A 112,002-nucleotide genomic window follows, 5' to 3' on the forward strand; every position below is an offset into this window, starting at 1 on the left:
GGTGACCGCGAGACCGGCGGAGCCGGGCGAAGCGGGTCACCACCAACACACCCCGCGGTGACCGCGAGACCGGCGGAGCCGGAGTGGGTCAGAACCGACGCGGCGGTCGGGACGCCCCCAGGCGGAGCTCCGGCCGCGCACTCCGGCCCGGGAACATGTCGGCCAGGGTGGCCGCGAGCTCCAGATAGCAGCGCCTGCTCTCGCGGCTCAACCGATCGAGCGAGATCTGCTTGCCGTCGTGAATGTGCCGATCGAACGGCAGCACCACGGTGGCGGCGACGTGAGCCGACAACTGCTCGAGCTCCTTGGCGGCCAGATTGTCCACTTTGGCCGGCTCAACGTGGTTAATCACCAGGACCGCCGACTTCATCAGGTGGCGATACCCGTTGTGGGACAACCATTCCATGGAGGTGCGCGTCTTCCGCACGGCATCGACGGCGGTGCTGGTGACCACGACGACGGCCCGCGACTCGGGAAGCACGGCCTCCGTCACCGGCGAGTTGAGCGCCTTGCCGCAGTCCACCAGCACCACCGAATAGTGGTTGCGCAGAATGGAGAATGCCCGGACGACGTCTTGGCGTTCCGGCCGCCAGTCGGTGCGCGCATAGTCCGGCAGCCCGAGAACCTCCAGGCCGAAGCTGTTCAGGTAGGTGTGGGCGCGCACGTCGCTGTACTGGGCGACCGTGTGGTCGGCCAGCAGGTCGGCCATGCTGAGCGGGTTGCGCCGGCCGTGCCGTTCGGCGAGGTCGCCGGCGTCCAGGTCGACGGCGATGATGCGGTCGCGCCGGACCTGGGCGAAGGTGGAGCCGAGCGTCTCCACCACGGCGGTCTTCCCGACGCCGCCCTTGAGGTTGAGCACCGCGATCGGAAACGCGCCGCCCACACCCGCCCGGATCCGGTCTCGTAGCTCCTGTCGGTACTGCGAGTCCCTTCCAGGGCCGACGTTGAGTCCGGTGACGCGGTGGACGAGCTCCCGCCAGTTGAACCGGCCCGACGCATCGGCGTCCTGCTCGTCGAGGCCGTCGAGCGCCGTTCCGCCGGGTTGGCGCTCGCCGTGCGGCGGGGCGGGAGGCCGGGGCGCCGAGGCGGGCCGTGCGGAGGTTGGGGGCGGCTGCCGCAACGACGGGTTCGAGAGGTACGGCTGCGGGATCGTGGCGGACGTCGGACTGGCTTCGTCAAGCGGGACCTGCGACGGGGCCCGTCGACCCGGCGGACCCGCACGTTCAGCGGACGGCTGAGCGACTCCGCGCACCGAACCGCGGTGGTTCATGCCTCCGGGTATAACCGCTCTGCGCTGGTCCGGAAACCACGAATTCGCGTTCGACCGGAGGAACGCGGCAAATTTCCACGGTCGTCAGGTCGTCGCCACCTGGCGTTTGCCCGAACCGCTCAGCCGAAGAACGCCGCCGCGTCGTCGTAGCGGCTCTCCGGCACGAGCTTGAGCCGGCGCACCGCGTCCGCCAGCGCCACCCGGCCGATGTCCTGCCCGCGCAGCGAGACCATCTGGCCATACTCCCCCGCGTGCGCGGCGTCGGCCGCGTTCACACCGAACCGGGTGGCCAACACCCGGTCGTAGGCCGTCGGCGTGCCGCCGCGCTGCACGTGGCCCAGCACGGTCACCCGGACGTCTTTGTTGATCCGCTTCTCCACCTCGGCGCCGAGCTGGGCCGCGACGCCGGTGAACTTCTCGTGGCCGAACTCGTCAAGGCCGCCTTCGCGCAGTGTGATCGAGCCGGCCATGGGTTTCGCTCCCTCGGCCACCACGCAGATGAAGTGCGAATCGCCGCGCTGGAACCGGCGCTTGACGAGCCGGCAGACTTCCTCGACGTCGAACGGCTGCTCGGGAATCAGGGTCATGTGCGCCCCGGAGGCCAGACCGGCGTTGAGCGCGATCCAGCCGGCGTGCCGGCCCATCACCTCCACGAGCATCACCCGCTGATGGGATTCCGCGGTGCTGTGCAGCCGGTCGATGGCGTCGGTGGCCACAGTCAGCGCGGTGTCGTGGCCGAAGGTGACGTCGGTGCAGTCGATGTCGTTGTCGATGGTCTTCGGCACCCCGATCACCGGCACGTTCTCCTCCGACAGCCAGTGCGCGGCCGTCAGGGTGCCTTCACCGCCGATGGGGATCAAGACGTCGATGCCGTTGTCGTCGAGAGTCTGCTTGATCTGGTCCAGCCCAGCGCGCAGCTTGTCGGGATGGACGCGGGCGGTGCCGAGCATCGTCCCGCCCTTGGCCAGGAGGCGGTCGTTGCGGTCGTCGTTCTGCAACTGGATGCGCCGGTTCTCCAGCAGGCCGCGCCACCCGTCCTGGAATCCGACGACGGACGAGCCGTACCGAGAGTCGCAGGTGCGCACCACCGCCCGAATGACGGCGTTGAGGCCGGGGCAATCTCCGCCGCCCGTGAGAACTCCGATCCGCATGCCCTTATCTTGCCCTGCGGCCCAGCTAGATGCCGCGAGCAGACGCAAAATCACCCAAATCGGGCCAGTTTTGGGTGCTTTTGCGTCTGCTCGCCGGTAAGGCTCGTCGGCAAGGTTCGCCGGTAGGAAGGGCGCGCGGCGCTAGATCGGGGTGGGCAGCGCGCCGCGGACCGCCTCGTAGGCGGCGCCCACCCGGTACAGCCGGTCGTCGGCCAGCGCGGGAGCCATGATTTGCAGCCCGACGGGCAGTCCGTCATCCGGCGACAGCCCCGCCGGCACCGACATACCGCAGTGGCCGGCCAGGTTGAGCGGCAGCGTGCACAGGTCGAAGAGGTACATCGCGAGCGGGTCGTCCACCTTCTCGCCGATCGGGAACGCCGTCGTGGGCGTGGTGGGCGACACGACGACGTCGACGGACTCGTAGGCCCGGTCCAGGTCGCGGGCGATCAGCGTGCGCACCTTCTGCGCCTGGTTGTAGTAGGCGTCGTAATAGCCGGCCGAAAGGGCGTAGGTGCCGATCATGATCCGCCGCTTGACCTCCGGCCCGAACCCGGCGGCCCGGGTCAGCGCCATCACTTCCTCGGCGCTGTGGGAGCCGTCGTCGCCCACCCGGAGCCCGTAACGCATGGCGTCGAACCGCGCCAGGTTGCTCGACACCTCCGACGGCAGGATCAGGTAGTACGCGGCCAGCGCGTATTCGAAGTGTGGGCAGTCGACCTCGGTCACCTCGGCGCCCAGCGCGGTCAGCCGTTCGATCGCGGCCTCGAACGACGCCAGCACGCCCGGCTGATAGCCCTCGCCGCGCAGCTGCTTGACGACCCCGACCCGCACACCGCGCAGGTCACCGGAGGCGCCGGCCCGGGCCGCGCCGACGACGTCGGGCACCGGCGCGTCGACGGACGTCGAGTCGCGCGGGTCGTGGCCGGCGATCACCTGGTGCAGCAGCGCGGTGTCGAGCACGGTGCGCGCGCACGGGCCGCCCTGGTCCAGTGACGACGCGCACGCCACCAGCCCGTAACGCGACACCGTGCCGTAGGTGGGTTTGACGCCGACCGTCGCGGTCAGTGCGGCCGGCTGCCGGATCGAGCCGCCCGTGTCGGTTCCGATGGCCAACGGGGCCTGGAAGGCGGCGAGGGCCGCCGCGCTGCCGCCACCCGATCCGCCGGGCACCCGGTCGACGTTCCAGGGGTTGCGGGTGGGGCCGTAGGCGGAGTTCTCCGTCGACGAACCCATCGCGAACTCGTCCATGTTGGTCTTGCCCAGGATCGGGATGCCGGCCGCGCGCAGCCGGACGGTGACCGTGGCGTCGTACGGCGACCGCCAACCCTCGAGGATCTTGGATCCGCAGGTGGTGGGCATGTCGGTCGTGGTGAAGACGTCCTTGAGCGCGAGCGGAACCCCGGCCAGCGCCGACGGTAGCCGCTCGCCGGCGGCCACCGCGTTGTCGACTGCGGCCGCCGCCGCGAGCGCCTCGTCGGCCGCCACGTGCAGAAACGCGTGATAGCGGTCGTCGGTCGCCGCGATCTGGTCCAGGCACGCCTGGGTGACCTCGGTGGACGACACCTGCTTGGCGGCGATCCGCGCGGCCAGTGTCGCGGCGTCGGACCGGATCAGGTCGCTCACTCGCTGTCCCCGAGGATCTGCGGAACGGCGAAGCGGCCGTCGACGGCCTCGGGCGCCTCGGCCAGCGCCTCGCGCTGCGTCAGGCACGGCGTCGGCTCGTCTGGCCGGGTGACGTTGACGTCTTTGAGCGGGTTGCCGGTCGCTTCGACGCCGGTCACGTCGACTGCCTGCACCTGGCTGACGTGGGTCAGGATGGCGTCGAGTTGGCCGGCGAAGCTGTCGAGTTCGCCGTCGGTCAACGCCAGCCGGGACAGCCGGGCCAGGTGCGCCACCTCGTCGCGGGAGATCTGGGACACGAGCGCAAAGCCTAGTCGGGCGACGCCTGCCGGCGCCCCGCCGCCCACCGCTCAACGGGGCACCGGCCGAAATGCCCCGGACACATCCCTGTGTCACAGTGTTGGCCGTGCCGTCGTATCTGTTGCGTATCGTGCTCGTCGACCGCCCCGGCAGCCTGGGCTCGCTCGCGGTGGCGCTCGGCTCGGTAGGGGCCGACATCCTGTCGCTCGACGTGGTGGAGCGCAGCTCGGGGAACGCGATCGACGACCTGGTCATCGAGCTGCCCCCGGGCGCGATGCCCGACACGCTGATCACGGCCGCGGAGTCGTTGCCCGGCGTGCGGGTGGACAGCGTCCGCCCCCACACCGGTCTGCTGGAAGCCCACCGCGAGCTGGAGTTGCTCGACCACATCGCCGCGGCCGCCGACGGCGAGTCCCGGCTCAAGGTCCTGGTCGACGAGGCGCCCAAGGTGCTGCGGGTCAGTTGGTGCATGGTGCTGCGCAGTTCGCGCGGGGAGCTGCAGCGCCTCGCCGACAGCCCGGGCTCGCCGGAGACCAAGGAGGATTCGGCGCCCTGGCTGCCGATTGAGCGGGCGTCGACGCTGGACGGCACCGCGGAGTGGGTGCCGCAGGCGTGGCGCGACATGGACATCACCATGGTCGCGGCGCCGCTGGGCGACCCACACACGGCGGTCGTGCTGGGCCGGCCCGGCCCGGAATTCCGCCCCTCGGAAGTGGCCCGGCTGGGTTACCTGGCCGGGATCGTGGCGACGATGCTGCGCTGAGAGGTCAGGCCGGCACCCGGTCCAGCAGGCTGTTGTAGATGGCGACGATCTTCTCGGTCTGCAGCGACTGCCGACCGGCGTCCCGGTGCGCGGCGACGACGTCGGTCATCTCGCGCAGTTTGGCGCGGTCCTCGACGAGCGCACGGATGGCCGCGGCGAGCGAGGCGGGCGCCGGGCTGGCGGTGAGGACGCCGCCGCCGTCGGGAACCGTTTCCCCCAGCGCCGGGTCGCAGTAGATCATCGGCAGCGACATGGCGGCGGCCTCCAGGAGCACCAGGCCCTGGGTGTCGAAGTCGTAGGACGTGAAGAGCAGGGCGTCGCTCGACCTCATCGCGACCAGGCAGTCCTCCCGGTCCACTCGGCCGTGCAGGCGAATCCGGCCGCCGAGGCCCGCGGACTCGATGGTCTTGCTGATCGCGGGCACCAGGTGGCCGTCACCGTAGATGTCCAGCGTGCAGCCCTCCACCTGAGCAACCGCCTCGACCGCCGCCGTCACGCGCTTCTCCGACGACAGCCGCCCGCACCAGATCAGCCGCAGCGGGTCGCCGCCGGCGGCCGGGGTCACCCGGGCCGCGCGGGCGCGGTCGATCACGTCGTCGTCGACGCCGTTGGACACGACCGAGATCGGCCGGCTCACCCCGCGCCCGGCCAGGGACCGCGCGAAGTGCCTTGTCGGGGTGATCTCGTGATCTACCGCCTGCGCGTGGGCGACCATGAGGCGCCACGCCAGGCGCGACGCGAGGCCCTCTTGCACGCGGGTGAGGTTGAACTCCCGGGAGAGGTGCCGCTTCTGCATGTGGGCGAACAACACCGCCAGCGGGAGGGGCGTCGCGGTGGCCTGCTCGAAGTACACGTCGAAGCGGGTGTGCTTGGTCTGGACCACCGGGATGCCGTGACGGCGGGCGGCTTCCACGCCCGCGATCGCCACCCCGAGGTCGCCCTGGGTGTGCACGACGTCGACGGGCTCGCGGGTGCGGAACGCCGCGTCGATGATCGCGTGGTTGACCTTGGACGGCCACACGAACATGAAGTCGTCGTGCCTGCCCAGCCGGCGCATGAGCGGGGCGATCACCGGCACCGGCTTCAGCTCGACGACGCCGGGGTCGGGGTCGGCGGTCTTGGGCAGCGGCGCGGTGAACACCGTCACCCGGTGCCCGCACTGCTCCAGGGCGCGGCGCTGGGTGGCCACCGAGACCTGGGTGCCCCCGAGGCTGTCCGGATGGAGATCGGTGAAAAGAGCGACATGCATGCAAGAGCCTCTCGAAGAGTCGGTGAAAGTTGCCCAGCGGCAATCTGCTACGACGTACGACCGCCCTGTCTAACGCCCCCCGGACGGTCAAGTAGTCGCGCGGCCCATGCTACCGAGATCGGTTCACTCCGCCGCGGGAGCGGCGGGCGGCCCCTGCTCCAGCAGCGTCCGGAACCCGTCCTCGTCGAGGACCGGGACCCCGAGCTCGACGGCTTTGTCGTACTTGGAGCCCGGCGAGTCGCCGGCCACGACGTAGTCCGTCTTCTTCGACACCGAGCCGGCGGCCTTGCCGCCACGGGCGATGATCGCCTCCTTGGCGTCGTCGCGGGAGAACCCGGTCAGCGAGCCGGTCACGACGATGGTCAGCCCCTCCAGCGTGCGGGCCACGGTGGCGTCGCGCTCGTCGGCCATCCGCACGCCGGCGGCCCGCCACTTGTCGACGATCGCGCAATGCCAGTCGACGGTGAACCACTCGGCGAGCGCGGCAGCGATCGTCGGTCCGACGCCCTCCACCGCCGCGAGTTCCTCGGTGGACGCCGCCACGATGGCGTCGAGGCTGCCGAACTCGGTGGCCAGGGCGCGGGCCGCCGTAGGCCCGACGTGCCGGATCGACAGGGCGACCAGCACCCGCCACAGCGGCGCGGCCTTGGCCCGGTCGAGGTTGGCCAGCAGGCGCTTGCCGTTGGCGGACAGCGCGCCGGCCTTGGTGCGGAACAGCTCGGTGCGCAGCAGGTCGTCCTCGGTCAGGCCGAACAGGTCGCCCTCGTCGGCGATGACGCCGGCCTTCAGCAGCGCGGTGGCGGCCTCGTAACCCAGCCCCTCGATGTCCAGCGCGCCGCGGCCGGCGACGTGGAACACCCGCTCACGCAGCTGGGCCGGGCAGGACCGGGAATTGGGGCAGCGGATGTCGGCGTCGCCCTCCTTAGCCGGGGCCAACGGGGTGCCGCACTCGGGACACGTTGCGGGCATGACGAATTCCCGTTCCGTGCCGTCACGCAGGTCGACGACGGGGCCGAGCACCTCGGGGATCACGTCGCCGGCCTTGCGGATTATCACGGTGTCGCCGATGAGCACGCCCTTGCGCTTGACCTCGGCGGCGTTGTGTAGGGTAGCCAGCCCGACCGTGGACCCGGCGACCTTCACCGGTGTCATGAACGCGAACGGCGTGACCCGGCCGGTGCGCCCCACGTTCACGCGGATGTCGAGCAGCTTGGTCTGCGCCTCCTGGGGCGGGTACTTGTAGGCCACCGCCCATCGCGGCGCCCTCGACGTCGTCCCGAGCCGGCGCTGCAGCGCGACGTCGTCGACTTTGACCACCACGCCGTCGATCTCGTGCGCGACGTCGTAGCGGTGCTCCCCCCAGTACGCGACGCGTTCCTCGACGGCGGCCAGGCCCCGCACCCGGGAGGTCTCCTCGGCCACCGGCAATCCCCACGCGCGCAGCGCCGTGTAGGCCTCGTGCTGAGTTTTCGGCGCGAAGCCTTCGGTGCGCCCGATGCCGTGGCAGATCATCCGCAGCTTGCGCCGTGCGGTCACGGCCGGGTTCTTCTGGCGCAGCGAGCCGGCGGCGCTGTTGCGCGGATTGGCGAACGGCGCCTTGCCGTCCTCGACGAGGCTGGCGTTGAGCGCCTCGAAGTCGGCGAGCATGAAGAACACCTCGCCGCGCACCTCCAACAACCCGGGAATCGGGAAGCCGGCGCCATCGGTGAGCCGTTCGGGCACGTCGTCGATGGTGCGCGCGTTGAGCGTGACGTCTTCGCCGACGCGGCCGTCGCCGCGGGTGGCGGCGCGCTCGAGCCGGCCGTCGCGGTACACCAGCGACAGGGCCACCCCGTCGATCTTCAGCTCGCACAGGTAGTGGGGGTCACGGCCGATCTCGTTCTCCACCCGGGCGCTCCAGGCGGCGAGCTCGTCGCGGTCGAACACGTCGTCGAGGCTGAGCATCCGCTCGAGGTGTTCGGCCGAGGCGAAGTCGGTGGCGAAGCCCGCGCCGCCGACCAGTTGCGTCGGGGAATCCGGGGCCCGCAACTCCGGGTAGCGATCCTCCAGCGTGAGCAGTTCGTTGAACATCGTGTCGAAGTCGGCGTCCGAAACGATCGGCGCGTCCTTGATGTAGTAGCGGAACTGGTGCTCGCGAACTTCGTCGGCCAGTTCCTGCCACTGGCGCCGCACCTCGGGAGGTGCGTCGTCGGCTTCGGCAGGGCTCACCTCCGCAGGCTATCGAAGGGCGACGACAGCCGCCCCGGCACGCCCGCACCCGCCGATCAGATGGCGTCGGGGTCGTCGGCGAACGCGGCGGCCGCCGTGCGGGCGAGGTCGATCGCGGTGCGGGCCCACTGCGGCGTCGCACCGGCCAGACCGCATGCCGGGGTCACCCCGATCCGGTCCCGCAGCGCCGAGCGGCCAAACCCGAGGCGATCGGTCACCGCGACCACCGCGCCGGCCACCTCTTCGGCCGAGGGCCGCCGCTCGGGCGCCGCGGCGGGGACCACGCCGAGCATGACGGCGCGGCCCGATTCGACGAAGGCCGCGACGCCGTCCAGGTCGGCCGCCCGCAGCGTGCCCGCATCGACGGACAACGCGCCGATTGCGCTGCGCGCCAACAGGTCCCACGGCAATCCCGGCGCGCAGCAGTGCAGCACCGTCTCGGCTCCCGACGCCGTGACGCAGGTGTCCAGCAGCGCGGCGGCCACCGCCTGGTCCAGCGGCGCGATCGGGCTCAGCGCCGTCACCCCGGTCAACCGGCCGCCCAAGGCGCTCGACAGCGACGGTTCGTCGAACTGCACCACCACCGGCGTCTCGAGCCGACGCGCCAGCGCCGCGCGGTGGGCGCCCACGCCTTCGCCCAGTGACGCGGCGAGGTCGCGCAGCGCCCCGGGGTCGGTGATCGCGCGGTGGCCGTTGGCCAGCTCAAGGCCGGCGGCCAGCGTGATGGGCCCGGGGGCCTGCACCTTGACCGGGCGCCCGGCGCCGCGCAGGCCGGCCGCCTCCCAGGCCTCCTCCAGGGCGTCGCAGTCCTCGTCGAGCAGGCTGACGGCTCGCCGGGTGACCGCGCCCGGCCGCGCGGCGATCCGATACCCGCGCGGCACGGTGTCGATGGCGACGTCGACCAGCAGCGCCCCGGCCCGGCCGAGGGTGTCGGCGCCCACTCCCCTGGCGGGCAATTCCACCAGGTGGGCGAGCGCGCCGCCCAATTCTCCGACGACGATCTCGGCGGCCGTGTGCGCGACGGTACCGGGCCACGAGCCGACGCCGCTGGCGGTCGCGAAAACACTCACCGGGCAACCGTATTCGACGTCGCGTGGAACGTCGGTCGCGAGGGGTGGGTACGGGGGGTAGCTTCAAGCCCAGAGGGGTGTGGCACATGGCGAGATTGACGCGGCCGCTGCTGTGGTGCGGCGCGGTGCTGCTCACGGTGGGCTGCACCCGGGTGGTGGACGGGACGGCGCTGCCGGGATATGGGGCCACCCGCAAGGTCGTGCACGGCGTGAACGTCGACACCATCCTGCTGGACCAGTCGCGCATGCGGGCGATCACCGGGGCCGGCGAACACCTCAACATCATCCCGTCGATGGACGGCACCAACCCGGTCGACATCGACGCCCTTGCGCAAGCCACGCCGCAGGAGTGCCGGTTCCTCTACGCGGAGACGGCGACGTTCGGACCCGACATCGAGGAGTTCCACAAGACCACCTTCCAGGACCCGCCCGACGGGGCGCTCATCTCGGAGGGTGCGGCGGCGTACCGCGACGTCGAGACGGCCCGCGACGCGTTCGGCAACCTGGTGAAGACCGTCGGCAGTTGCGCGGGCGAATCCACCGGCCAGCTGCTGGTCGGCGAGTGGAACACCGCGGCGAACACGCTGCACCTGGGCCCCGGTGGCTGCGGCCGCGACTACCGGGTGCTGTCCGTGGCGCTGCTGGAGGTCACGTTCTGCGGCTTCCCGCAGTCGGTCTCCGACATCGTCATGACGAACATCGCCGCGAACGTTCCGGCCTAGCGTCCGGCGCCGACGATGGTGGCGCTGCCCAGAACCTCGTCGCCGTCGACGTCGGGCCGGTAGAGCGCCAGGGTCTGGCCGGGCGCGACCCCGCGCAGCGGGGCACGCAATCGCACGACAAGCTCGTCGCCGACCAATTCGGCCACGGCATCGACCGTTTCGCCGTGGGCGCGCACCTGGACCACGCACTCGACGGGACCCTCCGGGGCGGTGCCGCCGGTGAAGACCGGGGAACGCCCAACGAGGCCGTGGACGTCGAGCTCGGCCGCGCCGCCCACCTGCACGGTCGCGGTGTCGGCGTCGATGGCGGTCACGTAGCGGGGGCGCCCGTCGGAGCCGGGGCCCGCGATGCCGAGACCCTTGCGCTGCCCGATCGTGAAACCGTGCACGCCGTCGTGGCTGGCGAGCACGGCGCCGTCCGCGGTGACCACGCTGCCGCGGCGGACCCCGATGCGCGCACCGAGGAAGGCACGGGTGTCGCCGGAGGGGATGAAGCAGATGTCGTGGCTGTCGGGCTTGTCGGCGACCGCCAGGCCGCGGCGGGCGGCCTCGGCGCGGATCTCGGGCTTGGGGGTGTCGCCGATCGGAAACGCGGCGTGGCGCAACTGCTCGGCCGTCAGCACGGCCAGCACGTAGGACTGGTCCTTGTCCTTATCGACGGCACGACGCAGCCGGCCCCCGGACAGCCGGGCGTAGTGGCCGGTGGCCACCGCATCGAAGCCCAGCGCCAGCGCCTTCGCCGACAACGCCGAGAACTTGATCCGCTGATTGCACCGCACGCAGGGGTTCGGGGTCTCGCCGCGGGCGTACGACGACACGAAATCGTCGATTACGTCGGCGGAGAACCGCTCCGCGAAATCCCAGACGTAGAACGGGATTCCGAGCACGTCGGCGACCCGGCGAGCGTCCGAGGCGTCTTCCTTCGAACAGCAGCCCCGCGATCCGGTGCGCAGGGTACCGGGTGTTGCCGACAGGGCCAGGTGGACGCCGACCACCTCGTGCCCGGCATCGACCATCCGGGCGGCGGCGACCGAGGAGTCGACGCCGCCACTCATGGCGGCGAGGACTTTCACTTCACTGCCCCCACGGCGGCCAGGGCGGCCCCCCGGGCGCGGTCCACGGCCGCGGGCAGTACCCGCAACACCGCGTCCACGTCCTCGTCGACGCTCGTGTGGCCCAGGGACAGTCGCAGCGATCCACGGGCGCTGGCCGCGTCGACGCCCATGGCGATCAGCACATGCGACGGCTGCGCGACACCGGCCGTGCAGGCCGATCCGGTGGAGCACTCGATACCGTTGGCGTCCAGCAGCATCAACAGCGCGTCGCCCTCGCAGCCGCGGAAGGTGAAGTGCGCGTTTCCGGGGAGCCGGTGCGGGTCGCGGGCGCCGTTCAGGGTGACGTCGTCGATGCCGGCGAGCACCCCGTCCACGAGTCGGTCGCGCAGGGCCCGCAGCCGCGCCCCGTTGGCCTCCAGCCCGTCCACGGCGATCTGCGCGGCGGTCGCCATGCCGACGGCACCAGCGACATCCGCTGTGCCGGAACGGATGTCGCGTTCCTGTCCGCCGCCGTGGGCGAGCGGCGCGCACGCGACATCGCGGCGCAGCAGCAACGCCCCCATGGCCGGCGGTCCGCCGAACTTGTGCGCGGCGACGCTCATCGCGGACAGCCCGCTGGCGGCGAAGCCGACGGGCAACTGACCCACCGCCTGCACGGCGTCGCTGTGCATGGGAACGCCGTATTCGGCTGCGACGGTGGCCAACTCGGCGGCCGGCGCAACGGTGCCCACCTCGTTGTTGGCCCACATCACCGAGACCAGTGCGACGTCGTCGTGGGCCTGCAGCGCCGCACGCAGGTCCGCCGCCGACACCGAGCCGTCCGGCGCGGTCGGAAGCCAGGTCACGTCGGCGCCCTCGTGCTCGGCGAGCCACTGCACCGAGTCCAGGACGGCGTGGTGCTCGACCTCGCTGGTGATGATGCGGCGCAGCCGCGGCTCGGCGTCCCGGCGCGCCCAGTAGATGCCCTTTACGGCGAGGTTGTCGCTCTCGGTGCCGCCCGCGGTGAAGATCACCTCGGACGGACGCGCGCCGAGCTTGGCCGCGATCAGCTCGCGCGACTCCTCGACCCGCCGCCGCGCCGCCCGGCCGCTGGTGTGCAGCGAAGACGCGTTGCCGACTATGCCCAGCACGGCCGTCATCGCCTCGACGGCGGCAGGGTGCATCGGGGTGGTGGCGGCGTGATCCAGGTAGACCATGACGCGACCCACGATACCGGCAGGCCGGTTTGGCTAGGCCACCAGCACAGGCCCGTGACCTGGCTGCCGCCGCAAATGCCGCGCCGGCCGGGTGGGCGCGGCCGCGAGCACCGCCGATTGGCAGCGGCGGGCGAGGTCACGCCGATCGGTGCCCGGCAGCTGCAGGGATTCCACGCGCACCCAGGCCAGGGTGCGGCGCACGGTGAGGAGCCGGTAGATCGACCGCAGCAGCGTGTCGTCGCCGACGAACGCCGGTGCGGTCGAGACGCTGCCGTCGTTGTGGTGATAGGTGAGCCGAAGCGGCTGCACGGGGCGCCCGGCGTCGATCGCGGCCTGGAACATCGCCGGGTAGAACGAACCGCATCCTCGGTGGGTCTGCGCGGGACGCCCCCGGTGCGCCGCGCCCGCGCCCTCGTCGTCGCGCGCGCCACACCAGGTGGTGCCCTCCGGGAACGCCACCACCGTCTGGCCGGCGCGCAGCCGCCGCGCCACGGTGTCCACCACCGCGGGCAGCCGCCGAAGACTGGCCCGTTCGATGGGGATGATCTTCAAGATCCGGGCCACGATGCCGATGGCGGGACCGGTGAACATGTCGGCGCGCGCGACGAACGATCCGGGCAACACCGAACCGATCGCGAAGACGTCCAGCCACGATATGTGGCCGCTGACCACGAGCACCCCACGCAGGTTGCGAATCGGGCTGCCGGACACCCGGATTCGGACGCCGAAGCACCGCAGCATCAACCGGCAGTAGATCCGCTGGACCCGCGTTCGGCCCGGCAGCGGCATCGCGATCAGCGGGGTTCCCGGTGCCAGCAACAGCGCCAGCGACACCCGGAGCGTCACCCGAACCGCCACCCGGAGGCGCGATTCAACGGCGGTACCGACGCCCACGCAGCCGCTGCCGCACGACGCGCGGGGCAGCCAGGCGTGGCCGCCCGCCGCCGTCGCCACCGGCGCGGTCACTCGGCGCCGCCGTTCACCGTCTCGGTGGCCGCCGACACCGACCGCAACCGTTTGAGATAGCGCGTATCGGCCCGGCGCTTGTCCAGCAGCACGCAGAAGTCGCCCACTCCGAAGTCGGGGTCGTGCGCGGGCTCGCCGCAGACCTGCGCACCCAGCCGCAGGTAGCCGCGCATGAGCGGCGGCACCGCCGGCCGCGGCGGGGCGGGGATGTCGTCGAGGGCGCGCCCGCCGACGCGGACGGGCCGGTACGGGCGCACGCGATACTCCGGCGGCGCGGCGTTGCGGCTGAGCACGAAGTCGCGGACGCCGCGCAGCTGGCTGCCCGGGGTGTCGCCGTCCGACTCGTCGCCGATCGGCACCGACACGCACCCGGTCACGTAGTCGTAGCCGTAGCGGTCCAGGTAGGCCAGGATGCCTGCCCACATCAACAGCACCACGCCGCCGTTGCGGTGCCCGTCGCGCACCACCGCGCGGCCCATCTCCACCAGCGCCGGCCTGAGCATGTCGAACGCCCGGAGATCGAATTCGGTCTCGGTGTAAAGGCCGCCGGCCGCGATGGCGCCCGCCGGCGCCAGCATCCGGTAGCAGCCCACCAGTTCGCCGGTGTCGTCGTCGCGGACCAGCAGGTGATCGCAGAACTCGTCGAACCGGTCGACGTCGATGCGAGCCCCTTCGGCCGTCGGGAGCTCGAAGCCGGGCGTGCTGGTGAACACGTCGTAACGCAGGCGCTGCGCGGCCTCAATCATGCCGGGGTCCGTCGACAGCAACAACGAATAGTGCGGGCCGCCGGACGGAGCGCTCGCGGCGTGGGCCGGCTTCTCGCTGGGTATGAGGACAGAAGCAATGCTCATGTCAACAACGTCGCGTAACCGATGAGCTAGTCGGCATCGACGCTGTGACGTGTCGATGCACGTCAGATGACGAAATGAGGCCAAATTCGGTGACATTCAACCGGACCGTGATCCGGACGTGAACGCGAGCCGTCGGGCGGGCGTCTGCCGGACGCCGCGCCGCCCCAGGACCCGCGCGGCTCGGACCGGCTGATCGCGCCCAGCAGACGCAAAAGCCCGCGACACGCCGTGCGTGCGCGGGCTTTTGCGTCTGTTCGCGAGGGGCTCGCGAGCCCCTCGCGAACAGAAGGAAATCTAGCCCTTGCGCTGCTTGATCGCGTCGGTCAGCTGCGGCGCGACCTTGAACAGGTCGCCCACCACGCCGTAGTCGGCGATCTCGAAGATCGGCGCCTCTTCGTCCTTGTTGACGGCGACGATGGTCTTTGAGGTCTGCATGCCGGCACGGTGCTGGATCGCCCCGGAGATGCCCAGCGCGATGTAGAGCTGCGGCGAAACCGTCTTGCCGGTCTGGCCCACCTGGAACTGGCCCGGGTAGTAGCCGGAGTCGACGGCGGCACGGGAAGCGCCGACGGCGGCGCCGAGCGAGTCCGCCAGTTCCTCGACCACGTGGAAGTTGTCCGCGCTGCCCACGCCACGGCCGCCGGACACCACGATGGTGGCTTCGGTCAGTTCCGGGCGGTCGCCCGCGACGGCGGGCTGGCGGGAAGTGATCTTGGTGGCGTTCTCGGACTGGGCCGGCACCTCCACGGTCACCTGCTCACCGGCGCCGGCCTGCGGCTCAGCGTCGATCGCGCCGCCACGCACCGTGACGATCGGGGTGTCGCCGTTGGCCTGCGCCTCGACGGTGAACGCCCCACCGAAGATGGAGTGCACAAACTTGTTGCCCTCGTTGACCCCGACCACGTCCACCAAGAGGCCCGACCCGATCCGCGCGGCCAGCCGGCCGGCAATCTCCTTGCCGTCGGCGTTGGCCGACAGCAGCACCGCGGCGGGCGAATTGGACTCGGTCAGCGAGGCCAGCACGTCGACCACCGGGGTGATCAGGTAGTTCTCGGCGTCGTCGGACTCGGCGACGTAGATCTTGGCGGCGCCGGCCTCCTTGAGCCCGTCGACCAGCGGCGCGGCGGTGCCGGGCTTGCCGACGACGACGGCGGCCGGCTCACCCAGCGCGCGGGCGGCGGTGATCAGTTCGGACGTGACCTTCTTCAGTGCGCCTTCGGCGTGCTCGACGAGCACGAGTACTTCAGCCATGGTTCAGTTCGCTCTTCTCGTGTCTGGGATGAGTGTCAGATGATCTTCTGGCCGACCAGGTACTGCGCGATCTGGCTGCCGCCTTCGCCTTCGTCGGTGACCTTCTCGCCCGCGGTCTTCGGCGGCTTCGGCGTCGACGACAGCACCTTCGACCCGGCGTTGGCCAGCCCGACCTCGTCGGCCTCGACCCCGATCTCGGACAGGGTCAGCACCGTGACCTCTTTCTTCTTGGCGGCCATGATGCCCTTGAAGGAGGGGAAGCGCGGTTCGTTGATCTTCTCGGTGACGCTCACCACCGCGGGCAGGGTGGCCTCGAGGCTGAACACGCCGTCGTCGGTCTCGCGCTCGCCGGTGACCTTGCCGTTCTCGATGGACAGCTTGCGCAGGTGGGTGAGCTGCGGCAGGCCCAGATACTCCGCGATGATGGCCGGCACGGCACCGCCTGAGCCGTCGGTGGATTCGTTGCCGGCGATGACGAGCTCGGTGCCCTCGATGGTGCCCAGCGCGCGGGCCAGCGCCCACGCCGTCTGGACCACGCAGGACCCGTGCATGCCGTCGTCCTTGAGGTGGACGGCCTTGTCGGCGCCCATCGACAGCGCCTTGCGGATCGCTTCGGTGGCGCGCTCGGGGCCGGCGGTCAGCACGGTCACCGAACCCTCGCCGCCTTCGCGCTCGCGGATCTGCAGGGCCTCTTCGACGGCGCGCTCGTTGATCTCGTCCAGCACGGCGTCGGCGGCCTCGCGGTCCAGCGTGTAGTCGCCGTCAGACAGCTTGCGCTCCGACCAGGTGTCCGGGACCTGCTTGATCAGGACCACGATGTTCGTCATGAGTGTGGTTCGTCCTCCTCGAAGGAGTCCCGCAGTCTCGACTGCGGGATCTCGGTACACGTTGGGCACGCACGGGCGTGTTACTACCGGGTAACTTTGTGCGGTCTGCCTCCACACCATAGCGAACCGTCCAGCACGTTCTTGCAGCCCGTCCGCCTCGTGAAACCCGGGCGGGCCGCTTCCCGGTTCGCTAATCCGTCACTTCGCGTTAGCCTCCCTATGCAATGAGCGCATTCGTCCCCGACGTTCCCCAGACCCTCCCCGGCGACACCTCGTCGGGGGCCTCCGCGGCGGCCCCGGCGGGGCTGGTCCTGACGGGCGAGCGCACCATCCCCGATCTGGACATCGAGAACTACTGGTTCCGCCGTCACCAGGTCGTTTATCAGCGACTGGCCCCCTACTGCGCCGGCCGCGAGGTGCTCGAGGCCGGCTGCGGCGAGGGCTACGGCGCCGACTTGATCTCCGGCGTCGCCCGCCGGGTCGTCGCCGTGGACTACGACGAGGCCACCGTGGCCCATGTGCGCACCCGCTACCCCCGGGTCGACGTGATGCGGGCCAACCTCGCCGAGCTACCACTGCCCGATTCGTCGGTCGATATTGTGGTGAACTTCCAAGTCATCGAACACCTGTGGGACCAACCACAATTCGTCGCCGAATGCGCCCGGGTGCTGCGACCGTCTGGGCGGCTGATGGTGTCCACCCCCAACCGGATCACGTTCTCCCCGGGCCGCGACACCCCGATCAACCCGTTCCACACCCGCGAGCTGAACGCCGACGAGCTCGCGCAGCTACTGGCGGATGCGGGCTTCACCGAGGTGACGGTGAGCGGCCTCTACCACGGCCCCAGGCTGCGGGAAATGGATGCGCGCCACGGTGGCTCGATCATCGACGCGCAGATCGAGCGGGCGGTGGCCGGCGCGCCGTGGTCGCCGCAACTGGCGGCCGACGTCGCCGCGGTGACGACCGAGGACTTCGAGCTCGTCGAGAGCGGGAACATCGACGACAGCCTGGATCTCGTCGCGATCGCGGTGGCGCCGTGACCATGCCCGCGGACCGCGTGCCGGGGCTGTTCACGCTGGTGCTGCACACCCACCTGCCGTGGCTGGCCCACCACGGCCGCTGGCCGGTCGGCGAGGAGTGGCTCTACCAGTCCTGGGCCGGGGCCTACCTGCCGCTGATGCGGGCGCTGGGCACCCTGGCCGACGAGGGCCGGTCGGGCCTGCTCACCCTCGGCGTCACCCCGGTGGTCAACGCCCAGCTCGACGACCCGTACTGCCTCGACGGCATGCACCACTGGCTGGCCAACTGGCGGTTGCGGGCCGAGGAGGCCGCCAGCGTGCGGTCGGACCGGGGGTCGAAGTCGGCCGGATATCAGTCGTGCACCCCGGAAGCATTGCGGACCTTCGGGGTTCGCGAGTGCGCCCTGGCCGAACGGTCGCTGGACGACTTCGCCACCCTGTGGCGGCACGGCGCGAGCCCGCTGCTGCGCGGCCTGGTCGACGCCGGCACGGTGGAGTTGCTCGGCGGCCCGCTGGCCCACCCTTTCCAGCCGCTGCTCAACCCGCGGCTGCGCGAATTTGCGCTGCGCGAGGGGCTGGCCGACGCCCAAGCGCGCCTGGGATCGCGCCCCACGGGGATCTGGGCGCCGGAATGCGCCTACGCCCCGGGCCTGGAACACGACTACGCCGCCGCCGGGGTCACCCACTTCATGGTCGACGGCCCGTCGCTGCACGGCGACACCGCCCTGGGCCGGCCCGTCGGGGACACCGAGGTAGTGGCGTTCGGCCGCGACCTGCAGGTCAGCTACCGGGTGTGGTCGCCGCGGTCCGGCTATCCCGGCCACGCGGCGTACCGCGACTTCCACACCTACGACCACCTCACCGGGCTGAAACCGGCCCGGGTGACCGGGCGCAACGTGGCCTCGGAGGGCAAGGCGCCGTACGACCCGGAGCGCGCCGACCGCGCCGTCGACGCCCACGTCGCCGACTTCGTCGACGTGGTTCGCGCCCGGTTGCGCTCGGAGTCGGAACGCATCGGTCGCCCCGCCCACGTGGTCGCGGCCTTCGACACGGAGCTGTTCGGCCACTGGTGGCACGAGGGGCCGACGTGGCTGCAGCGGGTGCTGCGCGCGCTGCCCGAGGCCGGGGTGCGGGTCGGCACGCTGCGCGACGCGATCGACGACGGGTTCGTCGGTGACCCCGTCGCCCTGCCACCCAGCTCGTGGGGTTCGGGCAAGGACTGGCAGGTGTGGGCCGGCGACCAGGTGGCCGACCTGGTCCAGCTCAACGCCGAGGTCGTCGACACGGCGCTGAGCACGGTCGACAAGGCGCTGTCACAGACCGACGGGCCGCTCGCCCGCGACCGGGTCGCCGACCAGATCCTGCGCGAGACCCTGCTCACGGTCTCCAGCGACTGGCCCTTCATGGTGAGCAAGGACTCCGCCGCCGACTACGCCCGGTACCGGGCGCACCTGCACGCCCACGCCACCCGCGAGATCGCCGGCGCGCTGGCGTCGGGCCGGCGCGACACCGCGCAGCGGCTGGCCGACGGCTGGAACCGCGCCGACGGCCTGTTCGGCGCCCTGGACGCGCGCAGGCTGCCCCGGTGACCTCCCGCCTTCCCCGCGAGCTGGGGGCACCACCCGCCTGCGAGCGTGCGTGTTTGTACGGCGACACGCCGGTGCGGGCGGCATTCTGCGCACGCTCGCCGGGCGAGGGATGACGCGCGTGAAGATCCTGATGGTGTCGTGGGAGTACCCCCCGGTGGTGATCGGCGGCCTCGGCCGCCACGTCCATCACCTGTCCACCGCGCTCGCCGAAGCCGGCCACGAGGTCGTCGTGCTGTCGCGCCGCCCGACCGGCACCGACGCGAGCACCCACCCCACCTCCGACGAGGTCGTCGAGGGCGTCCGGGTGATCGCGGCCGCGCACGACCCGCACGAGTTCACCTTCGGCACCGACATGATGGCCTGGACCCTGGCGATGGGCCACGCCATGATCCGCGCCGGGATGTCGGTGAAGACCCCCGGCCGCAACCGGCGCTGGCACCCCGACGTCGTCCACGCGCACGACTGGCTGGTGGCCCACCCGGCGATCGCCCTGGCCCAGTTCTACGACGTGCCCGTCGTTTCCACCATCCACGCCACCGAGGCCGGCCGGCATTCCGGCTGGGTCAGCGGGCCGACCAGCCGTCAGGTGCACGCAGTCGAGTCGTGGTTGGTGCGCGAATCCGATTCCCTGATCACGTGTTCGGCGTCGATGGCCGACGAGATCACCGAGCTGTTCGGCCCCGGATTGGCGGGAATCACGGTGATCCGCAACGGCATCGACGCGGGGCGGTGGGCCTTTGCGCCCCGCCGGCCCCGAACCGGCCCGGCGGAGCTGCTCTACCTGGGGCGGTTGGAGTACGAGAAGGGCGTGCACGACGCCATCGCCGCGCTGCCCCGCATCCGGCGCACCCACCCGGGCACCACCCTGACCATCGCCGGCGAGGGCACCCAGCAGGACTGGCTCGTCGAGCAGGCCCGAAAGCACAAGGTGCTCAAGGCTACTCGGTTCGTCGGCCATCTCGACCACGCCGGGCTGCTGGCCGTCCTGCACCGGGCCGACGCGGCAGTGCTGCCCAGCCATTACGAGCCATTCGGGATCGTTGCGCTGGAGGCCGCCGCCGCGGGCACCCCGCTGGTGACGTCCAACATCGGCGGCCTGGGTGAGGCGGTGATCGACGGCCACACCGGGGTGTCGTGTCCGCCCCGTGACGTCGCCGCGCTCGCGGGGGCGGTGCGGACGGTCCTCGACGACCCGGACGCCGCCCAGCGGCGCGCCCGCGCCGCCCGGCAGCGGCTGACGTCGGCGTTCGACTGGCGGACCGTGGCCGGGGAGACCGCCCAGGTGTACCTGGCCGCCAAGCGCGGCGAGCGGCAGCCGCAGCCGCGACTGCCCATCGCCGAGCACGCCCTGCCGAACCGCTAACGTTCCAGCGATGGGGCTCGAATTCTCCACCGTCGTCGATGCGCCGATCGACGACGTGTTCGCCTGGCACGCCAGACCCGGCGCCTTCGCCCGGCTGTCGCCGCCGTGGCAGCCCATGCGGTTGCTGACCGAGGCCTCCTCGCTCCGCGACGGGCGCGCGACGCTGGCGCTGCCCGGCGGGCTGCGATGGGTCGCCGTCCATCAGCCGGACGGCTACGACCCGCCCCGTCGGTTCGTCGACGCCATCGGCGGCGACGGTCCGGCCGCCCTGCCGGCGCGAATGGCGGTGCGCTGGCGGCACACTCACGACTTCGAAGACGTCGGCGGCGGCCGGACCCGGGTCATCGACCGGGTCGACACCCCGGTGCCCGGGTCGCTGCTGCGTCCCATGTTCGTCTATCGGCACCGCCAGCTCGCCGACGACCTGGCCGCCCATCGGCTGGGGGCGGAGCACGGGCTGGGCGCCGCGACGATCGCCGTCACCGGATCGTCGGGACTGGTCGGATCGGCGCTGACGGCGTTCCTGAGCACCGGCGGCCATCGGGTGATCCGGCTGGTCCGCGGCCAACCGCGCTCCGACGACGAGCGGCGATGGAACGCGCAAGACCCCGACCCCCGGCTGTTGGACGGCGTCGACGCCGTCATCCACCTGGCCGGCGCCTCGATCGCCGGCCGGTTCACCGCGAAGCACCGAAAGGCCATCCGCGACAGCAGGATCGGCCCAACCCGCCGGCTGGCCGAGCTGCTGGGACGCAGCGGTCCGCGGCCGCCGGCACTCATCTGCGCCTCCGCGATCGGCTACTACGGATACGACCGTGGCGATGCCACCCTCACCGAGGACAGCGGGCGCGGCGACGGGTTCCTGGCCGACGTCGTCGCCGAGTGGGAGGACGCAACCGCGCCCGCCGAGCAGGCCGGCGCCCGGGTAGTGCGGGTGCGCACCGGGATCGTGCAGTCCCCGCGCGGCGGCACGTTGCGGTTGATGCGCCCGCTGTTCGGCGCCGGCCTCGGCGGCCGGTTGGGTGACGGCCGCCAATGGCTGTCCTGGATCGGGATCGACGACCTGGTGGACGTCTATCACCGCGCGCTGTGGGATACCGCGTTGTCAGGTCCGGTGAATGCCGTTGCGCCACAACCGGTTCGTAACAGCGAGTACACCGAAATGCTGGCACGCGTGCTGCACCGGCCAGCGCTGCTGCCGGTACCGTCGCTGGGGCCGCGGCTGTTGCTCGGCGGTCAAGGCGCCCGCGAACTGGCGTGCGCCAGTCAACGGGTGCTGCCCGCCAAGCTCATCGCGGCCGGACACCGGTTCCGCCAACCACAACTCGACGAGGCGCTGCGTCACCTGTTGGGGCGCTAGAGCGGAACCCCACTCGAACGGCAGGGCCACGAGATCGGATGCGGGCCGCCCGTCGGCGGGTCGGCGGGTCAGCGTCGCCGTGGCGGCAGCGAAAGTCAGGTCGATGTGAGTACGCCACCGCCCGCCGGGGCAACCTCGCCCCCGATCGCCGGCACCCGGGTGGCCCGCACGTACACGGTGTCGCCGTCGCGCAGGGCCAATGCCTCGGCGTCGCCGCGGGTGATCTCGGCGGTGAACGGTGCGTGCGTTTGCGCGTTGGTCAGCTCGACACGCACCTCGAACCCCAGCGCGACCACCCGGTCGACGGTGGCCCGCACGACCCCGATCGACTCGGCGGTGCCGTCGCCCCCGGCGACGGCCATATCGGGCTTGCGGCCCACCCGAATGTCGTGCGGGCGCACCAACACGCCGTTGAGGGCGGACACCGCGCCCAGAAACGACATCACGAACGCGTTCGTGGGGAAGTCGTAGACGTCGGTGGGTGAGCCGATCTGCTCGATGTGCCCCTTGTTGAGCACCGCGATCCGATCGGCCACATCGAGCGCCTCGGCCTGGTCGTGGGTCACTAGCACCGTGGTCACATGCACCTCGTCATGCAGCCGCCGCAACCACGCCCGCAAGTCCTCCCGCACCTTGGCGTCCAAGGCGCCGAACGGCTCGTCGAGCAACAACACTTGCGGATCGACCGCCATCGCCCGCGCCAACGCCATCCGCTGACGCTGCCCACCAGAGAGCTGATTGGGATAGCGCCGCTGAAACCCGCTCAACCCCACCACGTCCAGCAATTCGTCCACCTTGGCCTTGACCTCGGCCTTGGGTCGCTTGCGGATCTTCAAGCCGTAGGCCACGTTGTCGCGCACCGTCAGATGCTTGAATGCCGCATAGTGCTGGAACACAAACCCGATCCCGCGCCGCTGCGGCGGCACCCGGGTCACGTCCTGACCGTTGATGGTCACCGTCCCGCTATCGGGCTGATCCAGCCCCGCGATCGCCCGCAACAATGTCGACTTACCCGAACCACTCGGCCCCAGCAGCGCCGTCAACGAACCCGTCGGCACCACAAAATCCACATGATCCAGCGCCACGAAATCCCCGTAATGCTTATACGCATCACGCACCACGATGGCCGGCTCGGCTACGGTTTCCGTCATGTGCTTCGATCTCCTTGTCAGGCTGGGGCATTCGCGCGTGCCCGGCGAACGAGCAGGATCACCTTGACGATGAGGAACGCCACCGCAACACCCATGAGCAGGGTGGACAGAGCGTAGGCGCCGTACTCGGCGCCGCGGTTGTAGCGGTCGTTGACCAGCAGCGTGAGGGTCTGTGATTCTCCGGGCAGGTTCGACGAGACCATGATCACCGCGCCGAACTCGCCCAGGGTGCGAGCGGTCGTCAAGACGACGCCGTAGGTCAGCCCCCACCGGATCGACGGCAACGTGATCCGCCAAAAGGTCTGCCACCAACTCGAACCCAGCGTGGCCGCGGCCTGCTCCTGTTCGGTCCCCAACTCCACGAGCACCGGTTGCACCTCGCGCACCACGAAGGGCAGGGTGACGAAGATGCTGGCCAGCACGATGCCCGGCAGGCCGAAGATGATCTTGAACCCCAGGTTGTTCTCGACAAAGCCGAACGCGCCGGCCGACCCCCACAGCACGATCAAGGCCACGCCCACGATGATGGGCGACACCGCGAACGGCAGGTCGATGATCGTCTGCAACACCGCCCGGCCCCGAAAGCGGTTGCGTGCCATCAACAACGACGTGGGAATGCCGAAGGCCACATTCAGCGGCACCACGATCGCCACCACCAGCAACGACAGGTTCAGCGCCGATATCGCGGCCGGCGTGCTGATCCACTCGAAGAACTGCCCCAGCCCGGGCCGGAAGGTGCGCAGCAGTATCAGTGTCACCGGAACGATGAGCATCACGGCGATATAGGCCACCACCGCGTACCGGGTGGCGTAGCGAACCCACGGCAGCGATGTCATGCGGCCTTCTCCTCGCGCTTGGCCGCGCGTCCGCCGACCACCCGCAAGAGAAGTAGGACTGTGAACGAGATGGACAGCAGGACAATGGAGATCGCGGCGGCGCCGGTACGGTCGTCATTCTCGATCAGGGATCGTATCCACTGCGACGAAACCTCGGTCTTGCCTGGCACCGCGCCGCCGATCGTCACGACCGAACCGAACTCCCCGATGGCGCGCGAGAACGCCAGCCCCGCGCCGGACAACAGCGCCGGGGCCAGTGACGGCAGCACGATCGACGTGAAGATCTTGGGCCCGGTGGCGCCCAGCGACGCCGCCGCCTCCTCGACTTCGCGGTCAATCTCCAGCAGCACCGGCTGGACCGCCCGAACCACCAGGGGCAGCGTGACGAACACCAGCGCCACTGTCACCCCCGGCGGCGTGTGCTGCAGGTGAATCCCGACCGGGCTGCTTTTTCCGTATAGGGCGAGCATCACGAGGCTGGTGACGATGGTCGGCAACGCGAACGGCAGATCGATGATCGCGTCCAGTATCCCTTTGCCGAAGAAGTTGTCCCGCACCAACACCCACGCGGTCATCAGACCGAATAGGACATTGATGATGGTGACCACCACCGAGATCGTGAGGGTGACTCGGAACGACTCGACGGCGGCATGCGACGTGACCGCCAGCCAGAAGGCCTGCCAGCCGTGCCCGCCGGCCTGCCACATAATGGCCGCCAGCGGCAACAGCACGATGAGCGAAAGCCACAGCGCCGCCACGCCGACCCGAAGCGACGTGCCGCCCGGCGGGCGGCTTGACGACACGGTGGGCACCGCGCGTTCGAATTCACTGCCGGGCTGGGCCAGTTCGGGCCGGATCGCCTCCGGGTCGGGAACGATTGTGGTGGTCATCCGGTGGCCTGCAGATAGACCTTGGTGATGCTGCCCGTGCCCTTGTCGAATAGCTGCGGATCGGCCGCCGCCCACCCCCCGAGGTCGGCAATCGTCCACAGCTTCACCGGCACCGGATATTGTTCCCGGAACCTCGCCGCGACTGCGGGGTCGACCGGCCGAAAGCCCGCTTGCGCCCAGACTTGCTGTGCGGCGGCCGTGAACTGAAAATTCTTGAAGGCCGCCGCGGCATCGGGATGGGGGCTGCTGCTCACCACTGCCAGCGGGTTCTCGATTTTGAAGGTCTGCGGCGGGATGACATGTTCGACCGGTTTGCCGTGCCGTTCGGCCGCGATCGCCTCGTTCTCGTAGCTGATCAACACGTCACCGCTGCCCTCGACGAAGACGTCTGTGGCGACCCGCCCGGACCCTGGGCGCAGCTTGACGTGCTCGCTCACCAACCTGCTGATGTACTCGATGCCCGCCCGCGCATCTGCGCCGCCCCCGCTCTTGGCGGCATACGGCGCCAAGAGGTTCCATTTCGCGGAGCCCGAGCTCAAGGGGCTGGGGGTGATCACCTCCACGCCGGGCCGCAGCAGGTCGTCCCAGTCCCTGATGTTCTTCGGATTGCCCTTGCGCACCACCAGCGTCACGACCGAGCCGAACGGGACGCCCTTGGTGCCGTCTTTGTCCCAGTCGGCAGAGACCTTGCCCGCCCTGACCAGTCGGGTGATGTCCGGCTCGACCGAGAAGTTCACCACGTCCGCCGGCTTGCCCTCCACGACGCCGCGCGACTGGTCAGCCGAGGCCGCGTACGACGCGACGACCTGGACGCCCCTGCCCTCCTCGGAGGCATAAAACGCCGGGATCACCTTGCTCCACCCCGGTTCCGGGACCGAGTACGCGACGAGAGTGATCTTCGTATTCCCCTGATTCAGTCCACCGCCGCCCACGGCGTCGCTGGCGCCGCCCTGACACCCCGCTGCCACCCCCACGGCCAGGGCCAGCGCCGCGACGCGCCGCACGCCACCGCTCATGCCTCCATACCGTGTGGACATCCTGGGCCTTCCGATGCGTGTCGACGGGGCTTTCCCGTTGTCGCGGGATGGGAGTGAAAGCAGTGAGGCGCGGTGAGAATCCGAAGTGAAAATCACCGACCCCGCGCCGGACCACGAGCACGGACGGGTCAGCGACAACAACGCACGAACACAGAACATCCGTGAACCGGAGATGTCTCGTACATGGCCGGAAGCCTAAGCGCCTGCTCCGCCCGTCAGCAACGCGGCCGATGAGCGTCCGACCGGAGACGGTGGAGCGAGGCGCCGCTCACCGCGGCACCGGTTTACCCGGGCGTAACCTCGGCCCGGCGCGCGAGGGGCTCGGCTCGATGGCGTTGCGCCGCAAGCCGTCCAACTGTGCGCCCCTCAGCCGGTCGGGCCCACGTCACGTCGGGCGAGCGCCGGAACAGCAAAGCCACAGGTCGAGGGCGTACGACCCGTCCAGCAACGCCCGCCGGGAGCAGGGTACGGACGAGGCGGAGGATCACCGAAACGCCCGCCATCCCGTGGGCGCCGCCAGGAGGCGAGATCCGCGACGGCCGGCGCGCGGCGGTGGCGCCCATGGACCCGGAGAAAAAGTCACGCTGACCACAAAGGCGGAGGACCTTCGCGCAACCGAGCCGCCCACGTCAGTCATGCGGGTCGCCCAGTTCGTCCTGAAAGCCCCGCATCGCGGCGATTAGCCCGGAGAAAACCCGGTGGGCTGCCAGCAGATCCTCGTCGGGCAGGTCCGTCAACGCGGCGCGCGTGTGCTCCGAGAGCGGGCTGAAGAAGGATCGCGCCGTGGCCAGAGCCGAGTCCCCGCGACGGAGAATGACCTTGCGCCGGTCGTCGGGGTGCGAGTCGCGGCGAAGGTGGCCCGATTCGATCAGCCGATCCACCAGGTAGGTGATGGCCGAACCGGACAGTCCCATCCGTTGGCTCAGATCGCCCGACGCCATCGGGCGTCCCGCCGTCTCCGCGACCATGATGTGCAACAAGGCGCGAAAGTCGTTGGGGCGCAGGTCGTGTGTGACCGCGAACAGCCGGCCGATCTGGTCGGATTCGGTGGAAATCTCCCGCAGGTCGGCCGAGATCAGCGACTCCAAGGCCTCTCGCCCCCAGCGCCGCTCCTCAGCGTCCATAACCTCATCAGCATATCTTGGATACACGAATCATTTCAGTTGGTTAACGTTTAAATCGTTGAAACTCACCTTCCGTCCCAAAGCCCCCGGAAACGGGATGCGAAATTCCCTTCAATAAGTTAATGTTTAAAAAAATGAAGGTAGTTGGGCGGGACAGGCCGCCCGACGATCGCCAGGCCGGAGCGGTTTTGCGAGCCAGAGTGCCGTTCGAGCCTGCGGTCGACGAGCCGCACGGGAGGGAGCGCGTGGGCCACATGCATGCGTTGTCGTTGAAATCGGCCACCGAAGCGCCGCCGGCAGCCTCCGCCTGCCTGGACAAGGACGGGCTGCACGGCTGGCGGTCCCAGCTGCGGCGCTCGGTTCTCGCCGACATCGCCGAGTTCGTCGGCCACCAGTCCCGTGAGCTGGCCGCGACGCGGGTGGACGCGGCCGGTGACGTCTTGGTGGAGTTCGTCTCGGGCGGCAAATGCCTGAGGTCCACCTTCATGTATCTCGGCTGGCTGTGCGGCGCGGCGCCGAGCCGGGCCGCCGTGCGCGCCGCCGCCAGCCTGGAGCTCCTGCACGCCTTTGCGCTCCTGCAGGACGACGTGATGGACGGTTCGCCCGAACGGCGCGGACGCCCGTCGGCCCACCTGCAATTCGCCGAGTGGCATCGCCGGCGCGGCCTGGCCGGTTCCGCGCCCCGGTTCGGTGAGTCGTCGGCCATCCTCCTGGGCGACCTCTGCCTCATCTGGGCCGAGCAGATGCTGCGCGAGAGCGGCGTCGACCCGCGGCGCCTGCAACTGGTGTGGCCGCGCTACGACGCGATGCGCACCGAACTCGCGGTGGGTCAATTCGCCGATCTGGCAAGCGACGTCGGCAACCTGCCCACCCTGGAGGCGGTACTCGACGTGGCGCGCCGAAAGTCGGGCAACTACACGGTGCGCCGGCCGCTCGAGATGGGCGCCGCCATGGCCGGCTGCGACGAGCGGACGTTGACGCGGCTTGGGCGGTACGGCGCCGACCTCGGGGAGGCGTTTCAGCTCCGCGACGACGTCCTCGGTGTCTTCGGCTCCCCGGCCACCACCGGGAAGCCCAGCGGAGGGGACCTGCTCGAACGGAAGGCCACCAGCGTGGTAGTCACCGCCTTCCAGTTGGCCGACGTGCCCACCCGGCAGGAAATCGGCGCGCTGCTGACCAGCGAGCGGATCGACGAGGCCGGGGTGGACCGATGTAAGGAACTGATCATGGCCACCGGCGCGGTCGAGCTGATAGAAGGAATGATCAGCGACCGCGTCGCGTCCGCCCGCGAACACCTCCGTGACATGGCGATCGAAGAGGCGCTTCGCGGCGCGCTGGACGACATGGCGGCCGCCTGCACGGACAGGGAAGTATGAGGATGACGAAGGTGGGAACCCGTTGACCATGCGGACCGTCGGGGGACGCACCGAACGCGTCGTCGTGGTCGGCGCCGGCCTGGCCGGGCTGGCCTCGGCGCTGCACCTGGCCGGCCGTGGCCGCGAGGTCACGGTCGTCGAACGCTACCCCTGGCCTGGTGGCCGGGCCGGGCGGCTCGACCTGGACGGCTACCGAGTCGACACCGGACCCACGGTGTTGACCATGCCGGAGATCATCGACGACGCGTTCGCGGCCGTAGGCGAGAACAGGTCCGACCGCCTCGAGCTGTTGCCCGTCGACCCGGCGTACCGGGCGGTCTTCGCGGATGGCAGCGCCATCGACGTGCACAGCGACGCGGAGCGGATGGCCGCGGCGATCGAACAGTTCGCTGGCTTCGGGCAGGCAGCGGGCTACCGACGGCTGCGCGAGTGGCTCGGGCGCTTGTACCGCATCGAGTTCGACGGTTTCATCGCCGCCAACTTCGATTCGCCGCTGTCGATGCTGACCCCGCAACTCGCGCGGCTGGCCGCGATCGGAGGCTTCCGCAAGTGGGAACGAATGGTCAAGCGCCACATCAGCGACGAACGGCTGCAGCGGGTCTTCACCTTCCAGTCGCTGTACGCCGGCGTGGCGCCCCGCGACGCGTTGGCCGTGTACGCGGTCATCGCTTACATGGACACCATCTCGGGAGTGGTGTTCCCGCGCGGCGGCGTGCGAGCGCTGCCGGACGCGCTCGCCGCCGCGGCGAGCGACGCGGGGGTCACGTTCCGCTACGGCGCCGCGGTCACCGGACTCGAACGCGCCGGCGGCCGGATCAACGCCGTGCGCACGGACCGGTCCGAGCGCATCGAGTGCGACGCGGTGGTGTTGACCACCGAACTGCCGCAAACCTATGCCCTGTTGGGTCGCACACCGCGGCGGGTGCTCCCGCTGCGGCCGTCGCCGTCGGCCGTCGTGGCCCACATCGGATGCCGCACCGTTGTGCCCGAAACCGCGCACCACACAATCCTCTTCGGCGACGCGTGGGATCAGACGTTCACCGACATCGTCCGCGATGGCCGGCTCATGCGGGATCCGTCGCTGCTGGTGACCCGCCCGACGGCGAGCGACCCCGCGCTCGCCCCGGCCGGGCGCGACCTCCTGTACGTGCTCGCGCCCGCGCCGAACCTCGACCGCGGCACCGTCGATTGGGCCGCGGTGCGCGGCGCCTACACCGAGAACATGATCGACCACGTCACCGAGCGGCTGCTGCCGAGCTTGCGCGACGACGCGACCATCCTGGACGTCGTCACCCCGGCCGACTGGGCGCGTCAGGGCATGGCCGCCGGCAGCCCGTTCGCGCTCGCCCACACGTTCGCCCAGACCGGTCCGTTCCGGCCCGCGAACATGGTGCGCGGCATCGACAACGCCGTGCTCGCCGGGTCGTCCACCGTTCCGGGTGTCGGTGTCCCGACCGCCCTGATCTCCGGGCGCCTCGCCGCCGACCGCATCACCGGACCCGGTCCGCACCGTGCGGGCCGGAGGACAACGCACGTCGACACGAAAGCCGGAACGCCATGATCCGCGGCGAGCTCGACGCGGCCGGAATCGACGACCCTCGCCTGCGAGCCGGATATCGCCGCTGCCGCGAACTCAATGCCGCGCACGGCCGCACCTTCTTCCTCGCCACCCGGCTGCTGGCGCCCGATCAGCGGCCCGCCGTGCACGCGCTGTACGGCTTTGCGCGCTACGCCGACGACATCCTCGACGATCTCGACCCCACGCTGGGCACCGACGTCAGGGCCGAACGGCTACAGCACCTTGCCGACCGGTTCTTCGCCGGCGGCGGCGCCGACGACCATGCCGACGACCATGCCGACGACCCGGTCCTGCTGGCGGTCACCCACACCGCCCGCCGCTACCGCATCGGCGCCGAACTGTTCGAAGACTTCCTGGCGTCGATGCGGATGGACCTCACGGTCACCGACTATCCCGACCGCGGCGCGCTGAACCTCTACATGCGGGGGTCCGCGGAGGCGATCGGCCTGCAGGTGCTGCCCGTGCTGGGCACCGTGGTGCCGGTCGAGCAGGCCGCCCCGTACGCCGCGGCGCTCGGCCGGGCCTTTCAGCTCACCAACTTCCTGCGCGACGTCGACGAGGACCTGCTGCGCGGGCGGGTCTACCTCCCGGCCGACGAGCTGGCCGCGCACGGCGTCGACCGCGACCTGCTGATGTGGTGCCACCGGCACCGCCGCACCGATCCGCGGGTGCGCGACGCCCTGGCCGCCCAGCACGAGATCGCCCGGGAAACATACCGATTCGCTGACGCGGGGATCGCCACACTGGCGCCGCGCTCGCGGCCGTGCGTGACGACGGCGGCGGAGCTGTACGCGGAAATCCTGGACCGCATCGAGGCGAGCGACTTCGCCGTGTTCAGCCACCGCGCCACCGTGGGCAAGGCTCGACGGCTCCAGGTCGCCGGGGTGGGGCTGATACGGTCGTGGCGGGCGCGCGGCAGCGCGGCGACTGTTTCTGATCCTCCAGGAGCCGCATGAGCGATCGGTGGCAATATCTGCTGGTCCTGGCCGCCTGCCTGGCGATCACCGCGCCGCTGGAAGCTTTCGGACCCGGCGTCTACCGCCAGTGGCGGCGGCTCGCCCGGGCCGTCCCGCCGGTCGCGGCCGTCTTCTTGATCTGGGACGAGATCGCCGTCGCCGCGCACGTGTGGCGCTACAGCCCCACCTACATCAGCGGCCTTCTCATCCCGTTCCGCGTGCCCATCGAGGAAGTGCTGTTCTTCCTGGTGATCCCGGTGTGCGGGCTGCTGACCTACAACGCCGTGGGCACCATCCTCGGCAAGGTCCACCGCCGATGACCGGGCTGGGCTACACGGTGCCGGCGGCGGTGGCCGTCGCGGCGGTCTGCGCGCTGGAACTGGCGGTGCTGCGCACCGGCCTGTTCCGCCGGCCGGCCTACTGGCTGTCGATGGTGATCGTGCTGGGCTTCCAGATTCCCGTCGACGGCTGGCTAACCAAGCTCAGCTCCCCCATCGTCATCTACGACGACCACCAGACCACCGGCGTTCGATTCCCGTTCGACATCCCGATCGAGGACTTCCTGTTCGGTTTTGCGATGGTCACCGCGGTGCTGCTGCTCTGGGAACGGCAACGTGCGCGTCGGTGAGCTGGGGCTGCCCCACGGCGACCTGTCCGCCGCGTTCGACGCCGGGGCGTCGGCATACGACCGGCTGGTCGGCGCCAACCCCGGCTACCACGCCCACCTGCTGCTCTCGGCGCGCCGCATGCGACTGCCCAACCGCGGCAAGGGATTACGGATCCTCGACGCAGGGTGCGGCACCGGGGCGTCGACGGCCGCCCTGCTCGCCGTCGCGCCCGAGGCGGAGATCGTCGCCGTCGACGCGTCGCGCGGCATGCTCGACGCGGCGCGCGCGAAGGGCTTTCCCGCGTCGGTGCGCTTCGTGCACACGCCCATCGAGCGCCTGGCCGAGCAGGGCATCACGGCTCCGTTCGACGGCATCCTGGCCGCGTACCTGATCCGCAACGTCGCCGAACCCGACGAGCAACTGCGGCGATTCCGCGCGCTGCTGCGGCCCGGCGGCACCCTGGCCGTGCACGAGTACTCGGTGCGCGACTCCCGACCCGCAACAGCGATCTGGCACGCCGTCTGCTGGAGCATCATCATCCCCGCCGGGTGGCTGCGCACCCGCGACACCGCCCTGTACCGCTACCTCTGGCGCAGTGTCCTGGCGTTCGACGGCGCGGCACGGTTCCGCCGGCGCCTCGCCGACGCGGGGTTCGCGGCGGTGCACAGCGAGACGGTGCCCGGCTGGGAGGCCAACATCGTCCACACCTTCCTCGCGGACGCCCCGTCATGACGGGGACCGATCGCCGCCGCGAAACGTTCGCAGCACCAAGCGGATTGCCGAATGCCGATGCCCTGCCGGCGCGCCCGCGGGCGGTCGTCGTCGGCGGCGGCATCGCGGGCCTGACGGTCGCCACCGGGCTGGCCGAACGCGGCGTCGCCGTCGAGGTGATCGAACGCGAGGACTACCTCGGCGGCAGGGTGGGCGGCTGGACCGAGCGGCACGGCGCATCGCCGTTGGCCATGAACCGGGGTTTCCACGCCTTCTTCCGCCAGTACTACAACCTACGCGCCCTGCTGGCGCGCATCGACCCGCGGCTGCGGATGCTCACCCCGGTCGAGGACTATCCCCTCATCGACGGGGCCGGGCGGCGCGACAGCTTCCGGGGGCTGCCCCAGACCCCGCCCTGGAACGCCGTGGCCTTCGCCGCGCGCAGCCCCACCTTCCGGCTCCGCGACTTTCTCGAGATCGATGCGCGGGCGGCGGCGCCCCTGGCTGCGGTGTCGGTGCCCGACATTTATCGGCGCCTCGACAACGTGGACGCCGCAACGTTTCTGGCGAATATCCGGTTCCCGGAAGCCGCGCGCCACCTGGCTTTCGAGGTGTTTTCGCGGAGCTTCTTCGCCGACCCCTCCGAGCTGTCCGCCGCCGAGCTGGCCACCATGTTCCACATCTACTTCCTCGGCTCCAGCGAGGGACTCATCTTCGACGTCCCCACCGAGAACTACGACAGCGCGCTCTGGGGGCCGCTCCAGCGCCACCTCGAAAAGCACGGTGCCCGAATCCGGCTCGGTACCGGCGTGGCCCGAATCGACGCCGGCCCGGCGGCGCCGTACCGGGTGTATACCGACTCCGGGGAACGGCTTGACGCCGACGCCGTCGTGCTCGCCACCGACATCGCCGGGCTGCAGAGGATCGTGGCCGCGTCCGACGGCCTCGGGGGCGACACCTGGCGCGCGCAGATAGAGCGGATGCGCGTCGCGCCGGCGTTCGCCGTCCACCGGCTCTGGCTCGATCGCCCGGTCGCCGCCAACCGGCCGCCGTTTCTGGGAACCGCCGGCCACAAGCCGCTGGACAATATCAGCGTCCTGGAGCGCTACGAGCTTCAGGCCGCCGAATGGGCCCGGGGGCACCGTGGCTCGGTCGTCGAACTGCACTGTTACGCCCTCGACTCCCCCGACTCGCGCGCGGCGGCCATCGACCAGCTGCACCGGTTGTACCCGGAAACCGCGGCGGCGCAGATCGTTTCCGAGGTGTCACTGGTGCGTGGCGACTGCCCGTTGTTCGCTCCGGGTTCCTACGGCGACCGGCCCCGGGTGGTCACCCCTCATCCGGGTCTGGTGCTGGCCGGCGACGCCATCCGCATCGACCTGCCGGTAGCGCTGATGGAGCGCGCCGCGACCACCGGATGGTGCGCGGCCAACGAATTGCTGAGATCATGGGGACTGGCCGGCCACCCGCTGCAATCCGTACCCACCCGGGGCCGCTCGCCACTGCTGCGATGGCTGGCCACGCGTGAAAGAGCCACACGACCATGAGCATCCGCAGACAGATCAGCCAACGGTGGCCCAAAGACTGGCCGCTGCAGGTCATCCCGCGCACGTCGTGGGCCGCTCAGGAGCCGACGTATCGAGAAGCCGACCCACGTCTCATCGAATCGGCGCTCAACCGCTCCCAGCAGCGACCCACCGGGAACTGGTATGCGATCGCCGCGAGCCGCGACGTGCGCGAAGGGCGGCCGTACGGGGCCCGCGTGGCCGGTGTGGACATCGTGGCCTGGCGAGACGGCCTGCGCCGCCTTCGCGTCGGCCCGCGCGGTTGTCCCCACCTGGGCGCCGATCTTGCCACCGGAATCGTCGACAAAGGCAGGCTGATCTGCCGATGGCACGGGCTGGCGCTGGACGGCGCCCGCCGCGAATTCGGCTGGAGCCCATTGCCCAGCCACGACGACGGCACCCTGGCGTGGGTGCGTCTCGACAAAGTCGGCGGCGAGGCACCGCTTGCCGAGCCGGTGCTCCCGGAGCGCCCGGCCGGTGACACGATGGCCGCCGTCACCCGCATGGTCGGTGTATGCGAGCCGGCCGACATCATCGCCAACCGACTCGACCCCTGGCATGGTGCGTGGTTCCATCCGTACTCGTTCGCCAGGCTCGAGGTGCTCACCACGCCCACCGAACAGGCCGACCGCTTCCTGGTCGCGGTCACCTTCCGGATCGGCCGCCTCGGGGTGCCCGTCATTGCGGAGTTCACCTGCCCGGAGGCGCGCACCATCGTGATGCGCATCGTGGACGGGGAGGGCGTCGGCAGCGTCGTCGAAACACACGCCACGCCAATGGGTTCAGGGCCCGACGGGCGACCACGGACCGCCGTGCTGGAAGCGACCATCGCCTACTCGAACCGTCCGGGCTTCAAGCGGGCCTCGCGGGCGGCACCACTGATCTCACCGCTGATGCGCCACGCCGCCGCACGTCTGTGGCGCGACGACCTCGCCTACGCTGAGCGGCGCTACGACGTCCGCGCGTGCCGACCGTGAGAAGGGGATACGCCGCCGCCGTGGCGGCGACCGTCGCCGCCCACTTCGCCTACCTCGTGTACGTCCCGTCGGGTGGCTTCCTCGCGCTGCGCTGGCCCCGCACCGTGGTGTTCCACGTGCCCGCGGTTGCCTGGGGAGTCGCCGTGGTCGGGCTCGAGCTCCCCTGCCCGTTGACATCGCTGGAAGCGTGGTCGCGCCGGCGCGCCGGCATGGATCCCTTGCCCACGACAGGCTTCATCGACCGCTACGTCGCCGGGGTGCTCTACCCGACCCACCGCACCGGGGCCGCGCAGGGATTCGCGTTCGTAGCCGCCGCGGTCTCCTGGGTGCTGTTGGCGGCGAAGCGCTTTCGCCGCGGCTAGCCGCCGGGCCGCGCAGGCTGGGCCGCGTCGACCGGGGGCGCGCTCGTGCCCGCCGTCTCGGGCGCGCCCGACCTGCGTTGCCACACCACCCAGGCGCCCGCCGCCAGCAACACCGCCGACAGGGTGGCCGCCGGCCACAGCGCCAACTCGGCCAGCCACAGACGCCGTTGCACGCGCGCCACCCGCCGTTGCCCGTTTCGGGCGCTTCGCAAGGCAGTTCTAACAGTCATTGCGTCCGATATACCCGCAGGCCGGAGGGCCAAACCCCGCGCGGGCGGAGCGTTTGGCCGGGTCCGTTACGGGCTAGTCACCACCATGAGCACTAATCCCTCGGTTCCGTCCCAGCCGTCACCTGCGCCCGCGACGGTCGCCACGCCACGGGCAAGCCGTTCGTTCACGCGGCTGGCGGCGGCCTGGTGGGCGCTCGTGGTCGGCTTGCTGATCCTCATCGTCCTGCTCGTCTTCGTCGCTCAGAACACCGATTCCGTGACGGTGCACTTCCTGATGCTGCACTGGAACCTTCCGGTCGGCGTGGGGTACCTTCTTGCCGCCGTGGCGGGCGCGACCATCACCGTCCTCGTGGGTGCGGCCCGAATGATCCAGCTGCGGCGAGCGGCCAAGAAGAACCTCACCCCGCTCTGATCCGCTGACGCCGGTTCGGCCGCCGATGGTGGGCGTTATCGGTACGTGTAAGCATCCCGAATTTGGGTAACTCAGTTAATCATTTAGTTTCTTAACGAGCTTGCAGGTCGAGGCCGAATGCACGCGCCGCGGGAAGTCGCGGCTCCGACGGGCGGAGTGAGCGAGGCGGCACACTGCCCGACGACGGCCACGCCCGAATGCGCAAGGTCGTCGGCGACGTCCGGCGCCACCTGGCGCAACGGCCCAAGGGCGACATCGACCACACCGCCCGGCGCCGCTCGCCGATGAACTAGGGGCCACGACCCCATCAAATCCTGACCAAACCCCGGTCGACGCGCACGTTCATCCGTCCATCGGCTAGAAATGAGAAACGCCCGACGGCGTTCGTTGGCCGCGACTGCGCGGTCGCCGATACGCTGATCGGCGAATCTCATCAGAAGGATGCGGATAATTGACCAAGCGCGGCGCTGCAGATCGGCAACCGGACCGGGCCGAGCTGGAGAAGTTGATGTCTGCCGACATGCGCGCGCTGACCGCTCAGTCCGACCGCATCGGCCGCCACTTCGCGCGTCAGAACGAGGTCGGCGGCAGCGACTTCCACGCCTTGCTGCACATCATGGTTGCCGAAACGGCCGGTGAACCCCTCAGCCTGGCCCAGTTGCGACAGCGGATGGACGTCTCCCCCGCCGCCATCACCTACCTGGTGGACCGGATGATCGACGCCGGCCATATCCGGCGAGAGGCCGATCCCGGCGACCGGCGGAAGTCGTTGCTGCGCTATGAAAAACCCGGAATGGCGTTGGCGCGCTCCTTCTTCACTCCGCTCGGCGACGAACTACGCTCGAAGCTCGCCGACGTGCCGGATCGGGATCTCCTTGCCGCACATCGCGTATTCCTGGCGATGATGGAAGCGATGGCAACGTTCGAAGCGCAGCTCGCCGCCCAACGCGCGAAACCGGCGGCAGCCCAGGCGAAGGCGAACGCGGCCAGGGGCCGACGGCGCACGGTGCGCTAGCGGCCCAGCGATTCTGTGGTCGATCCGAGCACGCGTTGCTCGATCAGGTCGGCCCCGTGGGCCACCCCGCCGGTCGCGGCGAATCCGGCGGCCACCCGGCGCGCGCCGTCGGCCATCGTGATCGCCTCGCGGACCCGTGCCTTCAGCCGGGATGGCGTGAGCTTGTCGGCGGGCAGGCGGGTACCGCAGCGGGCGACCTGCACTCTCCGGGCGACTTCCGCCTGGTCGCGGGCGAACGGCACGACAACCACGGGCACGCCGTGGTCGAGCGCTTTGAGGGTGGTACCCATCCCGCCGTGGGTGATGGCGCAGTTGGCCCTGGCCAGGATCGCGGCGTGCGGCGCGAATCGGCAGACGGTAGCGTTCGCGGGTCGCGGCAGGCCGGCGGGCACGCCCGCCGGGAACGTCGCAACCACGTGGACGTCCTCGTCGGCGAGCGCCTGCAGCGCGGTCCGGCCCAGGGCGGTGTCGGGTTGCTTGATCGACGAGGTGTTGACGAGCACCAGCGGCCGCCCGATCGCGTCGATCCAGTCCGGCTCCGCCGTCGCAGACGGCTCGAACACGCACGCCCCGATGTGGTGCACCAAGTCCCCCCACCCCGGATGCGGGTATTCGAACGGCTCCCCGCCGACCGCCAGCAGCAGCGGGGCACGCCGCATGAAGGCGTCGACCGACCTGACCGGCGGCAAGCCCAGGTCGGCGCGAATCCGGTTGAGCGGCGGCAGCATTGGCCGGTCGAACAGGTGCCGCACAATCGGGCGGACCGACGCGTCGCGGAAGGCACCAACGACGCCCGGGAGCGGCCGCATCCCCGGCCCGAAGGGCGGCACCCCGCGGGACCGCAGGTATGGGGTGAAGGGTGAGAACACCAGCCACGGCATGGCCCCGGCCTCCGAGGCCGACATCGCGCCCCAGCAGTTGGCGTCGACAATGACCGCGTCCGGCCGGACCGCATCCACGGCGCCACGCAGGTCTTCGACCTCTAAAATCGCACGGCGGCAAAGCACATCGATGGTCAGCTTCAACACTTCCAATGCCGTCCGCGCGCGCCAGTCCGCCCCGACGATCGCTTCGATCCGGGGGTCGACGGCTTCGGCGTGGATACCGGCCGCGCGCATCGTCGACACCCCTTCGGACATGGTGCGCACGTGGACCTCGTGCCCACGCTCGGCGAGTTCGCGCAGCAGCGCGCCGACGGGCAGCAGGTGACCGAGCCCGGGCGAGCCGTACGCCAAGATCACCGACATGTCGCCGACATCACGGGCCGTGAATCAGGTCGAGGGCGCGCAGACCCGGCAGGGCGGCGACGCCACAGCCGTGCAGGCACACCCGGAGCTCGTCGATGAACGGCTGCAGCCAATCCACCACCGCGTCCGCGGATTCGATCGCGGCCGCCAGCAGTGGCCGCGCCACCGCCACCACGTCGGCGCCCAGCGCTATCGCCTTGGCCGCGTCCATCCCGGTGCGGATCCCGCCGGAGGCCACGAGGGCAACTTCCGGCAGCGCCGCACGAACCTCCACGATCGCCCGTGCGGTGGGAATGCCCCAGTCCGCCAGGTGCGGGTAGCGCAATTTCCCGTATCGGACGAATTGTTCGACCCGCGACCACGAGGTTCCCCCGGCGCCCGCGACATCGATTCCCGCGACGGGCAATTCACGCTCGCGCCCGAGCAGTTCCGCGACCGCCGCGGCACCGATTCCGTGGCCGACCTCCTTGAGCAACACCGGGTAACCGATCTCGCCGGCCACCTCACGAAGCCTCGCCACGGAGCCGGAGAAGTTCGTGTCGCCGTTGCGCTGCATCGCCTCCTGCAGCGGATTGGTATGCACCGCAAGAACGTTGGCGCCAACCCGATCGAGCGCCTTGGCCAGTTCCGGGGCCGCCGCCATGGTCAACTGCGACAGACCGATATTCCCGAACAACAAAACGTCGGGGGCCACGTCACGCACGGTGAAGCTGGTGGCGGCGCGTTCACCGAGCGCGCTGTCCAGCATGATCCGCTGGGAGCCGAGCATCATCCCCAGCCCGAGCCGTTGCGCGGCGGCCGCCAGATTTCGGTTGATCGTTCCGGACAACTCGGCGCCGCCGGTCATCGCGCCGATGAGGATCGGGGCGCGCAGCCGGCCACCGAAGATTTCCGTGGACAAGTCGATGTCGCCCAGGTTGGTTTGGGTGCACGCGTTGTAGGGCAACTGATAGTCGCCCAGGCCGGTGCTCACGCCCGCGTAATCGACCTGCTCGCTCAGGCACACGTCGATGTGGCGCCGCTTGCGCGTCGTCATCGTGTGCGGGTCGGTGGTCATCGCCGGCGAGCCGCCCGCGTGCTGTGCATGTCCTCCATCTTGCCTCCTGACGGCATCGCCCACCCACTGCCCACACCAGCATTTCAGTTGATTAATTGTTAAGCAACTGAAATGCTTGCCCGGTGACGTGGGAGGGCATGGCGGCGGCGGTGACGGGCCGGCGTTCGTGGCTGCTGGGGTTGAGCGTCCTCTTACTGGGTATCGGTTTCATGGTGCTCATCGGGGAGAACGCCGCGGCAGGCCAGGCGCCCCTCTCGGTGCCCGCAACCGCCGATTCGGCCAGGGTCGAGGCGATGGCCCGCCAATTCCCGGACGGCGACCGCTCCCCCCTGCTTTTGGTGACCAGCCGCTCCGACGGCGCAACGCTGAGCCCAGCCGACCTCGCGGCCGCACAGGAGGCGCGCGATCGCATGCTGCGGGTCACCGAGGCGGCCGGAGGTGCGCCGCCGATGCTGGCCGCGAGCGACCGCAAGGCGACCACCGCCGTGGTCCCGGTGAGCGCCGATCTGTCGGGCCTCGCCCTTGACGATCGCGTGGCAGCCTTGCGCGCCGCGGCCCGTGCCGGGCTGCCCCAAGACCTCACCGCCCACGTCACCGGTGGACCGGCCTTCGGCGCCGACATCGCGAACGCCTTCACCGACGCCAACGTCACCCTCCTGGCGGCGACGGCGTCGGTAGTCGCGTTGCTGTTGATCGCGACCTACCGCTCACCGGTGCTTTGGCTGGCGCCGCTGCTGGTGATCGGGTTCGCCGATCGCGTCTCCTCGGCCGTCGGCACCGCGGTGGCGTCGCTGACGGGGCTCAGCTTCGACGGCGCTACGTCCGGCATCACCAGCGTGCTCGTCTTCGGCGCGGGCACCAACTATGCGCTGCTGCTCATCTCGCGCTACCGGCAGGAGCTTTCCGCCCATCGCGACCACCGCGACGCGCTGCGCCGAGCGGTGCGGATGGCGGGGCCAGCCATCGCCGCGAGCAACGCCACCGTCGTGCTGGCGCTGCTCACCCTGCTCCTCGCCGCCACGCCCAGCACCCGCAGCCTGGGCGCCCTCGCCGCGTGCGGGTTGGTCGTGGCCGCCCTGTCGGTGCTGGTGGTGCTGCCGCCCCTGTTGGCGCTGTGCGGCCGGCGACTGTTCTGGCCGTTCATCCCCCGCCCGGCCGACGGCGCGACCATCGAGTCCGGGCCCTGGCATCGGGTCGCCGAATGGGTCGGCGGCCGTCCCGTCCCGATCGCCGCCGTCGCGATCGCGGCCCTGCTGGCACTGGCCACCGGCCTGCTCGGAACGCGAATCGGCTTGTCGCAGACCGAACAGTTCCGGCTGCGTGCCGACTCGGTGACCGGTTACGACGTGGTGGCCGCGCACTTCCCTGCGGGCGCGGTCAACCCCACCCTGGTTGTCGCGCCGACCGCCTCGGCACCGCGCATCCAGCAGGCCCTTGGCACCACCCCCGGCGTGGTGTCGGCGATTCAATCCGGCCAGTCGACGACCGGCCTGACGAAATGGTCGGTGGTGACCGACGCGCCACCGTCGTCCGACCGCGCATTCGCAACCGTTGCCGCCCTGCGTGATTCGACGAAATCGATCGACGCGGGTGCGCTGGTGGGCGGGCCCGACGCCCAGGCCCTCGACGTCCGCGACGCCGCCACGCACGACCGCCTGGTGGTAATACCGGCGATCCTGGGCGTGATCCTCGCCGTTCTCTTCCTGTTGCTGCGCGCCGCGCTGGCGCCACCGATCCTGCTGGCCGCCACGATCCTCGGCGCGTTGGCAGCGCTCGGTCTCGGCGGCTGGTCCAGCATCCACGTCTTCGGTTTCCCGGCGCTCGACAACACCACCCCGTTGTTCGCCTTCCTGTTCCTTGCCGCGCTGGGTGTGGACTACACGATCTTCCTGGTCACCCGCGCCCGCGAGGAGGCGGCGGGCCGCGGCGCCCGCGCCGGCATGGTCCGCGCCGTGTCGGCCACCGGGGGCGTCATCACCAGCGCCGGAATCGTTCTGGCGGCGGTATTCTGCGTGCTCGGCGTGCTGCCGCTGATCGTGCTGACCCAGCTCGGCATCATCGTCGGCCTCGGGATCCTGCTCGACACCTTCATCGTGCGCACGCTCGTCATCCCCGCGATGTTCGCCCTCATCGGTGACCGCGTCTGGTGGCCCGCCGACCCCGTCGGCACCGATAGACCTGCAGCACATGCCATTCCGGAATCGTCAGATGGGAGCGCATCATGAACAAGTCGACACTTGCCGCGACGACGATTGCCGTCGCCGCGGCCGCCGGCGCCGGCAGCACGGCCAGCGCGAAAGAGGTGCCGCTGTGGTATGCGCGGCTGCGCAAGCCGCCGTACCAGCCTCCCAACGCCGCGTTCCCGGTGGCATGGACGACGCTCTACACGGACATCGCGGCGACGTCCGCCGTGGCCATCGATCGGTTTCGCGCAACGGGTCAGCACGACAAGGCCCGCCGTTACATCGCGGCCTTGGGCGTGAACCTGATCCTCAACGGCGGATGGAGCTGGCTCTTCTTTCGCTATCACAAGCTCGGAGCGTCCGCGGTGGGCGCCGCGGTGCTGACGGCCAGCAGCGCCGACCTGGTGCGCCGCACGGCCGAGGCGGATCCCCGCGCGGGGCTGGCCATGTCGCCTTACGCGTTGTGGACGAGCTTCGCGACCGTCTTGGCCAGCCACGTGTGGTGGCTCAACCGCTGAGGGGGCGTCGGAAATGCCGTCGTTGTTGTGGTTTCGCCGGGACCTGCGGTTGCTCGACCACCCGGCGCTCGCCGCCGCGGCCCGCGACGGCGATGTGCTCGCCTGCTTCGTCCTCGACCCGCGACTGGAAGCGTCGGCGGGCCCCCGCCGGCTGCAATTCCTGGGCGATTCGCTGCGGCACCTGCACGAGAACCTGGACGGTCGGCTGCTCGTGGCCCGCGGCCGGCCCGAAGAGCTGATTCCCAGCATTGCCAAGGAGATTGACGCGTCGGCCGTGCATGTCTCGCAGGACTTCGCGCCGTTCGGAAAGCGCCGCGACAAACGGGTGAGCGCGGCGCTGAGTCCGGTGCCGTTGACGGCCACGGGATCGCCCTACCTGGTTTCCCCGGGCCGCGTCGCCAAGAAGGACGGCTCCCCCTACAAGGTCTTCACCCCGTTCTTCCGCGAGTGGCGCGCGATCGGCTGGCGGGCACCGGTCAAGTCGGGCGCCGGGTCGGCGCGCTGGCTCGACCCCGCCCGGCTCGGCATCGAGCGGTGCGACATTCCCGATCCCGGCGCCCCACTGGATCTCGCGGCCGGGGAGCACGCGGCGCACGTGGAATGGGAGGCGTTCGTCCACGACGGCCTCGAGCGCTACGCGCAGGACCGCAACCGGCCCGACCGCCACGGAACCAGCCGCATGTCGGCGCATCTCAAATTCGGGACCATCCATCCCCGGACCCTGGTCGCCGACCTGGACCTGCGCCGCGGCGGGGCACCGAACTATCTGCGGGAGTTGGCGTTTCGCGATTTCTACGCCAATGTGCTGCATCACTGGCCGGCCAGCGTGTGGCGCAACTGGAACTCAGACTTCGACGCCATTCAGACCGATACCGGCGACGAGGCGAAGCGCCGCTTCGAGCGCTGGAAGGCGGGTGAGACCGGGTTTCCGTTCGTCGATGCGGGGATGCGGCAGCTGCGCGAGACCGGCTTCATGCACAACCGGGTACGGATGACCGTCGCGTCGTTCCTGGTCAAGGATCTTCATCTGCCGTGGCAGTGGGGCGCCGAATGGTTCTTGGAGCAGCTCGTCGACGGCGACATGGCCAACAACCAACACGGTTGGCAGTGGTGCGCGGGGTCCGGCACCGACGCCGCGCCCTATTTCCGGGTCTTCAACCCGACCAAGCAGGGCGAGAAATACGACCCGTCCGGCGATTACATCCGGCGCTGGGTGCCCGAACTGCGCTCGGTGGCCGACGTGCACTTACTCAAAGGCGAACGGCCGCAAGGCTATCCGGATCCGATGGTCGACCACGGCGCCGAGCGCGCCGAGGCCCTGCGCCGCTATCAGAGCATGTGAGCGCGGCACGGTCTCTACGTTTTTTGGCCTAAGCCTCCGCCCAAACCGTTTACCCCAAGCGGATTGGCATGCAATTATCAGCCGATTCACAGTTGACAAATTCGCTGTGTACCCGACAAGGGAGGCAATGATGGCTCACTCGATCGTTCGCGCGTTGCTGGCATCCGGGATCGCCGCCGGTTTGATGGCCGCCGCCGGCGCCTGTTCCTGTTCGGTCGGGTCGTCATCGCACGCCGTGAGCAAAGGTGACATCGCCAGCCAGATCACCGCGAAGATGACCGACGCCGCGGGCAACAAGCCGGACTCGGTCACTTGCCCCGGCGACCTGCCCGCCAAGGTGGGGGCGCAGCTCAACTGCGAGATGAAAGTCAAGAACCAGACTTTCAACGTGAACGTGACGGTGACCAGCGTCGAGGGCAGCAACGTCAAGTTCGACATGGTGGAAACCGTGGACAAGAACCAGGTCGCGCAGGTGATCAGCACCAAGCTGCAACAGCAGGTCGGCAAGAAGCCGGACGCCGTGACGTGCCCCGACAACCTCAAGGGCGTCGAGGGCGCGACGCTACGATGCCAACTCACCGACGGGAGCGACAAGTACGGCGTGAACGTCACCGTCACCAGCGTCGACGCCGGCGACGTGAACTTCGACTTCAAGGTCGACGACCACGCCGAGCCATCGACCTAGCGGCGATCGCGAGCGCGGCGAAGCCGGGCGAAGCGGGTCGCCGCCATCGACCTAGCGGCGATCGCGAGCGCGGCGAAGCCGGGCGAAGCGGGTCGCCGCCATCGACCTAGCGGGCCGCCTTCTTGCGTTCGATATCGGCGAGGGCGGCGGCCAGCTCGGCGCGCTGGGCGGCCGAGCTCTCCCACGACAGCTGCCGGTTCTTGACCACCTTGGCCGGGGCGCCGACGGCGATCGAATAGTCCGGGATCTCCCCGCGCACCACCGCGTGCGAACCGAGCACGCAACCGCGCCCGACGGACGTGCCGCGCAGCACGGTCACCTTCACCCCCACCCAGGTGTCGGGCCCGATGCGCACCGGGGATTTGATGATGCCCTGGTCCTTGATCGGCAAGGTGATGTTGTCCATGCGGTGGTCGAAGTCGCAGACGTAGCACCAGTCGGCCATCAACACCGAGTCGCCCAGCTCGATGTCGAGGTAGGCGTTGATCACGTTGTCGCGGCCCAGCACCACCTTGTCGCCGAAGCGCAGCGAGCCCTCGTGCGCCCGAATGGTGTTCTTGTCCCCGATGTGCACCCAGCGGCCGATCTCGAGCTGCGCCAGCTCGGGCGTCGCGTGGATCTCGACGTCCTTGCCGAGGAACACCATGCCGCGGGTGATGATGTGCGGGTTGGCCAGCTTGAACTTCAGCAGCCGCCAATAGCGCACCAGGTACCACGGGGTGTAGGCGCGATTGCGCAGCACCCACTTCAGCGAGTCCAGCGTGAGGAACTTGGCTTGTCGTGGGTCCCGCAGGTTCGATCCACGCCAGCGGCGATGGACCGGGGCACCCCACATGCTCGTCATGGCCGGAAAGCCTAACGATGAGAAGTCACGCGATCGAGACGGGTTACCCTCACCTGTACTCGCAAACCTTCGTCGAACGTCGAGTCGTTGCGATTTTTCTTGGGTAAGTGCCCCGCTATCTCGACGTTCGGCGGCGAAGGAAGGACTTGGGAAACCGAGGTGCTTGCCCGACACATGCGTGGGCTTCGGTGTTGGTCATCGGTGGCTCTCGCGGCGGTCCTCGCGGTGGGGCTGGCCGGGTGCGGTAACACCGATTCGTGGGTTGACGCGTCGCCCGCCCAGGGATGGCCCGCTCAGTACGGCGACGCCGCCAACAGCAGCTACTCGTCCATCGGCGGGGCCACCAAACTCTCGCTGCAATGGACACGGTCCGTCAAGGGCAGCCTCGCCGCGGGTCCGGCGCTCAGCGCGCGCGGTTACCTCGCGCTGAACGCCCAAACGCCGGCCGGATGCTCGCTGATGGAGTGGGAGAACGACCACAACGGCCGGCAGCGCTGGTGCGTGCGGCTGTTCCAGGGCGGTGGCTTCGCCGGGCCGCTGTTCGACGGGTTCGACAACCTCTACGTCGGCCAGCCGGGGGCCTTCCAGTCCTTTCCGGTGACGCAGTGGACCCGGTGGCGGCAGCCCGTGATCGGGATGCCCACCACGCCCCGATTCCTCGGGAACGGTCGATTGCTGGTCAGCACCCACCTGGGCCAGGTGCTGGTGTTCGACGCGCACCGCGGTGAGGTCGTCGGGAGTCCGCTGGACCTGGTGGACGGGGTGGATCCCACCGACGCCACCCGCGGCCTTGCCGATTGCGCGCCGGCCCGCCAAGGCTGCCCGGTCGCGGCCGCGCCCGCCTTCTCGGCCGCCAGCGGGACGGCCGTGATCAGCGTCTGGCAGCCCGGCGCCCCGGCCGCGAGCCTGATCGGGCTCAAGTACCACCCGGGCCAGACCCCGCTGCTGGTGCGCGACTGGGCCAGCGATGCGGTGACGTCCGGCGTCATCGCCAGCCCGGTGCTGTCCGGCGACGGGTCGACCGTGTACGTCAACGGGCGCGACCAGCGATTGTGGGCGTTGCAAGCCGCCGACGGGAAGGTGAAGTGGTCGGTGCCGCTGGGCTTCCTGGCGCAGACGCCGCCCGCAATCACCCCGCAGGGGCTGATCGTCTCGGGCGGCGGCCCCGATACCCACCTGGCGGCGTTCAAGGATGGCGGCGATCACGCCGACCAGGTGTGGCGCCGCGACGACATCGCCCCGCTGTCGTCGTCCAGCCTGGCCGGTGGGGGCGCCGGCTATGCCGTGGTCAGCGGCCCGGCGGCGAACGGCTCGCCGGGCATGTCGCTGCTGGTATTCGACCCCGCCAACGGCCACACGCTGAACGCCTACCCGATGCCCGCCGCCACCGGCTACCCCGTCGGGGTGTCCGTCGGCGCCGACCGCCGGGTGGTGGCCGTGACCAGCGACGGGCAGGTCTACGGTTTCGCGCCGGCCTGAGCGGCCCCGTCTAGCCGCCGCGCGTGTGAGCGGGCCCGGACGCCCGCTAAACGGCCAGCGGCGGGATCGCGTTGCGCGGCACCGACGCCTGGACCGGCCCAGCGAACGCCGGCAGCATTTCCCCGGGGGCGAAGTAGAAGATCAGCTGGTCATCGGTGATGGCGAAGTTCTGGTAGTGCGAGGGGTCGCGCCCCGTCGAGGGCAGGATCGCGGCGCCCACGGGATTCTGGCGCGCGAGATCGCGCTGAACGGCCGGGAAGACGCTGTCCAGCGGCGTGGTGTTGGGCGGGAACAGCGTGTCGAACGTGATGGGCTGCTTGGCGCCGAGGTTGTAGTTGAACGTCTTATACCAGGTCGACGGGTGCGCTCCGAGGTCCTGGAAGAACTTGAGCACGACGCTGCGCGTGTTGTGCGGCGGCTGCCCGGAGCTGTGCTGCTCCGTAGTGGCCTCCATCTGGTACGGCTGGTCGCGGCTGCCGGAACTCTGGGCGACGCTGACGAACCCGTCGCGGTTCTGGGTGATGTAGTCGGTCAGGGCCTGTTCGTCGGGATAGTCGGCCGGAAACGTCATGCTGAGCGTGTACGTGGGGCCGGTGGCCTGGACGTGGCACAGCTGTCCCGCGTCGACCGTGCCGTCCAGGCTGACGCAGGACGGCGGGGCCGCCGACGACGAGGGTGCCGCCGGCCAACCCAACAGGACCGCGGGCGCGAACACCGCGGCCGCTAGCAGATAACGCATGGTCGAACTGTCCTCGCAAACATTAAAAAGGTTGGGCGACTGGAAGAGTGCCGGCAGCCAGCGTACCCGGAGCTACCGGGAGGGACGGCAGACGAACGCGGTCGCGTGGCCGGCGGCCCCGGCACCGATGCGGGTGATGACCACCGACAGGGCCTCGCCGCCCCGCGGCCGCAACCGGCGCCGCAACGCGTCGGGGTCGACCTGCACGCCGCGAACCAAGATCTCCAGCGCCCCGCAATCCCGAGCCGAGAGCGCCCGCCGCAGGCGCCGCTCGTCGAATGCCAGCCGCTCGAGCACTTCGAAACCCCGGACTCCCGGCGGCAGCGCATCCCCGGACAGGTAGGCGATGTCGGGGTCGAGCTGCCACAGCCTGTGCCTGGCGGCGTAGTGCCGCACCAGGCCGGCGCGCACCACCGCGCCGTCGGGGTCGACGATCCACCGGCCCGCGGGCCGCACGGCGCAGTCGGAAGGCTCCGCATCGGTGATCTGCTCGCCGCGGTCCAGCACGCTGGCCCGCCGGCGCACCCCCGGCGACGCCAGCCCGGGCGACCACAGGCACGCCTCCCGCACCGATCCCCGCCAGGAGGTAACCTCGATCTCGCCGTCGAACCCCAGGCGCCGCACGTCATCGAAATCGATTCCTGGAGAACACTTTACGACAAAGTCGCGGTCGCGGCAGGCGTCCATCAACGGGCTCAGGGCGGGTCGGTAGTCGTCGATGCCGAAGCGCCGGCGCCCGTCCTGCCGCCGCGCCGGGTCGACCAGCAGAACCGCGTCGCGGGTCACCGGATGCAGGGCGTCGGCCCGGCAGAGGTGGGCCGCCTCCCCCAGGTTATGGCGCGCCATCGCCAGCCGCACCGGGTCGATGTCGCTTCCGACGGCGGGGATGTCCGCGCGGCGCAACGCGGCCATCTCGGTGCCGATCGAGCACGTCGCGTCGTGCACCGCCGTGGCCGTGCCGGCGAGCCGCCGGGCCCGATGCAGGGCCACCGGAGCCGCGGTGGCCTGCTGCAGCGCCTCGTCGGTGAACAACCAGCCCGATACTTCGCCGAGGCCGTCGAGCTTGTCGGCGGCGCGCCGGCGCAGCAGGGTGGTTTCCACCAGGACGGCCGCCCGGTCGCCGAACCGGGCACGCACCGCCGCGACATCGGCGATCCGGGTGGCACCGGTCAGCGCGAATTCGGCGACCTCTCGCAGCGCCGCGCCACCGGCTTGCGACCGCAGGTAGCCGACGTCGTCCGCGCTGAAGGCGAACCCGCCACTCAGGAGGGTTTGACCCCGGTGACCATGACGTTGTAGAACCAGCCCTTCGGCACCACGCGGCGCCAGACGTTCGCATCGGCCCAGCTCAGCGCCTTCCAGCCGCTGAACGCGAACTTCGCCCAACCCCAGCCGAGGCGCCCGGGCGGCACCGACGCCTCGAACGTGCGGACCGGCCAGCCGAACATCGCGGCGGTGAACTCTTCGCTGACGGTCCGCACCTCGGCGGCACCCGCATTGGTGGCCATGCGCTCGAGGTCCTGCGGGGTGAAGGTGTGCAGGTCGACGATCGCCTCCAGGGCCGCGGCCCGGGAGGATTCGTCGAGCTCGGCCTGCGGCCGCCGCCAGCCGCCCAGGCCGGGGAGCCGGGTGACGTTGGTGGCGACCTTCCAGGTCAGCGTCGACAGCTCGCGGGCATAGACGTCGCCGGCGCTGGTCGGCTCGCCGGCGAAGACGAAGCGACCGCCCGGCTTGAGCACCCGCATCACCTCGCGCAGCGACAACTCCACGTCGGGAATGTGGTGCAGGACGGCGTGGCCGACGACGAGGTCGAAGGTGTTGTCGTCGTACGGGATGCCCTCGGCGTCGGCGACCCTTCCGTCGATGTCCAGGCCCAGCGATTGCCCGTTGCGGGTGGCGACCTTGACCATGCCGGGCGACAGGTCGGTGACCGACCCGCGCCGCGCCACCCCGGACTGGATCAGGTTGAGCAGGAAAAATCCTGTGCCACAACCCAATTCGAGCGCCCGATCGTAGGGCAGCTCGCGCAGGGCCTCGGCGGGAACGATGGCGTCGAACCGGCCCCGGGCATAGTCGATGCAGCGCTGGTCGTAGGAGATCGACCATTTCTCGTCGTAGGACTCGGCCTCCCAGTCGTGGTAGAGCACCTGGGCTAGCTTGCTGTCATGCCGGGCCGCTTCCACCTGCTCGGCGGTGGCATGCGGGTTAGGAACGGCGTCGGTCGAACTCGTCGTCATGAAGGGCAGCCTAACGGGCGCCGGATGCGGAGTCCGCCGCACGGCCCTGACCTGCGGCGAACACGTCGTTGATGCCCGCCTTGACGGCCGCCAGCGCGTGCCGCGGCCCATCGAGGAAGCGGCGCGCCCACGCCGCGGCGGCGTCGTACACGTCGTCGGGGGCCACCAGCTCGTCGACCAGGCCGAGCGCCAGGGCCTCCTCGGCGTCGACGAAGCGCCCGCTGAACGCCAGCTCCTTGGCCTTGCTCGCCCCGGCCGCGCGGGTCAGGCGGGCCAGGCCGCCGCCCCCGGGGACCAGGCCGGCCAGGATCTCGGTCGCCCCGAACCTGACGTTGTCCCCGCTGACCCGCCAGTCGGCGGCCAGGGCGAGCGTCAGGCCCGCGCCCAGCGCGTAGCCGGTGATCGCGGCGACGGTCGGCTTGGGAATGGCGGCGACGGCGTCGACGGCGTGGCGCCGGACCGCGGCCGCGGTGTCGGCCTCGGACGCGTTCAGGGTCCGCAGCTCCGGCAGGTCGTCGCCGGCGGAGAAGATCTCGTGGCCGCCGAACAGGATCACCGCCGCGACGTCGTCGCGGCGGCCGAGCTCGTCGGCCGCGGCCACGATCTCCCGGTAGACCTGGCGGGTCATCGCGTTGGTCGGCGGCCGTGAGAGCAGCAGCATGGCCAGGCCGGAGTCCCGCGTGCCGTCACTCACCACGACGCGGACGAACTCGCCGGTCAATGGCGCCACCCCATCCCGCCGGCCTTGCGCGCCTGGTGGTAGCGGTCGGAGTCGAAGAACTCGAACATCCAGTTGTCGCCTTGTATTTCGAGACGCGGCTGCACGGTGACGATCTGGCGCTCGACCGACAGCACGTCCTCGACGGTGCGGCCCGCCAGCGAGTCCAGCTGCGTCCAGGTCGGCGGCAGCAGGAAGCTCTCGCCGGCCGCGAAGTCGTCGAGGGCAGCCTCCGGCGTCGTCCAGCCGGCCCGGTCGGATTCGGTGTTCTCGCCGTCCGCCCGCTGTCCCGCCGGCAGCGCCCCCACGAAAAAGTAGGTGTCGTAGCGGCGGGTGCGCTCAGCTTCGGGGGTGACCCAGTTCGCCCATGGCCGCAGCAGGTCGGACCGCAGAACCAGGTTCTCGCGGCGCAGGAAGTCCGCGAACGACAGCGTTCCCTCCGCGAGGGCGTGGCGGGAGTCGCGGTACATCGACGCGTCGCCGACGATGGCGTCCGGGCCGGAACTGGACCCGGCGAACAGCACGCCCGACTCCTCGAACGTCTCGCGGGCGGCCGCGCAGACCAGCGCCTCGGCCAGGTCGGGCTCGACGCCGAATCGCTCGGCCCACCACTGCGGCGGCGGACCGGCCCAGGCCCCCATTCCCAGTTCGGCGTTCCGGTCGCGGTCGTCGACGCCCCCGCCCGGAAAGACCATGGTCCCGGCGGCGAAGTGCATCCGGGCGTGTCGGCGCATCAGGAAGACGGCCAACCCGGTCTTCGAACCCTCCGGCTCGGGACGGACCAGCATGACGGTCGCGGCCGGCCTGGGCACGAGGGGTTGTTCGTCGGGTTGGGTCATGGGGCCCTCCGGTGGGCAGCGCGGGTGCGGATGCGCCGGGCGAAATATCGCCCGTCGACGACTTCCAGGGCGATCGACTGGCCGAAGGCGGCGGACAGGTTCTCGGCGGTCAGCACGTCGGTCAACAAACCCGACGCCACCACCTGTCCCTCCGACAACAGCATGCAATGGCTGAAGCCGGGCGGGATCTCCTCGACGTGGTGGGTGACCAGGACCAGCGCCGGCGCATCGGGGTCGGCGGCGAGGTCGGCCAGCCGCGCCACCAGCTCCTCGCGGCCGCCCAGGTCGAGGCCGGCGGCCGGTTCATCGAGCAGCAGCAGTTCCGGGTCGGTCATCAGCGCCCGCGCTATCAGCACCCGCTTGCGCTCGCCTTCCGACAGCGTCCCGTAGGTGCGGTCCGCGAGGTGCTCGGCGCCCAGGCTCTCGAGCATGTCGACCGCGCGCCGGTAGTCGACGTCCTCGTAGCGTTCCCGCCACCGGCCGAGCACCGCGTAGCCGGCCGAGACGACCAGGTCGCGCACCACCTCGTCGGTGGGAATCCGTTGCGCCAGCGACGACGAGCTCAGCCCGATCCGCGCGCGCAGCTCCGACATGTCCACCCGGCCCAGCCGTTCCCCGAGGACGAAGGCGACTCCCGACGAGGGGTGCTCGGCGGCCGCCGCGATGCGCAGCAGCGACGTCTTGCCGGCGCCGTTGGGGCCGACGATCACCCAGCGCTCGTCGAGTTCGACCGCCCAGTCAAGCGGCCCGACCAGGACCCGGCCGTCCCGGCGCAGCGAGACGTCGCGCATTTCGATCAGCAGATCGGGGGCGGCTGCCTCGTCAGTGTGGTCGGGCACCCGACCATCGTGCCGTACCACGGCACCCGAATCCGTGCCGGGTCACCGCCTTCCGCGAGGCGGCCAGGCGGCCGCGCCCGCGCGATCGCTACGACTCGGGCGGGATCTCCACTCGGCGCACCTCGCCGTCGACCGCGTCGGCGGCCTCGATCTCGCCACGGGTGATGCCCAGGAGAAAAAGCACGGTGTCCAGGTAGGGGTGGCTCAGCGACGCGTCGGCGACGGCGCGCAGCGCCGGCTTGGCGTTGAACGCCACACCCAGCCCGGCGGCGGCCAGCATGTCGATGTCGTTGGCCCCGTCGCCGACGGCGACGGTCTGCGCCATGGGCACGCCGGCCTGCTGCGCGAAGTCGCGCAGCGCCTTGGCTTTGCCGGCCCGGTCGATGATCGGCCCGGCGACCCGGCCGGTGAGCGTGCCGTCGACGATCTCGAGGTCGTTGGCGGCGACGAAGTCGAGCATCAGTTCCTCGGCCAGCGGCTCGATGATCCGGCGGAATCCCCCCGACACCACGCCGCAGTGATAACCCAGCCGGCGCAAGGTCCGCAGGGTCGTGCGGGCTCCGGGCATCAGCTCAAGCTGATCGGCGACCTCGTCGATCACGGTGGCGGGCAAGCCCGCCAGGGTCGCCACCCGCTGCTGGAGCGACTGCGCGAAGTCCAGCTCGCCGCGCATCGCTGCCTCGGTGATCGCGGCGACCGTCCCCTCGGCGCCTGCCTTGGCCGCCAGCATCTCGATCACCTCGCCCTGCACCAGGGTCGAGTCGACGTCGAACACGATGAGCCGCTTGGCCCGGCGCTCGAGGCTGTAGTCCTCGACCGCGATGTCGACGCTTTCGCCGGCGGACACCCGGTTGAGGGCGGTCCGCAGCGCCCCGTCGGCCCCCGCCGGCACCGAGACCCGCAGCTCGAGGCCGGTGACCGGGTAGTCGGAGACGCCCCGGATGAGGTCGATGTTGACGCCCAGCGCCGCGGCCTCGCGGGCCACCGTGCTGAATGCGCCGGCGGTGATCGGCCGGCCCAGCACGTAGATGGTGTGGGTAGACGGGTCCCGGATGATCGGCACGTCGTCGCTGCGCTCGATGCTGACGTCGAGGCCCAGACCCCGGATGGCGTGCTCCACGTCGTCGCGCAGCGCCCCGCTATCGGCCACGGCGGACGGGCAGCAGACCAGCACGCCCAGCGTCAGCCGGTGGCGGATGACCACCTGCTCGACGTTGAGTAGCTCGACACCGTGCCGCGACAGGACCTCGAAGAGCGCGGACGTCACGCCCGGCCGGTCCACGCCGGTGACGGTGATGAGCACCGACACCTTCGGTGGTGATGTCACTGGCGACTCAACGCGATTCGGCGGCGCTACTGCTCGGGGGTTCCGCGATCCGCTTCCGTCCGCGGGCCGAACCCCTTCGGCGATTCCCCGGCCGTCGCGTGGCGACCGACGTGAGCCTCGGCGCGCATCCGCTCCACCATGTGCGGGTGGTGCAGCTCGAAGGCCGGGCGCTCCGAACGGATCCGGGGCAGCTCGGTGAAGTTGTGCCGCGGCGGCGGGCAGCTGGTCGCCCACTCCAGCGAGTTGCCGTAACCCCACGGGTCGTCGACGGTCACCACCTCGCCGTAGCGCCAGCTCTTGAAGACGTTCCAGACGAACGGGAACATCGACGCGCCCAGGATGAACGCGCCCACCGTCGAGACGACGTTGTAGGACTGGAAGCCGTCGCTGGGCAGGTAGTCGGCGTAGCGGCGCGGCATGCCGAGGTCACCCAGCCAGTGCTGCACCAGGAACGTGGTGTGGAAACCGATGAACGTCAGCCAGAAGTGCAGCTTGCCCAGCCGCTCGTCCAGCAGCCGGCCCGTCATCTTCGGGAACCAGAAGTACACGCCCGCGAAGGTGGCGAACACGATGGTGCCAAAGAGCACGTAGTGGAAGTGGGCCACCACGAAGTAGGTGTCGGTGACGTGGAAGTCCAGCGGCGGGCTGGCCAGCAGCACGCCGGTCAGGCCCCCCAGCAGGAAGGTGACCAGGAACCCCACCGAGAACAGCATGGGCGTCTCGAAGGTCAGCTGGCCCTTCCACATCGTGCCGATCCAGTTGAAGAACTTGATCCCGGTCGGCACCGCGATCAGGTAGGTCATGAACGAGAAGAACGGCAGCAGCACGGCCCCGGTGGCGAACATGTGGTGCGCCCACACCGCCACCGACAGCGCGGCGATCGACAGCGTCGCGTACACCAGCGTGGTGTAACCGAAGATCGGCTTGCGGGCGAACACCGGGAGGATCTCGGTGACGATGCCGAAGAACGGCAGCGCGATGATGTACACCTCGGGATGGCCGAAGAACCAGAACAGGTGTTGCCACAACAGGACTCCGCCGTTGGCGGGGTCATAGACATGGGCTCCCAGGTGCCGGTCGGCGGCCAGCCCGAACAGCGCCGCCGTCAGCAGCGGGAAGGCGATCAGGATCAAGATCGACGTCACCAGGATGTTCCAGGTGAAGATGGGCATACGGAACATGGTCATGCCCGGCGCGCGCATGCACACGACCGTGGTGATCATGTTGACCGCACCCAGGATGGTGCCCAGACCGGCGACGGCCAGGCCCATGATCCACAGGTCGCCGCCCGCTCCCGGTGAGTGGGTCGCGTCACTGAGCGGGGTGTAGGCGGTCCAGCCGAAGTCCGCAGCGCCGCCGGGGGTGATGAAGCCGGCCATGCCGATGCTCGCGCCGAACAGGAACAGCCAGAACGAGAAGGCGTTCAGCCGCGGGAACGCGACGTCGGGGGCGCCGATCTGCAGCGGCAGCACCAGGTTGGCGAAGCCGAACACGACCGGGGTGGCATAAAAGAGCAGCATGATCGTGCCGTGCATGGTGAACAGCTGGTTGTACTGCTCATTCGACAGGAACTGCAGGCCCGGGGCGGCGAGCTCGGTCCGCATCAGCAGCGCCAGCAGGCCGCCGATGAAAAAGAACACGAAGCAGGTGACCGTGTACATGATGCCGATCATCTTGTGATCGGTCGTGGTGATCAGCTTGTAGACCAGGTTTCCCTTGGGACCCGTCCGGGCCGGGTAAGGGCGGAAGGCCTCGAGTTCCCGCAATGGGGGCGCTTCGGCTGTCAACAGCTCCTCCAAACATCCATCCCGGACAGTGTCATTCACGAATCTTAGCCCCCTATCACGCACGGGGCGGGGCTGGTCCTACAAACTGTCGTAAATAGGCCAGCCGCAGCGGACGGGCCGTTTCTGGATGCTGCGCGCCGGGGCCGGAGTGTTAGCGTCGGTCGCGTGCATTTCGGCGCCCCCCGATCCCCCCGGCCGTTCGCGGGCCCGGCCGTGTCACTGGCAGTGGGCGTGGCCCTGGCGTGCGCCGGTTGCGGTTCCGGTCGGGACGCCGCCCCGTCGAGCCGGTCCCTGGTCACCCCCACCACCCAGATCGCAGGCGCCGGGGTGTTGGGCAACGACCGCAAGCCCGACGACTCCTGCGCGCGGGAGGCCGCCGCGCCCGACCCGGGGCCTCCGGGGCCACGGCCGGTGCACAACGCGCCCGGCGTCAGCCCGGACGTCGCCCAGGTGCCGCCAGATCCGCAGCGCATCGTGGTGCTCTCCGGCGACCAGCTCGATGCGCTGTGCGCGCTCGGCCTGCAGGCGCGGGTGGTCGCCGCCGCGCTGCCCGACGGAGCGTCTGGTCAGCCCTCCTACCTGGGCGCCGCCGTGCACGGCGTCCCGTCTGCCGGGACGCGGACCAACCCCGACCTGGGCCGCATCGCGGCCGCCCATCCCGATCTGATCCTGGGCTCGCAGGGGCTGACACCGAAGCTGTACCCGGAACTGGCCTCGATCGCGCCGACCGTGTTCACCGCGGCACCGGGCGCCGCCTGGGAAGACAACCTGCGCGGCGTCGGCGCCGCCACCTCGCGGGGCGCCGCGGTCGACGGCCTGGTCAACGGCTTCTCGCAGCGCGCCACCCAGATCGGATCCGCGCACGACGCGGCGCACTTCCAGGCGTCGGTCGTCCAACTGACCGCCAACGCCATCCGGGTGTACGGCGCCAGCAACTTCCCGGCCAGCGTGCTGACGGCGGCGGGCGTGGACCGGCCGGCGGCCCAGCGCTTCACCGACAAGCCCTATATCGAGATCCCGGCCACCAACGCCGACCTCGCCAAGAATCCCGACCTGTCGGCGGCCGACGCCGACGTCGTCTATGTGTCGTGCGACTCATCCGTCACCTCCGAACGCGCCGCCGCGGTCCTGGACAGCGGCCCGTGGCGGAAACTGTCGGCGAATCGCGACAACCGCGTTTACGTCGTCAACGACCAGATCTGGCAAACCGGCGACGGGCTGATCGCGGCCCGCGGCATCATCGACGACCTGCGGTTGCTGAACGCCCCGATCAACTGAAACACCGGCCGACCGCCGATCGCCAGCCGATTTTCGGATACACCCCCGGGCCGAGTGGCCCGAGTCTCTTAACATAGTTAAGCTATCTAGCGACGCACAGACGGAACGACAAACAAAGAGGACTTTCATGAGCACTGTTTCGGCGTACGCCGCCACTTCGGCCACCGAGCCGCTGACCAAGACCACCATCGAGCGTCGCGAACCCGGGCCGAACGACGTGGCGATCGACATCAAGTTCGCCGGCATCTGCCACTCCGACATCCACACGGTCAAGGCCGAATGGGGCCAGCCGAACTATCCGGTGGTCCCCGGCCATGAGATCGCCGGCGTGGTGAGCGCGGTCGGCTCCGACGTCACCAAATACCGGGTCGGCGACCATGTCGGCGTGGGCTGCATGGTGAACTCCTGCGGCCAATGCAGCAGCTGCAGGGCCGGGCTGGAGCAGTACTGCAAGCCCGGTGCGACCTTCACCTACAACTCGATCGACAAGGACGGCACGCCGACGCAGGGCGGGTACAGCCAGGCCGTCGTCGTCGACGAGAACTTCGTCGTGCGCATCCCCGACTCGCTGCCGCTGGACAAGGCGGCGCCCCTGCTATGCGCGGGCATCACGCTGTTCTCTCCGCTGCGGCACTGGAAGGCCGGCGAGGGTACCCGGCTGGCGATCATCGGCCTGGGCGGCCTGGGCCACATGGGCGTCAAGCTCGGCGCCGCGATGGGGGCCGAGGTGTCGGTCCTGTCGCAGTCGCTGAAGAAGATGGAGGACGGCCTGCGGCTGGGCGCACGCAACTACTACGCGACGTCCGACCGCGAGACCTTCAACAAGTTGCGCGGCAGCTTCGACCTGATCCTGAATACCGTTTCGGCGAACCTGAAGCTCAACGACTACCTCGGCCTGCTTGACGTCGACGGCACGCTCGTCGAGCTGGGGATTCCCGAGCACCCCATGGAGGTGGGCGCGTTCCCGTTGGCGCTCGCGCGGCGCAGCCTGTCCGGGTCGAACATCGGCGGCATCGCCGAAACCCAGGAAATGCTGGACTTCTGCGCCGAGCACGACGTCACCCCGGAGATCGAGCTCATCGAACCTGACTACATCAACGAGGCCTACGAGCGCGTCCTGGCGAGCGACGTGCGCTACCGCTTCGTGATCGACATCTCGAAGCTGTGATTCGGTGAGGCGACTCGGTTAGGAGGCGACGCCGGAGGGCTGCGCCTCGGAGTCGCGACCCCTGGCGGCGAGTTCGGCGGCTTCCGCGTCCTCGTCGCCCGGGATCACCTCGCTGACGTCGATGCCGGCCAGCGGCCAGCCGACGGCGGCCAGCCGGGCGGCGACCCGGATGACGTTCTCCGGCCCGGCGTCGTGGTGAGTCGTGTCGGCGATGAATGCTTCGATCTCGTCGCGGTCGATGACACCGTCGGCGGCCGCCGGCGAGCCTTCCTTGGTGATATCGCGCACCACCTGCTTGACCTGGTCCTCGGTCAGCGGCGTGCTGCGCAGCAGGGCCATCAGTGGCACCCGGTCGGGCCCCGGGACCCCGTCCGGGTATCCGGCCGTCAGCCAGCGAACGACCGAACGGCAGAAGTGGTGATGCTTCTGGGCGGGCGAGGAGGCGGTGTTCGTCACGCCCTTAGTCTCGTGGCAGGGGCGTCACCAGCGCCACCGCGGCGTCGCCCGATCCGGACATTTCATGTTCCGTTCACGCTTTGATCCCCGCGGGCGAGTAATCGCGATTGGGTGCGGCAACCTCGGCGGCGGCAACTTATGCGCGCTCGGCCCTCATGCCCATGTCGATCGTGCCCTGACACGGTCCGCTCAGGATGTCGGTGTGCATGGTGCCGGAAAGGGAGCCGTCGGGTTGCGGCGTGTAGTGCACATCGGCGTGGGCCGGGCTCCACTGAATCGTGGTGTCGGGCATCATGCAGTCCCATTGAAAATCGCTGTGTTGCGTCCAGGACGACCCGTCCCACGTGAATTGGACCGGTTGGGGGACCGTCGGGTTGCTCGGCGGTGGGCCGTTGACGATCGTTGCGACGCACTTTCCGTCGGTGCAGCTGGAGCGGAACCCATAGGTAGAGGTGTGCTGCACCTCCGGGTCGCCGACCGCCATGCTGGTCCCCGACTTGGGGCCGACCATGAACGTGATCGCGTAGTCGCCGTTCCAGGAGGGGTCGCCCGCCCAGGCGGTGGGACAGAGCGCGAGCGTCGCGATCGATAGACCGACGGATAATCCGGCGAGCCCGTTCAGACGGTCTGGCGCCATCGTCACCCGCGCTTAGAAATCCCAGTCCTCGTCTTCGGTGACGACGGCCTTGCCGATCACATAGCTCGACCCCGAGCCGGAGAAGAAGTCGTGGTTCTCGTCGGCGTTGGGTGACAACGCCGAAAGGATGGCCGGGTTCACATCGGTCTCGTCGCGCGGGAACAGCGCCTCGTAGCCGAGGTTCATCAACGCCTTGTTTGCGTTGTAGCGCAAGAACTTCTTGACGTCCTCGGTCAGCCCGACCTGGTCGTAGAGGTCCTGGGTGTACTCCACCTCGTTGTCGTAGAGCTCGAAGAGCAGCTCGTAGGTGTAGTCCTTGAGCTCGGCGCGCTTGGCGTCGTCGACCAGGGCCAGGCCGCGCTGGTACTTGTAGCCGATGTAGTAGCCGTGCACCGCCTCGTCGCGGATGATCAGCCGGATCATGTCGGCGGTGTTGGTCAGTTTGGCCCGGCTGGACCAGTACATCGGCAAATAGAAACCGGAGTAGAACAGGAAGCTCTCCAGCAACGTGGACGCCACCTTGCGCTTGAGCGGTTCGTCGCCGCGGTAGTACTGCAGGACGATCTCGGCCTTGCGTTGCAGATTCGGGTTCTCCTCCGACCACCGGAAGGCGTCGTCGATCTCGGCCGTCGAGCACAATGTGGAGAAGATGTTGCTGTAGCTGCGCGCGTGCACCGACTCCATGAACGCGATGTTGGTGAGCACGGCCTCTTCGTGGGGGGTCAGCGCGTCGGGGATCAGGCTGACGGCCCCGACGGTGCCCTGGATGGTGTCCAGCAGCGTCAGCCCGGTGAACACCCGCATGGTGAGCTGCTTCTCCCCCGCGGTCAGCGTTCCCCACGACGGCAGGTCATTGGACACCGGCACCTTCTCGGGCAGCCAGAAGTTCCCGGTCAACCGCTCCCAGACCTCGGCGTCCTTCTCGTCTTGGAGCCGGTTCCAGTTGATCGCGGAAACGCGGTCGATGAGCTTCATGTTTTCGGTCACCAGAACCCCACTTCACCGGACGGTTGATCTGCGGTACGCAGGCCACAAACACTACCCCTGGGGTCACGCAAGCCGGCGCAACACAAGAAGTTGTGTTGGCGTGTCGCCGCGTCGCTTTGGGTCGCTAACATGCATCCCCCTCCCCCTCCCCGTCGCCGCCGTCCCCGTCGCTGAGGAGTTTCTCGGGATTGTGGAAGGCGTTGGTGCGGGGTTGGCCGCGGTCGAGGTGGGGTGGGGGGATCCATTCGGTGTCGCCTCGGGGGTTGGTGCGGGTGGTCCAGCCGCCGGGTTGGAGCAGCCGGTGGTGGGGGCCGCAGGCGAAGGTGAGGCCATCGATGTCGGTGCGCCGGCATTTTGCGTAGTCGGTGACGTGATGGACTTCGGAGTAGTAGCCGGGCACCGTGTAGCCCGGCGCCGAACACCCACGGTCCTTGGCGTAGAGCACGATCCGCTGCCCCGGTGAGGCCAGCCGCTTGGCGTGGTAGAGCGCCAGGGCTTTGCCCTTGTCGAAGATCGCCAAGTAATGGTGCGCGTGGCGGGCCAGGCGGATCACGTCGCTCATCGGCAGCCGAGTCCCGCCGCCGGTGCGGCCGACCCCGGCGGCGGCTTCGAGTTCGGCCAGCGTGGTGGTGACGATGATGGATGCCGGCAACCCGTTGTGCTGGCCCAGCTTTCCCGAGGCCAGCAACGCCCGCAGCCCCGCGAGCAGCCCGTCGTGCTGGCGTTGGGCGGCGCCGCGGGCATCGCCGTCGATCGCCTCCTGCGACGGGGTGCCCTCCACGCACGGGGCCTCGTCGAGGGGATTGCACATGCCCGGCGCGGCCAGCTTGGCCAGCACCGCCTCCACGGTGGCGCGAGCCTCCGGGGTCAACCGCCCCCGCAACTCCGACATGCCGTCAGCGCCCTGCGGCCCCACCGTCAGCCCGCGACGCCGCGCGCGGTCGCTGTCGGTGTAGCTGCCGTCGGGGTTGAGGCAATCGGCGAGCACCGCGGCCAACTCGGTCAGGTGTTCAGGGCGGTAGCGGGCGCCCTCGGCGGCCAGCCGGGCCTCGACCTGCTCACGGGTCTGCTGATCGATGCAGCCGGGCAGGTGGCGGAAGAACTTCCGGATGACACGCACCTGCTCGGGCCCGAGCGCGCCGTCACGCTGCGCGACGGCGGTCGCCGGCAGGACCGGCGCGATCGGCTCCCCGGTCAGCCCATGCCGCGGACCCAGCTCGACCGCGTCGTTGACCCGCCGCGACGCCTCGGCGCGACTGATTTTCGCCGCCTCGGCGATTGCGTGCGATAGCTTGCCGCCGAGCTCTTCCGGGGTGGCCTGGCGGCCCAGCAGATTGATCAGCGGATGCTCCAACGCCGGGAGCCGGCGGCGCACTCGCTCGGAACGCTCCAAGAACTCGAGCGCCTCGTCCGGCGAGAACGCATCGCAGTCGACCCCCACCGCCTTGTCGATCGCGGCGTCGATGGTGTCGAAGGCGGCCGCCAACGCCTCCCGACCCATCCCACCGCTTGCCGTCATGACACGAACCTAGAGACGGCCTCCGACAGAAACGCCCGGAATGTGACTGTCGAAACGGAAGTGACACAAGTTATTCGGCACGACGAGGACCAAAAGCGCACTCCGCGGATGTACCATTTGGTACATGATTACCGAGGACAGCGTCGAAATCGACGCGCCGCCGCAGCGGGTGTGGGAGGTCTTCAGCGACGTCGAGCGCTGGCCGGAGTGGACCGCGTCCGTGACATCCCTGACCGCGCTGGACGGACCCGGCCTCGCCGTCGGACAGCGGTTCGCGATCAAGCAGCCCCGCATGCCCAAACTCGTGTGGAAGGTCACCACCATCGACCCCGGCGCGTCGTGGACGTGGGAGGTGCGCTCCCCCGGCGCATCGACCAGCGCCCGCCACGAGGTGATCGCGCGACCGGACGGCCGCACCCTGGTCACGCAGCGACTCGAACAGCGCGGCGTGCTCGGCGCGCTCGTGGGTTGGCTGATGATCAGGACGACCAGGCGCTACCTCGAGCTGGAGGCCCGGGGCCTGAAGGCGCGGTCCGAGCGGCTCAGCCGCGCCGATGGCCCGCACTCCTGACGGGAACCGGCGCCGGCGGTTGCTCGACGCGCTCGTCGAGGAGTTCGCGACGGGAGGCGTCGGCGACCGCTCGCTGCGTGACGTGGCCGCCGCCGTCGGCACCAGCCATCGAATGTTGTTGCATCACTTCGGTTCCCGAGACGACCTGCTGGTCGCCGTCGTCGACGAGGTCGAGCGCCGCCAAAAGGGGGTGCTGCCCGAGCTACCGCGGGATGCGGCCGCGGGCTTCGCCGCCATGTGGGCCGACGTTCGCCGCCCCGAGCTGCGCCGGCTGGAACGGCTTTTCTTCGAGTGCTATGTCCGCGCGGCCCAGGGTGAAAAGCCTTTTGCGCGAATGGTTCCCGGCGCGGTCGACGGTTGGCTCGCCGAGGTCGAGGCCGCGGCGAACCCCGCCGACGAGCCCATCGACCCCGCCCTGGCCAGGCTGGGGCTGGCCGTCGTCCGCGGACTCCTGCTGGATTTGGTGGCCACCGACGATGACGCCGGCGTGGACGCGGCCGCGAACACCTTCGCCGATCTGCTCAGTCGCCGGCCCTAACGCGAATTCAGTTGCGCGCGGCGGCCGCCAGCCGGCCGGCCGGGGACCCCTTGCCCACGCCGAAGAACTGGTACTCCTCGGGCTTGACCGAGCGGGTCGCCATCCAGTACTGCCAGGTATAGCCGCCCCACAGCACGGTGTTACGGCCGTGCTCGTCGAGATACCAGCTGCTGCACCCGCCGCTGTTCCACACCGAGTGCGCCAGGTGTTCCTGCAGCTCGTCGTTGAACCGGTCCTGGGCCGCCCGCGTGGGCGCCAGCCCCTGCGCCCCCATCCGGTCGCACTTGGCGATGGCGTCGGCGACGTAGTGGATCTGCGATTCGATCATGAACACCACCGAGTTGTGGCCCAGCCCGGTGTTGGGCCCCAACAGGAAGAAGAGGTTGGGCACGTCCGCCACGGTGATCCCGCGGTGCGCGCCGATGCCCTCGCGGTTCCACCGGTCAACGAGGTCCTCGCCGTGCAGCCCCTTGATCTGGACGTAGGTGTAGGAGTCCGTGACGTGGAACCCGGTGCCGTAGACGATGACGTCGACCTTGTGCTCGGTGCCGTCGGCGGTGACGATCCCGTCGGGGGTGATCCGGGCGATGCGATCGGTGATCAGCTTGGTCTTCGGGTTCGCGATTGCCGGGTAATACGTCGAGGAGTTCAGGATTCGCTTACACCCGAGGCGATAGTGCGGGGTCAGCTTGCGACGCAGCTCGCGGTCCTTGATCGAGCGGCGGATGTTGTATTTGGCGTAGGCCTCGATGAGCTTGAGCAGGTTCGGCCGCTTGGTCATGCCGAATGCCAAAGCCTCCTGGCCCCAATAGATCCCGAGGCGCGTGAGCGCCCGCAGCCCGGGGACGTTCTGCATCGCCCCGCGGAGCGCCGCGGGGATTTCGGGGTTCGACCGCGGCACGACCCACGCCGGGGTTCGCTGGTAGAGCTGAAGTTCGGCCACCTGCCCGACGATCTCGGGCACGATCTGGATCGCGCTGGCGCCGGTGCCGATCACCGCCACCCGTTTGCCGGTCAGGTCGACGCTGTGGTCCCACTCCGCGGAATGGAAGGCGGGGCCGCGGAATTCGTCGCGGCCCTCGAAGTCGGGGATGGATGGGATGTGCAACGCGCCCGCCCCCGAGATCAGGAATTGGGCGACGTACTCGCGCCCGTCGGAGGTGAACACGTGCCACCGGCACTCTTCGTCGTCCCAGTGCCCACGGTCGACGAGGGAGTTGAAGACGATGTAGCGCCGCAGACCGTACTTCTCGGTGACGCCCTTGAGGTAGTCCCAGATCTCGGGCTGGTAGGAGAACGGGTTCTTCCAGTCCGGCTTGGGCTCGAAGGAGAAGGAGTAGAGGTGCGACGGGATGTCGCACGCGCACCCCGGGTAGCTGTTGTCGCGCCACGTGCCGCCGATGTCGCCGGCCTTCTCCAGGATGATGAAGTCGACGCCCTGCTGCTGCAGCTTGATCCCCATGCCGAGCCCCGAGAAGCCGGTCCCGATGATGAGGGCGCGGGTGTGCACCGGCTGATGGGCGTGGGTCGCCGGCCCCGGGTCGGCGCCTGATTCGGCAGAGGCCTCGGCAATCGTCATGCTGCGATCCTTCCTGGGAACGCCGGTACCGGATACTTTGCGAACTTCAGTCTCTCCGGCGAGCGTCAGAGTGTCAACGCGGCCCCAGCGAGTGACTCCCGTCAGCGGCCCTCGGTCAGCAGCGCGACCGACCGGCGCAGCTGCCGCTCCGGCGGGGCGGGCGGCAGGGGGGTCACGGGCCGGGCCCGGAACGCGTCGACCATCAGCGCGGCGAAACGGCGCCACGCGTCGGGGGCCGATGCCCCGGTGGCGCGCAGCACGCCGGCGTTGGCCAGCAGCATCACGACGATGTCGCCGGCCACCACGTCCGGCCGCAGGGTGCCCTCGCTCTGGGCCCGGCCGATAAGCGTCCGCACCTTCTCGACCGCCTCGTTGGTGCGCTGCTCGACGGCGCTGCTGGCGGGAAACGCCGTCGTCAACAGATCGCGCAAGCCGGCGTCGGCCGCCTGCATCTCGCACAACTCGAAGACCAAGCCGCGGAAGCCCTCCCACGCGTCGCGGTTGGCCAGGGCGCGATCCACCGCCCGCGTGTAGCCGGCGATGTTGCGCTCGAACGCGGCGGCCGCCAGGTCGGCCCGGGTCGGGAAGCGCCGGTAGAGCGTGGCCACCCCCACGCCGGCGCGAGTGGCGATTTCTTCCAGCGGCACCGACAGCCCGCGCTCGGCGAACAGCTCGGCGGCGGCGGACAGGATCCGGTCGCGGTTGACCCTGGCGTCGGCGCGCAGTGGCCTGGGTCCCTTTGCGCGCGGCGTTGCGCGTGAAATCACAGGTCGAGCATACGCAGACAAGTGGAGGTCGTCATCCACTTGCGCTTATCGTCGAAACCGTAAGTGGTAACCACCCTCCACATATGAACGGAGCAACTATGTCGGTCGCCTTGACCGCCCCGGAGCTGGCGGGAGAACGCCAACATCGCGCGCCGGGCCACCATGACATGCGGGGCATGCGGGGCAATCCCTGGTGGACGCTGGCCGCCGCCTCCATCGGTGTCATCATGGTCGGCCTCGACGCGTCCGTCGTGGCCATCGCCAATCCGCGCATCGCCATCGACCTGCACGCCTCGCTGCCCGACCTGCAGTGGATCACCGACGCCTACATGCTGGCGCTGGCCTCGCTGCTGATCTTCGGTGGGAAGCTCGCCGACCGGTTCGGCAGGCGCCGGGCCTTCTTCGTCGGCGTCGTCGGGTTCGCCGTCACGTCGGTGGGCATCGGCCTGATCGGCACGGTGGGCGGCGTGATCACCCTGCGCGCCCTGCAGGGCGTCTTCGGGGCATTGTTGATGCCGGCCACTTTGGCCATCGTCCGCGCGGCGTTCCCGCCCGAGAAGCTCAACACCGCCATCGGAATCTGGGGCGGGGCCTCGGGTGTGTCGATCGCGGCCGGACCCATCGTCGGCGGCCTGCTCGTCGAGCACGTCAACTGGCAGTCGGTGTTCTACATCAACGCACCCATCGCGGCGCTGGCCTTACTGGTCGGCGGCCTGGCGATCGCCGAGAGCCGCAGCGCGGCCGGGCGGCGGCTGGACATTCCCGGCACCGTGACGCTGTCCGGCGGCCTGTTCCTGGTGGTGTTTGGGCTGATCAAGGCCCAGAATTGGGGCTGGCTGGCGGGCCGTACCCTCGGGCTGCTGTTCGCCGGGCTGGCGGCCGTGGCGGTGTTCGTGCTGATCGAGCTCCGGACCGCCGAGCCGCTGCTGCCGATGCGGCTGTTCGCGAACCGGCGGCTGTCGATCGGCACCGCGGTGGTCGTGATCGACTTCTTCGCGCTGTTCGGCGCCGTCTTCTTCCTGTCGCTCTACCTGCAGAACGTGCTCGGCTTCAGCCCGGTCGAAACGGGGGTCCGCACGCTGCCGCTGAGCCTCACGCTGATGGTCACGGCCCCGCTCAGCGGATTCCTCACCGACAAGTTCGGCCCTCGGCCGTCGATGGTTCTCGGGCTGGCCGCCGTCGCGTCCGCGCTATTCTCCCTGGACTTCCTGCGCACCGACTCCGGTTACCAGGCGCTCTGGCCCGCGTTCGTGCTGCTGGGCGCCGGCATCGGCCTGGTCCTCACGGCGAGCTCGGAAGCCATCATGGGCAACGCGGACGACGACGACGCCGGGGTGGCCGGCGGGTTGCAGAGCACGGCCATCCAGCTCGGTGGCGTGCTCGGCACGACCGTGCTGGGCTCGGTGCTGTCCAGCCGGGTCGGCTCTGTGCTGGTCGACCAACTCCGGGCCGCGGGTGTCCCGGCCCCCGTGGCCGGCAAGCTGACCGCCGCGAAAGAGCTTGTGACGCAGGGCTTCAGCCCGACGGTGCCCGGCATGCCCGCCCCGTTGGCACACGCGGTCACCCAGGGCGGCCACGGCGCTTTCATGGTCGGGCTGCACGCCTCCATGGTGGTCGCCGCAATCTCGGCCGCCGTCGGCGCGGTGCTGGCGATGTTCGTGGGCCGCGGCACAACGTAGAGCGGTTTCGAGAAGGCCCGCCCGGGTTTTGGGGGGGGCCTTCTCTTCTGTGGCCTTTTGCGGCGGGTCAGCCGGTGGCGGAGTTGTGCGGAACCACGCTGTGGATCGGCAGGTCGGGGTCCAGACCGATGCCGAGCGCCTCGGCGGTGCCGACGATGACGCCCACCATGATCGTCGTCAGGTGCGCAACGAACCTCTCGTGCGGCATGCGCCGGGGACTGCCGGCGTCGGGGCCGAGCCACCACTCGGTGGCCGACGCGGCCGAGCCGAACGCCGCGTGGCCGGCCAGTTCGATGGCCGCGTGGTCCAGCTCCATTTCCTTGAGTTCGTTGTCGAACATGTCGGCCACCGCCAGGGTGATGCCGCGGCCCTCGTTGAGGATCTGGACGGCCGACTGCGGGGTGGCCGACGATCGGCCCTGGATGAAGACCCGCAGCACGTTGGGGTGCTGGTCGACGAGGTTGACGTACTCCTCGACGGCGCGACGGATCACCTCGCGAGCCGAATCAGTCTTCAGGTCGATTGACGGGAAGATGGCTCCCCACAACATGTCTCGCAGCCGCTCGCCGATCGCCTGGAACAGGTCGGACTTGTCCTGGAAGTGGCGGTAGATCTTCGGCTTTGCGGTGCCGGCCTCTTCGGCGATCTCCCGCACGCTCAGTTCCGGACCCAGGCGGTCGATGGCGCGGAACGCCGCGTCGACGATCTCCCCGCGAACCTTCTTGCGGTGCTCGCGCCAGCGCTCGCTGCGGGCGTCGACCTTACCCCCCGGATTGACGCTGGGATGGGGTGGACGCGGAATTCTCACCACGTCAAGCACCATACCCCGCTCGTGGGCCACGGAGCCGCTGACCTGGGCAGACCGGCCGGCGTCGGCCCGCCGCAGGCCGCCTCACAGCATGCAGGACACGCAGCCCTCGACCTCGGTGCCCTCCAGCGCCATCTGCCGAAGCCGGATGTAGTACAGCGTCTTGATTCCCTTGCGCCAGGCGTAGATCTGCGCCTTGTTCACGTCGCGGGTGGTCGCCGTGTCCTTGAAGAACAGCGTCAGGCTCAGCCCCTGGTCCACGTGCTGAGTGGCCGCGGCGTACGTGTCGATGATCTTCTCGTAGCCGATTTCGTAGGCGTCCTGGTAGTACTCCAGGTTCTCGTTGGTCATGTAGGGCGCCGGGTAGTAGACCCGCCCGATCTTGCCCTCCTTGCGAATCTCGACCTTGGACACGATGGGGTGGATCGAACTGGTCGAGTGGTTGATGTAGGAGATCGACCCGGTGGGCGGCACGGCTTGCAGGTTCTGGTTGTAGATTCCGTGCGCCTGCACCGATTCCTTGAGCCGGCGCCAATCGTCCTGCGTCGGGATGCGGATGTCGGCATCGGCGAAGAGCTGACGCACCTTGTCGGTCTTGGGCTCCCACAGCTGCTCGGTGTACTTGTCGAAGAACTCCCCCGACGCGTACTTGGACTTCTCGAAACCGATGAAGTGCGTGCGGCGTTCGATCGCGATGCGATTGGAGGCCCGCAGCGCGTGATACAGCACCGTGTAGAAGTAGATGTTGGTGAAGTCGATGCCCTCTTCGGACCCGTAGAAGATGTGCTCCCGGGCCAGGTAGCCGTGCAGGTTCATCTGACCGAGCCCGATCGCGTGGGACTCGTTGTTCCCGTGCTCGATCGAGGGCACCGACGAGATGTGCGTCTGGTCACTGACGGCGGTCAGCCCCCGGATGGCCACCTCGATCGTCTGGGCGAAGTCCGGCGAGTCCATCGTCTTGGCGATGTTCATCGACCCCAGGTTGCACGAAATGTCTTTGCCCACCCTGGCGTACGACAGGTCCTCGTTGAACAACGACGGCGTGGAGACCTGCAGGATCTCCGAGCACAGGTTCGAGTGCGTGATCTTGCCGTCGATGGGGTTGGCCCGGTTCACCGTGTCCTCGAACATGATGTACGGGTAACCGGACTCGAACTGCAGCTCGGCCAGCGTCTGGAAGAACTCCCGGGCCTTGATCTTCGTCTTGCGGATGCGGGCGTCGTCGACCATCTCGTAGTACTTCTCGGTCACCGAGATGTCGGCGAGCGGCACGCCGTAGACGCGCTCGACGTCGTACGGCGAGAACAGGTACATGTCCTCGTTCTTCTTGGCCAGCTCGAAGGTGATGTCCGGAATCACCACGCCGAGGCTCAGCGTCTTGATCCGGATCTTCTCGTCGGCGTTCTCGCGCTTGGTGTCCAGGAAGCGGTAGATGTCCGGGTGGTGGGCGTGCAGGTACACCGCCCCGGCGCCCTGGCGTGCTCCCAGCTGATTGGCGTAGGAGAACGAGTCTTCGAGCAGCTTCATGATCGGGATGACGCCCGAGGACTGGTTCTCGATATTCTTGATCGGGGCGCCGTGTTCGCGAATGTTGCTCAGCAGCAACGCCACTCCGCCGCCGCGCTTGGACAGCTGCAGCGCGGAGTTGATCGAGCGCCCGATCGACTCCATGTTGTCCTCGATGCGCAGCAGAAAGCAGCTCACCGGTTCGCCGCGCTGCTTCTTGCCCGAGTTCAGAAACGTCGGGGTGGCGGGCTGGAAGCGCCCCTCGATGATCTCGTCGACCAGCTTCTCGGCCAGTCCGGTGTCACCGGCCGCCAGCGTGAGCGCGACCATGCACACCCGGTCCTCGAAGCGCTCCAGGTAGCGCTTGCCGTCGAACGTCTTGAGCGTGTACGAGGTGTAGTACTTGAACGCGCCAAGGAACGTCGGGAACCGGAACTTCTTGGCGTAGGCGCGATCCACCAGGGACTTAACGAAGTTGCGCGAGTACTGGTCGAGAACCTCACGCTCGTAATAGTTCTCGCGGATGAGGTAGTCGAGCTTCTCGTCGTAGTTGTGGAAGAAGACCGTGTTCTGGTTGACGTGCTGCAGGAAGTACTCGCGCGCCGCCAGCACGTCCTTGTCGAACTGAATCTTGCCGTCCGCGTCGTACAGATTCAGCATGGCGTTGAGCGCGTGGTAGTCCGTCTCCCCCGGCAGCGCGTGGGCGCCGGACGTTACAGGCTCTGCAGCGACGGTTGGTGGCACGTCTGTTCCTTCCAGAAGTCGGCGAGCCCCGCGCGGACGGCTTCCACGTCGTCCGGGGTTCCCATGAGTTCGAAGCGGTAGAGGTAAGGGACGCCGCATTTGCGGGATACGACGTTGCCCGCGTAGGCGAATTCGGCGCCGAAGTTGTTGTTGCCCGCGGCGATGACGCCGCGGATCAACGACCTGTTGTGTTCGTTGTTCAAAAACGCGATGACCTGCTTGGGCACGTAACCGCCCGCGTTGAGGTCGGGGGTGGCCCGGCCACCCCCGTATGTGGGCAGGATCAGCACGTACGGGTCGTTCACCTCGATGCGGCCGTGCAGCGGGATGCGCGTGGCGGGCAGGCCCAGCTTCTGGACGAAGCGGTGGGTGTTCTCCGACACGCTGGAGAAGTAGACGAGCTGCGGGTCGCCACTCATCGAGTCTCCTTACCTACCGTCTTTCCGATCAGGCGCTGAGCGCCGACGCGGCGAGCGCCTTGATCCGGTCGGGCCGGAAACCCGACCAGTGGTCGTTGCCGGCCACCACCACGGGGGCCTGAAGGTAGCCCAGCGCCATCACGTAGTCGCGGGCTTCAGAGTCCAGCGTGATGTCGACCTTGTCGTAGGTGATGCCCTGCTTGTCCAGCGCCTTATAGGTAGCGTTGCACTGCACGCATGCCGGCTTGGTGTACACGGTGATGCTCATGGGAGCCGCTCCTTTGCGGAAGGTGGGAGACGTACGACTGGCAACTACTCAAGTGCTGCGTCTTTGCAATGTTCAGCGGTCCGCCAAGCCCCTTGATTCCCGTCGTACGGCTGTCGGTGTCGAAGCCGTCGCTTCGTCACCTTCACTCCGATTCCGGAACGTTCACCTGGCCGGACTGGCTTGGTGGACCTGGGACCTGCCGGCGCTCGAAACACTACACCTAGTGGCTGACAAGATGTCCAGATACTAGATGTTCTGAATAACATTTCTGAAATTCCCTGGTCGTAAGGCCCGTCGCGAAGAAATCCCGACACGCGCCCCGGCGTGTCGCAGATCACAAACGCCGGACTGCGTGCTTGTGTGCTCTGGTATAGCACCAAGCACCGACAAGACGCGGGCTGCGGCCGCACCCGCCGATAACCAGCAAAGCCGCCAGCAGTGGCTGGCGGCTCTGGCTATTCGGTTGTCATCAAGCGGTTGCGTTGAAGTTGCTGGTCGCCGGCGGGCGGCTTGTGGATTCCCGCCAAAGTCAGCCGACCTCCGCCGCCAGTTTTCCCACGATGTCCCGCACGTTCTGGGTCAATTCGGCGTTCTCGGCCGGGTGGTTGCCCTCCAGCGTCTGGAACGGCACCGACAGCTTGAGCGCCTCGACCACCCGGGCGCCGGCGATCCCGAACGACTTGCGGGTCTCGTCGTGCCCCCACACCCCGCCATACCGGCCGAACGCCCCCCCGATCACGGCCAGTGGCTTGTCCTTCAGCGCGCCGTCGCCGAACGGGCGCGACAGCCAGTCGATCGCGTTCTTGACGACACCCGGGATGCTGCCGTTGTACTCGGGGGTGACCACCAATGCCGCGTCCGCCTGGGCCGCCGCCGCGCGCAGCGCGGCCACCGGGGCCGGGGGCTCCGGTGCCGCACTGCCCGCCGCGGGGTCGAGGTCCTCGTTGTAGAAGGGAAGCTCGCCCAGCCCTTCGAACACGGTGACCGAGACGCCCTCCGGCGCGACCGCCGCGGCCAGTTCGGCGATCTTGCGGTTGATCGACTCCGCGCGCAGGCTGCCCACGATCGCCAATATGGTGATGTCCGACTTCGTCTCCGCCACTGTTTCCATTCCCCTCGGTTGTTGACTCGATCCTTGCACCCCCAACCGGACTATAGTCCGCTTTTATTCCGCTCGCGTTAAAGTACAGGGATGACCGACCAAGCACACGCCCTGCACGTGTGCCCTCCGCGCGCGGCGCAGCGCGAGCGGGGTGACGCCGCCCGCAACCGTGCGCTCCTGCTAGACGCCGCGCGCAATCTGGTCGACGAGCGGGGCGCCGACGCCGTGACCATGGACGACATCGCCGCCGCGGCTGGTGTCGGCAAGGGTACGTTGTTCCGCAGGTTCGGCAGCCGGGCCGGGCTGATGATGGTGCTGCTGGACGAGGATGAGCGCGCCAACCAGCAGGCCTTCCTGTTCGGCCCCCCACCGCTCGGGCCCGACGCGCCGCCCCTGGATCGGCTGGTGGCCTTCGGCCGGGCTCGCATCCGGTTCGTCCACGCCCACCACGCGCTGCTCTCGTCGGCCAACAGCGACCCGCAGAGCCGGTTCAGCGCGCCGAACATGGTGCAGCGCACGCACGTCCGGGTGTTGCTGCGGCAAGCCCACACCACGGGCGACCTGGACGCCCAGATCGAGGCGTTGCTGGCCCTGCTCGACGTGGATTACGTCGAGCACCAGCTCAACGAGGCCGGCCACACCGTGCAGTCACTCGGCGACGCATGGGAGAGCGTGGCGCGCAAGCTCTGCGGACATTGATGCCCACCGCGTGGGTGCTGCACGTCGACCTCGACCAGTTCCTGGCCTCGGTGGAGCTACGCCGCCGCCCCGACCTAGTGGGGCTGCCGGTGATCGTCGGCGGCAGCGGGGATCCGACCGAACCGCGCAAGGTCGTCACCTGCGCCTCGTACGAGGCGCGCGAATTCGGTGTGCACGCCGGCATGCCCTTGCGGGCCGCCGCCCGCCGCTGTCCCGGCGCGACGTTCCTGCCGTCGGACCCGCCGGCCTACGACGCGGCGTCGGAACGGGTGATGGGGCTGCTGCGCGACCTGGGCCATCCGGTCGAGGTGTGGGGCTGGGACGAGGCCTACGTGGGCGCCCACGTCGACAACCCGGTGGGCCTGGCCGAGCACATCCGCGCCGTCATCGCCTCGGAGACCGGGCTGTCCTGCTCGGTCGGCGTCAGCGACAACAAACAGCGGGCTAAGGTCGCGACCGGTTTCGCGAAGCCGGGCGGCGTCGTTGTCCTCACCGACGCGAACTGGATGACGGTCATGGCCGATCGCCCGGTCGACGCGCTGTGGGGCGTGGGGCCCAAGACGGCGAAAACGCTTGCCGCGATCGGGGTTTCAACGGTGCGGGAGCTCGCGAACGCCGACGCCGAGCTGCTGACGGCCACGTTCGGCCCGCGGACCGGCCTGTGGCTGCTGCTGCTCGCGAAGGGCGGCGGTGACACCAACGTCAGCGTCGAGCCCTGGGTCCCGCGCTCGCGCAGCCACGTCGTCACCTTCCCCCAAGACCTCACCGACCGGGCCGAAATGAACGCGGCCGTCGCCGAATTGGCCAGGCAGGCCCTAGCGGAGGTCGAGGCGGCGGGCCGCATCGTCACCCGGGTGGCGGTTACCGTGCGAACCGCGACGTTCTACACCCGCACCAAGGTCCGCAAGCTCGACGCACCCGGCACCGACCGCCGCGTCATCACCGCCGCCGCACTGCGCGTGCTCGACTTATTCGAACTCGACCGGCCGGTCCGGCTGCTGGGCGTTCGCCTCGAGCTGGCCATGCCGGACTAGCGGCGCCGGCGCAGGCCGTAGCGCGCGCGTGAAGATTACGTTCACCTGCCGCATCGCCACGCTGTACGGCCACCACGCCAGCCGTTTAAACGCGTACAACGCCCAGATGTCGGGGGACGTGTAGATCAGGTAGCGGTTCCTGGCAACGCCGGCCAGGATCTTGTCGGCGGCCGTCTCCGGCGACACGGCATGGCCGGTGAACCGGTTGACCCAGCGCGCGACCTTGGGGTCCTCGCGGTCGACGCCCGCGATCTCGACCGTGTTGACCAGCGGCGTGTTCACCGCGCCGGGCACCACCAGCGAGACCCCGATCCGGTGCCGGGCCAGGTCGAAGCGCAGCACCTCGGACAGGCCGCGCAAGCCGTACTTGCTGGCGCTGTAGGCGGCGTGCCACGGCAGCGCGACTAGCCCAGCCGCCGACGACACATTGACCAGGTGACCGCCCCGCCCCGCCGCCATCATCGGGGGAACGAACGTCTCGATGACGTGGATCGGGCCCATCAGGTTGATCGCGATCATCTTGGTCCACTGCTCGTGGGTCAACCGGTCGACCGTCCCCCAGGCCGACACGCCGGCAATGTTGAGCACGACGTCCATGCTCGGGTGCTTGGTGTGGACGTCGTCGGCGAACGCCGCCACCTCGTCATAGTCGGCAATGTCGAGGGCCCGGTGCTCCGGCACCTCGGCGCCGAGCGCGCGGACGTCGGCCACGGTTTGCCGCAGGCCGTCCGCGTTGCGATCGGTCAGATAGAGCTCGGCTCCCCGAGCGGCCAGCCGCAGCGCGGTAGCGCGGCCGATGCCGCTCGCCGCACCCGTGACAAGACAACGCTTCCCGGCGAAGTACCGCCCGGGATCCTTTGGTGCCATGGCCGCGACGATACCGACGGTAACGGGCTACTCCCCGCCACCCCACAACGCGTGGAGCCACAGCCGCTCGAGGACGCGCACTCGGCGCTCGACGTCGTCCTGAAGACCCCGCTGGCCGACGAGTAGCGGATCGCCGGTCAGCATGAGCGACGTGGTACCGGCGAGAGTGCGCACCAGGATCGGGATGTCGTCGCTGATCGGGACCGCGGTGCCGGCCTTAATCTCGGCGTCGACGACGGCGACGATCTGCCTCAGCACCGCCTCGAATTGCCGCTCGAGGATGTCGCGGATCTCGGCGTCAGTGTTGCGGGCCGCGTTGCACGCAGCCACCACCGGGTCGTTGTGGGAGTAGACGGCCGCGGCGCTGCGGACCATCCGCTTGGCGAACTGTTCGGGCGACTCGCCCGGTTGGCGGGGCGCGAAGTATTGGGTCAGCTCTTCCAGCTCTTCGGCCGCGTCGGCGAGCAGCTGTGCGAGCACCGCGTATTTGGAGTCGAAGTAGAAATAGAATCCGGATCGGGCCACGCCGGCGCGCAGGCTGATGGTGCTGACCGACAGCTCCGCGAACGGCTGCTCCTGCAGCAGGTCCCGCACCGCCTGCAGGATGGCCTGGCGTTGCCTGTCACCGCGCCTTCGGGTCACCGGCCCCGGGGTTGCGACTTGCTTGCTCACCCTCCTGACCTTGCACCAACACGCGCGAAAAACAAACTTGACAGGCGTCAAGTATTTCCCGAAGGATAGGGACCAAGTGACCGCCGTCACCCTCACGGGTTCACACAGGAGCGCAAAGGAGCCTCATGGCCGCCACCATCAGCACCCCGCACTACCTGCTCGACCAGGCGCGCCGCCGGTTGACGCCGTCGTTCAACAACTTCCCGGGCATGAGCCTGGTCGAGCGCAGACTGCTCAACACCACCTTCCCGGAGCACAAGCTGGCAGACCCGCCGCCCGGCAGCGGGCTCAAGCCCGTCATGGGTGACGCCGGGCTTCCGGTCATCGGCCACATCATCGAGATGTTGCGCGGCGGGCCGGACTACCTGATGTTCCTGTATCAGACCAAGGGCCCCGTCGTCTTCGGCGACTCGCCGGTGTTGCCGGGAGTCGCGGCGCTGGGTCCCGACGCCGCGCAGGTCGTCTACTCCAACCGCAACAAGGACTACTCGCAGCAGGGTTGGGTGCCGGTGATCGGCCCGTTCTTCAAGCGCGGGCTGATGCTGCTCGATTTCGAGGAACACATGTTCCACCGGCGGATCATGCAGGAGGCGTTCGTCCGGTCCCGGCTGGTGTCCTACGTCGAGCAGATGGACCAGGTGGTCTCGCAGACGATCGCCAGCGATTGGGTGGTCAACGACGCGCGGTTCCTGCTCTACCCGGCGATGAAGGAGCTGACCCTGGACATCGCATCGATGGTGTTCATGGGCCACGAGCCGGGCACCGACCGCGAGCTGGTCACCAAGGTGAACCAGGCCTTCGCGGTGACCACCCGGGCGGGCAACGCGATCATCCGCACGCCGATTCCGCCGTTCACCTGGTGGCGGGGCCTCAAGGCGCGCGAGCTGCTGGAGAACTACTTCCGGGAGCGGGTCAAGGAGCAGCGCGGGAAGAACGGCAACGACCTGTTGTCGGCGTTGTGCCACACCGAAGACGAGGACGGCAACAGCTTTTCCGACGAAGACATCGTCAACCACATGATCTTCCTGATGATGGCGGCGCACGACACGTCGACGTCGACCGCGACGACGATGATCTACCAGCTGGCCGCCCACCCGGAGTGGCAGGAACGCTGCCGCGACGAGTCCGACCGGCTCGGCGACGGGCCGCTCGACATCGAGTCGCTCGAGAAGCTGGAGTCGCTCGACCTGGTGATGAACGAGTCGATCCGGCTGGTGACCCCGGTGCAGTGGGCGATGCGTCAGACCGTGCGCGACACCGACCTGCTGGGCTACTACATCCCCAAGGGAACCAACGTCATCGCCTACCCGGGGATGAATCATCGACTCCCCGAATTGTGGACCGATCCAATGACGTTCAACCCGGAGCGGTTCACCGAGCCCCGCAACGAGCACAAGCGGCACCGGTATGCGTTCACGCCTTTCGGCGGCGGCGCCCACAAGTGCATCGGCATGGTGTTCGGCCAGTTGGAGATCAAGACGATCCTGCACCGCCTGCTGCGGCGATACCGGCTCGAACTGCCCCACGCCGGCTATCGGGCGGAGTGGGATTACGGCGGCATGCCGGTGCCCAAGGACGGCATGCCGATCCTGCTGCGCCCGCTGTAACCCCCGACGGGTCAGGCCGCGCCGGCCAGCCGATTCGCGCAAGCGATGACGGCCCGTAGGGCCGACTGGGTCGCGTCCTCAGCCAGCCCCATTGCCCACTCGGCACGAATTCCGTTGCTGCCGTGGATAAAGGTGGCGGTGCAGCCCTGAGCGCGCACCTGGTGGAACTTCAGCGTCTCGAGGGTGAACCCGCGCTCGTGGAGCATCGCGGTGAGGGCCGCGACGGGCCCTCCCGCGGCGGCGGTCGAAGTGCCGATCCGATCGCCGACGGCGATCACGGCCCGGAAGTTGCGGGCCTGAGGGCCGAGTCGGCCCGCGGGCCGATCGGTGTCGGCGCATGCCCAGTGACCCAGCCGGATCGGGCCGGACGCCGGGGCGTGCGCGGCCACGAAGGCGTCCCACGAGACGTCACCCGCGCGCTCGCGCAGTCCCCGAGGGAGGGCGACTCCGAAATGGTCCGCGAACCAGGCGCCAGCAGCGAGCCGGGGCGACGCAGCGTGGAAGGTGTCGAAGTCTGGTGAGGTGAGAGTCACGGTGTAGGTCTTCCCTGATCAGCGGGAGCGACCGACGGCAGGAGCTTCCGACCCGCAGCGGGGGGTCGGTCTGGATCAGACCCCGCTGCGGGTGCTGGCTACTGCCGCACGCTCGAGAAGACGCATGGCCCGCACCATAGACCCGACGCGCAGCCAAAGCAAATCCCTTTAACGAACCCGGCGATATTGAACAGACGTCAAACGGCAAGTGAATCGTTGACTACCGACCCGTCGGAACGAATCGGCACGCAGATAACATCCGAGACGTGGCGCGGCTGAACCGCAGCGATGCGCCCCCGACGAGAGGGACGCCGTGAAAGCTAACCGCAAGACGAAGTTGCTCAAGGCCGTCGCCCTGGCCGCCACGTTGTTCGCGGTATCGCTCTCAGCGGCCTGCATCCCCCGCCCGGCTAGCCCCGGGACGGTGGTGGCGCCGTCGACGCAACCGGCCAACTCCCAGTAGGTCAGCCGGTCGGCGCGGGCGAAGGGTCGAACCGGAGGTAGGCCTGGATCGTCGTACCCGTGGCCGTGGTGTGCGTACGCACCAGGTCCGAGATGGCGTTGACAAGGAACAGGCCCCGGCTCGCCGGGCCGCTCGGACCCGGATCAAGCCGCCCTACCAGCGGGTCGTCGAAACGCCCGGTGTCGCGTGCCTCGCACACCAGGTGCTCGCCCTCCCGCCAGAAGGCCAGTCGGCACGCTCCGTCGGTGTACATCAGGCTGTTGGTGGCCAGCTCGGTAGCGATCAACTGCAGATCCTCGATGCCCTCCCGCGACAGCCCGATCCAGCCGGCGTACTCGACCGCAAACGACCGGGCGGGGCTGAGGTCGCTGGAGGTGCGGACCAGGTAGGTGACGGCTCCCGGGTTCACCGGCAAGGGCTGGTTGCAGCGCTCCAGGACGTCCCGCGGCGCGTACTCGTCGCTGGGTCGCAGCGAGCCGCAACTCCACAGCAAAGGGTGAGTCGCGCGGGCATCGGCCAACACGTCCCCGCCGAGGCGGCTGGCGTCGTACAGGCACAAACCGGTCGCCTGGTAGCAGTCCAGGGCCCCGTTGACCAGCGCCTCGTGCTCGACGCACGCCGCAAGCTCGCCGTCGGTGCGGCCCGGCCACGCCAGCTGGCTGACGATGCGCACCCGCCGGTCGGGATGGGACTCGGCGAAGGATCCCTGCATCGCCATGAACCTGGTTGGGTTGCGGGCGACCTCGGTGATGTCGGTCATCCGCACCTCGTCGGGTAGCCCGCCACCGCTGTGCAGGGCGTCGTGCAGCAGGGCCAGCTCGTCGCCGGGCACCGCGACCAGAACCGCCTCGTCCATCGACAGCCCGCCGACCACGAAGCGCTCCACCGAGTCCAGCAGCTCCTGCTGCGAGCGGTACAGCAGCGCCGAATGAACGAACCCGGGCCCTTCGATCTGGGTGCCCGCGGTCATAGACGCCCTCTCACTGTCGATCACTGATGCCAACCCCTCGCTGGACCGGCCCCACTGCCTTCCCTTCCCAATACCCTTCGCGCGCCCCCGATATACGCGTGGCGGCCGACACACGCCGGCGGCGGGACCGCTACAGCCACCACGAGGCGGCGGCGTCCAGGTGGCGGCGGATGCGGTGGCGGGCCAGGCTGTCGTCGCCGGCCTCGATCGCCTCGGCGATCCGGGCGTGGGCGTGCTCGACGGCCGCCGCGTCGTCCCCGGTCGGCAGGGCTTGGCCCGTGCTGGACCAGTGCCGCCGGAACAGCTCGACGATGATGCGCAAAAACAGGTCCAGCAGCGCGTTGCCGGCCAACTGCGCCAGGCCGACATGGAACAGGAACTCGTCGACGCCGGCCTTGCGCACGTCCCCGGTCGCTTCCGTCGACCAACGGGTCCCGAGAAAGGTGGCCACCTCGGCGTCGGTGCGCCGCCGCACCACCTTGGCGACGTTGTCGATCTCGATCGCGTCGCGGACGCAGCTGAGGTCGTCGCGGCTCGGGCTGCGGTACTGCAGGTACAGGGCGATGGTGTCGATGCTCGCCTGGGCCTCGGGTTTGGTGACGACGAGCCCGCCGCCCGGCCCGCGACGCATGCGGGCGATCGAGTGATACTCGAGCAGCCGCACGGCTTCCCGGAACACCGCGCGGCTGACACGGTAACGCTCGAGCAACGCCGTCTCGGTGCCGAACACCGATCCGACCTGCCAGCCACCGGCGGCGATGTCGTCGCCGATGCTGGCGGCCAGCGACTCCGCGAGCTTGCCGCGCGGCGCCCCCGCGTCGAGTCGCCGCGGGGCTCGCAGCCCCGCCGCCTGACTTCCCGGGTGATGTTGCTGTAGCCAGGCCGTCACCGCTTCCACGTGTCGCTCGGTGAGTGTCTTGGCCCGCGCCGCGTCACCCGCCGTCACGGCGGCGACGATGGCGGTGTGGTCGCTGTGCATGTGGTCGACCGCCTCGATGGCCTCGGTGGCCGACTCGGTGCGCGACTGAAGGGCGTACCTGGTGGTGAGCCGCATCAGGATCTCGATGAACAGCTGCAGCACCGGGTTTTTCGACCGCTCGGCCAACGCGACGTGGAACTCTTCGCGGGGCCCGGGCAGCCCGGGTCGCCAGTGCTCTTCGGCCCGCAGCACCGCGCGCAGCCGGTCGATGCCGGCCTCGTCGATCCGCTCCGCGGCGAGGGCGGCCGCGAGGGGTTCGAGCACCAGCCGCGCGTTGAGGAGGTCATCCAGTGTGGTGCCCAGGTATTCGAGATAGATGACGACGGCGCGGGTGGCGGGTGCGGCGTCGGGCTCGCAGATGAGCAGCCCGCCGCCGGGCCCGCGGCGCATCCGGGCGACTTGGTGGTGCTCCACCAGCCGGACGGCTTCGCGCAGAACCGATCGGCTCACGCCATAGCGTTGTTGCAGAGCCTGTTCGGAACCCAGCGACTCGCCTACGGTCCAGCCGCGGCGAACGATGTCCGCCTCGATGCGGCGGGCGACCGTCGACGCCAGTTTGTCCGCTCGACCCGCCTCCGGCCGAGTGCTCATCCGAGGCTCAATTACGTTCGGCAACGGGCCATCTCAGCAGGTGAGCAGCATGCACCCGGCGACGGGCCCACCGCCGACCGACACGACACCCACCTGCGGGCGCTCCGATACCTGCCGCTCCCCCGCCTCGCCGCGCAACTGCAGGCACCCCTCGTGCAGCGCCCAGTAGCCGTGCATCCGCCCGGCCGACAGTTGGCCGCCGTAGGTGTTTAGCGGCAGTTGGCCGTCGCGGGCGATCCGCGCGCCCCCTTCGACGAACGACCCGCTCTCGCCGTCGCCGCAGATCCCGAGGGCCTCGAGCCACGCGATCGTGAGAAACGTGAACCCGTCGTACAACTGGGCGACATCGAGGTCGCCGGGCGTCAACTCGGTCCGCGACCACATCTGCGCCGCCGCGTCCGACATCGCCATCTTGGGATAGTCGTCGCGGTGGAACCAGCCACCCGCGCCGTCGGACCCGCCGATCGCCTCGACCGCCACCGCGCGGTGCGGGCAGTCGCCGGCGTATTCCGCGTTCGAGACCACCACCGCGATCGATCCGTCGATCGGCACGTCGCAGTCCAGCAGCCCGAACGGCGTGGACACGGGCCGCGCGGCCAGGTAGTTGGCCATGGTCATCTGATCCCGGTAGACCGCAAGGGGATTGAGGGCCGCGTTGCGCCTGCCGTTGAGGGCCACCCAGCCCAGCTGTTCCTTGGTGGTCCCGTACAGTTCCATGTGCCGGCGGCAGTTCAGCGCCAACCAGTTCGCGGCCGAATAGGCGTGCGCCGCAACGAGATCGTTGATGTCGCCCATCGCCCCCACGGCGGGACGGGGTTCGCCCTGCGGTGTTTCGAACATTCGCGCCAGCGACGGGGCGGGCGCGCCCTTCTCCTTCGGCAGCACGGTCCCGCCCAACATCTGGATCGTGCGGTACACCACCACGTGCCGGGCGCGGCGCTCGGCGACCGCGCGGCACGCCGACATGACGGGGCTGAGCAGGCCTCCCGTGCCGAATCCGGCCCCGCAGTCGGCCGCATCGATGCCCAGCTCGGCGTTGACGTCCTGAGCCGGCGTGTCTCCCAGCGTCGCGATGCCGTCGATGTCGTCGGCGCGCAGGCCGGCGTCTGCGATGGCGGCCCGCACCGCCTCCATCGTCAGCTCCACGCCCGGGATGCCGGTGCGGCGGCCGATCCGCGATATGCCGATCCCCGACAGGATCGCGTCCTTCTCGAAATACGTCATTGCCACCCGTCCACCCAACCCGACACCCACCTCGAAATAATAGAGTGTACTGTATTGGGCGTGTCAGCCGAGCCGATGTCTCAGTTGCTCCTCGAACATTGCGACGCCTGCGCGCGCTGGGTCCATCCGCCGACCGGTGACTGCCGCAACTGCGGCGGCGCTCTGGCGCCTCGACCGGTGACCGGCCACGGCACGGTCTTCACCTACACGGTAAACCACCACCCGTATAACCCGGAGATCCCGCTTCCCTACGTGGTCGCCATCGTGGAACTCGCCGAGCAGAGCGGTCTGCGGATCGCCGCCAACGTCGTTGGCTGCGAACCGGATTCGGTGACGTGCGGAATGGCCGTCGCGCTGCTGCCCGAGCTGGGCAGCGGCGGAGCCCCTCAGTTCGCCCCGGCCTGACGGCCACCCCTCCTCAGCACGAACGTGCGCAGAATGCCGGCCCGCACGGCGTGTCACCGTACAAACACGCACGCTCGCGGGGAAACAGAACGGGGCTCAGTTGATCAGCGGGTCGCGCGGCATGCCCAGTATCCGCTCGGCGATCTGGTTGCGGGTGACCTCCGAGGTTCCCCCGGCGATCGCCATGCCCCGCGCGCCCATCATCATCCGGCCGGCCAGCGCGCCCGGCCCGTCGAGCAGCGCCACCTCCGGCCCGAGCAGCGCCGCGGCGATCGCGCCGCCCTCGATCATGTGCTCGGCCAGCTTGAGTTTGGTGACGTTGCCTTCCGGACCGGGACCGGCGCCTTCGACGCTGCGGGCCGCGCGGCGCAGGTTCAGCAGCCGCAGCGCGTGGTCCTCGGCGAGGTAATAGCCGACGCGAATCTCTGCGCCCGCCAGGCGGTCCCGGTCTTGCCGGGTCAGCTGCACGAGCCGCGCCGCCAAGCCCTCGTAGAACGAGCCGTTGCCACCGATGCTTACCCGTTCGTTGCCGAGCGTCGCCCGCGCCACCGTCCAGCCGGAGTTGGGGGCGCCGACGACGTCCTCGTCCGGAACGAAGACGTCGTTGAAGAACACCTCGTTAAATTCCGAGCCGCCGGTGATCTGCCGCAGCGGCCGCACCTCGACCCCCGGCCCCTTCATGTCGATGATCACGGTGGTGATGCCCGCGTGCTTAGGGGCCTCCGGATCGGTGCGCACGGTGGCCAGGCCACGGCTGCAGTACTGCGCCCCGCTCGTCCATACCTTCTGCCCGTTGATCTTCCAGCCGCCGTCGACCCGCGTGGCGCGCGTCTTGACCGACGCTGCGTCCGATCCGGCCTCCGGTTCGGAGAACAGCTGGCACCAGATCTCTTCCTGGCGCAGCGCCCTCTCGACGAAACGCTGGATCTGCCAGTCGGTTCCATGCTGGATCAGCGTCAGGATCACCCACCCGGTGATCGAGTAATCCGGCCGCTTGATGCCCGCCGTGCGGAACTCCTCCTCGATCACCAGCTGCTCGACGGCATCGGCGGCCCGGCCCCACGGTTTGGGCCAGTGCGGCATCACGTAACCCGTCTCGATCAGCTTGTCGCGCTGCGCATCCTTGTCCAGCGCGGCGATCTCCACGGCGTCGGCGCGCACCCGGGTGCGCAGCTCTTCCGCCTCGGGCGGCAGGTCCAGGCTGTTCTCCCGGGTGGCGCCCGCCGCGGTGCGCTCGAAGACGTCGCGCGCGGGTGCTTCCCCGCCGAACAGGGCCGCGACGACCAGCGCGCGGCGCAGGTGCAGGTGCGCGTCGTGCTCCCAGGTGAAGCCGATGCCACCGTGGACCTGAATGTTGAGCTCGGCGTTGCGCGCGTACGCCGGGAACGCCAACGCGGCGGCCACCGCGGCGCTGAGCCGGAACTGGTCCTCGTCCTTCGACGAGTCCTCGGCCGCCGCCCGCGAAGCGTCCCACACGGCGGCAACCCCGGACTCGGCGGCGACCAGCATGTTGGCGCAATGATGCTTGACCGCTTGGAAAGTCGCGATCGTCCGGCCGAATTGACGGCGCACCTTGGCGTACTCGACGGCGGCGTCCACGCAGTCGGACGCCCCGCCCACCGCTTCGGCGGCCAGCAGGGTCCGGGCCAGCGCCAGCGCCGATTCCCGGACGCCCGCGACGATGTCGTCGGCGCCCACAGCCACGTTGCTGAGCCGGACGCGTCCGGACCGGCGCGTCGGATCGAGGTTGTCCGGCACGTCGACCGACACCCCCGTGCGGCCGCGGTCGAGCAGCAGGATGTCATCACCCGCGGCCACCAGCAGCAGGTCGGCGAGGCTGGCGCCGAGGACGATCCCGGCCTCACCGTCGGCGACACCGTCGGCCACCCGCACCGCACCCCCGAGCCCGACCCCGGCGGCGGCTGTGCCGTCGATCAGTCCGGGGAGTAGCCGCGACTTCTGTTCGGAGGTACCGCTTTTCGCGATCACGGCCGAAACGATGACGGTCGGCACGAATGGCCCCGGTGCCACCGCGCGGCCGAGTTCCTCGATCACGACCACCAGTTCGGGCAGGCCATAGCCCGAGCCGCCGTGCTCCTCGTCGATGTGCAGACCGAGCCAGCCCAGCTCGGCCAGGTCCTGCCAGAATCCCGGCCGACCCTCCTCCGGCGCGTCGAGCAGCGACCGCGCAGCCCAGCGCGCCTTCTGGGAAGTCAGGAACGAACGGGCCACTTCGGCGAGTTCGCGATGGTCGTCGGTCAGTGCGATGCCCATGGGGCCCTCCTCGCTGCGGGCTGGGTGCCTGCCCCGCTTCGAGGGGAAGCGGGGCGGCTGGCTAAAGAGTGTACTTAATGCAGCCAGGGCGACGGGCCCGGGTGCCGCTACTTGGGCGCGAACCGCTGCCCGGCGTCCAGCCGGATGCACTGGCCGTTGAGCATCGGGTTGTCGACGATCGCCGCCGCGAGCTTCGCGTACTCGATCGGCCGACCCATCCGCTTGGGGAAGGCGGCGTCGCGGGTCAAACTCGCGGCCATCTCGTCGGGCACCATGGCGGTCAGCCCGGTGAGAAACAGGCTGGGCGCGATCGCCAGCACCCGGATCCCCATCGAGCCCAGGTCGCGGGCCATGGTGAGGCACATCCCGGCGATCGCGGCTTTGGCCGCGGTGTAGGCGACCTGCCCGATCTGGCCCTCGAAGGCGGCGATCGACGCGGTGTTGATGATGACGCCCCGTTCCTCGTCGTCGGGTTCGTTGCGGGCCATGTGCGCGGCCGCGAGCCGGCTGATGTTGAAGGTGGCGATGAGGTTGAGATCGATCACGGACTGGAAGGACTCGAGGTCGTGCGGGCCGGACTTGGTCAGGGTGCGCTTGGCGATGCCGCCGCCCGCGGTGGTGACCACCACGTGCAGGCCGCCGAGATTGTCGACCGCGGTCTGCAGGGTCTCCTCGGTCCCGGTGAAGTCCGTGACGTCGACCGGGTAGAACGCGCCGCCGATCGCCTCGGCCACCTGCTCGCCGTCGGAATTCTGCCGGTCCAGCACTGCGACCTCGGCGCCGCGCTCGTTGAGCAGCTCGGCGGTGGCGCGCCCCATGCCCGACGCACCGCCGATGACGACGACCTTCTTCCCGTTGATCTCCATCCGGACCTCTCCTTCGTGGCGTGTTAGAAATTCTGTGGCGTGTCAGAATCCCTGAAAACTGTAACGTTACGTAGGCACGCTAGCGTGTCCGTCCCCGAGGCTTGTCGGAGAGCCGTGTCAAGCTGACTTCGTGCTCCTCCTCGACGTGGCGACCGCCTCGGCCGCCGTGGGCGGTACCTCGTCTCGCCTGGCCAAGGTCGCCCACATCGCCGACCTGCTGCGCCGCGCCGCGCCGGATCCCGACCTGGTCGCGACGGTCGTGTCGTGGCTGTCCGGTGACCTGCGGCAACGCCAGATCGGCGTGGGGTGGGCGTCGCTGCGCTCCCGTCCGCCGCCCGCGCCTGAACCGGCGCTCACGGTCGCCGGCGTCGATGCCGCCCTGTCCGAGATCGGGGCCTTGTCCGGCAAAGGGTCCCAGGCCCGCCGCGCCGAACTCCTGGCCGGTCTGTTCGCCGCCGCGACCGGACCCGAGCAGACGTTCCTGACCAGGCTGCTCTGCGGCGAACTGCGCCAGGGCGCGCTGGCCGGGATCATGGCCGACGCGGTGGCCAAGGCCGCCGCGATCCCCGCCGCGGCCGTCCAGCGCGCGGCGATGCTTTGCGGTGACCTGCCCGCCGTGGCGGCCGCCGCCCTGGGCGGCGGGGCGGGCGCGCTGGACGCTTTCACGCTGCGGGTCGGCCGGCCGGTCGGGCCGATGCTGGCGCAGACTGCTACCGGCGTGACCGAGGCGCTCGAACGCCACGGTGGCACAACCATTCTCGAGGCGAAGCTGGACGGCGTGCGGGTGCAGATCCACCGGGCCGGTGACGAGGTGACCGTCTACACCCGCAGCCTCGACGACGTCACCGCTCGCCTGCCCGAAGTGGTCAAGGCGACGCTGGCACTGCCGGTCGAGACGCTGATCGCCGACGGCGAGGCGATCGCGCTCCAGCCCGACAACCGCCCACACCGGTTCCAAGTCACCGCGTCGCGGTTCGGCCGATCGGTCGATGTGGCCGGGGCCGTTGCGGCGCAGCCCCTTTCGGTGTTCTTCTTCGACCTCCTGCACTGCGACGGTGTCGATTTGCTCGACGCGCCCACCACCGACCGGCTGGCCGCCCTGGATGTGCTGGTGCCCCCCGCGCACCGGGTCGACCGGCTGGCCACCTCCGACGCCGCCGAGGCGGCCGCCTTCCTGGACGCGACGCTGGCCGCCGGCCACGAAGGGGTGATGGCCAAGGCGCCAGCGGCGCCGTATCAGGCGGGCCGCCGCGGGGCGGGCTGGCTGAAGGTCAAGCCGGTGCACACGCTGGATCTGGTGGTGCTGGCCGTGGAGTGGGGATCGGGCCGCCGGCGCGGGAAACTCTCTAACATCCACCTGGGCGCGCGCGATCCGGACACCGGCGAATTCGTCATGGTGGGAAAGACTTTCAAGGGCATGACCGACGCGATGCTGGATTGGCAGACCGCTCGGTTCACGGAACTCGCCGCCGGCCCGACGGACGGTTACGTGGTCCACCTGCGCCACGAGCAGGTTGTCGAGGTGGCACTCGACGGCGTGCAGAAGTCGTCGCGGTACCCCGGCGGACTGGCGCTGCGATTCGCCCGCGTGGTGCGCTACCGCGACGACAAGCTGCCCGCGGAGGCGGACACCATCGACAACATCCGTCGCCTCTACTGAAATCTACTGAAACACCCGCGCGGCCGCGTCCGAGTCGTCGTAGGGTTTGGGCGTGACAGCGCAGCACGAACACGTCAGCTATGTCCGCACCGACGAAAATTTGCCGCCCGTCGCGATCGTCGACCGCTCCCCCATCACCGCGCGGCACAAGGCCATCTTCGGCGTCATCGCCGTCATCGGCGCCGTCGCCTGGGCCGTCATCGCGCTGGCGCGCGGCGAGACCGTCAACGCGGTGTGGCTGGTGGTCGCGGCGGTCTGCACCTACATCATCGGGTTCCGGTTCTACGCGCGGTTGATCGAAGCGAAGATCGTCCGCCCGCGCGACGACCACGCCACCCCGGCGGAGGTGCTGGACGACGGCACCGACTACGTGCCGACCGACCGCAGGGTGCTCTTCGGACACCATTTCGCCGCCATCGCCGGGGCCGGCCCGCTGGTCGGCCCGGTGCTGGCGGCGCAGATGGGCTACCTGCCATGCACCCTTTGGATCGTGCTCGGGGCGGTGTTCGCCGGTGCCGTGCAGGACTACCTGGTGCTGTGGATCTCCACCCGGCGGCGGGGACGCTCCCTGGGCCAGATGGCGCGTGACGAGCTCGGCGCCACCGGCGGCGCCGCCGCCCTGCTCGGCGCGTTCGTCATCATGGTGATCATCATCGCGGTGCTCGCGCTCGTGGTGGTGCGGGGCCTGGCTCAGAGCCCGTGGGGGGTCTTCTCCATCGCCATGACGATCCCGATCGCCCTCTTCATGGGCTGCTACCTGCGGTTCCTGCGGCCCGGCCGGGTGGGCGAGGTGTCGGTAATCGGCTTCGCGCTGCTGTTGATCGCCGTCGCGGCGGGCAGCTGGGTCGGCGAAACATCGTGGGGCACCTCATGGTTGAACCTGTCCCCGGTCACCGTGTCCTGGCTGATCATCGGGTACGGGTTCGTGGCGTCGGCGCTGCCGGTGTGGCTGCTGCTGGCGCCGCGGGACTACCTGTCGACGTTCATGAAGGTCGGCGCCATCGCCCTGCTGGCGGTCGGCATCTGCCTGGCCCGGCCGGTCATTGAGGCGCCCGCCGTATCACGGTTCGCGGCCGCCGGCAACGGGCCGGTGTTCCCCGGCTCGCTGTTCCCCTTTCTGTTCATCACCATCGCCTGCGGTGCGCTGTCCGGGTTCCACGCGCTGATCTCGTCGGGCACCACGCCGAAGCTGCTGGAGAAGGAGAGCCAGATGCGGCTGATCGGCTACGGCGGCATGCTCACCGAGTCGTTCGTCGCCATCATGGCGCTGATCAGCGCGGCCATCCTCGACCAGCACCTGTACTTTGCCCTCAACGCCCCGCCCGCGCAGACCGGCGGCACCGCGGCCACCGCCGCGCACTACGTCAACGGGCTGGGGCTGTCGGGCGCCCCGGCCACCGCCGATCAGTTGAATCAGGCCGCCGCCGCAGTAGGTGAGAAGTCGATCGTGTCGCGCACCGGCGGGGCCCCGACGCTGGCCGTCGGCATGTCCGAGGTGCTGCAGCGCGTGTTCGGCGGCGCGGGCCTTCGGGCGTTCTGGTATCACTTCGCGATCATGTTCGAGGCGCTGTTCATCCTGACCGCCGTCGACGCGGGCACCCGCGTAGCGCGGTTCATGCTGTCGGACACGCTGGGCAACCTCGGCGGTCCGCTGGCCAAGCTGCGCAATCCCAGCTGGCGCCCGGGGGTGTGGATCTGCAGCCTGGCGGTGGCCGCGGCGTGGGGCAGCATCCTGCTGATGGGCGTCACCGATCCGCTGGGCGGCATCAACACGCTCTTCCCCTTGTTCGGCATCGCCAACCAGCTGCTCGCGGCCATCGCACTGACGGTCATCACGGTGATCGTCGTCAAGAAGGGCCTGCTGAAATGGGCGTGGATCCCGGGCATTCCGCTGCTGTGGGACCTGACGGTGACGCTGACGGCCTCGTGGCAGAAGATCTTCTCCGCCGATCCGGCCGTCGGCTACTGGACTCAGCACCACCAGTACCTGGCCGCCAGGCACGCGGGCAAGACGGTGTTCGGCTCGGCCAAGAACGCCCATCAGATCGACGACGTCATCCGCAACACCTTCATCCAGGGCACTTTGTCAATCGCGTTCGCGCTGGTCGTGGTCGTCGTGGTGACCGTCGGAATCCTGGTCGCCTACAGCGCGATTCGGGGCGGCGGGCGTCCCCTGACCGAGGTCGAGCCGACACCGTCGCGGTTCTTCGCGCCCTCAGGTCTGCTTCCCACGGCCAGCGAACGCGAGGTGCAGCGACAGTGGGCCGCGGCAAAACCCGTTGCCGCCAGCAGAGATTGACGATCAGACCGGATCGAACCCGGAGACCAGCCACCGCCCGCCGACCCGGTCCAGCGTGACCCGAACGCTGGACGCCGTGTAGGCGGGCGCATCTGTTCCGGCGATCGTCGTCTGGTTGACGAACAGGAGCACCACTCCCTGGTCGGGTCCCGTCTGCACCGCCGCCGCGGACTGGACGGTCGCCACTGCGGAGATGTGCTTCTGCTTCGCACCGGGTATGACGACGTCGCGGGTGAGCGCCGCGTATGCCTCGGCGAAGCGGCCGGTGAGCCGTTCACGGGCGGCGCCCAAGTCGCGCTCGACCGTCTCGGGCCGGTAGGTCAGCAGCGCGACGGCGGCATCCCGCGCCGCCTGCGTCGCCTCGGGCCGTGCGCGATCGGCGTCCGCGGCCGACCAGCCCTGCCACTTGAGGAAGCCGGCCGTCGCCGCCAGCAGCAGCGCCAGCCCGGGCAGCACGCCGCGGGCGAGCGCGCGCGACCAACTCGGCCGGCGCGAGAGTGGCGCGTCTTCGCCCGGTTCCTCGGTCTTCTCGACGTCCGGACGCCCGGTCATGGCACGAACTCGACGTTCGACATCTTGGGCACGCCACCGACTTTCTCCAGGGACAGCCGCATCCGCCACGCGTGCGGCTCCGGCTGGGCGGCGGCCGCGGTCGACGTGTGGACGGTGACCGCGACGAGAACCTCCGCCCGGTCGCCGGATTGGGATTCGACACCCGCTTCGGTGACCGTGCCGACGGACTTCGATTGGGTCCGCAGCAGCACCTCGACGAACGGCTGCGAACGTTTGGAGAAGTTGTCGTACAGCGGGCCCGTCGCCCCATTCAGGATCCGTTGCACGTCGGCGTCGGCCTCTCGGAAGTCCACCGTGGTGAGGTTCAGCGCACCCTGGCGAGCGGCCTGCAGGAAGAGCCCCCGCTGTTCCTGGGCCTGGCGGGCTTCGTGCGCGCGTAGGCCGACCCAGCCTACGAGTCCGGCCAGCGCCAGCACGATCAGCGCCCCGATCGCGAGCGCGCGCCCGCCACCGTTCGCCTTGTCGTCGAATACCGCTGCGCCATCGGTTAATTCGGTGGTAACAACATCGTTTGCCATGTGCGCTCCTTTCCGCCGGGGGCGGCCAGGTCGGATTGTGTGTAGACGTGCCCGTCCGGGCCGACGTAGGTGCCGGTGGCCGGGTCGTATTCGGCGGCCGCGATCGGCAGCGGTTCGGGGGCCGGGGCGGGCGACGCCGGTGGGCGCGGCTGCGGGACGGGTTGTCCCGACAGTGTGGCGTTGGGGTCGCCCTTCCAGTTGTATCCGTCGTTGAGCGGCACGTAACTCCGGTCGCCGTCGCACATTTGGACCGTCGGCGCGCGCTTTCCGGGCCGGCCCACGCACGGCGTGTTGCGCACGCCGCGGACGTTTTGCGCGGAGTCCTGCGGCACCCGGCAGTACAGGTCGCCGGCCGGCCGGTCCGGGTAGTCCTGCCACGACGGCACCCGCTGCTGCTGGGCCGGCAGGAAGCCGGTGAGGCACGGCGGTGGGAGGTTCAGCCGCAGGTTGAAGCTGAGGAACGCGCCCTTGTAGCCCTGCTTGGTGTTGCGGTTCGGGACGTTGATCGCCTGGATCGTCGCCACCGCCTGGGGCAGCAGGACCAGCAGCTGCTCGAGCCCGGCGTGATACGTGAGGGCCACCTGCCCGACGCCGATCAGGTTGGCCAGCACGATCGGCAGGGTCGGGTTCAGCCGGTCCAGCAGCTGCCGCGCCTCGCCGACGGCCGGGCCGCCTTGCTCCAGCACGGCCCGGACGGCGGCGTCGTTGTCCCGCAGCCCGCCCGCGACACGGGCCAGATGGGCGGCCCACGCACGCACCGCGTCGGGCGAATCGGCCTGCGCATCGAGCACCGGCGGCGACCGATCGATCAGCGTGAGCAGCGAATCCAGGTTCTTGCGTGCGTCGGTGGACAGCGCGCTCGCGCCTGCCACCAGCCGGGAAAGGTCCGGCCCGAGCCCGCCGATCGCGGCGGAGGCCTCGTCGACGACGGTCTTGAGGTCCTCCCGCGGGACCGACTCCATTCCCCGGTTCGCCGCGTCGAGCATCGTGTCCAGGTCGGGCGGCACCGACACCCGGTCACCGCGGATGACGTCGCCGTCTCGCAGCGGCCGGGAATCCCTGCGGGGCAGCAGCGCGACGTATTGCTCGCCGACCGCCGACTGACTATGCACCTGCGCATCGAGATCCGATGGGATGTCGATGCCCGACTTCAGCGAGAGCACCGCCGCCACGCCGGTGTCGGTGAGGCGCACGCTGTCGACCCGGCCGACTTCGGTGCCCCGATAGGTGACGTTGCCGCTGGGATACAGGCCGGCGGCTTGCGGCAGCTCGAGCGTGACCCGATAGCGCCCGACGCCGAACATGGCGGGCAGCTGAATGTAGCCGAACACCATCACGGCGCCGCCGGTCAGCGCGACGACCACGAAGATCGCCAGCTGGATCAGGACTCGCCTCGTCAATGGCGGCACGTCACCGCCCCTGATCCCAGTGATACGGCGCGACAAGCGGATTGCCGGCGGTGTACGGACTGGGCATCTGGCCGATCGTGCGGCCCCACTGCAGCTCCAGCTCGGTCAGGTTGCCCTCGAACCGGGTGCCGGTGAGGAACGACGCGTCGAGCCGGCTCAGCGTGAGGTCGATGATCGCGGTCAGGTTGGCGTAGTCCCCGCGTGCCCACTTGCTGATGGTTTCCTTGGGGAACGGATAGGTGGCGAGCAGGCTCAGGGCCCGGGTCATGGCGGGACCGGCGTTGGCCAGTGATTCGAGCACCGGCGCGATGTCCTTCAGCTCCTTGACCAGGGTGTCTTTCGTCTGGCGGGCCGAATCGGCAACCAGGGCACTGAATTTGCCGAATTGGTCGAGCGCCTCCACCAGCGCCTGCCGCTCGTCGGCCAGGGTGTGCAGCGCGGCCGGTATGGTCCGTAACGCGCGGTCCACCACCGGCCTCTGGTCCGCGAACTGCCCGACCAGGTTGTTGAGGCTCTCGGCCGCCGCGACGATGTCGTCGGTCTGGCCGTTGACGTGGCCGGTGAATTCATCGAGCTGGGCGATCAGGCTGCGCAGGTCATCGGCGCGCCCGGCCAGCGCGGCGCTCAGCGACTGGGTGATGTCCTGGATCTGCCCGATGCCACCGCCGTTGAGCAACAGGGAGATAGCGGCGAGCGTCTGTTCGGTCGAGGGGTAGTTGCCGGCCGACGACAGCGGGATCAGGGAACCTTCCCTCAGCCTGCCACGCGGCGGCATGCCGGTGGGCGGGGCGAGCTCCACGTGCAGCGAGCCCAGCAGGCTGGTCTGGCCGATCGTCGCGGTCGCGTTGGCCGGTAGGTCGACGTCACCGTCGAGCCGTATCGTCAGCAGCGCATGCCAGCCCTGGCGCTCGATCCTGCTGACGTTGCCCACCGTGACGTCACCCACCTGCACCCGCGAGTTCTGCTCCAGGGTGCCCACGTCGGGCAGCTGCGCCTGAATCGTGAAGGACCCGGGGCCGCGCCCGGCGGTTCCGGGGAGCGCCACCGAGTTCAGGCCCCGCCAGCCGCAGCCGGCGGGCGCGAGCACCGCCAGCGCCGCCAGCAGTCCGAGGGTGACGCGGCGCCGGCGCGTCACGATCCGCCGCCGCTCGGCAGCATCAGGCCGGGCAGGCCGTCGGCGGGGTTGGCCGGGTGAGCCACTGACGGGTTTGCTTGCGGTGGCACATAATCCGGCCGCAACCAGTCCTCGCTGTAGGTGACCTCGTTGGGGCGGGCGGCTGCGCCGACCACCAGGTTCTCCCCCAGCGGCGGGAAGTTGTACTGGCGGTTCTTGATGATCGGCGCCAGGTACTGCACGCACAGCTTGGCCGATTGGTCCCAGCCCAGCCGCGAGGCCGCCTGGATCGCCCCGCACAGGAACGCCACCGGGTTGGCGAAGTTGGCGAAGGCCGGCGCGCCGCTCAGCGTGCCCTGTGCGGGCTGGTAGATGTTCATGAAGTTCTGCAGTTCGGTGGGCGCGATGTGCAGCGCCTGCCTGAAGTCGTCGAGGCTGTTGTTCAGCGCCGTCGACACCGACGCGAGCCGGTCCGAGGTGGTGCCCAGCACCTCCCGGTTTTCGGCGACGAAGCTGCGGACGTCCCCGACGACCTCGGCCAGCGCCGTGACCGCGCCGGCGACTTCGTTCGGATCGTTCGCCAGCAGGCCGGTCACCGAGGCCAGGTTCTCGTTGAGCTGTCGCATCAGGTCACCGCTGCTCTGTAGCGCCGAAACCAGGATCGACAGGTTCCTGACCGTGCTGAACAGATCGTCGCCGTGGTCGCCGAGCGCCGAAACCGCTTGGGAGAGTTTGACGATGGCGTCCCGGATGTTCAGCCCCTGGCCGCGCAGGTTGTTCGCGGCCGTGGTCACCAGCGACCCCAGCGGGCTGACGCCGCCACGGGTAGGCTGCAACATCTGCGTGAGCTTCTGCAGGTCCTGACGCAGGTCGTCCCACTCGACCGGCACCGCGGTGCGCGCCTGCGGGATCACGGCCCCGTCGCGCAGCTGCGGCCCTCCGGTGTAGGCGGGCGTCAGCTGGATCGCCCGCGACGTGACCAGCGAGGGCGACAGGATCACGGCCTTGGCGTCGGCGGGCACGCGGTATTTGGCCGCGTAGGAGAAGGTGATCTTGACCCGCTCGGGTTGCGGCTCGATCCTGCCGATCCGGCCGACCGCCACCCCCAGGATGCGCACTTCGTCGCCCACGAAGATGCCGTTGCTGTTGGCGAAGTAGGCGACCACCGTGGTCGTGCGATTCACTCCCGAGGAATGCCAAAGCGCGGCGACCCCGGCGATCAGGCTCAGCACCAGCACGGCGCCCAGGCCAATGCGCGCGTTGCGGCGGTTCATCTTTCGCCGCCCTCGGGCGTGGGTACCGGCTGCGCGGCGGGTAGTGGCGGCGGACCCGGCGGCGGCCCGCCCGGGGCCGGGGCGGGGGGCGGCTCGCGGTACGGGTAGCGCGGGTCACCCGGCTTGCCGGTGATCGCGTCCGGAAGGTTCAGCCGCGGCTCGCCGCCCTGACCGGTGCGCGGGAACGGCACCGGCAGGGCCGGCGTTCCCGGCTGACCGACCTGCGGGTCGGTGAGTTGCGACGGCAGTAGCACATTGGGGTCCAGGCCCAGGTCGGAGAACGCGGCGTCGATGAAGGGCTGGATGAACTGCCCGGGGATCAGGTTGGCGATATAGAAGTTGAACCACGGTCCCGTGGACATCGATTCACCCAGGGACAGCGCGTAGTCGTCGAACTTCTTGATCGCCTGGCGCACCCGCTCCTTGCGGTTGTCGACGATCGCCAGGACCTCGTCGAGCTTGTCGAGTGTCGGTTTGAGGGTTTTCCGGTTGTCGGAGATGAGCCCCTTGACCTGCCGGCTCACCGCCTCGATGTTGCCGGAGATCTGGTCCAGTGCCCGGCTCTGGCTCCGCAGTTGCACCAGCAGCGCATTGCTGTCGCTGACCAATCGGGCTATCTGGTCGCCCCGCTCGGCCAGCACCGCGGTCGCCTTGTTGGCGTTGCTCAACAGGTTTCGCAGTTGAGCGTCCCGATCGCTCAGGGTCTGGGAGAACCGCGCGACGCCGGCCACCGCGATCCTCAAGTCGGCCGGGGTGTCGGAGAACGTGTCCGCCAGCACGGCAAGGGATTCGGACAACCGGTTGGTGTCTAGGCCGCTGATGGCGGCGCCGAGGTCACCCAGGGCGTCGGGAAGCTGATAGGGCGAGTGCGTGCGCTCGAGGGGAATCGGGCCCGGCAGGCGGCCGTCGCCGCGGGCGGTGACCTCGAGGATCTTGGCACCCAGCAGGCTCTTGGTCTTGATCGACGCCTCGGTGCGATCCCCGAGCCGGATGTGCTTGTCGACCCCGAACCGGACGAGCACGCGCGGCCCGTCGAGCTCGATGGTGTTCACCGTGCCCGCCTTGAGTCCCGAAACCTGCACGGCGGCACCCGTGAGCAGGCCGCCGGCCTCGGCGAAATACGCCGAGTACTGCCTTTCCAAGGAGAAGAACGGCAGCTTGCTGTAGGTCAGCGACGCCACCACCACAGCGCCGACCGCCACGACACCGATCCCGCCGACGATCAGCGGGTTGCGTTCCGAGAAATACTTCATCGCGGGGTGCACCTCCCCGAGGGCTGACCGATCACCTTGACGTAAACCGGTTGCCCGCCTTTGCCGTTCACCTTGAACAACAGTTCACACAGGTAGAAGCTGAAGAAATCCCCGTAGAGGCCCTGGCGGTTCAACATCTGGTAGGCGTCGGGCAGGGTGTTGAGGAAGTCGTCGAAGTAGTCGCGGTCGGCCAGGATGAGGTCGCCGGCGCGGTCGCCCTCGTGGAGGACTTTGGCCAACGGCGCGCGGCCTTTCGCAAGGAGGTCGGCGACGGACCCGGCCGCGGCGTTGGCGTAGGCGAGCCCGTTGGCGATGTCCTGTTTGCGGTCTGCCAGCGTGGCCAGCAGTTGGGACAGTGAATCGACGGTCTTGGCGAACTGCGCACTCTGGTCTCCGAGCGAGCCGAGCACGGTGTTGAGGTTGATGATGACCTGCCCGATCAGCCGATCCCGGTCCGCCAGCGTGTTGGTCAGCGCGGCGGTCCGCACCAGGACGGAGCCGATGGTGGCGCCCTCGCCCTGGAACGCTTTGATCAGCTCGCTGGACAACGCGTTGATCTGGTCGGGGTCCAACGCATGGAACAACGGCCGGAACCCGCCGATCAACGCGTCCAGGTCCAGCGCGGGTGACGTCCGGGACAGCGGGATCGTGTCGCCGGGGTGCAGTTGCCTGGTGCCGCCGGCGCCGTCCTGCAGCGCCAGATAGCGCCCGCCGATCAGGTTCTGGTAGCGGATGACCGCCTTGCTGCCCTCGGTCAACACGACGGTGTCGTCGGCGCTGAAGTCGACGACGGCGGTGCCGTCGTCCTGGATGGAGATCTTGTCGACCTTGCCCACCTCGACGCCCGCGATGCGGACGAAGTTGCCGGCCTCCAGCCCGGAGACGTTGCTGAACCGCGCCTTGTAGGCGAGCTCCTTGCCGAACCGCAGTTGGGCGAAGATCGCGAGCATGGCGACCAGGCCCAGGGTGCACACCACCATGAAGACGGCCAGGCGCCAGATGGCGCCCGGGAGGTTCTCCCTCATGGTCGCTCCTCGTCGGTGGGTCGGGCGGTCGGTCGGGCGGTCGGGTCGTCAGGGGGGCGGTGGCGCCGGGGTGGGCTGCAGCTGCGCGGGGGCCGGGATCACGGCCGGCTCGGATCCCGGCGGCGGGGGCCCCGGTTCGGGCGGGGCGCCGGGCGGTGGGGCCGGTGGCAGGCCCGGGTACAGGGGCGTTCCGTCCGGGGCGTATTGCGGGGCCCCGTAGGGAGGCGCGCCCGGGTACGGGATCGGTCCGGGCGCGGGACCGCCCGGATACCGGATGCTGGGCGGTTCGGGGATGCCCCGGGTGACGGGCAAGTAGTCGGCGTATCCCGGGAATGCGATGCCGGGGTTGGGCCGGATATCCAGGCCCGTCCCCCAGCCGGTATTCGTGATCAGTTGGCGCAGTGGCCAATTCGCGGCGACATCGGGCAGCGACCCACAACCCGGCTGGCCGCCGGGCCCACCCTTGGCGCCCACGATCGGAAGGTTCTGGGGAAACCGGTACTGGTCTGCGCCGAATAACGGCGTGCTGTCGACGATCAGCGAGTACCCGTTGGCGCCCCCCATCGCGTCCCGCCACCCGGTGTCCAGCGCCGTCTTCGCGCCGACCAGCATGCAGGTCAATTCGGGGTTGTACTTCATCAGCAGGCTGGTCGTCGGATCGAACAGATTCACCGCCCGGACGAGGTTGTCCTTGCTGGGCCCGACGAGCGTGATGCCGCTGCGGGACAGGCCGACGACCCCGGACAGCAGCGAGTCCAGTGCGCGCGAGTCAGCGCTGACCGTGCTGCCGGTGACGCTGGCCGCATCCAGCACCCGCAGGATGTCCTGCGCGGCAGCGCCGTAGGTGTCAGCGACACCCTTGACTCCCCGGATGTCCGCACGGACGGTTTCGGCGCGGGGATTGATCGAACGCAGCACCTCTTCGGTGGCGGTGATGCCCGTCCCGAGGGCGGCGCCCTGGCCGCGCAGGCCCTCGGCCAGCGCGGAGAGCACGGCCTGCAGCTTGGCCGGGTCGATCTCGTCGAGGACGTTGACGAGGGTGGCGAACAGGGTGTTTACCTCGGTGCCGACGTTGTCGACCGCGATCACCGCTCCGGCGGTCAGCCGCTGTGGGCTGGGGCGGCTCGGATAGACCAGGTCGACGTATTTGGCGCTGAAGAACGTGGTGGCGCGAATGCGGGCCCCCACGTTAGCGGGGATGAATTTGATCTGGCTCGGATAGAGGTCGAGCCTGAGGGTCACCTGGTTCGTGCCGGTGGTGATCTTCGCGACCCGTCCCACCTGCACGCCCCGCATCTTGACCTTGCCGCCGCGGTCCATGACGAGGCCGGCCCGGTCCGACGTGACCGTCACCGGCACGTAGGACTTGAACGAACCGGAGAACAGGGCGGACGTCAGCCAGATGGCGCCGACGCTGGCGACGAGCAGGATGAGGGTCCACCACGCGGGATGCAGGCCCTCCGAGCGCGCTTCCGACATCTCCGCCTACCCCGACAGATTGAAGTGACCGGATTGACCGTGGACGGAAAGCGAGACGGCCAAGACGATGAGCGTCAACACGATCAGCGAGGTCCGGACCGAGTGCCCGACGGCCCGGCCGACCCCCGCCGGGCCGCCCGAGGCGTGGTAGCCGTAGTAGGTGTGGACGAGCATGATGGCGGTCGCCGCGATGATCACCGTGACGAACGACCACAGCAGGTCGGTCGAATTGAGGAACGTGCGGAAGTAGTGGTCGTACACCCCCGTCGACTGGCCGTAGATTCCCGTCGTGCCGAACCGCGCCGCCTGGAAGGCGCACACCACCGCCACGCAGTACAGCGGAATGACCACCACCACGCCCGCCGCCACCCGGGTGGAGACCAGGTAGGCCACCGATCGGACCGCCATCACCTCGAGCGCGTCGATCTCGTCGGCGATCCGCATCGCACCCAGTTGCGCGGTGGCGCCCGCGCCGATCGTCGCGGCCAGTCCGACACCGGCCACCGCGGGCGAGATGATGCGGACGTTGACGTAGGCGGAGATGAATCCCGTCATCGCCTCGACCCCGATGCCCGACAGCTGGTTGTAGCCCTGCACCGCGATGACCGCACCGGTCGACAGGGTCAGGAAACCGACGATCACCACCGTGCCCCCGATCACCGCCAGCGCGCCGGTGCCCAGGCTCATCTGGGCGATCAGGCGGATGATCTCCTTGCCGTAGCGCACGAAGGCGGTCCGCATCTCGGTGGCGGTCATCGCGTAGAACTTCACCTGCGCGCCAACGCCGTTCCACCGGGCGGCGACGGCGCCGCCCAGATGTGGCAGCCACGCGAATCGTGGCTGCGCCGCGCCGTCGGCGCTCATTGCGGACCCGTGTAGTAGACGGCGGTCGCGACGATGTTGATCACGAACAGCGCGATGAACGAATAGACGACGGTCTCGTTGACCGCATTGCCGACCCCCTGCGGCCCCCCACCCACGGAAATGCCCTTGTAGCAAGCGATCAGGGCGGCCGCCATGCCGAACAGCGCCCCCTTCACCAGGCCGAGGATGAGGTCGGGCAGGTGCGTCAGCAGCGTCAGGCCCGCGGCGAACGCGCCGGGCGTGACGTGCTGGACGAAGACCGAGAAGAAGAACGACCCGGCCAGGCCCACGAGCGTCACCAGCGACACCAGGGACACCGCGACGACCGTGGCCGCCAACACTCGCGGCGCCGCCAGCCGGCGGACCGGGTCCACCCCGAGCACCCGCAGCGCGTCGAGCTCGTCGTGGATGGCGCGCGCGCCCAGATCGGCGCACATGGCCGTCGCCCCGGTGCCGGCGACCACGAGCACCGTCACGACCGGTCCGATCTGGGTCACCGACGCGGTGGCGGCGCCGGTGCCGGAGAAATCGGCCGCCCCGAATTCGACCAGCAGGATGTTCATCGTGAAAACGACGAGCACGGTGAACGGGATCGTCAATAACAGCGTCGGAACGATGGAAACCCGCGCCACAAACCACGTTTGCAAGAGAAATTCGCGCCACGGAAACGGCAACTTGACCATCGCCACGAACGTGTCGAGCGACATAGCAAAAAAGTCGCCGAGCGAGCGCAACGGCTTGGAGACCGATTCCGCAGACATCATCGCGAATACCTCCGCAGCCCTTGCCGCCGCCCGAAATCGGTTTCGACCGAACGATATCCGCGGATTGATCGCCGAATTTGCGCCCGTCGTGTCATGGCGTTCACGACCCGGGCGGGACGTATCCGGCGGCCGATTGCCGCAACGGCCAGACCTCGGCCGGGCACAACTCCCCCACCGCCTGCCCGATCAGATACGACGCCTGATACTCGTCGGCGGTGCCGAAGTCGGCCTTGACGTCCGCCACGAGCTGCGCGTAGCGCTCCCCCGCCCGCACCTTGTCGCAGATGCCGTTTCCGTACGCCAGCGCCGCGTCGGCGCTGGGGAAGTTATAACCCGGCCGCACCGTCACATTGACGAGGTAGGCCACCGCGTCGGCGCGCGCGGCGGGCGGGTCGGTCCACAGCAGGGCACCCGCGGACGCCGCCGACGCCGCGGTCGCCGTGGCCAGCAGGGGTAGCGTGCGGACCGCCCCGCGCCGGGTCATCTCGGTGGCCGATCGGCGGGAGCGCCGTACACGGCGACGACCACGCTGCGGTCCAGGCTGTTCTCCGACCAGACGCCCATCTGGGTGTGGGCGCAGTCCCGCATGATCGCGAGGTAGCCGGGGTTGGCATACCACTGGTTGATGACCTCGAGGCCGCTGATCGCGAGCGCGGGATTGATCGCAACCGTCTCGGCGACGCTACCGCGGTAGCCCGCAGCGGCCGCACGGTCCTGCGGTGTCGAACCGTCGGAGCCGACGTCACCGTCGAGCGCGCGGTTGGCGAGCACATCGCCCGTGTGCCACTGCGCCGCCAGCTGCAGCGGCGGGCTGATCCGCACGTCGTTGGTGCAGCCGGCGTTGTGCTGGATGGTGTAGACGTTCGCGACGACACCGTCGTTGAGGCGCTTGTTGTCCGCGTTGGCCGGTGCGACGCCGCCGGCCAACCCCACGACCACGACGCCGACGAAGACCACGGCCACCGGGGAACCGCGGGTGCACAGGGCGTCGCGTAATCTCATGCGGCCCCGCGGTTGCCGTCGGCCACGATCCATTGGCGCGCTTCGTCGGCTTGGTCCTCGCTGAACATGCGGTACTTCCCGGGCCAGAGGAACCCGAACAGTTCACTGAATTTGGCGACGTGCTTGACCCATGTCACGTCGCTGACAATCGCGCAGCGGTCCCAGTCGAAGTAATGGTCCACGCCGAATTTCGAATCGGCCCACACGGCGCCCGGTCCGAGACCGGCCAAATCGGACGAGATTTCGCAATACAGCCGCAGCTTCTGGTGGCGGGTCAGCCTGTCTTCGAAGTCCGGCACCAACACCGTGTCGTAATCGGCTTTCGTGACGTGCCCGTGAAACGCGAATGCGGCGACGTCGTCGGGGAAGCCGGCAAGCATTTCGATCACGAGGCCTCCAGACAGAAATGAATTTTTCTACGCTGTGGTCATCGTCACGGGGTCGAGCACGGCGGCCTAGGGGCCAAAGTCCCCGGAAGATAAGACCGGAGGTCGTCAGCCACGCGCGCCCGGGCCGGGCGGCACGCCGGAATGAGCTTGTTCCCCGCGCCGGGCGCGGTCCTAAGATTGCGCGATGAGAGTCGGCATCGACTTCGGCACCACCCACACCGTCGTCGCGGCCGTCGACCGCGGCAACTACCCCGTGGTCTCCTTCGACGGCTTCGGAGGCCTGGACGCGTGGCCGTCGATCGTCGCCGCCAATGCCGCCGGTGACCTGCGCTTCGGGCCGGACGCCGCGGCGGTCCGCCATGCCCCGGACTGGTCGGTGCTGCGATCGTTCAAGCGCCTGCTCAACGAGGCCGGGCCGCAGACACAGGTGAGCCTGGCCGGCCGGGAGCATCGGCTGAGCGACCTCCTCACCGGCTTCCTGACCCAGCTCAGAAGTGACCTGGCGCGCCGCTCGAACGCCGGCCTGGCGCCGGGGGAAGAGGTCGAGGCCGCGATCAGCGTGCCGGCCAACGCGTCCAGCGCCCAGCGCCTGCTGACGCTGGATGCCTTCCTGGCGGCGGGTTTTCACGTCGCGGCCCTGCTCAACGAGCCCTCGGCCGCGAGCCTCGAGTACGCCCACCGCTACCGCAACACGATCACCGCCAAACGGGAATACGTCCTCGTCTACGACCTCGGCGGGGGCACCTTCGACGCATCACTGCTGCGGATGGCCGGCCACGCACACGAGGTGGTCGTCAGCGAGGGCGTCCAGCGCCTCGGCGGCGACGACTTCGACGAGGCGATCCTGGACCTCGTCGCGTCCCGGTCGGGCCTGCACGACCTCGATCCCGGCGCCCGGGACCTGCTGAAGGAGGAGTGCGCGGCCCGCAAGGAGGCGGTGGGGCCGCAGACGCGACGCTTCCTGGTGGACCTCACCGGGGTCGCCGGGTCCGACCGGGCACCGTTTTCCTGCGCCGTCGACGACGTCTACGCGGTGTGTGCTCCGCTGGTCGACAGGACCATGGCGTTGCTGGATCGCGTCCTGCGCGAACCGACGCCGGACGGCCGGGACGTCACGTGGTCCGAGGTCGCCGGCATCTACGTGGTCGGCGGGGCCGGCAGCTTCCCGCCGGTGTCGCGGATGCTGCGGACGACGTTCGGCGAAAAGCGCGTGAAACGTTCACCGCACCCGTTCGCGGCCACGGCGATCGGTCTCGCGGTTTTCCTCGACAAGGAGGCCGGTTACGCCCTTTCCGAACGGTTCTCGCGCAACTTCGGGGTGTTCCGCGAGGCGCAGGCCGGCGCCGGCGTCGTCTTCGACCCGATCGTCTCCAAGGACGCCTCCCTCCCCGCTGACGGGCGGACGCCGCTGGTGGTCAGGCGGACCTACCGGGCGGCGCACAACATCGGGCACTTCCGGTTCGTCGAGTGCAGCCGGCTGGTCGACGGCCGCCCCGACGGCGACGTGACGCCATACGATCCGGTCCTCTTCCCCTTCGACCCGGCGCTCTACGAGCGGGAGGACCTGAAACATCAACCGGTCGGCCGCTGGAAAGACGGACCCGACGTCGAGGAGCGCTATGTCATCGCCCCCACGGGCGCGGTGGAAGTGACCCTGACCACGCAGCCGGCCGGCTTCAAGCGCACGTTCCGCCTGGAGCGGCGCGCGTCAGCGAATGGGTAAGGCGGTCATGGACCTTTACGACGTCATGCGAACGACGTTCGCGGCGCGGGAATTCACCGACGCCCCGGTGCCCGACGAGGTGTTGGCGCGGATTTTCGACAACGCGCGGTTCGCGCCCAGCGGGGGTAACCGGCAGGGCGCTCATGTCACGGTGGTGCGCGACGCGGCGGCCCGCCGCCGGCTCGCCGAGCTCGGTACGCCCGCCGCGCGCCGCTACTCGGCCCAGGTGCGGGCGGGGGAAAACCCGTGGAATTCCGTGCACCCCAGCGCGGTTCCGCAGGATGTCATCGATCACACCAAAATTCCCGAGACATTCGTGGCGTCAATCGCCAAAGCACCTGTTGTGCTTGTCTTTTCGGTTGACCTCAACGTCGTCGCCGCCCTCGACCAGGACTTGGACCGCATCGGCGTGGCCGGCGGGGCGTCGATATATCCGCTGGTGTGGAACGTCCTGCTGGCCGCCCGCAACGAGGGCTACGGCGGAACCATCACGACCATGGCCATCGCGGCGGAGGACGAGGTGCGACGGCTGTTGGCCATCCCCGACGCGCATGCGGTCGCCGCAATCGTGCCCGTCGGAAAACCCGTTCGGCAGCTGACCAGGCTACGGCGCCGGCCCGTCGCGGAGTTCGTCACGCGCGACCGCTTCGACGGCCCGGCGTTGGAGGGCTGACCTCAGGACTGATTGCGATCGCCGAGCGGTTCGGCGACCGGTGCCGGAACCACCACCCCGTACACCCGCTTCGACCGATCGGTGCCCAGGTCCACATGCACGAACTTCTGCTCGGTGTATTCGTCGAGGGCGCGCGGGCCCAACTCACGGCCGAGGCCGCTCTGCTTCATCCCGCCGAACGGGTACATCGCGTTGACCATGTGCCAGTCGTTGATCCACACCGTGCCGGACTCCAGGTCACGCGCGATCGCCAACGCGCGTTGGTTGTCCGTGCTCCATACGCCGGCGGATAGTCCGTATTCGCTGTCGTTGGCCATCGCGACCGCCTCGGCGTCGTCAGCGCACTTGATCACGACGAGGACCGGCCCGAAGATCTCCTCCCTCGCCACCCGCATGTCATTGGTCGCGCCCGTCAGAATCGTCGGCGCAACCCAATTTCCCTTGGCTAACCGGGGGTCCACCGGGGTCGCGCCCTGGAAAGCGATCTTGCAACCGGCCTCCTGACCGAGCGCAATGTACTTCTCCACCTGCGCTTTCTGCTTCGCGGAGATGAGAGGTCCGACGTCGGTCGCGGGGTCCATCGGGTCACCGACGACGAGGGCGGACGCGCGGGCGACCAGCCGCTGCACGAAGTCGTCGTGGATCGACTCGTGCAGTATCAGGCGGGTGCCGGACTCGCAGGCCTGACCACCCATCAGCAGAAAGCCGAACAGCGTGCCGTCGACCGCGAGATCCAGATCGGCGTCCGGACAGACGATGTTGGCCCCCTTGCCACCCAGCTCGAGGGTTACCTTCTTGACGTTGCCGGCGGCGGCTCGCATCACTGTCCTGCCGACTTCGGTCGAGCCGGTGAACGCCAGCTTGCGGACCTCGGGGTGTTCAGCGAGCCGCGCGCCGACGACGGGGCCGGGCCCGGTGACCACGTTCAGTACGCCCGCCGGCAAGCCGACTTCGTGCGCGGCCTTTGCCAATTCGAGCAACGTCAGCGGGGTCTGGTCGTCGGGCTTCAGCACTATCGTGTTCCCTGCCGCCAGGGCCGGACCCAGCTTCCACACCGCCAGCAGCAACGGGAAGTTCCACGGCACGATACCGGCGCACACACCCACCGGTTCCCGGCGAAGCACGCCGGCGGCCAGTGTCGGCGCCTCCATCAGCGGCCCCGTCTCCTCGAACGAATACGACCGCGCCAGTTCGGCGAAGTATCTCAGGTGGGCGATCGAATAGCCCAACAGAAAGGCGCCCGCGGACCGGAGGGTCGCGCCGTTCTCGCGAACCTGGAGCACGGTCAACGCGTCGAACCGGGCGGCGAGGTTGTCGGCTATCGCATCGATCATGCGGGCGCGCTCGGCCGGGCTCATCAAGCGCCACACGCCCGAGTCGTGCGCGGACTTCGCCGCCGCGACGGCCGCGTCGGCCACGGCCGCATCACCGTAGGCGACGGTGGCGACCACGTCGCCGGTTGCGGGATCGCGAACCTCCAACGAGCTTGGCGCATCACGCCACTGGCCGTCGATGTACATCGAATAGTGCGGGTGATCGGTCATAGGGTCCTCATTCGGTGTTTACGGAAGAATCGTCAGCGGGCCCGGCGACGCCACCGCGCGAAGCGCCGCCACCGCGCGGAGGCGTGGTGCAGGGCGCTGACCCCCGCCGGGATGCCCAGCGGCGCCACAAAGACGACGGCGATGGTGATGAGACCGATCATCGCGTGCTCAGAAGCGAATCAGCCCGCGCAGATTGACGCCTGCGTGCATGTCGGCGTAACCCTCATTGATGGCGTCGAGGGCGTACTCACGGGTGATGAGCTCGTCGAGCTTCAGCTGGCCGGTGTGGTAGAGGTCGAGCATCCGGGGGATGTCGTGGCGAGGATTCGACGATCCGAAAAGCGATCCGCGGACCTGCTTTTCGTACAGGGTCAAATCGAAGAGCGACATGTCGACGCGCGTGTCGGTGGGGTGCGGGATCGCGGTCATCACCACTCGGCCGCGCTTGCCCACCAGGCTCAGGGCCTGCGCCACGTGCGCGCCTTCGGCGGAATCGGTGCTGACCACGCAGACGTCGGCCATCCGGCCGCGGGTGAGGTCGGCGATCAGGGCTTGCGCCTCGTCGACCGTCGCCGCCGTGTGCGTCGCACCGAATTCCAGGGAGCGGCACCGTTTGTACTGCACGGGGTCGAGCGCGACGATGAACCGCGCCCCCGCGATCCGCGCCCCCTGCACCGCGTTCACACCGATCCCGCCGACACCCATCACCACCACGGCGTCGCCGTCGCCGGCCTCGCCGGTGTGCACCATGCTGCCGTAGCCGGTCGTCACGCCGCACCCGACAAGGGCCGCTGTGTCCAGTGCCGTGGACGGGTCGACCTTGATCACCGAGGCCAGTGGAACGACGGTGTACTCGGAGAACGTCCCCAGCACGCACATCTGGCCCAGCCCTTGCCCTTTGGCCTGGAATCGGAAAGTGCCGTCGAGTTGTGGCCCGGCGATGATGGCAGCGCCGAGCACGCACAGGTTGCTCATCCCGCGCGAACACGGTTCACACCGGCCGCATGCGGGGATAAAGCTCAACACCACCGAATCGCCCTCGGCGACTTCGGTGACGCCCGGGCCGACGTCCACGACGACGCCGGCGCCCTCGTGCCCGCCGACCACGGGCAACTGCATCGGCATGTCGCCGGTGATCAGGTGGTCGTCGGAGTGACACAGCCCGGCGGCGGCCACTTTGACCAGCACCTCGTTCTCCCTGGGGCCGTCCAGGTCGACCTCTTCGACTTCCCACTTCTGGTGCAGCCCCCAGAGCACCGCGGCCTTCGTCTTCATCGCTCCGGCGTCCAGGTCGCGGGCAGGCTGTTGACGCCGTTGATGAAGTTGGCCAGGGCGTAGTTGGGTTCGGGCGCCGCGATGTCGGGGATGCGCGTGTACACCTCGGTCAGCAACGCCTTGAGCATGGTTCGGGCGAGCGCCGCGCCCAGGCAGAAGTGCGGGCCACCGCCACCGAACGCGATGTGCGGGTTCGGGTTCCGCAGGATGTTGAATGTGTGCGGATCATCGAACACGTCCTCGTCGCGGTTGCCCGAGTAGTACCACAGCACCACCTTGTCGCCGGCCTTGATGTGCGCGTCGCGCACGGTAACGTCCTGGGTGGCCGTGCGGCGCATGTGCAGCAGCGGCGATCCCCAGCGCAGCACCTCCTCGACGGCGGTGCCGACCCTGCCTTCGACGTCCTCCACCAGCAGCGCGCGCTGGTCGGGAAACCTCGACAAGGCGGCGATGGCGTGGGCCGAGGCGTGCCGCGTGGTGTCGTTGGACGCGACGCCCATCAACACGAAGAACGCCTTCAGCTCGTCGTCGGTCATCCTCTTGCCGTCGAACTCGGCCTGCACCATCCAGGTCATCAGGTCGACACCGGGGTTGGCCCGCCGCTCCGGGATCAACACCGTCGCCACCTCGTGCAGGTCCAGGACGGCCCCCATGAAGAGCTCGAGTTCGCTCTGCTCGCCGCGGATGTTGGGATCCGTCCACCCCACCAGGCGCTGGGCGGCCGTGACGGCCTTGTCCCGCAGGTCGCCTTCCGGCAACCCGAAGAAGCTGCCGAAGATCCGGCCGGGCAGCTTGACCGACACGAGTTGCACGAAGTCGCCCTCGCCCAGGTGGGCCATCTCGGTCACCAGATCGTGGGCGTGGCCGCGGATCCAGCCCTCGAGCCGGCGCACGTTCTTGGGCTTGAAGGCCTCGGTCGTGATGCCGCGCAGCTGCGTGTGTCGGGGGGCGTCCATCGCGATGAACGACTGCGCGATCTCGACCGCTTCGGGCGCGAAGTCCTCCATCGTGATGCCCTGCGCCGAGGAGAAGATCTCCGGGTGGCGGCTCGCCCTCCGAATGTCCTCCTGCTTGGTCAGCGACCAGAATCCACGGGTGTTCAGTTCGGGCGGCAGAAGGTCCGACTCCGCGGGGCGGCTCCAGGGCACCGGGTTCTCGGCGCGCAGCACGGCGAAGGCGGCATCACGATCCTCCGGCGGCTTGGCCCAGAACGCGCGGGCGCTCAGGTCGATGTCTTTGTGGGTGGCGGCGGTCGTGGGTGCGGTCATCGGGATCCCTTTCTCGCGGACCGTGCTCAGCGCACGACCGGCGGCATCGCACCCATGCTGACCAGCGCGGTGGCCGCGCGGCACCGGCGCGCGTGCCAATCCCTGGCCTGCGCGGGCCAGCGGTCAGGCGACTGGTGCCCGGAAGGTGGCGGCCAGTCCGCCGCCGTCGCGTGCGGCGAACTCGACCCGGCCGCCCATCGCTTCAGCGATCTGCTGGACGATCCACAGACCCAGCCCGGAGGTGCCGCGCTGGCCGCCGAGGCTGACGTACTTGCTCGTCACCTCGCCGAGGTTCTCGGGTGGGATGCCCGGGCCGCGGTCGAGAACGCTGAGGACCAGCTCCTCGCCATCGCGTGCGCAGGTGACGTCGACGGGTTCGCCGCGGCCGTGCCGGGAGGCGTTCTCCAGCAGGTTGGTCGCGATGCGGCGCAGCCCCTGGGCGTTGACCGCCGCTCCGTCGACGTCACCGGCGACATGCAGCCGCAGCCGCGGCGGTGCGAGGCCGGCCGCGTCGGCGGCGGCGGCGATCAGGTCGGCCACCTCGACGCGGCGCACCCTGCCCGCCGAGAAGGTGGGCCGCCGGCTCAGCGCGACGTCGGACAGGGCGTCGACCATGTCGGCGAGGTGATGCACGTGGCGGGCCACCAGCCGCAGACTGGCGTCCCGGTCGGCGGCCGACATCGGGTGCGGCGAGGTGAGCGCTTCGGTCAGCGCCTCCAAAGACGTGACAGGCGTGCGGAATTCGTGCACCAGCACCTGCAGGCCGTCCTGCTGGGACTGGTAGGAACGCAGCAGGCGCGCCCGCAGATCGCGTTCCTCCGCCGCGGCGGCGTGCTCGGTCTCCGCCTCGACCAGCGCTCGCACGCGCGAGCGGTGTTCGCGTTCGGCCAGCGCCGACAGCCCGGCGGTGATGACCGCGACGAAGATGAGATACACCGCAGACCAACCCGCCTGCAGCGCCGGCGACTCCGTCACCGCGCGTTTCGGCGACGACGTGAGCGCGACCGGCACGTAGGCCGCGCCCAACAGGACCGCGACGAGCAAGGTCTCGTTGAAAGACAGCCGCGCCGCCGACGCGATGACCGCCAGCGCCAAAACCGCCACCACCGGGCTGTACACGCCTCCGCTCAGCGAGATGAGCGCCAGCGTGAAGGCGGAATCGAGGGCGGTCACCAACCACGAGTATCGGGTGCGGCGAACCTCCAACTGCGGATAAGCCATCAGTACCGCGCCGTAGACCATCGCCGCGACCAGGACGGCAATCGTGAGCGCCGCGTGCTCGCGGATCCAGTGCGGGCCGATCGCCAGCAGCACACCGATCGAGGCGACGACGGCGACTCGCACTGCGACGACGGTCCGGGCCAGCCCGTAGTCCTGGCCGTCGAACTCCTGATTGCCACGTGGCTGATCGAGCGGTCTCACCCGGCTGACCATAGGGTTGGGGCTAGCATCGCGGCAATGACCGGCTCGCCGTACGTCGTGGTGATCGTGGACGACCACGAGTTGTTCGCGCAGGGATTGGCGCTGCTGCTCACCCGCCAATGGGGCGAGTTGTTCACCATCGGCGGCCAGACGACGTACGTCGAGGAGGCCGCCGACCTGGTGGCCCGCTGCGACGCCGATGTCGCCATCATCGATCTGTCGATGCCCCCGCTGGGCGGGGTCGCCGCGATCCGCCACGTCAAGTCGCGCCATCCCAGGACCCGGATCCTCGCGCTGTCGGGAACCGACGACCTGGCGCTGGCCGAAGAGGCGCTGCGGGCCGGGGCTGACGGCTTCCTGCCGAAGACCGCGCGTCCCGAGGCGCTGGCGGGGCCGCTGTGGACGATCGCGGAAGGCTTGCGCGTGATCGACGGGGCCCTGCTCGACGCCCTGCTGAGGAACACGCGCAGACCGCCGTCCGAGCTACTCGACAGCCTCAGCGCCGCGGACATGCAGTTATGGACCCTACTGGCGACCGGGATGGAGACCGGCGACATCGCGCAGCGGATGCTGGTCTCCGAGCGGACCGCCAAGCGCATGGTCGCCGCCCTGCTACACAAGCTCGGCGTCGGCAATCGCATCGCCGCGGCCGCGTTGGCGGGCCGCTACCGACTGCTGGATGCCATCGCCGAAACCGGCCGGCTCAGTTGAGGATTCGTATCGCCTGGGCCGGACACATCGCGGCGGCCCGGAGCACGGCCTCCCGCTCCGCTTCGGGCGGTTCCGGGTTGAGCACCGTAACCCGCTCGGCGCCGTCGGGGATGTCGAACACGTCGGGGGCGGCCAACAGGCACTGGCCATGCCCCTCGCACAGGTCGTAGTCGACGGTGATCCGCATGGGCGCCAGTATCGGCGCCGGGCCGGGCGCATCGGGCGGTCCGCACGCGCCAGAGCTGGCCTGCCCGGGCCAGCTTGGCCGTCTCAGCCCCGCAGTTGGGGCAGCACGTCGCGCTGGTACGTCGCGAAGAAACCCTCGATGTCCGGGCCGACCTGCTGCACGTAGACCTCGTCGATGTCGGCGTCGAGGTACTTGCGCACCCTGGCGATGTGCGTGTCGGGCTCCGGCCCGCTGATGATGCTCTCACCGATCAGCTCGGGCGTCACGAGGGACATCAACGCGGCGAAGTCCTTCGGCCGCGGCAGGGTCTGCGCCGATTGACCGGGCAGCGCGTCGTTGGCCCACAACCGGTGCGCCGCCTCGAGGGCCGCGTCGGCGTCCTTGTCCCAGCTGACTTTAATCCCAGCCTGGACGGGCTTGTCCCCGCCGCCGGACTCCCGGAAGGTCTTCACCAAATCCGCCTCGGGCGTCACCAGGACGTACCCGTCGCCGAGGCGTCCGGCCAGCTCCGCGGCCTGGGGACCGAATCCCGAGACGTAGATGGGCAACGGCTGCTCGGGCCGCGTGTAGATGCGCGCTTCCTGCACCTCGTAGTGCTTCCCGTGGTGGCTCACCTCGCCGCCGCGGTGCAGCAGCCGGATGACCTCCACCGCCTCCTCCAGCATTTCCTGACGCACCGCCACCGACGGCCAAGGATCGCCCAGGATGTGTTCGTTGAGCGCCTCACCGCTGCCGACCCCGAGCACGAAGCGGCCGCCAAGCTGGACCGCCGCGGTGGCCGACGCCTGCGCGATGATCGCCGGGTGCGTCCTCATCGTGGGGCACGTGACGGCCGTGCTGACGGGCAGCGACGTAACTTGGGAGAGGGCACCGATGACGCCCCACACAAAGGGGCTCTGGCCCTGCTCGTCGTTCCAGGGATGAAAATGGTCGGAGATCCACAGCGCGTCGAACCCGGCCGCCTCCGCGCGCTTGGCCTGGTCGACGAGTTCCTTCGGGTTGTACTGCTCGCAGGACAGAAAGTATCCGATCTTGGTCATGGCGGTGGGCTACCCGCTGCGCACCGCGTCATGCATGCCGGAAACCGTTTACGTGCCGCGAATCCCGGGAACTCGTCTGCGTGTCCCAGGCCCCCGAGTTAGATCCCGAAACGTCGGCGGCGACCCAGTCCCCCTATCGCACAGATGGTTTCGCTGACCTGCGCAGCCTCGCGCCGATCGGCGACGGCCGCACGGTGGCGCTGGTCGCCGAGGGCGGCGCGATCGACTGGTTCCCGATCCCCGACACCTGGACTCGGGACCGGCTGCGACGCCTGGCGGCACCGCGACTCGGGCATGTGGGAGTTGCAGCGAGGCGCGCATGACACGTCGCCCAAACTCGTTTGCTGGCAGGCCCTTCGGAGCGCGATGTATCTCGCAGAGATCGGCCAAATCCCCGCGGATCCGCGTCGGTGGGCCGCCGGGGCGGAACGAATTCGCGACTGGGTGCAGCGGCAAGCTCGACGCATCGAGACTGCCGCACGCCGGCAGCGGCTTCGACCGCGGTCCCCCGGATGTTGGTGACCATTGACGCTGCGACGCGAATTGGGCTCTGGCCCATTGCTCTTCCGCTTTAACGGGGCGTGCGAGGACGAAGACGAGGGTGCGTTCGTCGCGTGTGCGTCCTGGGCCGTCTTGGCGCTGCATCACGTCGGCAGGACAGACGAGGCGCGCGATCTGCTGAAAGAGCTTGTCGGGCTCACCAATGACGTCGGTGTGCTGCCCGAGATGATCGCGGCGGATGACGGCGCGTTCATGGGCAACCTGGCGCAGGGCCTGAGTCGCTTTCGCCCTGATCGGCGCCGCGCTGGGCCTGGAGCCTCGAGAGAGGCCAGCGTGCCGGGCCCCGCCAGCGCCCCCTCAGTGGGGACCACCGCGCGAGTTGCCCGCCTCATAGCGACAACCGGTGGGGAGAAGATAGCGACTACCGGTGGGGAGAAGCCTGAGACGGCCAGGGTAAAGCCGACGCGCCAGCCGTCGGAGACCCCGCGGCCACCCCGGCGACGCCGGAGTCGCTGCGAGGCGGGCAAACCGCCGACCGCCTCACACGGCCTTGGTGATGCCGACGTAGGACAGCACCACGTCGGATTGGTCGGTCACACGGGTCAGCACCGCGTAGGAACGGACGAACGACTGTCCGACGCACCCGTCGATCTTGACGTGGAAGTTGCTGATCATGACCCAGGGGCTGGGACCTTTGAACTCCTTCTTGACCACCGGCACCACGATCACCAGGCCCGGCTTGAGCCCAACGGTGATCACCCCGTTGACAGGTGTGGAAATCAACGGCAGGACTCCTGGCGTCCCAACGAAGGCGCCGGTCAAGCCGAGACCCGGGGTGACGCCCGCGCTACCACCCAGGGTGACGCCATTCGACGTGCTCATATCGATTCCACACCCGATCTCGTAACCCACCTCGAGAGTGCCCCGAGGCGGTTCCGGACCGATCAACGAACCCACGTATATCCCGCTGGCGAGGTACTCGCGCGACGACAGTGCTGTGGTCAAGGGAGCCACGGGGACCTGTTGCTCGTCCTTTGCGCCAAGACCTAGGGTCCAACCGTCAGGGGTATTCAGCGTGACCGGGGGATTCGACACCAGCGGCACTTCGGCAGAGCGCGCTGCCGCGGGAGCAGCAGTGTCAGACTCGGGGTCCGCGACCGTTGACGGCGCCGTGGCGACTGAGACGGCAACACAGACGGCGGCAATCGCAGCGTGACGAACGACCGCGGCTATCGGTGTCACGCGGGAACCGTACCCACGCAACGATCCGAGTCGTGAAGTAACAGCGGGGAGTCATTCGGAGTTGTTGCGCATCCGTAATTGTTGCGCGATTTTGCCCCGAAAAATTGGTCAACGTCCGCCCGTCAATTCCTTCGACCCAAATGGGCCTAACCGCTCTCACCCGACTTACCGCTAAACTCATCGCTGTTGCAACATCACCTCATCTCCGGAAGGTGCTGTGAATGAAGCGTCACGCAGTCGCGCTAGGTGTTCTGGCGGGTCCGATCAGCGTGGTCTTTCTCGGCGGCGGTATCGGCATTGCGCACGGGGACCCGGAACCCGGCGAACCCGGGTCGCCGCTCATCGACCAGATCCTGACAGAGACCCCTGACCTGTTCGCTGACCCCCGCGATGAGGGAAGTCCCACGAATGCATGGGGCGGCGCCGGAATGTATTGCCAGAACATGTTCGTCCGGTGCCGATGATTACGTGATCACACGGCTGTCGGATAACCGATTTTCCGTTGATAAGCGCGGCGCATGCGCGCCAGACGATTGCGACCGATGAACGCGAAGCGATTAGCAGCGGCTCAGCGGCGGCCAATTCGGAAACTTCCCGCGCCGGTGAAGACCAACAGGAAGAATCCGAAGCAGAAGAGGATCGACGCCAGGCCGCCGTTGCCGACCGGTGGGTCACCGATGGGCCACAGCGCGCGGGGCTGGTGCATCCAGAAGTAAGCGACCGCCATTTCCCCCGAGGCGACGAACGCGGCGGCCCGCGTCCACAGTCCCGCGGCGACTAGGAGACCCGTAACCAACTCGATCAGGCCGGCGTACCACACGGGCCAGGCGCCGAACGGGACTGCTTGCTGCCACCGGTACGGCCAACCGAAGATCGTGATCGAACCGTGCGCGGCAAACAGCAAGCCGTAAACCACGCGGAACATGCAGAGGACCGCGGGCTCGTGCCTGTCCAGACGGCGGTTGAGGGGTTTCGTCATGGTGCCGAGATTACGGCGGCGGCGAGGCGGGCCCCCTCGCACGACTTCGCGCTAGATTGACGAGCCGACAAGGAGGCGCCGTGACGTATCTGTTCCTGCTGTGC

At 69.4% G+C, this 112,002-nt stretch carries 113 protein-coding genes (1 of these 113 only partly in view); 42 read left to right on the forward strand and 71 right to left on the reverse strand.

All coding sequences use genetic code 11. The annotated features are described in order from the left end of the window. Positions 1-88: 88 nt before the first annotated feature. From SKC42_RS05460 to gatC, 4 genes are all read right to left on the reverse strand, one after another. Positions 89-1,270: a MinD/ParA family ATP-binding protein gene (locus tag SKC42_RS05460; protein WP_330963291.1), complete on the reverse strand. Its 1,182-nt coding sequence runs from the start codon at positions 1,268-1,270 to the stop codon at positions 89-91. 119 nt (positions 1,271-1,389) lie between these two features. Continuing rightward, a complete protein-coding gene (locus SKC42_RS05465) occupies positions 1,390-2,421 on the reverse strand; it encodes an ATP-dependent 6-phosphofructokinase (protein ID WP_330963292.1) in 1,032 nt (343 codons plus the stop codon). 141 nt (positions 2,422-2,562) lie between these two features. Further along, positions 2,563-4,044 carry an Asp-tRNA(Asn)/Glu-tRNA(Gln) amidotransferase subunit GatA gene (gatA, locus tag SKC42_RS05470; RefSeq protein WP_330963293.1) on the reverse strand — a complete coding sequence of 494 codons (1,482 nt, stop codon included), beginning with the start codon at positions 4,042-4,044 and terminating at the stop codon, positions 2,563-2,565. Beyond that, positions 4,041-4,340 (reverse strand): Asp-tRNA(Asn)/Glu-tRNA(Gln) amidotransferase subunit GatC, encoded by a 300-nt coding sequence (gene gatC, locus SKC42_RS05475; RefSeq protein ID WP_085256969.1) that lies wholly within the window; start codon positions 4,338-4,340, stop codon positions 4,041-4,043. The genes gatA and gatC overlap by 4 nt, the downstream gene beginning before the upstream one ends. Before the next feature lie 107 nt (positions 4,341-4,447). On the opposite strand from gatC, the gene SKC42_RS05480 reads away from it, so the two are divergent. Further along, positions 4,448-5,104 (forward strand): amino acid-binding protein, encoded by a 657-nt coding sequence (locus SKC42_RS05480; protein WP_330963294.1) that lies wholly within the window; start codon positions 4,448-4,450, stop codon positions 5,102-5,104. Between the two features lie 4 nt (positions 5,105-5,108). Here the strand turns inward: SKC42_RS05480 and SKC42_RS05485 are convergent, their stop codons facing one another. From SKC42_RS05485 to SKC42_RS05495, 3 genes are all read right to left on the reverse strand, one after another. Next, entirely contained in the window at positions 5,109-6,353 is a 1,245-nt protein-coding gene (locus tag SKC42_RS05485) for a glycosyltransferase (RefSeq protein WP_330963295.1), read from the reverse strand. A gap of 123 nt (positions 6,354-6,476) precedes the next feature. Continuing rightward, the gene (ligA, locus tag SKC42_RS05490) at positions 6,477-8,561 is read right to left on the reverse strand and encodes an NAD-dependent DNA ligase LigA (RefSeq protein ID WP_330963296.1); all 2,085 of its coding nucleotides are present in this window, start codon (positions 8,559-8,561) and stop codon (positions 6,477-6,479) included. A gap of 56 nt (positions 8,562-8,617) precedes the next feature. After that, a complete protein-coding gene (locus tag SKC42_RS05495) occupies positions 8,618-9,631 on the reverse strand; it encodes a methionine synthase (protein ID WP_330963297.1) in 1,014 nt (337 codons plus the stop codon). An 86-nt stretch (positions 9,632-9,717) separates the two neighbouring features. Here SKC42_RS05495 and SKC42_RS05500 point away from each other — a divergent pair, with 86 nt between their 5' ends. Further along, on the forward strand, positions 9,718-10,353 hold the full coding sequence (locus SKC42_RS05500) for a sensor domain-containing protein (protein ID WP_330963298.1): 636 nt from the start codon (positions 9,718-9,720) through the stop codon (positions 10,351-10,353). On the opposite strand, the gene mnmA is transcribed toward SKC42_RS05500, so the two are convergent. The 6 genes from mnmA to SKC42_RS05530 form a co-directional block, all read right to left on the reverse strand. Further along, positions 10,350-11,426, reverse strand: coding sequence for a tRNA 2-thiouridine(34) synthase MnmA (gene mnmA, locus SKC42_RS05505; protein WP_330963299.1), 1,077 nt, complete (start codon positions 11,424-11,426; stop codon positions 10,350-10,352). The genes SKC42_RS05500 and mnmA overlap by 4 nt on opposite strands. Further along, positions 11,423-12,604, reverse strand: a complete 1,182-nt coding sequence (locus SKC42_RS05510; RefSeq protein ID WP_330963300.1) for a cysteine desulfurase family protein — start codon at positions 12,602-12,604, stop codon at positions 11,423-11,425. The genes mnmA and SKC42_RS05510 overlap by 4 nt, the downstream gene beginning before the upstream one ends. Positions 12,605-12,637: 33 nt before the next feature. After that, positions 12,638-13,558, reverse strand: a complete 921-nt coding sequence (locus tag SKC42_RS05515) for a lysophospholipid acyltransferase family protein (protein ID WP_330963571.1) — start codon at positions 13,556-13,558, stop codon at positions 12,638-12,640. An 8-nt stretch (positions 13,559-13,566) separates the two neighbouring features. Then, a complete protein-coding gene (locus SKC42_RS05520; RefSeq protein ID WP_330963301.1) occupies positions 13,567-14,421 on the reverse strand; it encodes a GNAT family N-acetyltransferase in 855 nt (284 codons plus the stop codon). Positions 14,422-14,715: 294 nt separating this feature from the next. Continuing rightward, positions 14,716-15,672, reverse strand: coding sequence for an electron transfer flavoprotein subunit alpha/FixB family protein (locus tag SKC42_RS05525; RefSeq protein WP_330963302.1), 957 nt, complete (start codon positions 15,670-15,672; stop codon positions 14,716-14,718). 35 nt (positions 15,673-15,707) lie between these two features. Beyond that, positions 15,708-16,499, reverse strand: coding sequence for an electron transfer flavoprotein subunit beta/FixA family protein (locus tag SKC42_RS05530; protein ID WP_330963303.1), 792 nt, complete (start codon positions 16,497-16,499; stop codon positions 15,708-15,710). A gap of 224 nt (positions 16,500-16,723) precedes the next feature. Between SKC42_RS05530 and SKC42_RS05535 the strand changes: the two genes are divergently transcribed. The 4 genes from SKC42_RS05535 to SKC42_RS05550 all read left to right on the forward strand — a co-directional run bounded on the left by SKC42_RS05535 (position 16,724) and on the right by SKC42_RS05550 (position 21,830). Next, on the forward strand, positions 16,724-17,539 hold the full coding sequence (locus tag SKC42_RS05535; RefSeq protein WP_330963304.1) for a class I SAM-dependent methyltransferase: 816 nt from the start codon (positions 16,724-16,726) through the stop codon (positions 17,537-17,539). Positions 17,540-17,541: 2 nt separating this feature from the next. Further along, positions 17,542-19,107, forward strand: a complete 1,566-nt coding sequence (locus tag SKC42_RS05540) for a glycoside hydrolase family 57 protein (RefSeq protein WP_330963572.1) — start codon at positions 17,542-17,544, stop codon at positions 19,105-19,107. Between the two features lie 118 nt (positions 19,108-19,225). Continuing rightward, positions 19,226-20,470 (forward strand): glycosyltransferase family 4 protein, encoded by a 1,245-nt coding sequence (locus SKC42_RS05545; RefSeq protein WP_330963305.1) that lies wholly within the window; start codon positions 19,226-19,228, stop codon positions 20,468-20,470. Between the two features lie 10 nt (positions 20,471-20,480). After that, positions 20,481-21,830, forward strand: coding sequence for a TIGR01777 family oxidoreductase (locus SKC42_RS05550; protein WP_330963306.1), 1,350 nt, complete (start codon positions 20,481-20,483; stop codon positions 21,828-21,830). Positions 21,831-21,925: 95 nt separating this feature from the next. On the opposite strand, the gene SKC42_RS05555 is transcribed toward SKC42_RS05550, so the two are convergent. From SKC42_RS05555 to SKC42_RS05575, 5 genes are all read right to left on the reverse strand, one after another. Further along, complete coding sequence (locus tag SKC42_RS05555) at positions 21,926-22,981, reverse strand: sulfate/molybdate ABC transporter ATP-binding protein (protein ID WP_330963307.1); 1,056 nt, start codon at positions 22,979-22,981, stop codon at positions 21,926-21,928. Positions 22,982-22,998: 17 nt separating this feature from the next. Next, positions 22,999-23,817: a sulfate ABC transporter permease subunit CysW gene (gene cysW / locus SKC42_RS05560; RefSeq protein ID WP_330963308.1), complete on the reverse strand. Its 819-nt coding sequence runs from the start codon at positions 23,815-23,817 to the stop codon at positions 22,999-23,001. Beyond that, a complete protein-coding gene (gene cysT / locus SKC42_RS05565; protein ID WP_330963309.1) occupies positions 23,814-24,707 on the reverse strand; it encodes a sulfate ABC transporter permease subunit CysT in 894 nt (297 codons plus the stop codon). The genes cysW and cysT overlap by 4 nt, the downstream gene beginning before the upstream one ends. After that, positions 24,704-25,723 carry a sulfate ABC transporter substrate-binding protein gene (locus SKC42_RS05570; protein WP_330963310.1) on the reverse strand — a complete coding sequence of 340 codons (1,020 nt, stop codon included), beginning with the start codon at positions 25,721-25,723 and terminating at the stop codon, positions 24,704-24,706. The genes cysT and SKC42_RS05570 overlap by 4 nt, the downstream gene beginning before the upstream one ends. A gap of 650 nt (positions 25,724-26,373) precedes the next feature. Beyond that, positions 26,374-26,868: a MarR family winged helix-turn-helix transcriptional regulator gene (locus SKC42_RS05575; RefSeq protein WP_330963311.1), complete on the reverse strand. Its 495-nt coding sequence runs from the start codon at positions 26,866-26,868 to the stop codon at positions 26,374-26,376. Positions 26,869-27,122: 254 nt separating this feature from the next. On the opposite strand from SKC42_RS05575, the gene SKC42_RS05580 reads away from it, so the two are divergent. Genes SKC42_RS05580 through SKC42_RS05620 form a run of 9 tightly spaced genes read left to right on the forward strand, consistent with a single transcriptional unit; the run spans position 27,123 to position 35,002 of the window. Beyond that, complete coding sequence (locus SKC42_RS05580; protein WP_330963573.1) at positions 27,123-28,244, forward strand: polyprenyl synthetase family protein; 1,122 nt, start codon at positions 27,123-27,125, stop codon at positions 28,242-28,244. Between the two features lie 28 nt (positions 28,245-28,272). After that, positions 28,273-29,805: a phytoene desaturase family protein gene (crtI, locus tag SKC42_RS05585; protein WP_330963574.1), complete on the forward strand. Its 1,533-nt coding sequence runs from the start codon at positions 28,273-28,275 to the stop codon at positions 29,803-29,805. Next, entirely contained in the window at positions 29,802-30,779 is a 978-nt protein-coding gene (locus tag SKC42_RS05590) for a phytoene/squalene synthase family protein (protein WP_330963312.1), read from the forward strand. Before crtI ends, SKC42_RS05590 begins: the two co-directional genes overlap by 4 nt. Continuing rightward, on the forward strand, positions 30,776-31,099 hold the full coding sequence (locus SKC42_RS05595) for a lycopene cyclase domain-containing protein (protein ID WP_330963313.1): 324 nt from the start codon (positions 30,776-30,778) through the stop codon (positions 31,097-31,099). The genes SKC42_RS05590 and SKC42_RS05595 overlap by 4 nt, the downstream gene beginning before the upstream one ends. Continuing rightward, entirely contained in the window at positions 31,096-31,407 is a 312-nt protein-coding gene (locus tag SKC42_RS05600; RefSeq protein WP_330963314.1) for a lycopene cyclase domain-containing protein, read from the forward strand. The genes SKC42_RS05595 and SKC42_RS05600 overlap by 4 nt, the downstream gene beginning before the upstream one ends. Then, positions 31,394-32,119 carry a class I SAM-dependent methyltransferase gene (locus tag SKC42_RS05605; RefSeq protein ID WP_330963315.1) on the forward strand — a complete coding sequence of 242 codons (726 nt, stop codon included), beginning with the start codon at positions 31,394-31,396 and terminating at the stop codon, positions 32,117-32,119. Before SKC42_RS05600 ends, SKC42_RS05605 begins: the two co-directional genes overlap by 14 nt. Continuing rightward, positions 32,116-33,645 (forward strand): hydroxysqualene dehydroxylase, encoded by a 1,530-nt coding sequence (locus SKC42_RS05610; RefSeq protein WP_330963316.1) that lies wholly within the window; start codon positions 32,116-32,118, stop codon positions 33,643-33,645. Before SKC42_RS05605 ends, SKC42_RS05610 begins: the two co-directional genes overlap by 4 nt. Beyond that, a complete protein-coding gene (locus SKC42_RS05615) occupies positions 33,642-34,640 on the forward strand; it encodes a DUF5914 domain-containing protein (protein ID WP_330963317.1) in 999 nt (332 codons plus the stop codon). Before SKC42_RS05610 ends, SKC42_RS05615 begins: the two co-directional genes overlap by 4 nt. Beyond that, positions 34,628-35,002 carry a DUF2784 domain-containing protein gene (locus SKC42_RS05620; protein ID WP_442931996.1) on the forward strand — a complete coding sequence of 125 codons (375 nt, stop codon included), beginning with the start codon at positions 34,628-34,630 and terminating at the stop codon, positions 35,000-35,002. The genes SKC42_RS05615 and SKC42_RS05620 overlap by 13 nt, the downstream gene beginning before the upstream one ends. Here the strand turns inward: SKC42_RS05620 and SKC42_RS05625 are convergent. Beyond that, the gene (locus tag SKC42_RS05625; protein ID WP_330963318.1) at positions 34,999-35,175 is read right to left on the reverse strand and encodes a hypothetical protein; all 177 of its coding nucleotides are present in this window, start codon (positions 35,173-35,175) and stop codon (positions 34,999-35,001) included. The genes SKC42_RS05620 and SKC42_RS05625 overlap by 4 nt on opposite strands. Positions 35,176-35,317: 142 nt before the next feature. Between SKC42_RS05625 and SKC42_RS05630 the strand changes: the two genes are divergently transcribed. The 3 genes from SKC42_RS05630 to SKC42_RS05640 all read left to right on the forward strand — a co-directional run bounded on the left by SKC42_RS05630 (position 35,318) and on the right by SKC42_RS05640 (position 36,659). Next, positions 35,318-35,644, forward strand: a complete 327-nt coding sequence (locus SKC42_RS05630; protein WP_330963319.1) for a LapA family protein — start codon at positions 35,318-35,320, stop codon at positions 35,642-35,644. A 197-nt stretch (positions 35,645-35,841) separates the two neighbouring features. Further along, the gene (locus SKC42_RS05635; RefSeq protein WP_442931997.1) at positions 35,842-35,937 is read left to right on the forward strand and encodes a hypothetical protein; all 96 of its coding nucleotides are present in this window, start codon (positions 35,842-35,844) and stop codon (positions 35,935-35,937) included. 158 nt (positions 35,938-36,095) lie between these two features. Continuing rightward, positions 36,096-36,659: a MarR family winged helix-turn-helix transcriptional regulator gene (locus tag SKC42_RS05640; RefSeq protein WP_330963320.1), complete on the forward strand. Its 564-nt coding sequence runs from the start codon at positions 36,096-36,098 to the stop codon at positions 36,657-36,659. On the opposite strand, the gene SKC42_RS05645 is transcribed toward SKC42_RS05640, so the two are convergent. Then, a complete protein-coding gene (locus SKC42_RS05645) occupies positions 36,656-37,906 on the reverse strand; it encodes a glycosyltransferase (protein ID WP_330963321.1) in 1,251 nt (416 codons plus the stop codon). The genes SKC42_RS05640 and SKC42_RS05645 overlap by 4 nt on opposite strands. Positions 37,907-37,916: 10 nt before the next feature. Next, a complete protein-coding gene (gene fni, locus SKC42_RS05650; RefSeq protein WP_330963322.1) occupies positions 37,917-38,963 on the reverse strand; it encodes a type 2 isopentenyl-diphosphate Delta-isomerase in 1,047 nt (348 codons plus the stop codon). A gap of 137 nt (positions 38,964-39,100) precedes the next feature. Here fni and SKC42_RS05655 point away from each other — a divergent pair, with 137 nt between their 5' ends. The 4 genes from SKC42_RS05655 (at position 39,101) to SKC42_RS05670 (ending at position 43,691) form a co-directional block, all read left to right on the forward strand. Then, the gene (locus tag SKC42_RS05655) at positions 39,101-41,188 is read left to right on the forward strand and encodes an MMPL family transporter (RefSeq protein WP_442932021.1); all 2,088 of its coding nucleotides are present in this window, start codon (positions 39,101-39,103) and stop codon (positions 41,186-41,188) included. Continuing rightward, positions 41,185-41,664, forward strand: a complete 480-nt coding sequence (locus SKC42_RS05660; RefSeq protein ID WP_330963324.1) for a TspO/MBR family protein — start codon at positions 41,185-41,187, stop codon at positions 41,662-41,664. The genes SKC42_RS05655 and SKC42_RS05660 overlap by 4 nt, the downstream gene beginning before the upstream one ends. A 13-nt stretch (positions 41,665-41,677) precedes the next feature. Further along, positions 41,678-43,006: a cryptochrome/photolyase family protein gene (locus SKC42_RS05665; protein WP_330963325.1), complete on the forward strand. Its 1,329-nt coding sequence runs from the start codon at positions 41,678-41,680 to the stop codon at positions 43,004-43,006. A 130-nt stretch (positions 43,007-43,136) separates the two neighbouring features. Then, positions 43,137-43,691 carry a DUF4333 domain-containing protein gene (locus SKC42_RS05670; protein ID WP_330963326.1) on the forward strand — a complete coding sequence of 185 codons (555 nt, stop codon included), beginning with the start codon at positions 43,137-43,139 and terminating at the stop codon, positions 43,689-43,691. A 106-nt stretch (positions 43,692-43,797) separates the two neighbouring features. On the opposite strand, the gene SKC42_RS05675 is transcribed toward SKC42_RS05670, so the two are convergent. Further along, positions 43,798-44,535 (reverse strand): acyltransferase, encoded by a 738-nt coding sequence (locus tag SKC42_RS05675; RefSeq protein WP_330963327.1) that lies wholly within the window; start codon positions 44,533-44,535, stop codon positions 43,798-43,800. A 201-nt stretch (positions 44,536-44,736) separates the two neighbouring features. On the opposite strand from SKC42_RS05675, the gene SKC42_RS05680 reads away from it, so the two are divergent. Continuing rightward, positions 44,737-46,014, forward strand: a complete 1,278-nt coding sequence (locus SKC42_RS05680; protein ID WP_330963328.1) for a PQQ-binding-like beta-propeller repeat protein — start codon at positions 44,737-44,739, stop codon at positions 46,012-46,014. A gap of 46 nt (positions 46,015-46,060) precedes the next feature. Here the strand turns inward: SKC42_RS05680 and SKC42_RS05685 are convergent, their stop codons facing one another. The 8 genes from SKC42_RS05685 to ctaD form a co-directional block, all read right to left on the reverse strand. Further along, on the reverse strand, positions 46,061-46,753 hold the full coding sequence (locus tag SKC42_RS05685; RefSeq protein ID WP_330963329.1) for an esterase: 693 nt from the start codon (positions 46,751-46,753) through the stop codon (positions 46,061-46,063). A gap of 72 nt (positions 46,754-46,825) precedes the next feature. Beyond that, positions 46,826-48,058: a THUMP-like domain-containing protein gene (locus tag SKC42_RS05690; protein ID WP_330963577.1), complete on the reverse strand. Its 1,233-nt coding sequence runs from the start codon at positions 48,056-48,058 to the stop codon at positions 46,826-46,828. Beyond that, a complete protein-coding gene (locus SKC42_RS05695) occupies positions 48,016-48,990 on the reverse strand; it encodes a class I SAM-dependent methyltransferase (protein WP_330963330.1) in 975 nt (324 codons plus the stop codon). The genes SKC42_RS05690 and SKC42_RS05695 overlap by 43 nt, the downstream gene beginning before the upstream one ends. A gap of 10 nt (positions 48,991-49,000) precedes the next feature. Continuing rightward, the gene (locus SKC42_RS05700) at positions 49,001-49,711 is read right to left on the reverse strand and encodes an enoyl-CoA hydratase (protein WP_442931999.1); all 711 of its coding nucleotides are present in this window, start codon (positions 49,709-49,711) and stop codon (positions 49,001-49,003) included. Beyond that, positions 49,708-50,547, reverse strand: a complete 840-nt coding sequence (locus tag SKC42_RS05705) for an NUDIX hydrolase (RefSeq protein WP_330963332.1) — start codon at positions 50,545-50,547, stop codon at positions 49,708-49,710. Before SKC42_RS05705 ends, SKC42_RS05700 begins: the two co-directional genes overlap by 4 nt. Beyond that, positions 50,544-51,338: an ABC transporter ATP-binding protein gene (locus tag SKC42_RS05710; RefSeq protein ID WP_442932022.1), complete on the reverse strand. Its 795-nt coding sequence runs from the start codon at positions 51,336-51,338 to the stop codon at positions 50,544-50,546. Before SKC42_RS05710 ends, SKC42_RS05705 begins: the two co-directional genes overlap by 4 nt. A 136-nt stretch (positions 51,339-51,474) precedes the next feature. Further along, complete coding sequence (serB, locus tag SKC42_RS05715) at positions 51,475-52,713, reverse strand: phosphoserine phosphatase SerB (protein WP_330963334.1); 1,239 nt, start codon at positions 52,711-52,713, stop codon at positions 51,475-51,477. Positions 52,714-52,739: 26 nt separating this feature from the next. Beyond that, positions 52,740-54,500, reverse strand: coding sequence for an aa3-type cytochrome oxidase subunit I (gene ctaD, locus SKC42_RS05720; RefSeq protein ID WP_330963335.1), 1,761 nt, complete (start codon positions 54,498-54,500; stop codon positions 52,740-52,742). 213 nt (positions 54,501-54,713) lie between these two features. On the opposite strand from ctaD, the gene SKC42_RS05725 reads away from it, so the two are divergent. Together SKC42_RS05725 and SKC42_RS05730 are read left to right on the forward strand one after the other, a co-directional pair. Next, on the forward strand, positions 54,714-55,778 hold the full coding sequence (locus SKC42_RS05725; protein ID WP_330963578.1) for an iron-siderophore ABC transporter substrate-binding protein: 1,065 nt from the start codon (positions 54,714-54,716) through the stop codon (positions 55,776-55,778). A gap of 127 nt (positions 55,779-55,905) precedes the next feature. Further along, complete coding sequence (locus SKC42_RS05730) at positions 55,906-56,946, forward strand: NAD(P)-dependent alcohol dehydrogenase (RefSeq protein ID WP_330963336.1); 1,041 nt, start codon at positions 55,906-55,908, stop codon at positions 56,944-56,946. Positions 56,947-56,964: 18 nt separating this feature from the next. Here the strand turns inward: SKC42_RS05730 and SKC42_RS05735 are convergent, their stop codons facing one another. The 4 genes from SKC42_RS05735 to SKC42_RS05750 form a co-directional block, all read right to left on the reverse strand. After that, positions 56,965-57,402, reverse strand: a complete 438-nt coding sequence (locus tag SKC42_RS05735) for a DUF3349 domain-containing protein (RefSeq protein ID WP_330963337.1) — start codon at positions 57,400-57,402, stop codon at positions 56,965-56,967. Between the two features lie 136 nt (positions 57,403-57,538). Next, on the reverse strand, positions 57,539-58,039 hold the full coding sequence (locus SKC42_RS05740) for a hypothetical protein (protein ID WP_330963338.1): 501 nt from the start codon (positions 58,037-58,039) through the stop codon (positions 57,539-57,541). Between the two features lie 12 nt (positions 58,040-58,051). Then, a complete protein-coding gene (gene nrdF, locus SKC42_RS05745) occupies positions 58,052-59,026 on the reverse strand; it encodes a class 1b ribonucleoside-diphosphate reductase subunit beta (RefSeq protein WP_330963339.1) in 975 nt (324 codons plus the stop codon). Between the two features lie 124 nt (positions 59,027-59,150). After that, the gene (locus tag SKC42_RS05750; RefSeq protein WP_330963340.1) at positions 59,151-60,545 is read right to left on the reverse strand and encodes an HNH endonuclease signature motif containing protein; all 1,395 of its coding nucleotides are present in this window, start codon (positions 60,543-60,545) and stop codon (positions 59,151-59,153) included. Positions 60,546-60,669: 124 nt separating this feature from the next. Here SKC42_RS05750 and SKC42_RS05755 point away from each other — a divergent pair, with 124 nt between their 5' ends. Both SKC42_RS05755 and SKC42_RS05760 read left to right on the forward strand, forming a co-directional pair. Further along, positions 60,670-61,116, forward strand: a complete 447-nt coding sequence (locus SKC42_RS05755; RefSeq protein ID WP_330963341.1) for an SRPBCC family protein — start codon at positions 60,670-60,672, stop codon at positions 61,114-61,116. Beyond that, a complete protein-coding gene (locus SKC42_RS05760; RefSeq protein WP_330963342.1) occupies positions 61,100-61,654 on the forward strand; it encodes a TetR/AcrR family transcriptional regulator in 555 nt (184 codons plus the stop codon). Before SKC42_RS05755 ends, SKC42_RS05760 begins: the two co-directional genes overlap by 17 nt. Positions 61,655-61,661: 7 nt before the next feature. Here SKC42_RS05760 and SKC42_RS05765 read toward each other — a convergent pair whose 3' ends face one another. Next, positions 61,662-63,233 carry a flavin-containing monooxygenase gene (locus SKC42_RS05765; RefSeq protein ID WP_330963343.1) on the reverse strand — a complete coding sequence of 524 codons (1,572 nt, stop codon included), beginning with the start codon at positions 63,231-63,233 and terminating at the stop codon, positions 61,662-61,664. A 101-nt stretch (positions 63,234-63,334) separates the two neighbouring features. Then, a complete protein-coding gene (locus SKC42_RS05770) occupies positions 63,335-64,000 on the reverse strand; it encodes a TetR/AcrR family transcriptional regulator (protein WP_330963344.1) in 666 nt (221 codons plus the stop codon). Between the two features lie 83 nt (positions 64,001-64,083). On the opposite strand from SKC42_RS05770, the gene SKC42_RS05775 reads away from it, so the two are divergent. Beyond that, the gene (locus tag SKC42_RS05775; RefSeq protein WP_330963345.1) at positions 64,084-65,679 is read left to right on the forward strand and encodes an MFS transporter; all 1,596 of its coding nucleotides are present in this window, start codon (positions 64,084-64,086) and stop codon (positions 65,677-65,679) included. 67 nt (positions 65,680-65,746) lie between these two features. Here the strand turns inward: SKC42_RS05775 and SKC42_RS05780 are convergent, their stop codons facing one another. From SKC42_RS05780 to SKC42_RS05800, 5 genes are all read right to left on the reverse strand, one after another. Continuing rightward, entirely contained in the window at positions 65,747-66,490 is a 744-nt protein-coding gene (locus tag SKC42_RS05780; protein WP_330963346.1) for a TetR/AcrR family transcriptional regulator, read from the reverse strand. An 81-nt stretch (positions 66,491-66,571) separates the two neighbouring features. Beyond that, positions 66,572-68,737, reverse strand: coding sequence for a class 1b ribonucleoside-diphosphate reductase subunit alpha (gene nrdE / locus SKC42_RS05785; protein ID WP_330963347.1), 2,166 nt, complete (start codon positions 68,735-68,737; stop codon positions 66,572-66,574). Beyond that, the gene (gene nrdI / locus SKC42_RS05790; RefSeq protein ID WP_330963348.1) at positions 68,707-69,156 is read right to left on the reverse strand and encodes a class Ib ribonucleoside-diphosphate reductase assembly flavoprotein NrdI; all 450 of its coding nucleotides are present in this window, start codon (positions 69,154-69,156) and stop codon (positions 68,707-68,709) included. Before nrdI ends, nrdE begins: the two co-directional genes overlap by 31 nt. Before the next feature lie 28 nt (positions 69,157-69,184). Further along, entirely contained in the window at positions 69,185-69,424 is a 240-nt protein-coding gene (gene nrdH, locus SKC42_RS05795) for a glutaredoxin-like protein NrdH (protein ID WP_330963349.1), read from the reverse strand. A 529-nt stretch (positions 69,425-69,953) separates the two neighbouring features. Beyond that, on the reverse strand, positions 69,954-70,526 hold the full coding sequence (locus tag SKC42_RS05800; RefSeq protein WP_330963350.1) for an NAD(P)H-dependent oxidoreductase: 573 nt from the start codon (positions 70,524-70,526) through the stop codon (positions 69,954-69,956). Positions 70,527-70,616: 90 nt separating this feature from the next. Between SKC42_RS05800 and SKC42_RS05805 the strand changes: the two genes are divergently transcribed. Then, positions 70,617-71,225 carry a TetR/AcrR family transcriptional regulator gene (locus tag SKC42_RS05805; RefSeq protein ID WP_330963351.1) on the forward strand — a complete coding sequence of 203 codons (609 nt, stop codon included), beginning with the start codon at positions 70,617-70,619 and terminating at the stop codon, positions 71,223-71,225. Next, positions 71,225-72,259, forward strand: coding sequence for a DNA polymerase IV (locus SKC42_RS05810; RefSeq protein ID WP_330963352.1), 1,035 nt, complete (start codon positions 71,225-71,227; stop codon positions 72,257-72,259). Before SKC42_RS05805 ends, SKC42_RS05810 begins: the two co-directional genes overlap by 1 nt. On the opposite strand, the gene SKC42_RS05815 is transcribed toward SKC42_RS05810, so the two are convergent. Together SKC42_RS05815 and SKC42_RS05820 are read right to left on the reverse strand one after the other, a co-directional pair. After that, positions 72,194-73,126, reverse strand: a complete 933-nt coding sequence (locus tag SKC42_RS05815; protein WP_330963353.1) for an SDR family oxidoreductase — start codon at positions 73,124-73,126, stop codon at positions 72,194-72,196. The genes SKC42_RS05810 and SKC42_RS05815 overlap by 66 nt on opposite strands. A 27-nt stretch (positions 73,127-73,153) precedes the next feature. Continuing rightward, a complete protein-coding gene (locus tag SKC42_RS05820) occupies positions 73,154-73,798 on the reverse strand; it encodes a TetR/AcrR family transcriptional regulator (RefSeq protein ID WP_330963354.1) in 645 nt (214 codons plus the stop codon). 125 nt (positions 73,799-73,923) lie between these two features. Here SKC42_RS05820 and SKC42_RS05825 point away from each other — a divergent pair, with 125 nt between their 5' ends. Beyond that, a complete protein-coding gene (locus SKC42_RS05825) occupies positions 73,924-75,405 on the forward strand; it encodes a cytochrome P450 (protein ID WP_330963355.1) in 1,482 nt (493 codons plus the stop codon). Positions 75,406-75,416: 11 nt separating this feature from the next. On the opposite strand, the gene SKC42_RS05830 is transcribed toward SKC42_RS05825, so the two are convergent. Beyond that, positions 75,417-75,938, reverse strand: a complete 522-nt coding sequence (locus tag SKC42_RS05830; protein WP_330963356.1) for a homocitrate synthase — start codon at positions 75,936-75,938, stop codon at positions 75,417-75,419. 313 nt (positions 75,939-76,251) lie between these two features. Here SKC42_RS05830 and SKC42_RS05835 point away from each other — a divergent pair, with 313 nt between their 5' ends. Further along, a complete protein-coding gene (locus SKC42_RS05835; RefSeq protein WP_330963357.1) occupies positions 76,252-76,401 on the forward strand; it encodes a hypothetical protein in 150 nt (49 codons plus the stop codon). Position 76,402: 1 nt separating this feature from the next. Here SKC42_RS05835 and SKC42_RS05840 read toward each other — a convergent pair whose 3' ends face one another. From SKC42_RS05840 to SKC42_RS05850, 3 genes are all read right to left on the reverse strand, one after another. Further along, a complete protein-coding gene (locus SKC42_RS05840) occupies positions 76,403-77,395 on the reverse strand; it encodes a sensor histidine kinase (RefSeq protein WP_330963358.1) in 993 nt (330 codons plus the stop codon). A gap of 106 nt (positions 77,396-77,501) precedes the next feature. Further along, positions 77,502-78,941 carry a FadR/GntR family transcriptional regulator gene (locus SKC42_RS05845; RefSeq protein WP_330963359.1) on the reverse strand — a complete coding sequence of 480 codons (1,440 nt, stop codon included), beginning with the start codon at positions 78,939-78,941 and terminating at the stop codon, positions 77,502-77,504. A gap of 33 nt (positions 78,942-78,974) precedes the next feature. Continuing rightward, entirely contained in the window at positions 78,975-80,165 is a 1,191-nt protein-coding gene (locus SKC42_RS05850) for a thiolase family protein (RefSeq protein ID WP_330963579.1), read from the reverse strand. A gap of 75 nt (positions 80,166-80,240) precedes the next feature. On the opposite strand from SKC42_RS05850, the gene SKC42_RS05855 reads away from it, so the two are divergent. Then, a complete protein-coding gene (locus SKC42_RS05855) occupies positions 80,241-80,570 on the forward strand; it encodes a Zn-ribbon domain-containing OB-fold protein (RefSeq protein WP_330963580.1) in 330 nt (109 codons plus the stop codon). A 96-nt stretch (positions 80,571-80,666) separates the two neighbouring features. Here SKC42_RS05855 and SKC42_RS05860 read toward each other — a convergent pair whose 3' ends face one another. Then, positions 80,667-82,844 carry an acyl-CoA dehydrogenase gene (locus tag SKC42_RS05860; protein WP_330963360.1) on the reverse strand — a complete coding sequence of 726 codons (2,178 nt, stop codon included), beginning with the start codon at positions 82,842-82,844 and terminating at the stop codon, positions 80,667-80,669. A gap of 107 nt (positions 82,845-82,951) precedes the next feature. Beyond that, complete coding sequence (locus tag SKC42_RS05865) at positions 82,952-83,710, reverse strand: SDR family NAD(P)-dependent oxidoreductase (protein WP_330963361.1); 759 nt, start codon at positions 83,708-83,710, stop codon at positions 82,952-82,954. A gap of 130 nt (positions 83,711-83,840) precedes the next feature. On the opposite strand from SKC42_RS05865, the gene SKC42_RS05870 reads away from it, so the two are divergent. After that, complete coding sequence (locus tag SKC42_RS05870) at positions 83,841-85,370, forward strand: ATP-dependent DNA ligase (protein ID WP_330963362.1); 1,530 nt, start codon at positions 83,841-83,843, stop codon at positions 85,368-85,370. Between the two features lie 52 nt (positions 85,371-85,422). Continuing rightward, on the forward strand, positions 85,423-87,669 hold the full coding sequence (locus SKC42_RS05875) for a carbon starvation CstA family protein (RefSeq protein WP_442932005.1): 2,247 nt from the start codon (positions 85,423-85,425) through the stop codon (positions 87,667-87,669). A gap of 3 nt (positions 87,670-87,672) precedes the next feature. Here SKC42_RS05875 and SKC42_RS05880 read toward each other — a convergent pair whose 3' ends face one another. The 13 genes from SKC42_RS05880 to SKC42_RS05940 form a co-directional block, all read right to left on the reverse strand. Next, a complete protein-coding gene (locus SKC42_RS05880; RefSeq protein ID WP_330963364.1) occupies positions 87,673-88,221 on the reverse strand; it encodes a hypothetical protein in 549 nt (182 codons plus the stop codon). Further along, a complete protein-coding gene (locus SKC42_RS05885) occupies positions 88,218-88,760 on the reverse strand; it encodes a mammalian cell entry protein (RefSeq protein ID WP_330963365.1) in 543 nt (180 codons plus the stop codon). Before SKC42_RS05885 ends, SKC42_RS05880 begins: the two co-directional genes overlap by 4 nt. Beyond that, positions 88,730-90,169 carry an MlaD family protein gene (locus SKC42_RS05890; protein WP_330963366.1) on the reverse strand — a complete coding sequence of 480 codons (1,440 nt, stop codon included), beginning with the start codon at positions 90,167-90,169 and terminating at the stop codon, positions 88,730-88,732. Before SKC42_RS05890 ends, SKC42_RS05885 begins: the two co-directional genes overlap by 31 nt. 1 nt (position 90,170) lies before the next feature. Then, positions 90,171-91,304: a virulence factor Mce family protein gene (locus SKC42_RS05895; RefSeq protein WP_330963367.1), complete on the reverse strand. Its 1,134-nt coding sequence runs from the start codon at positions 91,302-91,304 to the stop codon at positions 90,171-90,173. After that, on the reverse strand, positions 91,301-92,557 hold the full coding sequence (locus SKC42_RS05900; protein ID WP_330963368.1) for a virulence factor Mce family protein: 1,257 nt from the start codon (positions 92,555-92,557) through the stop codon (positions 91,301-91,303). The genes SKC42_RS05895 and SKC42_RS05900 overlap by 4 nt, the downstream gene beginning before the upstream one ends. After that, entirely contained in the window at positions 92,554-93,810 is a 1,257-nt protein-coding gene (locus SKC42_RS05905) for an MCE family protein (RefSeq protein WP_330963369.1), read from the reverse strand. The genes SKC42_RS05900 and SKC42_RS05905 overlap by 4 nt, the downstream gene beginning before the upstream one ends. Then, positions 93,807-94,835 (reverse strand): virulence factor Mce family protein, encoded by a 1,029-nt coding sequence (locus tag SKC42_RS05910; RefSeq protein ID WP_330963370.1) that lies wholly within the window; start codon positions 94,833-94,835, stop codon positions 93,807-93,809. The genes SKC42_RS05905 and SKC42_RS05910 overlap by 4 nt, the downstream gene beginning before the upstream one ends. Before the next feature lie 48 nt (positions 94,836-94,883). Then, positions 94,884-96,314, reverse strand: coding sequence for an MCE family protein (locus SKC42_RS05915; protein WP_330963371.1), 1,431 nt, complete (start codon positions 96,312-96,314; stop codon positions 94,884-94,886). 6 nt (positions 96,315-96,320) lie between these two features. After that, positions 96,321-97,178, reverse strand: coding sequence for an ABC transporter permease (locus SKC42_RS05920; protein ID WP_330963372.1), 858 nt, complete (start codon positions 97,176-97,178; stop codon positions 96,321-96,323). Beyond that, entirely contained in the window at positions 97,175-97,942 is a 768-nt protein-coding gene (locus SKC42_RS05925; protein WP_330963373.1) for an MlaE family ABC transporter permease, read from the reverse strand. Before SKC42_RS05925 ends, SKC42_RS05920 begins: the two co-directional genes overlap by 4 nt. A 100-nt stretch (positions 97,943-98,042) precedes the next feature. Next, positions 98,043-98,426: a DUF732 domain-containing protein gene (locus SKC42_RS05930; RefSeq protein WP_330963374.1), complete on the reverse strand. Its 384-nt coding sequence runs from the start codon at positions 98,424-98,426 to the stop codon at positions 98,043-98,045. Further along, positions 98,423-98,944, reverse strand: a complete 522-nt coding sequence (locus SKC42_RS05935; RefSeq protein WP_442932006.1) for a CAP domain-containing protein — start codon at positions 98,942-98,944, stop codon at positions 98,423-98,425. Before SKC42_RS05935 ends, SKC42_RS05930 begins: the two co-directional genes overlap by 4 nt. Beyond that, positions 98,941-99,324 (reverse strand): STAS/SEC14 domain-containing protein, encoded by a 384-nt coding sequence (locus SKC42_RS05940; RefSeq protein WP_330963581.1) that lies wholly within the window; start codon positions 99,322-99,324, stop codon positions 98,941-98,943. Before SKC42_RS05940 ends, SKC42_RS05935 begins: the two co-directional genes overlap by 4 nt. Positions 99,325-99,517: 193 nt before the next feature. Here SKC42_RS05940 and SKC42_RS05945 point away from each other — a divergent pair, with 193 nt between their 5' ends. Both SKC42_RS05945 and SKC42_RS05950 read left to right on the forward strand, forming a co-directional pair. Next, complete coding sequence (locus SKC42_RS05945; protein WP_330963375.1) at positions 99,518-101,056, forward strand: Hsp70 family protein; 1,539 nt, start codon at positions 99,518-99,520, stop codon at positions 101,054-101,056. Positions 101,057-101,063: 7 nt separating this feature from the next. Further along, positions 101,064-101,729 (forward strand): nitroreductase family protein, encoded by a 666-nt coding sequence (locus SKC42_RS05950; protein WP_330963582.1) that lies wholly within the window; start codon positions 101,064-101,066, stop codon positions 101,727-101,729. A 2-nt stretch (positions 101,730-101,731) separates the two neighbouring features. On the opposite strand, the gene SKC42_RS05955 is transcribed toward SKC42_RS05950, so the two are convergent. The 5 genes from SKC42_RS05955 to SKC42_RS05975 all read right to left on the reverse strand — a co-directional run bounded on the left by SKC42_RS05955 (position 101,732) and on the right by SKC42_RS05975 (position 107,238). Then, positions 101,732-103,273 carry an aldehyde dehydrogenase family protein gene (locus SKC42_RS05955; RefSeq protein WP_330963376.1) on the reverse strand — a complete coding sequence of 514 codons (1,542 nt, stop codon included), beginning with the start codon at positions 103,271-103,273 and terminating at the stop codon, positions 101,732-101,734. Positions 103,274-103,305: 32 nt separating this feature from the next. Next, positions 103,306-103,434, reverse strand: coding sequence for a hypothetical protein (locus SKC42_RS05960; protein ID WP_330963377.1), 129 nt, complete (start codon positions 103,432-103,434; stop codon positions 103,306-103,308). Between the two features lie 7 nt (positions 103,435-103,441). After that, entirely contained in the window at positions 103,442-104,548 is a 1,107-nt protein-coding gene (locus tag SKC42_RS05965; RefSeq protein WP_330963378.1) for an NDMA-dependent alcohol dehydrogenase, read from the reverse strand. Next, complete coding sequence (locus tag SKC42_RS05970) at positions 104,545-105,816, reverse strand: cytochrome P450 (protein WP_330963379.1); 1,272 nt, start codon at positions 105,814-105,816, stop codon at positions 104,545-104,547. The genes SKC42_RS05965 and SKC42_RS05970 overlap by 4 nt, the downstream gene beginning before the upstream one ends. Positions 105,817-105,939: 123 nt before the next feature. Then, on the reverse strand, positions 105,940-107,238 hold the full coding sequence (locus tag SKC42_RS05975; protein ID WP_330963380.1) for a sensor histidine kinase: 1,299 nt from the start codon (positions 107,236-107,238) through the stop codon (positions 105,940-105,942). A 36-nt stretch (positions 107,239-107,274) separates the two neighbouring features. On the opposite strand from SKC42_RS05975, the gene SKC42_RS05980 reads away from it, so the two are divergent. Then, entirely contained in the window at positions 107,275-107,949 is a 675-nt protein-coding gene (locus tag SKC42_RS05980; protein ID WP_330963381.1) for a response regulator transcription factor, read from the forward strand. On the opposite strand, the gene SKC42_RS05985 is transcribed toward SKC42_RS05980, so the two are convergent. Together SKC42_RS05985 and SKC42_RS05990 are read right to left on the reverse strand one after the other, a co-directional pair. Further along, a complete protein-coding gene (locus tag SKC42_RS05985) occupies positions 107,942-108,136 on the reverse strand; it encodes a ferredoxin (RefSeq protein ID WP_330963382.1) in 195 nt (64 codons plus the stop codon). The genes SKC42_RS05980 and SKC42_RS05985 overlap by 8 nt on opposite strands. Before the next feature lie 83 nt (positions 108,137-108,219). Beyond that, positions 108,220-109,176 carry an LLM class F420-dependent oxidoreductase gene (locus SKC42_RS05990; RefSeq protein WP_330963383.1) on the reverse strand — a complete coding sequence of 319 codons (957 nt, stop codon included), beginning with the start codon at positions 109,174-109,176 and terminating at the stop codon, positions 108,220-108,222. Positions 109,177-109,256: 80 nt separating this feature from the next. On the opposite strand from SKC42_RS05990, the gene SKC42_RS05995 reads away from it, so the two are divergent. Continuing rightward, positions 109,257-109,499: a hypothetical protein gene (locus SKC42_RS05995; RefSeq protein WP_330963384.1), complete on the forward strand. Its 243-nt coding sequence runs from the start codon at positions 109,257-109,259 to the stop codon at positions 109,497-109,499. Continuing rightward, positions 109,471-109,698, forward strand: a complete 228-nt coding sequence (locus tag SKC42_RS27685) for a hypothetical protein (RefSeq protein WP_442932007.1) — start codon at positions 109,471-109,473, stop codon at positions 109,696-109,698. Before SKC42_RS05995 ends, SKC42_RS27685 begins: the two co-directional genes overlap by 29 nt. 519 nt (positions 109,699-110,217) lie before the next feature. On the opposite strand, the gene SKC42_RS06000 is transcribed toward SKC42_RS27685, so the two are convergent. Beyond that, positions 110,218-110,910, reverse strand: coding sequence for an MspA family porin (locus SKC42_RS06000; RefSeq protein ID WP_330963583.1), 693 nt, complete (start codon positions 110,908-110,910; stop codon positions 110,218-110,220). Between the two features lie 230 nt (positions 110,911-111,140). Between SKC42_RS06000 and SKC42_RS06005 the strand changes: the two genes are divergently transcribed. Continuing rightward, positions 111,141-111,383, forward strand: coding sequence for a hypothetical protein (locus SKC42_RS06005; protein ID WP_330963385.1), 243 nt, complete (start codon positions 111,141-111,143; stop codon positions 111,381-111,383). A gap of 104 nt (positions 111,384-111,487) precedes the next feature. On the opposite strand, the gene SKC42_RS06010 is transcribed toward SKC42_RS06005, so the two are convergent. Beyond that, the gene (locus tag SKC42_RS06010) at positions 111,488-111,898 is read right to left on the reverse strand and encodes a DoxX family protein (protein ID WP_330963386.1); all 411 of its coding nucleotides are present in this window, start codon (positions 111,896-111,898) and stop codon (positions 111,488-111,490) included. An 80-nt stretch (positions 111,899-111,978) separates the two neighbouring features. Between SKC42_RS06010 and SKC42_RS06015 the strand changes: the two genes are divergently transcribed. Next, positions 111,979-112,002, forward strand: partial view of a DMT family transporter gene (locus SKC42_RS06015; protein WP_330963387.1) — the start only. It continues 300 nt past the right edge of the window; only the first 24 of its 324 coding nucleotides appear in the window; its start codon is at positions 111,979-111,981; the stop codon falls past the right edge of the window.

The organism is Mycobacterium sp. 050134 (genome assembly GCF_036409085.1).
Taxonomy (GTDB): domain Bacteria; phylum Actinomycetota; class Actinomycetes; order Mycobacteriales; family Mycobacteriaceae; genus Mycobacterium.

What these genes read in the sequence shown, in the direction of transcription:
- SKC42_RS05865 (WP_330963361.1), bottom strand. Translation starts at nt 83,710, where the DNA reads ATGGAGATCAACGGGAAGAAGGTCGTCGTCATCGGCGGTGCGTCGGGC.
- SKC42_RS05880 (WP_330963364.1), bottom strand. Translation starts at nt 88,221, where the DNA reads ATGACCGGGCGTCCGGACGTCGAGAAGACCGAGGAACCGGGCGAAGAC.
- SKC42_RS05685 (WP_330963329.1), bottom strand. Translation starts at nt 46,753, where the DNA reads ATGCGTTATCTGCTAGCGGCCGCGGTGTTCGCGCCCGCGGTCCTGTTG.
- nrdI (WP_330963348.1), bottom strand. Translation starts at nt 69,156, where the DNA reads ATGAGTGGCGACCCGCAGCTCGTCTACTTCTCCAGCGTGTCGGAGAAC.
- SKC42_RS27685 (WP_442932007.1), top strand. Translation starts at nt 109,471, where the DNA reads ATGTGGGAGTTGCAGCGAGGCGCGCATGACACGTCGCCCAAACTCGTT.
- SKC42_RS05730 (WP_330963336.1), top strand. Translation starts at nt 55,906, where the DNA reads ATGAGCACTGTTTCGGCGTACGCCGCCACTTCGGCCACCGAGCCGCTG.
- SKC42_RS05645 (WP_330963321.1), bottom strand. Translation starts at nt 37,906, where the DNA reads ATGTCGGTGATCTTGGCGTACGGCTCGCCCGGGCTCGGTCACCTGCTG.
- SKC42_RS05600 (WP_330963314.1), top strand. Translation starts at nt 31,096, where the DNA reads ATGACCGGGCTGGGCTACACGGTGCCGGCGGCGGTGGCCGTCGCGGCG.
- SKC42_RS05945 (WP_330963375.1), top strand. Translation starts at nt 99,518, where the DNA reads ATGAGAGTCGGCATCGACTTCGGCACCACCCACACCGTCGTCGCGGCC.
- SKC42_RS05915 (WP_330963371.1), bottom strand. Translation starts at nt 96,314, where the DNA reads ATGTCGGAAGCGCGCTCGGAGGGCCTGCATCCCGCGTGGTGGACCCTC.
- SKC42_RS05670 (WP_330963326.1), top strand. Translation starts at nt 43,137, where the DNA reads ATGGCTCACTCGATCGTTCGCGCGTTGCTGGCATCCGGGATCGCCGCC.
- SKC42_RS05705 (WP_330963332.1), bottom strand. Translation starts at nt 50,547, where the DNA reads ATGACCCAACCCGACGAACAACCCCTCGTGCCCAGGCCGGCCGCGACC.
- SKC42_RS05595 (WP_330963313.1), top strand. Translation starts at nt 30,776, where the DNA reads ATGAGCGATCGGTGGCAATATCTGCTGGTCCTGGCCGCCTGCCTGGCG.
- fni (WP_330963322.1), bottom strand. Translation starts at nt 38,963, where the DNA reads ATGACCACCGACCCGCACACGATGACGACGCGCAAGCGGCGCCACATC.
- nrdH (WP_330963349.1), bottom strand. Translation starts at nt 69,424, where the DNA reads ATGAGCATCACCGTGTACACCAAGCCGGCATGCGTGCAGTGCAACGCT.
- SKC42_RS05960 (WP_330963377.1), bottom strand. Translation starts at nt 103,434, where the DNA reads ATGATCGGTCTCATCACCATCGCCGTCGTCTTTGTGGCGCCGCTGGGC.
- SKC42_RS05540 (WP_330963572.1), top strand. Translation starts at nt 17,542, where the DNA reads ATGCCCGCGGACCGCGTGCCGGGGCTGTTCACGCTGGTGCTGCACACC.
- SKC42_RS05990 (WP_330963383.1), bottom strand. Translation starts at nt 109,176, where the DNA reads ATGACCAAGATCGGATACTTTCTGTCCTGCGAGCAGTACAACCCGAAG.
- SKC42_RS05695 (WP_330963330.1), bottom strand. Translation starts at nt 48,990, where the DNA reads ATGACGACGAGTTCGACCGACGCCGTTCCTAACCCGCATGCCACCGCC.
- SKC42_RS05675 (WP_330963327.1), bottom strand. Translation starts at nt 44,535, where the DNA reads ATGACGAGCATGTGGGGTGCCCCGGTCCATCGCCGCTGGCGTGGATCG.
- SKC42_RS05660 (WP_330963324.1), top strand. Translation starts at nt 41,185, where the DNA reads ATGAACAAGTCGACACTTGCCGCGACGACGATTGCCGTCGCCGCGGCC.
- SKC42_RS05500 (WP_330963298.1), top strand. Translation starts at nt 9,718, where the DNA reads ATGGCGAGATTGACGCGGCCGCTGCTGTGGTGCGGCGCGGTGCTGCTC.
- SKC42_RS05775 (WP_330963345.1), top strand. Translation starts at nt 64,084, where the DNA reads ATGAACGGAGCAACTATGTCGGTCGCCTTGACCGCCCCGGAGCTGGCG.
- SKC42_RS05460 (WP_330963291.1), bottom strand. Translation starts at nt 1,270, where the DNA reads ATGAACCACCGCGGTTCGGTGCGCGGAGTCGCTCAGCCGTCCGCTGAA.
- SKC42_RS06005 (WP_330963385.1), top strand. Translation starts at nt 111,141, where the DNA reads ATGAAGCGTCACGCAGTCGCGCTAGGTGTTCTGGCGGGTCCGATCAGC.
- SKC42_RS05610 (WP_330963316.1), top strand. Translation starts at nt 32,116, where the DNA reads ATGACGGGGACCGATCGCCGCCGCGAAACGTTCGCAGCACCAAGCGGA.
- SKC42_RS05760 (WP_330963342.1), top strand. Translation starts at nt 61,100, where the DNA reads ATGGCCCGCACTCCTGACGGGAACCGGCGCCGGCGGTTGCTCGACGCG.
- crtI (WP_330963574.1), top strand. Translation starts at nt 28,273, where the DNA reads ATGCGGACCGTCGGGGGACGCACCGAACGCGTCGTCGTGGTCGGCGCC.
- SKC42_RS05920 (WP_330963372.1), bottom strand. Translation starts at nt 97,178, where the DNA reads ATGAGCGCCGACGGCGCGGCGCAGCCACGATTCGCGTGGCTGCCACAT.
- SKC42_RS05850 (WP_330963579.1), bottom strand. Translation starts at nt 80,165, where the DNA reads ATGACGTATTTCGAGAAGGACGCGATCCTGTCGGGGATCGGCATATCG.
- SKC42_RS05510 (WP_330963300.1), bottom strand. Translation starts at nt 12,604, where the DNA reads ATGGTCTACCTGGATCACGCCGCCACCACCCCGATGCACCCTGCCGCC.
- SKC42_RS05900 (WP_330963368.1), bottom strand. Translation starts at nt 92,557, where the DNA reads ATGAACCGCCGCAACGCGCGCATTGGCCTGGGCGCCGTGCTGGTGCTG.
- SKC42_RS05615 (WP_330963317.1), top strand. Translation starts at nt 33,642, where the DNA reads ATGAGCATCCGCAGACAGATCAGCCAACGGTGGCCCAAAGACTGGCCG.
- SKC42_RS05555 (WP_330963307.1), bottom strand. Translation starts at nt 22,981, where the DNA reads ATGACGGAAACCGTAGCCGAGCCGGCCATCGTGGTGCGTGATGCGTAT.
- SKC42_RS05665 (WP_330963325.1), top strand. Translation starts at nt 41,678, where the DNA reads ATGCCGTCGTTGTTGTGGTTTCGCCGGGACCTGCGGTTGCTCGACCAC.
- SKC42_RS05930 (WP_330963374.1), bottom strand. Translation starts at nt 98,426, where the DNA reads ATGACCCGGCGCGGGGCGGTCCGCACGCTACCCCTGCTGGCCACGGCG.
- SKC42_RS05885 (WP_330963365.1), bottom strand. Translation starts at nt 88,760, where the DNA reads ATGGCAAACGATGTTGTTACCACCGAATTAACCGATGGCGCAGCGGTA.
- SKC42_RS05905 (WP_330963369.1), bottom strand. Translation starts at nt 93,810, where the DNA reads ATGAAGTATTTCTCGGAACGCAACCCGCTGATCGTCGGCGGGATCGGT.
- SKC42_RS05630 (WP_330963319.1), top strand. Translation starts at nt 35,318, where the DNA reads ATGAGCACTAATCCCTCGGTTCCGTCCCAGCCGTCACCTGCGCCCGCG.
- SKC42_RS05485 (WP_330963295.1), bottom strand. Translation starts at nt 6,353, where the DNA reads ATGCATGTCGCTCTTTTCACCGATCTCCATCCGGACAGCCTCGGGGGC.
- SKC42_RS05855 (WP_330963580.1), top strand. Translation starts at nt 80,241, where the DNA reads ATGTCTCAGTTGCTCCTCGAACATTGCGACGCCTGCGCGCGCTGGGTC.
- SKC42_RS05765 (WP_330963343.1), bottom strand. Translation starts at nt 63,233, where the DNA reads ATGACGATTGCCGAGGCCTCTGCCGAATCAGGCGCCGACCCGGGGCCG.
- SKC42_RS05825 (WP_330963355.1), top strand. Translation starts at nt 73,924, where the DNA reads ATGGCCGCCACCATCAGCACCCCGCACTACCTGCTCGACCAGGCGCGC.
- SKC42_RS05750 (WP_330963340.1), bottom strand. Translation starts at nt 60,545, where the DNA reads ATGACGGCAAGCGGTGGGATGGGTCGGGAGGCGTTGGCGGCCGCCTTC.
- SKC42_RS05955 (WP_330963376.1), bottom strand. Translation starts at nt 103,273, where the DNA reads ATGACCGATCACCCGCACTATTCGATGTACATCGACGGCCAGTGGCGT.
- cysT (WP_330963309.1), bottom strand. Translation starts at nt 24,707, where the DNA reads ATGACCACCACAATCGTTCCCGACCCGGAGGCGATCCGGCCCGAACTG.
- SKC42_RS05740 (WP_330963338.1), bottom strand. Translation starts at nt 58,039, where the DNA reads ATGGCGCCAGACCGTCTGAACGGGCTCGCCGGATTATCCGTCGGTCTA.
- SKC42_RS05570 (WP_330963310.1), bottom strand. Translation starts at nt 25,723, where the DNA reads ATGAGCGGTGGCGTGCGGCGCGTCGCGGCGCTGGCCCTGGCCGTGGGG.
- SKC42_RS05590 (WP_330963312.1), top strand. Translation starts at nt 29,802, where the DNA reads ATGATCCGCGGCGAGCTCGACGCGGCCGGAATCGACGACCCTCGCCTG.
- SKC42_RS05710 (WP_442932022.1), bottom strand. Translation starts at nt 51,338, where the DNA reads ATGCGCGACGTCTCGCTGCGCCGGGACGGCCGGGTCCTGGTCGGGCCG.
- SKC42_RS05525 (WP_330963302.1), bottom strand. Translation starts at nt 15,672, where the DNA reads ATGGCTGAAGTACTCGTGCTCGTCGAGCACGCCGAAGGCGCACTGAAG.
- SKC42_RS05635 (WP_442931997.1), top strand. Translation starts at nt 35,842, where the DNA reads ATGCGCAAGGTCGTCGGCGACGTCCGGCGCCACCTGGCGCAACGGCCC.
- SKC42_RS05925 (WP_330963373.1), bottom strand. Translation starts at nt 97,942, where the DNA reads ATGATGTCTGCGGAATCGGTCTCCAAGCCGTTGCGCTCGCTCGGCGAC.
- SKC42_RS05755 (WP_330963341.1), top strand. Translation starts at nt 60,670, where the DNA reads ATGATTACCGAGGACAGCGTCGAAATCGACGCGCCGCCGCAGCGGGTG.
- SKC42_RS06010 (WP_330963386.1), bottom strand. Translation starts at nt 111,898, where the DNA reads ATGACGAAACCCCTCAACCGCCGTCTGGACAGGCACGAGCCCGCGGTC.
- SKC42_RS05810 (WP_330963352.1), top strand. Translation starts at nt 71,225, where the DNA reads ATGCCCACCGCGTGGGTGCTGCACGTCGACCTCGACCAGTTCCTGGCC.
- SKC42_RS05965 (WP_330963378.1), bottom strand. Translation starts at nt 104,548, where the DNA reads ATGAAGACGAAGGCCGCGGTGCTCTGGGGGCTGCACCAGAAGTGGGAA.
- SKC42_RS05860 (WP_330963360.1), bottom strand. Translation starts at nt 82,844, where the DNA reads ATGGGCATCGCACTGACCGACGACCATCGCGAACTCGCCGAAGTGGCC.
- SKC42_RS05575 (WP_330963311.1), bottom strand. Translation starts at nt 26,868, where the DNA reads ATGGACGCTGAGGAGCGGCGCTGGGGGCGAGAGGCCTTGGAGTCGCTG.
- SKC42_RS05815 (WP_330963353.1), bottom strand. Translation starts at nt 73,126, where the DNA reads ATGGCACCAAAGGATCCCGGGCGGTACTTCGCCGGGAAGCGTTGTCTT.
- SKC42_RS05530 (WP_330963303.1), bottom strand. Translation starts at nt 16,499, where the DNA reads ATGACGAACATCGTGGTCCTGATCAAGCAGGTCCCGGACACCTGGTCG.
- SKC42_RS05910 (WP_330963370.1), bottom strand. Translation starts at nt 94,835, where the DNA reads ATGAGGGAGAACCTCCCGGGCGCCATCTGGCGCCTGGCCGTCTTCATG.
- SKC42_RS05465 (WP_330963292.1), bottom strand. Translation starts at nt 2,421, where the DNA reads ATGCGGATCGGAGTTCTCACGGGCGGCGGAGATTGCCCCGGCCTCAAC.
- cysW (WP_330963308.1), bottom strand. Translation starts at nt 23,817, where the DNA reads ATGACATCGCTGCCGTGGGTTCGCTACGCCACCCGGTACGCGGTGGTG.
- SKC42_RS05535 (WP_330963304.1), top strand. Translation starts at nt 16,724, where the DNA reads ATGAGCGCATTCGTCCCCGACGTTCCCCAGACCCTCCCCGGCGACACC.
- SKC42_RS05940 (WP_330963581.1), bottom strand. Translation starts at nt 99,324, where the DNA reads ATGCTTGCCGGCTTCCCCGACGACGTCGCCGCATTCGCGTTTCACGGG.
- SKC42_RS05550 (WP_330963306.1), top strand. Translation starts at nt 20,481, where the DNA reads ATGGGGCTCGAATTCTCCACCGTCGTCGATGCGCCGATCGACGACGTG.
- SKC42_RS05985 (WP_330963382.1), bottom strand. Translation starts at nt 108,136, where the DNA reads ATGCGGATCACCGTCGACTACGACCTGTGCGAGGGGCATGGCCAGTGC.
- SKC42_RS05520 (WP_330963301.1), bottom strand. Translation starts at nt 14,421, where the DNA reads ATGAGCATTGCTTCTGTCCTCATACCCAGCGAGAAGCCGGCCCACGCC.
- SKC42_RS05655 (WP_442932021.1), top strand. Translation starts at nt 39,101, where the DNA reads ATGGCGGCGGCGGTGACGGGCCGGCGTTCGTGGCTGCTGGGGTTGAGC.
- SKC42_RS05970 (WP_330963379.1), bottom strand. Translation starts at nt 105,816, where the DNA reads ATGACCGCACCCACGACCGCCGCCACCCACAAAGACATCGACCTGAGC.
- SKC42_RS05580 (WP_330963573.1), top strand. Translation starts at nt 27,123, where the DNA reads ATGCATGCGTTGTCGTTGAAATCGGCCACCGAAGCGCCGCCGGCAGCC.
- SKC42_RS05980 (WP_330963381.1), top strand. Translation starts at nt 107,275, where the DNA reads ATGACCGGCTCGCCGTACGTCGTGGTGATCGTGGACGACCACGAGTTG.
- SKC42_RS05805 (WP_330963351.1), top strand. Translation starts at nt 70,617, where the DNA reads ATGACCGACCAAGCACACGCCCTGCACGTGTGCCCTCCGCGCGCGGCG.
- SKC42_RS05845 (WP_330963359.1), bottom strand. Translation starts at nt 78,941, where the DNA reads ATGAGCACTCGGCCGGAGGCGGGTCGAGCGGACAAACTGGCGTCGACG.
- SKC42_RS05935 (WP_442932006.1), bottom strand. Translation starts at nt 98,944, where the DNA reads ATGAGATTACGCGACGCCCTGTGCACCCGCGGTTCCCCGGTGGCCGTG.
- SKC42_RS05950 (WP_330963582.1), top strand. Translation starts at nt 101,064, where the DNA reads ATGGACCTTTACGACGTCATGCGAACGACGTTCGCGGCGCGGGAATTC.